A 115,343-nucleotide genomic window follows, 5' to 3' on the forward strand; every position below is an offset into this window, starting at 1 on the left:
GAAAAAGAAGCGGTTGTCTTCACATTGCTCCTCACGGATGTAAGGGCCAAGCGCCGTGAATTTCTTAATCAGCTTACTCTTCAGGTGTCCACTCGGTAACGTCATTGCGATCTCCTTTAGTGATGCTATGACGTTACCAAATCAATAGAATTTAGCAATATATTAACTAAATCTATGGCTAATCCAGCGGGCGATCTGCCGCAGGGCGTGATCGAAATTACGGTAGACCGGATTGAACGGGATCTCCAGCAGCTTGCCGTCGGAGGAGGAGGAAGTGATTAAACGCGACTCCTCTTCCGGACTGAACGGATCGTCTTTCCAGAAACCGGAGAGCATCGGCGTAGGGCAGCGACGCCCCAGCAGACCCTGAACCTTCAGGGAATAGCGGTTAAGCTCAACCCGCAGCGCTTCGTCGGAGGCGTCATGCATACCCAGACGCGACGCCAGAACGTCGAGATACATTTCCGGCACCCGTCCCTGATGCAGCGGGTCCACCAGCAGTCCGTGCACCACCGGCCCCAGACAGGCCACCGCCTTCAGGCGCTGGGGTTCAAGATAGCCCAGCCGGACGGCGATGTTCGCGCCGAAGCGGAAACCAAAGGCGGCCACCCGGGTATGGTCAACCCAGGGAACATTAGACAGATGCTGCAGCACATACTGGTGCAGCATGCTGGTATCCTGGGTCAGCTTGCATTTTGAAGAGAAACCGATGGAAGGCATATCGACCGTCAGCATAGCGATGCCCAGGGGCGCAAAATAGTTCTCGTACAGGTTGTAATAATCGGTCTGTAGCGCGTCAAGCCCGCCGCACATCAGCACCGTCGGGAACGGCCCATCGCCCGGCGGCATATGTAAGAAACCGGTGATCGGCGCGGCGCCGGGGATGGCGAACTCCAGCTCTCGCAGTTTGCCGGGCAAGCGCTGGGCGGCTTCTTCATAGGCCCGGTATGCCAGCACCTGCGCCTGTTCCGCCAGCTCATCACCCTTGATATGCGGATAGGCGGCAATGCTGTAAAGGTTTGCCGCATGGAGCCAGTGACGACCGCTAACCAGAAGATTCTCTTCCTGACCGGCCTTTTGCTGCCAGTCCATCGCCTGTTTGGCCCATTCAAAGATCCAGTTGCCGCCGCGATAGCCCACGACCGTATCGTAAAGCTCGGGGTCGGTCCGCTCCGCATCGCTCATGACGATACGCGCCTGCACGTCGAGGATTTCCTGTGGCGTCACGCCACGCCAGATCCACATCAGGCGGTTAATCAATCGGTACCAGTGATCAACGTGATTGCCGCTAAGCGCGGACTGGATCGGTTGTTGCGCTCCGGTGTTAAACCGACGCACCAGCGTAGAGGTTTCCGGATGTTTGAATCGGGGTTTAAACAACGTTTCGCTAAGGTTAGCCTGGGACATGTGCCGCCTCCATCATGTTGCCACTCAAGCTATTGTAACCTGCGTCAGGGTAAAAAAAACCACGCCCGGCAAAACCGGGCGTGGTAATTAGCATTTATGCGGGAAATTAACGGCCTGCGATAGGCGGTACGAATACCACGCCCATATCCCACGGCTGTTCAATCCAGGTATCTTGGGGAATATCAACGACATAATCATCAACCAGCGGGCGACCTGCCGGTTTGGCGAAGATGGTGACAAAATGTGCTTTAGGATACATTTCGCGGATGGCAACGGCGGTACCGCCGGTATCAACGAGATCGTCGATCACGATAAAGCCTTCGCCATCGCCTTCCGCACGTTTCAGCACGGTCAGTTCACGCTGATTATCGTGGTCATAGCTTGAGATGCAAACGGTATCAACATGACGAATACCCAGTTCACGCGCCAGTAATGCTCCCGGTACCAGACCGCCACGGCTAACGGCAATAATGCCTTTCCACTGTTCAACCGGCAGCAGACGGGTTGCCAGTTTGCGGGCGTGAATCTGCAACATGTCCCAGGTGACGACGTATTTTTCGCTCATGTGAAGTGTCCCAGCCTGTGTAATACGGCTTAAATAATGTTCGAGGGGGAAAATGGTTGCGCGAGATTATAGAGATCTGACGCGCTAAAAACCAGCGTTAAGCGGCCCCCGCGACTCTTTTTACGTGGTTTACACTACCAGAGTACACGGAAAGTGGTATTCTCAACCCCATCGCGCAAGCCCGGGCTTGTAGTGTATTTGATTGCTAACCCCTCGATCTGCAAACGACTTTTGCAGGTGATTGTAAGGAGACTTATCGTGTCTGAACTGTCTCAATTATCCCCGCAGCCGCTGTGGGATATTTTTGCCAAAATCTGCTCTATTCCTCACCCCTCCTATCACGAAGAACAGCTCGCTGAGCACATTATGGGCTGGGCAAAAGAAAAAGGCTTACACGCGGAACGCGACCAGGTTGGCAACATTCTGATTCGTAAAAGCGCGACTGCCGGTATGGAAAACCGTAAACCGGTGGTGCTGCAGGCGCACCTCGATATGGTGCCGCAGAAAAACAACGATACCGTTCACGACTTCGCTAAAGATCCTATTCAGCCGTATATCGACGGCGAGTGGGTTAAAGCGCGCGGCACCACCCTGGGCGCCGATAACGGTATCGGCATGGCCTCCGCATTGGCGGTGCTGGCCGACGACAACGTTGTTCACGGCCCGCTGGAAGTGCTGCTGACCATGACGGAAGAAGCCGGAATGGACGGCGCGTTTGGCCTGCAGGCTAACTGGCTGCAGGCGGACATCCTGATCAACACCGACTCCGAAGAAGAGGGTGAGATTTACATGGGCTGCGCCGGCGGGATCGACTTCACCTCTGACCTCGCGCTGACCCGTGAAGCCGTTCCGGCCGGTTTCCAGAGCTTTAAGCTGACCCTGAAAGGGCTGAAGGGCGGCCACTCCGGCGGCGAGATCCACGTTGGTTTAGGCAATGCCAACAAGCTGCTGGCACGCTTCCTCGCGGGCCATGCTGAAGAGCTGGATCTGCGCCTGGTCGATTTCAACGGCGGCACCCTGCGCAACGCTATTCCCCGTGAGGCGTTCGCTACTGTCGCCGTGGCCGCGAACAAAGTGGATACGCTGAAAGCGCTGGCTAATGAGTACCAGGCGATCCTGAAAAACGAGCTGGCGGCCAAAGAGAAAAACCTGACAGTACTGCTGGAATCGGTTGCGAACGACCAGCCTGCGCTGACGGCCCAATCTCGTGACACCTTTGTACGCCTGCTTAACGCCACGCCGAACGGCGTCATCCGCAACTCTGATGTGGCAAAAGGCGTGGTGGAAACCTCGCTGAACGTCGGCGTGGTGACCATGACCAGCGATAACGTGCAGATTCACTGCCTGATTCGCTCGCTGATCGACAGCGGTAAAGATTATGTCGTCAGCATGCTGGATTCTCTGGGCAAGCTGGCCGGCGCGAAAACCGAAGCGAAAGGCGCCTATCCTGGCTGGCAGCCGGACGCCAGCTCGCCGGTGATGCATCTGGTGCGTGAAACCTATCAGCGTCTGTTCAACAAGACGCCGAACATCCAGATTATCCACGCGGGCCTGGAGTGCGGTCTGTTCAAAAAACCGTATCCGGACCTGGACATGGTTTCTATCGGGCCAACCATTACCGGCCCCCACTCCCCGGACGAGCAGGTTCACATTGAAAGCGTTGGCCAGTACTGGACGCTGCTGACCGAGCTGCTGAAATCCATTCCGGCGAAGTAAGACAATTAAGGCCCACACCGCGAGGCGCGGGCCTTTTCTTTATAAGATGACCGTTCGAAAAGCCCGCCTTACCGATTGTGTATACCGGCCACGCGCATTTGCCGCCTTGAGTCATTGCAGGAAAGGCCTGCAAAGTGCGTTCTGAGTATTTAGCGCATCGATTTCCCGCCGCATCCGGTAATTAAGAAACCGCTCACCGCGCGCTTCAACCTGCTGTTGCTCAATTACGCTAAAACCGTGGCGTTCAAAAAAGGGCTTTGCCGTAATGCTGGCTTCTACCGTTAACACGCGTTCAGGCCGCCGTATAAGCAATGCGTTGAGCAATGCGCTGGCTATTCCCTGGCGGCTATAGTCGGGAGAAACAAACAGCAAATCAATATAGTCATCCACGGTGGTAATAAACCCGACCGGCGATGCCTCTTTTACCGCGACCAGTACCCGTGAAGCCGCTATTTTTTGCCGCCAGCGGGCTTCATCAACCTGAGCCCAGGCGGCAATTTGCCGGGGAGAATAATCGGCGCTGGCCGTCTCTTTAATCGCCCGCAAAAAAATCGCGCATAGCGTGGCAAAATCACGCTCTCCATACGGTCTTATTTTCGGCATTGTTATAACCCCAGAACCAATTGTCGCTCCAGCTGCGGATCGAGCAGCGTCACGTGCAGCCCTACCAGCCTGACTCCCCGACCTCCGCGCCGCTCGTTCCAGGCTTTATGGGCAGTGGTGATCAAATCATCTTTATTCAATCGGGGCCAGACATGCTCCTGAGTCGTGAGCTGGAAATCATTAAACTTCAGCTTGACCCCCTGCCGGGCGATCAGTAAATCCGGTTTAACCTTCGCCAGGCGCCGTTCCAGTTCCGGATAGAGATTCTCAATAATCGACTCACACTCCGCCCATTCGTGGATATCCTCTACCAGGGTTCGCTCAACGCCCACCGATTTGCGCTGGCGCTCGCTGCTGATTTCTCGTTCATCAATTCCCTGGCTGCGCTCCCATAGTATCCGCCCGAATTTACCAAAGCGCTTGAGCAACATCGCCAGATCGCTGTTCTGCACATCTGCACAGGTCCTCAGCCCCATGCTTTCGAGCTTCGCGGCGGAAACTTTGCCGACGCCCGGGATCTTCGCTAGCGGCAACGTTTTGACAAACTCCGCGACCTGATGCGGCGCAATCACAAACTGGCCGTTGGGTTTATTCAGGTCCGAGGCGATTTTTGCGAGAAACTTTACTGGCGCAATGCCTGCGGAGGCGGTCAAATTTAGCTCACGATGGATGGTCTCGCGGATCTCCTGCGCCATCAGCGTCGCTGACCCCTGACAATGAACGCTGTCGCTAACGTCCAGATAGGCTTCGTCCAGCGATAAAGGCTCGATTAGCGAGGTATAGCGGGAAAAAATCTCCCGGATATGGTTCGACGCCTCTTTATAAGCATCAAAGCGGCCGGGAAGCAGCGTCAGGTGAGGACAAAGCTTGAACGCTGTGGCGGTGGGCATGGCGCTACGCACGCCGAATTTACGCGCCGGATAGTTGGCCGTACTGATCACACCGCGCTGCACCCGGCTACCGCCAATGGCGATAGGGATGTCGCGCAGTGCCGGGTTGTCCCGCATCTCCACCGCCGCGAAGAAGCAGTCCATATCAACGTGGATGATCTTACGCATAGCCAAACCTTAGACTGTACATGCGTACAGTATAGCAAAAGTCGGCGAAATTTAATCTTTTAAAAACCCTCGCCATAAAAAACGTGCTACAACATAAAAGTGCAACAAATATGATTTATTTTTCATATAGTTATATTAATAAACAGGGTGAATGTAATCATGAAATCAATACTTACTGCGCTTGGTTTGCTTATTGCCAGCAGCGCCTGCGCTGCGCCGCAGCTCATTGCTCATCGGGGAGGCACCGGCGATGCGCCGGAAAACACCCTTCCGGCGATAAAACTGGCGCTGGAGAATAAGGCCGAGGCGATTTGGATAACGGTACAATTAAGCCATGATGGCGTTCCGGTCTTATATCGCCCGAGCGATTTATCCGCCCTGACTGACCATACCGGGAAGGTCTCAAGCTTTAGCGCTGCCGAACTGGCCCGCATGGACGCGGGATGGAAATGGGGCGGTGAAACTCACCCCTGGCGCGGAAAAAATGCCACCATTCCAACGCTGCAATCAGTGCTGGAGCAATGGCCGCAGACCTTCTTTTACATCGATATTAAATCGCCTGATGCCGACCCGGCAATGATGGCTTCGCGTCTTAGTGAAGTATTGCAAACAACCCATAGCCTCTCGCGCGTACGCGTTTATTCCACCGAAGACCGCTATATCGCGGCGCTACCGGAATCTATTCCCCATTTCGTCAGCCGGGGCGAAACGCGAACGAAGCTGGCTAATATTTCCCTTAGCCACCAGTGCCAGCCAACCACGCAGCCGGGCGATGACTACTGGTACGGTCTGGAGCTGAAACGCAAGGTAGAAATCGTGGAGAAGTTCACCCTCGGCGAAGGCGTGTCGCCAGCCACCCTCACCTGGGATAAAGAAGCCATGGACTGTTTCCGCTCTCAGGGCAAAGCCCATATTGTCTTCTTCGACATTAATAGCGCCGATGATTTTCGTAAGGCAAGCGAGCTGGGAGCCGATGGCGTGATGGTAGACTCGCCGGCGAAAGCGAAAACCTGGTAAATCGTAAAAGGCCGCGATAAGCGGCCTGCTGTTTAAATGATGCGATCCCGTTTGCGCTGCGCTTCGCGAGCCATGCGTTTTTTACGCGCATCGCAAGGTTCAGGACAGTCGCAGACCTTTTCCAGACCCAGCGATGAGATCCCGCCGCAGCTGCCCTGAAGAGTTTTGCGCTTGATCAGGTACCCTAGCGACATTCCCAGAATAACCAGCGCGAAAATCACGAAGGTCGCGACAAATACCGTCAGCATCATCAGCCTCCAAAATCGTCCAGCATGATGTTTTCATCCTCAACGCCGAGATCTTTAAGCATTTTGATAACCGCGGCGTTCATCACCGGCGGCCCACACATGTAAAACTCACAATCTTCCGGCGCCGGGTGATCGCGCAGATAGTTTTCATACAGGACGTTATGAATGAAGCCAGTATGGCCGGTCCAGTTATCTTCCGGCTGCGGATCGGAGAGCGCCACGTGGAAGGTAAAGTTCGGGTTTTCCCGTGCCAGCTGTTCAAACTCGTCATCATAGAACATTTCTCGCAGAGACCGCGCACCGTACCAGAAACTGATTTTACGTGAGCTGTGTAGCCGCTTAAGCTGGTCGAAAATATGCGAGCGCATCGGCGCCATCCCCGCCCCGCCGCCGATAAACACCATCTCCGCCTGCGTTTCTTTGGCAAAGAACTCCCCAAACGGCCCGGAAATCGTCACTTTATCGCCAGGCTTCAGCGACCAGATATACGAGGACATAATCCCCGGCGGCGCATCAGGCACCTGCGGCGGCGGCGTGGCAATACGCACGTTGAGCATAATGATGCCCTTCTCTTCCGGATAGTTAGCCATGGAGTAGGCGCGTAACGTGGGCTCTTTCACGTCAGAGACATAGCGGAAAAGATTAAATTTATCCCAGTCGCCGCGATACTCGTCCGGAACGTCAAAGTCGGCATAGGCGACTTTGTGCGATGGACACTCGATCTGAATATACCCGCCGGCGCGGAACGGAACCGCGTCACCGTCAGGCACGCGCAGCTTCAGCTCCTTGATGAAAGTGGCCTTGTTATCGTTCGAGATAACTTCACACTCCCACTTCTTAACGCCAAAAATCTCCTCTGGCAGCTCGATTTTCATGTTCTGCTTCACCGCGACCTGGCAGGCCAGGCGGCAGCCCTCTCTCGCCTCACGCTTAGTGATATGAGAGAGTTCGGTAGGCAGGATATCACCGCCACCCTCTTTCACCGTCACCCGGCACTGGCCGCAGGAGCCCCCGCCGCCGCAGGCCGACGAAACGAAGATACCGTTGCTGGAGAGCGTATTCAGCAGCTTGTCGCCCGCCGGAGTACGAATCTGTTTATCCGCCTCATTATTGATTTCAATGACCACGTCGCCCGCATTCACCAGCTTCGAACGCGCGGCCAGTATCAGCCCCGATAGCACCAGGACGATCAGCGTGAACATCACTACGCCAAGAATAATTTCCATACTTTCCGCCCTTATAGCTGCACACCGGAGAATGACATAAAGCCCAGCGCCATCAGACCTGTGGTAATAAAGGTGATCCCTAACCCACGCAGACCCGCGGGCACGTTTGCGTATTTCATTTTTTCACGGATACCCGCCATCGCCACAATTGCCAGCAGCCAGCCGATGCCGGAACCAAAGCCGTAAACGATCGACTCGCTGAAGTTATAGTCACGCTGCACCATGAAGGAGACACCGCCAAAAATCGCACAGTTGACGGCAATCAGCGGCAGGAAGATCCCCAGAGCGTTATAGAGCGTCGGGAAGTACTTATCGAGGATCATCTCGAGGATCTGAACCAGCGCGGCAATAACGCCAATGAAGGTAATAAAGTTCAGAAAGCTCAGATCAACGCCTTCCACCAGCGCGCCGTCGCGCAGCACCAGGTTGTAAACCAGATTGTTAATGGGTACCGCCAGCCCAAGCACGACCGTTACCGCAACGCCGAGCCCGAAAGCGGTCGACACTTTTTTCGATACCGCGAGGAAGGTACACATCCCAAGAAAGAAGGCCAGCGCCATGTTTTCAACAAACACGGCGCGGACAAACAGGCTAATGTAATGAGCCATAATCGGTTACTCCTTTTCCTGCTGTTCAGGCTTCCAGCTACGCACCGCCCAAATCAACAAACCGATAATGAAGAACGCACTCGGCGCCAGAAGAAACAGGCCATTTGGCTGATACCAGCCGCCGTTCTGCACCGTTTCCAGCACCGTGATGCCAAACAGTTTGCCGCTGCCAATGAGCTCGCGCAGAAAGCCGACAAGCAACAGGATCGCGCCGTATCCTAGACCGTTGCCAATACCGTCCATAAAGCTTGCCAACGGCGGCGACTTCATGGCATAGGCTTCCGCCCGCCCCATTACGATACAGTTGGTAATGATAAGGCCGACGAATACCGATAGCTGTTTGGAGGTTTCATAAGCAAAAGCGCGCAGCAGCTGGTCAACGACAATAACCAGCGAAGCGATAATCGCCATCTGCACAATGATGCGCACGCTATTCGGAATGTGGTGGCGGATCATGGAGATAAACATGCTGGAGAAAGCCGTAACCAGCGTCACCGCGATGGTCATCACAAAAGCCGTCTCCAGCTTGGTGGTCACCGCCAGCGCGGAGCAGACGCCCAGGACCTGCAGCGTGATAGGGTTATTAGCGATAAGCGGCCCCACCAGCACGCGCTTCATTTCTTTCATGTCGCCTAAATCAGCCATTATTCAGCCCCCCTTCACGTACCTTATGCAGGAATGGACCAAAGCCCAGTTCGCCCATCCAGAAATCAAAACTATGCTGCACACCGTTGGAAGTCAGCGTCGCGCCCGACAGGCCATCCACGGCGTGCAGGTCGCCCGGACGCGCGCCGCCTTTAACGATTCTCAGCGCAGGCATACCTTTATCATCAAGCACTTGTTTACCGATAAACTGCTGGCGCCAGTTGGGGTTTTCGATTTCCCCGCCCAGCCCCGGCGTTTCGCCGTGATCGTAATAGGTGATCCCTTTGAGCGTACGGCCATCGGTTTCCAGCGCAATAAAGGCGTACATCACCGACCACAGGCCGTTACCGTAAATGGGCAGGACGATTTCCTGAATCTGCTGCTTTTCATCGCGCACCAGATAAATTTCGGCAATATTACTGCGGCGTTTGATGCCGGCCGGGTCCTGACTGGCGTCCAGCTGTAGGCTTTGCTGGGGATCTTTCAGAGCCTGGGCCTGATTAAACTTGCCGGGATCTTTATCCAGCAGCTCGCCGCTGGCTAAATCGACTAATCGCGGAGAGATACGGGCCTTAAAAATATCAGCCACATCCTCTGCGCTCATCCCCTGCTTCATCAGACCGGCAACCGCCAGGATATTGCGCTGTTTATCGAGAGCGCGCTGCTCCTGCTGGCGCGATTTTAGCCCCACCGCAGAACCGGCGACCACGATTGAGCAGACCAGACAAAGCACCAGCACCACCAGCAGCGTTTTGCCGATGCTATCGTTACTTTTATTCTCAGCCACGCGACTTCCTCCGCTTAATATTGGCCCGCACCACCAGATAATCGAACAGCGGCGCGAAGAGGTTGGCGAAGAGGATCGCCAGCATCATCCCTTCCGGATAGGCCGGGTTGACCACGCGAATCAGGACGCACATCACGCCGATCAGCAGGCCATAGCTCCATTTACCTTTATCCGTAAACGACGCGGACACCGGGTCCGTCGCCATAAACATCATGCCGAAGGCGAAACCGCCGAGCACCAGATGCCAGTACCACGGCATGGCAAACATCGGGTTGGTATCAGAGCCAATGAAATTAAACAGCATCGCGGTAGCCACCATACCGATGAAAACCCCGGCGACGATGCGCCATGAGGCCACGCGACCAAAGATAATGATTGCCCCGCCGATCAGAATCATCAGCGTCGAGACTTCGCCAATCGAGCCCGGAATCTTGCCGAGGAAGGCATCCATCCAGCTTACCGGCAGACCGGTAGCGACGTTCACCAGCGATTCACCGCCGCCGCTGGCCCACTGGGATAGCGGCGTCGCGCCGGAGAAGCCATCCGCCGCAGTCCACACCAGGTCGCCGGAAATTTGCGCCGGCCAGGCAAAGAATAAGAACGCGCGCCCCGCCAGCGCCGGGTTGAGAAAGTTTCGCCCGGTTCCGCCAAAAATCTCCTTGGCCATGACGACACCGAAGGTGATCCCAAACGCGGCCTGCCATAGCGGCAAAGTGGGCGGTACGATCAGCGCAAACAGAATAGAGGTAACGAAAAAGCCCTCGTTAACCTCGTGTTTACGCACGATAGCAAACAGCACTTCCCAGAACCCACCAACAAGAAACACGGTGATGTAGACAGGCAGGAAAAATACCGCCCCCAGGGTCATCATACTGAGCCAGCCGGCATCAGCGGTGAAGTTTACCCCCAGCCACTGGGCAATGCTGTAGTGCCAGTTCCCGGCGATGACCTGCTGCAGCTGTTCAGCGCTATATAATTTAGCCAGCGCCGGTATGGTCTGCAGACCAACGTTATACATTCCCCAGAACATCGCCGGGAAAACGGCGAACCACACCAGTATCATCATCCGCTTAAGGTCGATGGCGTCTCTGACGTGCGCCGCTCCGCGCGTCACCTGACCGGGTGTATAAAACAAGGTCGCCGTCGCTTCGAACAACGGGTAGTATTTTTCCAGCTTGCCGCCGTGCGTAAAGTGCGGCTCAAGTTTGTCAAACAGTTGCTTTAAGCCCATCACTTATCCTTCCTGCTCAATCTGGGTTAACACGCTGCGCAACGCCGGGCCATATTCATACTTGCCGGGACACACGTAGGTGCAAAGCGCCAGGTCTTCTTCATCCAGTTCCAGACAGCCCAGCGCCTGTGCGCTATCGGTATCCCCCGCCAGCAAATCCCGCAGCAGCATGGTGGGCAGAATATCCAGCGGCATCACTCGCTCATAGTTGCCAATCGGCACCATAGCCCGCTCGCCGCCGTTGGTATCCGTCGAGAAATTAAACAGCTTACGCTTCATAAAGTGGCCGAGCGTGGTGCGAGTGATGGAGAATTTGTCCTTCCCCGGCATCACCCAGCCGAACAGCTCTTTCTCTCGCCCTTCCTTCACCACGCTGACCTGTAAATGAAAGCGGCCAAGAAAAGCATGCGGCCCGCGGGCATGCGTTCCGCTGAGGACCGAACCGGAAATAATCCGGTTTTCATCATCCAGCAGTTCATCTGCCAGCAGCTCATCAAGGCTGGCGCCTGAACACGTTTTTATCAGACGGGGCTCCTTCACCTGCGGGCCACCGAGGGCAATAATACGTTCGACAGACAGCTCCCCTTCCAGGAATAATTTGCCAACGGCGATAACGTCCTGATAGTTAAGATGCCAGACCTGCTTTTTCAGGCTAACCGGTTCGAGAAAATGGATGTGGGTCCCCACCAGCCCGGCGGGATGCGGCCCGGCAAACTGGTTGAAAGTAACCTGGCCAACCGGATGCCCGCCAAGCTTGCCGCCGCTGGCCTGACAGACGTGGACTTTACCGTCGGTCAGCCGCGTCAACAGCGTCAAACCAGCGTCAAAGGCCTCACGCTGGGCCAGTATGATTGGCTGAGGGTCTGCCGCCAGCGGATTCGTATCAATGGCGGTGACAAATATGGCCGCCGGCACGCTGCCCGGCGCGGGTATTTTGCTGAAAGGACGGGTGCGAAATGCCGTCCACATCCCCGACTCCAGCAGTTGGCGCTGTACGGCCTCGCGCGTCAACCCGGCAAGATCGGCCAATTCATAGCGGGGAAAGTGAACGGCATCATCGCCATCCACATCAATAACGACCGATTGCAGAACCCGACGCTCGCCGCGATGAATGGCGCTAATGGTCCCACTTGCCGGTGCGGTAAAACGCACGCCAGGATTTTTTTTGTCTTCGAACAGAAGCTGCCCTTTTTGTACCCGGTCACCTTCACGCACCGCCATCGAGGGGCGCATACCGATGTACTCTTCACCTAACAGCGCAACGCGCTTAACCGCAGGCTTCGAAGAAATCTGCTGTGATGGCATGCCAGCTATGGGCAAATTCAGCCCTTTCGTGATTTTAATCATATCGTTAGCAGGTATCCGTTACCTAAACCCCGGCATCAGGCCGAGGCCAGCATAATTAATGGAAAATAAGAGGAAGAAAGGAACATTGTAGTCCTGGTGATTCACAAGACGGGAGAGAAGCATCCTTTCTTACCCTGAGCATTTAGCGGGCCAAGTGTAACATTTCGTGAGCGGCGCCTGTAGACAAACCGCCATTAAGTCGTTCTAAAATGCGAGCTATTACGCAAAGTTCTGACTGCGCTTTGCCTCAAGATTCGCTATAACGGAAAACTAAAACGTAAACGTGGCACATCGTGCTTGCGAAAAAATGCCGTGGTGCTAATGTGAGCGCTCTAAAACCAGAAAACTCTGATTTCGGGTCTCTCTTGCCGTCCTGGCAATGTGGTAATTTGTTTTATCAAGGAACAAGTAGTATGCGCAAAATCGCATTATTTATTGCGATGCTTCTGTTGCCGTGCGTTTCATTCGCAGGGTTACTTAGCAGTAACAGCTCGACAACGCCGATGAGCAAAGAGTATAAGCAGCAGCTCATGGGCTCGCCGGTCTACATTGAGATCTTCAAAGAAGAGCGCATGCTCGATCTTTACGTCAAGATGGGCGAAACTTACCAGCTTCTCGACAGCTACCGGATCTGTAACTACTCCGGCGGGCTCGGTCCAAAGCAGCGCCAGGGCGATTTCAAGAGCCCGGAAGGGTTCTATAACGTTTCGCGCAATCAGCTAAAACCCGATAGTCGTTTCTATAAAGCGATCAATATTGGCTTCCCGAACGCTTACGACCGCGCGCACGGCTACGAAGGTAAGTATCTGATGATTCACGGCGCCTGCGTATCCGTTGGCTGTTACGCCATGACCGATACCGGTATTGATGAAATCTTCCAGTTCGTCACCGGCGCGTTAGTCTTCGGCCAGCCCAACGTTCAGGTGAGCATCTATCCTTTCCGCATGACCGATGCCAACATGGCGCGGCACAAATATTCCTACTTCGCGGATTTCTGGCAACAGCTGAAACCGGGATACGACTACTTCCGGCAGACGCATAAACCGCCGGTGGTTTCCGTGGCCGATGGCCGCTACGTGGTGAGCAAACCGCTCAGCCACGAAGTTGTGCAGCCGCAGCTCGCGTCAAACTACTCGGTCCCCGAGGCAAAATAACGCCCACTCGCCTGGCATGATTTTATTCCAGGTTTCATTGCCAGTCAGCGGCTGGGTGGCGATAACGGAGACCACATCATTCGGAGTGGTCTCGCGTTGAAAATCAATTTCTACATCCTGATCCAGCAGCGTCGCTACGCCAAACGGCGCCCGTCGCGTAATCCAGTATAAATTCGTCGAGCAGAATGCCATCACGTAGCGCCCATCGGAAAGCAGCATGTTAAACACGCCTTTTTCACGCAGCTCTCCGGCAAGCGTAGCGATAAAGCTGAATACCTCCACCATATCGCCCGGCATTTCCGGATAGCGCTCGGTGATGCTGTGCAGCAGCCAGCAGAACGCCTTTTCGCTATCGGTTTCCCCGATGGGATGCAGATTGCCCGTCCCGAGATTCTCATACCCTTCCAGTTGACCGTTATGCGCATAGGTCCAGTTGCGCCCCCACAATTCCCGGGTAAAGGGGTGAGTATTTTCCAGCGCAACGATACCCCGGTTGGCCTGGCGAATATGGGCGATGACCGAGCAGGACTTGATAGGATATTCCTGCACCAGCTTGGCTATGGGCGACTGAAAGCTAGGCTGCGGATCTTTAAATGTGCGACAGCCCTTACCTTCATAAAAAGTAATGCCCCAGCCGTCTTTATGCGGCCCGGTTCCGCCACCGCGCTGCACCAGCCCGGTGAAACTGAAGCAAATATCTGTGGGCACATTCGCGCTCATCCCGAGCAATTCGCACATAGATCACCTCATACAGCAATGCGGGGTTAACCCCCGCGATTTATCAGGCTTTAACCATCTCTTTTTCGATAAGCATAATCAGGATATGAATCACTTTAATATGAATTTCCTGAATGCGGTCGGCGTAGCCAAAATGCGGTACGCGAATTTCGACATCCGCCGATCCCGCCATTTTACCGCCATCTTTCCCGGTCAGAGTAATCACTTTCATCCCCTGAGCGCGGGCGGCTTCGATCGCTTTGATTACGTTACCGGAGTTACCGGAAGTGGAGATCCCCAGCAATACATCGCCTGTACGGCCCACTGATTCTACGTAGCGAGAGAAAACATATTCATAGCCAAAATCATTGCTGACGCAAGAGAGATGGCTCACGTCTGAAATCGCAATTGCCGGATAGCCTGGGCGGTTTTCACGATAGCGCCCGGTCAGTTCTTCCGCAAAATGCATCGCATCGCAGTGCGAACCGCCGTTACCGCAGGAAAGGACTTTGCCGCCAGCTTTAAAGCTATCCGCCAGCAGCACCGCAGCACGCTGAATCGCATGAATATTGGCTTCGTCCTGCAGAAAGTTAGCCAGCGTTTCAGCGGCTTCATTCAGTTCGTTACGAATAAGATCCTGGTACATGAGGATAATCCTTCAGTATTTGTGGGATAACCCAGGCAGTTTACCGGATAGCCGACGCAGCGAGAAGCAGCACGCAAGGTAATCCCCCGTGCTTTTGATTTTATGTGCCGCATTTCCGTACAACAATGTGAGCAAGGTTGTAATTATTTTGTAAACACATTGCTAAAACAAATTACATCCACTACAACCATATCATCACAAGTGGTCAGACCTCCTACAAGACAGGGAGCATTTCTCTATGATGATTTTGAGTATTGTTGCAACCGTAGTTTTACTCGGTGCGCTCTTTTATCACCGAATCAATCTGCTGCTCAGCAGCGCGATTTTACTTGTCTGGACCGCCGCGCTCGGCGCTGCGGGGCTGTGGAATATCTGGCTGCTAATTCCGCTGGCGATCGTTTTGCTGCCGTTCAACCTTACCCCGATGCGTAAATCCATGATTTCAGTCCCGGCGTTCCGCGCTTTCCGTAAGGTCATGCCGCCGATGTCGCGCACCGAGAAAGAAGCGATTGACGCCGGTACGACATGGTGGGAAGGCGATCTGTTCCGCGGCAATCCCGACTGGCAGAAACTGCACAACTATCCGCAGCCGCGCCTCACCGCTGAAGAACAAGCCTTTATTGACGGCCCGGTCGAAGAAGCCTGCCGAATGGCAAACGACTTCGAAATTACCCACGAGATGGCCGATCTGCCGCCGGAGCTGTGGGCCTATCTGAAAGAGCATCGCTTCTTCGCGATGATCATTAAGAAAGAGTACGGCGGGCTGGAATTCTCCGCTTACGCGCAGGCTCGCGTACTGCAAAAGCTGTCGGGTGTCTCCGGAATCCTGGCGATTACCGTCGGCGTGCCGAACTCATTAGGCCCGGGCGAGCTGCTGCAGCATTACGGTACGGAAGAGCAGAAAAACCACTATTTGCCACGCCTGGCTCGCGGTCAGGAAATTCCGTGCTTCGCGCTGACCAGCCCGGAAGCGGGTTCCGATGCCGGCGCCATTCCGGATACCGGCGTCGTCTGCATGGGCGAATGGCAGGGCCAGCAGGTGCTGGGCATGCGTCTGACCTGGAATAAACGCTATATCACGCTTGCGCCTATCGCTACCGTGCTGGGGCTGGCGTTCAAACTCTCCGACCCTGACCGCCTGCTGGGCGGGGAAGAAGAGCTGGGTATCACCTGTGCGCTTATCCCGACCACCACTCCCGGCGTTGAAATCGGTCGTCGCCATTTCCCGCTGAACGTTCCGTTCCAGAACGGCCCGACCCAGGGGAAAGATATTTTCGTTCCTATCGATTACATTATTGGCGGCCCGTCGATGGCCGGTCAGGGCTGGCGGATGCTGGTTGAGTGTTTATCGGTTGGTCGCGGCATCACCCTGCCCTCAAACGCGACCGGTGGCCTTAAATCCGTCGCCATGGCTACCGGCGCCTACGCGCACATTCGCCGCCAGTTCAAAATCTCTATCGGTAAAATGGAAGGGATCGAAGAACCGCTGGCGCGTATCGCAGGCAATGCCTACGTAATGGACGCCGCCGCCTCGCTGATTACCTACGGCATTATGCTTGGCGAAAAACCCGCGGTACTGTCGGCAATTGTGAAGTATCACTGCACCCACCGTGGCCAGCGTTCAATTATTGACGCAATGGATATTACCGGCGGTAAGGGCATTATGCTCGGCAGCGGTAACTTCCTGGCGCGAGCCTATCAGGGCGCGCCGATCGCCATCACCGTTGAAGGTGCGAATATCCTGACCCGCAGCATGATGATCTTCGGCCAGGGAGCGATTCGCTGTCATCCGTACGTGCTGGATGAAATGGCGGCGGCGCAGAATAACGACATCGACGCTTTCGATAAGCTGCTGTTTAAACACATCGGGCACGTGGGGAGCAATAAAGTGCGCAGTTTCTGGCTGGGCCTGACCCGCGGTCTCACCAGCAGCACGCCGACCCGCGATGCCACTCGTCGCTACTATCAACATATGAACCGACTGAGCGCCAACCTGGCCCTGCTGTCCGATGTCTCAATGGCGGTACTGGGCGGTAGCCTGAAGCGTCGTGAAAGAATTTCTGCGCGTCTGGGAGATGTGCTGAGCCAGCTGTACCTGGCGTCGGCGGTCCTGAAACGCTATGACGATGAGGGGCGTAACGAAGCGGACTTACCGCTGGTTCACTGGGGGGTACAGGATGCGCTGTATCAGGCCGAGCAGGCGATTGACGATCTGTTGGTCAACTTCCCAAATCGTCTGGTCGCCGGAGCGCTTCGCGTGGCCATCTTCCCGACCGGACGTCATTACCTGGCGCCTTCAGACAAGCTGGATCATAAGGTAGCGAAAATTCTGCAGGTCCCGAGCGCGACGCGTTCGCGTATCGGCCGCGGTCAGTATCTGACGCCGAGCGAGCATAACCCGGTCGGCCTGCTGGAAGAGGCGCTGCTTGATGTCATGGCGGCAGACCCCATCCACCAGCGCCTGTGCAAAGAGCTGGGCAAGAATCTGTCGTTTACGCGTCTTGATGAGCTGGCCCACAACGCGCTGGCAAAAGGGTTAATCAATCAGGACGAGGCGGACATTCTGGTCCGGGCTGAAACCAGCCGACTGCGCAGCATTAACGTCGACGATTTCGCCCCGGATGAACTGGCGACCCGGCCGGTAAAGCTGCCGGAGAAAGTCCGCAAGATTGAAGCAGCTTAAAAAGCCCAAATAATCACATCACGATCGAGGCGGGGACTTCCCCGCCTCTCTTTTTTCAGATAATTCATCGAAGGGTATTTCCAGGGCTGTCATTCTTTTACAAAATATTCCCTGAGCCGTCCCTCGGCTGATATGGTGTTAAAATCATTATAATTCCTCTCATCATACTGGAGTTCACCACCGTGCCCGGACTGAAAATAACCCTTTTACAACAACCGCTGGTGTGGATGGACGGTCCCGCCAACCTGCGCCATTTCGATCGTCAACTGGAAGGGATAACCGGGCGTGACCTCATTGTTTTACCCGAAATGTTTACCACTGGCTTCGCGATGGAGGCAGCAAAACAGTCGCTATCGCAAGAGGAAGTGGTTGCCTGGATGGAAGCTAAAGCCGCACAAACCAACGCGCTGATTGCCGGTAGCGCCGCGCTACAAACGGACCGCGGTCCGGTTAACCGTTTTTTGCTGGTTGAGCCCAACGGTCAAATCCATTTCTATGACAAACGGCACCTGTTTCGCATGGCGGATGAACATCATCATTACGAGGCGGGTAACGAACGGGTTATTTTTGCATGGCGCGGCTGGAGAATTCTGCCGCTGGTGTGCTACGACCTGCGTTTCCCGGTGTGGTCACGCAACCATAACGACTACGATTTAGCGCTGTACGTTGCCAACTGGCCCGCCCCACGTTCAATGCACTGGCAGTCGCTGCTGGTCGCCAGGGCTATCGAAAATCAGGCTTATGTAGCCGGATGCAATCGCGTCGGCACCGATGGCAACGGGCATCATTACCGGGGCGATAGCCGGATAATTACCCCGCAGGGCGAGATTATCGCGACGGCCGAACCGCATCAGGCAACCCGCCTGGACGCTGAGCTTTCGCTGACGTCGCTAAAAGAGTATCGCGAGAAGTTTCCGGCCTGGCAGGACGCTGACCCCTTCACGCTCAACTAAAGCAAGCAAACTCGGGGAGCCATGGCTCCCTTTCTTATGCCGCAAACGCGCGCGTCAGGCCGGCAGCAAAGCCAAAAAAGTTTACCTGTCACCCATCAATGCGATTTGCGCAAGGCATGCGGGCTGCGCCGAGAGTCAGCATGTTATCGAGAGGATAGAAGCGTGTGTGAAGGCCTGGCTCAGGAAACGGCACGGGCCAGAACGACGAAAGCCTGAATCATTGCTGATTCAGGCTTTCTGAATAGTGGCGGAACGGACGGGACTCGAACCCGCGACCCCCTGCGTGACAGGCAGGTATTCTAACCGACTGAACTACCGCTCCACTTACTGTTCCCTTGGGAACGAGGCGAATATTACGGATTCCCCTCTACCCCGTCAACGCTTTTTCTTCATTTTTGAATCGCTTGCTGCAAAAATCGCCCATCAGGCTATTTTTAGCGCGTTTACGGGTAAATCAGGCGCGCCACAGGCAGCTTCCGCCTTTCTTTTGCACCAGATCGAGCCGCGATTCATGGTTCATCAACTCTTCATCGGAGGCATAAACCACCCGTAATTTGCTGGCAGCGCGAACAACGCGTTGAATGCCCATTTCTCCGGCCTGCTGCTGACCTTCCCCTTCCATTGAGAAAGCCATCGTCGTCTGGCCGCCGGTCATCATCAGATAGACGTCAGCCAGAATCTGGGCATCGAGCAACGCGCCGTGCAGCGTTCGCTTGCTGTTGTCTATTTCATAACGTGAACAGAGGGCATCAAGGCTGTTACGCTTGCCCGGGAACATTTTACGCGCCAGGGCCAGGCTGTCGGTCACCTTACAGAAGGTATCCGTCTTCGGAATTCCGCGATTCAGCTTCGCAAATTCATAATCCATAAAGCCGATATCAAACGATGCGTTATGGATGACCAGCTCCGCGCCGCGGATATAGTCGATGAACTCATCGACCACATCGCCAAACGCGGGCTTATCCATCAGGAATTCGTCCGCAATGCCGTGAACGCCAAACGCTTCAGGATCCACCAGCCGGTCCGGCTTTAAATAGACGTGGAAGTTGTTTCCGGTCAGGCGGCGGTTGATCACCTCCACCGCACCGATTTCAATTATCTTGTGCCCTTCATAGTGCGCACCAATCTGATTCATACCGGTGGTTTCGGTATCGAGAACGATCTGTCGCGTAATTGCAGTGCTCATAGCGGTCATTTATGTCAGACTTACCGTTTTACGTATCGATTTCAATTACAGGAAGTCTACCAGAGATGCTCAAACAGGTAGAAATTTTCACCGATGGTTCTTGCCTGGGAAATCCAGGCCCCGGCGGCTACGGTGCGATTTTACGCTATCGCGGGAAAGAAAAAACTTTTAGCGAAGGCTTTAACCTTACGACGAACAACCGCATGGAGATGATGGCCGCCATCGTCGCCCTGGAAGCGCTGAAAGAACATTGTGAAGTGATCCTCAGTACCGACAGCCAGTACGTGCGTCAGGGGATTACGCAGTGGATCCACAACTGGAAAAAACGCGGCTGGAAGACGGCGGACAAGAAACCGGTAAAAAATGTCGATCTCTGGCAGCGCCTGGACGCCGCGCTGGGTCAACACAAGATCAAATGGGAATGGGTTAAAGGCCACGCCGGGCATCCGGAAAACGAACGCTGCGACGAACTGGCGCGCGCGGCGGCATCTAACCCAACCCGGGACGACATCGGTTATCAGGCGGAAAGCTAATTCTGCCCCTTGCGCCACTGACGCGTGGCGCCTACCGCCTGCGGTATCCGTTTTTTTGCTTTGCCCGATTTCATCGGGTTTAGCGTCAACGGGATAGTGCGTTTACGGGCAATGATCAGCTGCAGACATCCCAACGCCGGGAGATGCGTACTGAGCATTTTCCCCCCGTGGCGCGACCAGGGAAGGACCTGATAGCCCCCATAATGCATAACTTCAAAATTAAGCAACCCCAGCCAATCCATCTGACGCGTTAAGGTGAACATGCGGCTGTTATAGGGGGGCTTATTGCGTAATACCGGCACCAGCTTACGTAAACCCATCAGGCTCATGGGGTTAAAACTGGTTAAAATTATCCAGCCATCGTCGATCAGCACTCTATCCGCTTCCCGCAGCAGTCGATGCGGATCGCTGCACCACGGTAAGGTATGCGCCAGCAGGCAGGCATCGACCGACTTCTCGGCAAAAGGCAAATGCAGCGGATCGGCCTTTACCTGCACCGGATTTCCTTGTAAAGAGACATTCACCTGATGGGAAATCGCACAGGATTCAGTATTGATTTCCGCGCTCAGATTGCCAATCTTAAGTAAATGAAAGCCATATAATTTAGCGAGCCAGGGCTTCATCTGCCGTTCCAGCGACTCGCGGTAGTATTCGCCCCACGGCATGCTGGACCAGTGCTCTGGCGCTGTAACTGTTTGAGGTATCCTTGCCGGCTTCATCGCAACCTTCCGCTACGCATTAGAGGTAATTTATGAATCTTATCAGTATTCCCGCATTTCAGGACAACTACATCTGGGTTCTTAGTGAAGATAGCGGGCGCTGCCTGATAGTCGACCCGGGAGAAGCCGATCCGGTACTCGCCGCCATTGAACAAAATCGCTGGCAGCCGGAAGCTATCCTGTTGACGCATCATCACCACGACCACGTTGGCGGCGTAAAAAAACTGCGGGAAAAATTTCCGGCCATAGCGGTTTACGGACCGGCAGAAACCCAGGATAAGGGCACAACCCACATCGTCAAGGACGGAGAAAGCATCTCTGTTTTGGGCCGCGAATTTTCTATTTTTGCCACGCCAGGTCACACTTTAGGACACATCTGTTTCTTCAGCGCACCTTATCTATTTTGTGGCGACACAATGTTTTCCGGCGGCTGCGGCAGACTGTTCGAAGGGACTGCAGAGCAGATGTATCAATCATTTAAGAAGATTAACGCCCTCCCTGACGAAACCTTAATATGTTGCGCACATGAGTACACATTAGCAAATATGAAGTTTGCAATGAGCATCCTTCCCCATGATAGGGATATAAATGATTATTATCACAAAGTTAATGAGTTACGTGCAAAAAACCAAAAAACACTCCCCGTAATTCTGAAAAATGAGCGTCGTATAAATTTATTTCTTCGCACAGATGATGATGATTTAATTAAGGAAATTAGCAAAGAAACAAATTTGCAACACTCTGCTCAGCGATTTGCATGGTTAAGGTCAAAGAAAGACGACTTCTGATATTTAATTCTTGTCTTCAGCCGACTTCACCGTTATCCTTGCTCGTCTTTTAAGCAACTATTGACACACACATGAAGGCACGAGCGATTTTACTCGCCTCTGTCCTGCTGGTGGGGTGCCAGGCGTCTAAGAACGATGGCACCGTACAACAGCACGCACAGAGCCTTTCTGCAGCGAGTCAAGGGGAAGCAAGCAAGTTCACAAGTCGAGCGCGCTGGTTAGATGATGGAACCTTCTACGCGCAAGACCAGGATCTGTGGACTTCGATAGGCGACGAGCTAAAGATGGGAATTCCGGAAAATGTCCGGATTCGCGAACAAAAACAGAAGTACTTAAGAAATAAGAGCTATCTCCACGATGTAACTTTACGGGCAGAGCCGTATATGTACTGGATAGCCGGGCAAGTTAAGAAACGTAACATGCCAATGGAACTGGTATTACTACCCATAGTGGAGAGCGCTTTTGACCCGCACGCAACGTCTGGCGCCAATGCCGCAGGCATCTGGCAGATCATTCCGAGCACCGGGCGCAATTATGGTTTGAAACAGACCCGCAGTTACGATGCGCGTCGTGACATCGTTGCCTCAACTACGGCAGCGTTAAACATGATGCAACGTCTGAACAAAATGTTCGACGGCGACTGGTTGTTAACCGTCGCGGCGTATAACAGCGGCGAAGGCCGGGTAATGAAGGCTATCAAAGCGAACAAATCACGGGGTAAACCCACCGATTTCTGGTCGCTGTCATTACCGCAGGAAACCAAAATATACGTACCAAAAATGCTGGCCCTGAGCGATATACTCAAGAACAGCAAGCGGTATGGCGTAAGGCTGCCGACGGCAGACGAAAGCCGAGCCCTGGCGCGTGTACGCCTCGACAGTCCGGTTGAGATTTCACAACTGGCGGATATGGCAGGAATGCCTGTCAGCAAGCTGAAAACGTTCAACGCCGGCGTGAAGGGGTCGACTCTGGGTGCAAACGGCCCCAATTACGTCCTGGTTCCGCAGAAGCACGCGGCGCAGCTGCGTGAATCTTTGGCCTCTGGCGATATTGCCGCCGTACAGCCGACTCAGCTTGCAGATAACAGACCGTTGACCAGCCGCAGCTACCAGGTGCGCTCCGGTGATACCCTTTCCGGCATTGCATCGCGTCTCGGGGTATCAGCGAAAGATCTGCAGCAGTGGAACGGCATTCGCGGCTCTGGCCTGAAAGTGGGGCAGAATCTGGTGATTGGCGCAGGCAGCAGCGCGGAACGTCTGGCGAACAATAGCGATAGCATTACCTATCGCGTACGTAAAGGCGACTCTCTGTCGAGCATTGCGAAACGTCATGGCGTGAACATCCGCGATGTGATGCGCTGGAATAGCGATACCGGCAACCTCAAGCCCGGCGATCAGCTAACGCTGTATGTGAAGAACAGCGACAGACCAGAATCCTGATGATTCAGCAGGCATTAAAAAAGGCACCCTCGCGGTGCCTTTTGTTTTATCTCTGGGTTAGATTGCCTTATGGGCCTCAAACATAATCGTATCGCTGGTGAACGAACCGTCCTGCTGCAAGGCAAAATAGGCCTTAACCTCCGCTGATGCGCTGTCCTGGTATAAACGAATCGCCTCCGTCAGCGCCGCAGGCGTCCGCATCCGCGCGACCCATGAGCTGAACTCCAGAGGCAAGCGATCGGTCAGCAGATGATTTATCACCAAACCGGCCTCGCTCGCCATTGCCAGCCACTCGCCGCTGGAGTAGTTGCGGACATGGGAAGTATCGCGCAGGGCTTCAACGGTTTGCAGCCAGACGTCGCGAACAGGGTGACCGGGCGACATCACATCCATAATAATCATCACCCCACCCGGCTTCAGCACCCGCTTCACTTCGCGCAATGCCTGGCCGACGTCGTGCCAGTGATGCGCAGAATAACGGCTGATCGCCACATCAAAGCTGGCATCAGCGAAAGGCAATGATTCAGCGTAGCCCTGCTGAGTGGCGATATTGGTGAAACCTTTATCCCTTGCGGCCTGAGCCACCACGTCCAGCATCTGGCTGGATAAATCATATGCCGTCACCTGGGCAACCTGCCCTGCCGCCGCAAAGCTGGCGTGTCCGGCGCCGCATCCCATATCCAGCACGTGGGCCTGCGGGAAGTCCGCCAGCCGTTCGGCCAGGCGCTGTAAATCCCGCCCGGAAGCGTGTACGGCGCTGGTCAGGTAGGCGCTGGCCTGTGAGCCAAACTGTTTTTCGACGTTGTCATGATGAGAGCGTGTTGTCATTGCATTGTCCTTCGGTAGTTTGAGTAATAAAGGCAGCACCATGCATACGCAGGCCTGCCCCATGGCAGGCCTGACATACCTTAATTAATCAGGCTTGCCGGGACTGAATTCGACTAGTAGAGGGTTGTGATCGGAGGCGCGGGTCACCAGCACGGAAGCGTCGTGCACGCTTAACCCCCGATAAAACACAAAATCAAGCGGACGACCAAAAGTGCGACGGCGCTGATCGTCAGAGAAGCGGACTTCGCGCAGCGACATTTCACGCGCAAAGCGATACAAAGCGTTCATTCGCGGACGGCTCCAGGCGTTAAAGTCGCCCGCCATTATCACCGGCCCGCTGTGATGGGCAATCTGGTCGCCAATCGGCAGCAGCTGTTTGCTGTAGACATCAACGCCAAGACTAAAATTGACCGCGTGGATATTCACCACCATCAGCAGACGGGAATCCGGTAACGGGTAAACGGTGACCAACGCTGACTTTGCCAGCCGCAGGATAGGCTCGCGTTCGCGCAGAGGGCAGCAGTAAATGGGGTGCGCGGAAGCTAACGTCATGACCCCGGAAGGATGCTGCGGGAGCACCAGAGCCGGAACCTGGTCCGCGGCCAGATAGTTGGAGGTGGCGAATTTCACTAACTCAGGCGTGGTTTGCGCTTCCTGCAATAACACCAGGTGAGCATCTTTACCGAAATTATTAAGCACGGATTTCCACTCGGCGCGCTGTTGCTTGAAGATGTTCCACACAAGCACGCGGATTTTCTCATCCGAGCTTAACGGTACCCCGGCCGGAAAAGCCGGAGTCATGCCAGCAAACGACCCCGGAGGTAAGATTCTCTCCGCGGGTTGTCCGGCGACATAGCGCATGGCATAGGTATTCTTTCGCAATTTAGGCATCAAACCTCGATAACAGGAAACCAGCCCGACTGCGGCTGGTTCTTCTGTTATAGGGATTTTTGTATACACTTTCAATGCAATTTGCCAGAAACCTTTATCCTTCTACGGAAAGAGCCGTAGTACGGCGCCGAGGCCTATCGAGCCGACCGCTGAGAACCACCAGTAACAGTGCGACCAGAACAATTAACGCGCCAATCCACGGCGTCTGAGCCAGACCATAATGCTCTACCGTCTGACCGCCAATCACCGATCCTAAGGCAATCCCGATATTAAAGGCGGCAATATTCAGGCCAGAGGCAACGTCAACCGCGCCAGGGGTATACTGCTCCGCTTTCTGCACCACGTACACCTGCAGGCCCGGAACGTTACCAAAAGCAAAGATGCCCATCACCAATACCGTCGCCAGCGCCGCATACTGCAAACTGGCCGTAAATTGAAAGATCAGAAGTAAAGCAACTAACGCGGCAAAAATCAGCTTCAGCGCGGGCACGGCGCCGTGTTTATCCGCCAGCCTTCCGCCCCATACGTTGCCCACCGCCACAGATACACCGTAGCCGAGGAGGATCCAGCTAACGGCCGCTGGGCTAAATCCGGCAAGATCCTGCATCATCGGCGCCAGGAAGGTAAAAGCGGTAAATACGCCGCCATATCCTAAAGCAGTAATGGCGTAGATAATCAGCAAACGAGGATGGGTCAGAACCTGCAGCTGGGCGCGCAATCCCGCGCTGACGCGGCCAGGAATGTTATTCGGCACCAGAATAAGGCTGCTCATTAACGCAATGACGCCAAGGATCGACACGGCGAGGAACGTCTCACGCCAGCCAAAATGTTGGCCGATAAAGGTGCCTAATGGCACCCCGGTCACCAGCGCAACAGTCAGACCGCCAAACATAATCGCAATCGCCGAAGCCGCTTTCTCTTTCGGGACCAGGCTGGTCGCAATTGTCGATCCGATCGAAAAGAAAACCCCGTGCGCCAGCCCCGTTAACAGGCGTGCCAGAACCAGAGTTTCATAGCCCGGCGCCTGCCAGGCCAGCAGGTTACCGGCGGTAAACAGCGCCATTAACGCGAGCAGCAGTTGTTTACGCGGCATCCGCCCGGTCAGCGCGGTGAGTACCGGGGCGCCAATCGCCACGCCGAGTGCATAGATCGAAACCAGCAGCCCCGCAGAGGGGAGCGAAATAGCAAGTTGTTCTGCGATAGTGGGCACCAGGCCCACGATGACAAATTCGGTCGTGCCAATAGCAAAGGCACCGATAGTTAAGGCCAGTAGCGCCAGCGGCATAATGTACTCCGTATCAACATGATTAAGATGACACGTAGTATGAAGAGATGTTTTAATAACAAAAATAGCCAAAGTATCAATAGAATTTTGCCACAGGTGCAATAATGAGAGCTACCTCAGAAGAAATCGCCATTTTTGTCGCCGTGGTTGAAAGCGGCAGCTTTAGTCGCGCAGCCGAACAGCTAGGTCAGGCTAATTCCGCCGTCAGCCGGGCGGTGAAAAAGCTGGAATCAAAGCTCGGCGTGAGCCTGCTTAATCGTACGACCCGTCAGCTAAGCCTGACTGAAGAGGGAGAGCGTTATTTCCGTCGCATGCAGGTTGTGCTTCAGGAGATGGCCGCTGCCGAGAATGAGCTTCTGGAGAGCCGTACGACGCCAAGAGGTCTGTTACGGGTTGACGCCGCAACGCCGGTGATACTGCATTTTCTGATGCCTTTGATAAGACCCTTCCGCGAGCGCTACCCGGAGATGAACCTTACGCTGGTTTCGTCAGAAACCTTTATCAATCTGATCGAGCGGAAAGTCGACGTCGCGATCCGCGCCGGTACGCTGACCGACTCCAGCCTGCGCGCCAGGCCATTGTTCAATAGCTACCGCAAAATTATCGCTTCACCGGACTATCTTGCTCGCCATGGAACGCCGCAAAGCGTCGCTGAGCTAAAACATCATCAGTGTCTGGGCTTTAGCGAACCCGTTTCATTGAATACATGGCCAATCTCCTGCTGTGATGGTCAGCTCCTGGAAATCGAAAGCGAGATATCTTCCAATAGCGGAGAAACGCTTAAGCAGCTGTGCCTGGCCGGTAACGGAATCGCCTGTCTGTCGGACTATATGGTGGATAAGGAGATTGCTGAAGGGGCGTTTGTCGAGCTGCTGGCTGACAAACGACTGCCGATTGAAATGCCGTTTAGCGCGGTTTACTACAGCGACAGGGCCGTAAGCACGCGGATCAGAGCCTTTATCGACTTTCTTAGCGAGCATGTAAAACAGCTCCCGAAGGAGCTGTAACAGGGTTGTAGAGTACAGATGGGGATTAAATTAGTCCCATTCAGGCGCCAGACCGTCCGGGCTAACCAGACGATCGTTGCTGTCCAGCGCGGCGATCGCCTGGCGATCGTCTTCATCCAGCTGCAGATCCTGAGCTTTGAGATTGCTTGCCAGGTTTTCGCGCTTAGTCGAAGACGGGATTACCGCATAACCTTCGCCCATTGCCCAGGCCAGGATAACCTGCGCCGGCGTGGCATCGTGTTTCGCCGCGATACGTGCGATCGCTTCATCTTTCAGCGCCTTACCGTAGGCCAGCGTCATGTAAGAGGTGATATGGATACCGTGTTCACGTGCCCAATTAACCACTTTACGGTTCTGCAGATACGGAGAGAGTTCAATCTGGTTGGTCGCGATGTTCTCCGCGCCAACGGCAGCAATTGCGCGCTCCATCAGCGGAATAGTGAAGTTAGAGATACCAATCTGACGGGTCAGCCCCTGTTTTTTCGCTTCCAGCAGCGCGGCCATAAACTCTTCAACCGCAACGGCATCATTTGGCGACGGCCAGTGGATTAACGTCAGGTCGACATAGTCAGTACGCAGCTTCTGCAGGCTCTCTTTCAGGCTGGCGATCAGCTTCTCTTTGTTGAGATTTTCAATCCAGATCTTGGTGGTGATGAACAGTTCATTGCGCGCAACGCCGCTTTCTGCAATCGCCTGACCCACAGCAGCTTCATTATCATAGATTTGCGCGGTATCAATGGTGCGATAGCCCAGTTCAAGCGCCGTTTTTACAGATGTAATAACCACGTCATCTTTCAGACGGAAGGTCCCAAGACCAAATACAGGGATTGTCATGATTTTCCTCTTTCTTCATTCATATCGGTTAACGAGGACAATTATGACCAACGAGAAGATTGAGAAAAAGAGCGCTAAATGCAGAGGATTTTTGCTAAAACAGCAATAATTAAACAACAGGTAAAGAAAAAGCCCTGAGCAAATGCTCAGGGCTTTTAATAAGTGGCGGAACGGACGGGACTCGAACCCGCGACCCCCTGCGTGACAGGCAGGTATTCTAACCGACTGAACTACCGCTCCACCGAATACTTCTGTAACCACCGGATTAATGCACCGGCTTACTACTTAATTTGATGCCTGGCAGTTCCCTACTCTCACATGGGGAGACCCCACACTACCATCGGCGCTACGGCGTTTCACTTCTGAGTTCGGCATGGGGTCAGGTGGGACCACCGCGCTGTTGCCGCCAGGCAAATTCTGTTATCTGTATCAGGCTGAAAATCTTCTCTCAAATCCGCCAAAACATCTTCGGCGTTGTAAGGTTAAGCCTCACGGTTCATTAGTACCGGTTAGCTCAACGCATCGCTGCGCTTACACACCCGGCCTATCAACGTCGTCGTCTTCAACGTTCCTTCAGGACTCTCAAGGAGTCAGGGAGAACTCATCTCGGGGCAAGTTTCGTGCTTAGATGCTTTCAGCACTTATCTCTTCCGCATTTAGCTACCGGGCAATGCCATTGGCATGACAACCCGAACACCAGTGATGCGTCCACTCCGGTCCTCTCGTACTAGGAGCAGCCCCCCTCAATTCTCCAGCGCCCACGGCAGATAGGGACCGAACTGTCTCACGACGTTCTAAACCCAGCTCGCGTACCACTTTAAATGGCGAACAGCCATACCCTTGGGACCTACTTCAGCCCCAGGATGTGATGAGCCGACATCGAGGTGCCAAACACCGCCGTCGATATGAACTCTTGGGCGGTATCAGCCTGTTATCCCCGGAGTACCTTTTATCCGTTGAGCGATGGCCCTTCCATTCAGAACCACCGGATCACTATGACCTGCTTTCGCACCTGCTCGCGCCGTCACGCTCGCAGTCAAGCCAGCTTATGCCATTGCACTAACCTCCTGATGTCCGACCAGGATTAGCTGACCTTCGTGCTCCTCCGTTACTCTTTAGGAGGAGACCGCCCCAGTCAAACTACCCACCAGACACTGTCCGCAACCCCGATTAGGGGCCCACGTTAGAACACCAGCCATTAAAGGGTGGTATTTCAAGGATGGCTCCACGCAGACTGGCGTCCACGCTTCAAAGCCTCCCACCTATCCTACACATCAAGGACCAGTGTTCAGTGTCAAGCTATAGTAAAGGTTCACGGGGTCTTTCCGTCTTGCCGCGGGTACACTGCATCTTCACAGCGAGTTCAATTTCACTGAGTCTCGGGTGGAGACAGCCTGGCCATCATTACGCCATTCGTGCAGGTCGGAACTTACCCGACAAGGAATTTCGCTACCTTAGGACCGTTATAGTTACGGCCGCCGTTTACCGGGGCTTCGATCAAGAGCTTCTCCTTACGGATAACCCCATCAATTAACCTTCCGGCACCGGGCAGGCGTCACACCGTATACGTCCACTTTCGTGTTTGCACAGTGCTGTGTTTTTAATAAACAGTTGCAGCCAGCTGGTATCTTCGACTGATTTCAGCTCCATGGGTAAACCACTTCACCTACATATCAGCGTGCCTTCTCCCGAAGTTACGGCACCATTTTGCCTAGTTCCTTCACCCGAGTTCTCTCAAGCGCCTTGGTATTCTCTACCTGACCACCTGTGTCGGTTTGGGGTACGATTTGATGTTACCTGATGCTTAGAGGCTTTTCCTGGAAGCAGGGCATTTGTCACTTCAGCACCGTAGTGCCTCGTCATCACACCTCAGCGTTAATAACGTTCCGGATTTACCTGGAACATCCGCCTACATGCTTAAACCGGGACAACCGTCGCCCGGCCAACATAGCCTTCTCCGTCCCCCCTTCGCAGTAACACCGAGTACAGGAATATTAACCTGTTTCCCATCGACTACGCCTTTCGGCCTCGCCTTAGGGGTCGACTCACCCTGCCCCGATTAACGTTGGACAGGAACCCTTGGTCTTCCGGCGTGCGGGTTTTTCACCCGCATTATCGTTACTTATGTCAGCATTCGCACTTCTGATACCTCCAGCAACCCTCACAGGCCACCTTCAACGGCTTACAGAACGCTCCCCTACCCAACAACACATAGTGTCGCTGCCGCAGCTTCGGTGCATGGTTTAGCCCCGTTACATCTTCCGCGCAGGCCGACTCGACCAGTGAGCTATTACGCTTTCTTTAAATGATGGCTGCTTCTAAGCCAACATCCTGGCTGTCTGGGCCTTCCCACATCGTTTCCCACTTAACCATGACTTTGGGACCTTAGCTGGCGGTCTGGGTTGTTTCCCTCTTCACGACGGACGTTAGCACCCGCCGTGTGTCTCCCGTGATAACATTCTTCGGTATTCGTAGTTTGCATCGGGTTGGTAAGTCGGGATGACCCCCTAGCCGAAACAGTGCTCTACCCCCGAAGATGAGTTCACGAGGCGCTACCTAAATAGCTTTCGGGGAGAACCAGCTATCTCCCGGTTTGATTGGCCTTTCACCCCCAGCCACAAGTCATCCGCTAATTTTTCAACATTAGTCGGTTCGGTCCTCCAGTTAGTGTTACCCAACCTTCAACCTGCCCATGGCTAGATCACCGGGTTTCGGGTCTATACCCTGCAACTTAACGCCCAGTTAAGACTCGGTTTCCCTGCGGCTCCCCTATACGGTTAACCTTGCTACAGAATATAAGTCGCTGACCCATTATACAAAAGGTACGCAGTCACCCCATAAAGAGGCTCCTACTGCTTGTACGTACACGGTTTCAGGTTCTTTTTCACTCCCCTCGCCGGGGTTCTTTTCGCCTTTCCCTCACGGTACTGGTTCACTATCGGTCAGTCAGGAGTATTTAGCCTTGGAGGATGGTCCCCCCATATTCAGACAGGATACCACGTGTCCCGCCCTACTCTTCGAGTTCACAGCCTGTGCGTTTTAGTGTACGGGAGTATCACCCTGTACCCTGCGACTTTCCAGACGCTTCCACTAACACACAAGCTGATTCAGACTCCGGGCTGCTCCCCGTTCGCTCGCCGCTACTGGGGGAATCTCGGTTGATTTCTTTTCCTCGGGGTACTTAGATGTTTCAGTTCCCCCGGTTCGCCTCGTTTGACTATGTATTCATCAAACGATAGTGCAACGAATTGCACTGGGTTTCCCCATTCGGACATCGCCGGCTATAACGGTTCATATCACCTTACCGACGCTTTTCGCAGATTAGCACGTCCTTCATCGCCTCTGACTGCCAGGGCATCCACCGTGTACGCTTAGTCGCTTAACCTCACAACCCGAAGATGTTTCGTAAAACATCGTCGTGTCGCGAAAATTTGAGAGACTCGAACACACATTAGCTGTGTGTCGTTTCAATTTTCAGCTTGATCCAGATTTTTAAAGAGCAAAACTTCGCAGTGAACCTTTTCAGGTACACTCTGAAGTTTTCTTGTGGTGTGCAGTAAAAGATGGTGGAGCTATGCGGGATCGAACCGCAGACCTCCTGCGTGCAAAGCAGGCGCTCTCCCAGCTGAGCTATAGCCCCATCGTAGTTAAAACCTCTTCAAATTCACCGTGATGAATTTGGTAGGCCTGAGTGGACTTGAACCACCGACCTCACCCTTATCAGGGGTGCGCTCTAACCACCTGAGCTACAAGCCTGCAGAGATTTTTTACTGCTTATTTTTCATCAGACAATCTGTGTGAGCACTACAAAGGCAGGTTCTTTCAGGTAAGGAGGTGATCCAACCGCAGGTTCCCCTACGGTTACCTTGTTACGACTTCACCCCAGTCATGAATCACAAAGTGGTAAGCGCCCTCCCGAAGGTTAAGCTACCTACTTCTTTTGCAACCCACTCCCATGGTGTGACGGGCGGTGTGTACAAGGCCCGGGAACGTATTCACCGTGGCATTCTGATCCACGATTACTAGCGATTCCGACTTCATGGAGTCGAGTTGCAGACTCCAATCCGGACTACGACATACTTTATGAGGTCCGCTTGCTCTCGCGAGGTCGCTTCTCTTTGTATATGCCATTGTAGCACGTGTGTAGCCCTACTCGTAAGGGCCATGATGACTTGACGTCATCCCCACCTTCCTCCAGTTTATCACTGGCAGTCTCCTTTGAGTTCCCGACCGAATCGCTGGCAACAAAGGATAAGGGTTGCGCTCGTTGCGGGACTTAACCCAACATTTCACAACACGAGCTGACGACAGCCATGCAGCACCTGTCTCAGAGTTCCCGAAGGCACCAAAGCATCTCTGCTAAGTTCTCTGGATGTCAAGAGTAGGTAAGGTTCTTCGCGTTGCATCGAATTAAACCACATGCTCCACCGCTTGTGCGGGCCCCCGTCAATTCATTTGAGTTTTAACCTTGCGGCCGTACTCCCCAGGCGGTCGACTTAACGCGTTAGCTCCGGAAGCCACTCCTCAAGGGAACAACCTCCAAGTCGACATCGTTTACAGCGTGGACTACCAGGGTATCTAATCCTGTTTGCTCCCCACGCTTTCGCACCTGAGCGTCAGTCTTTGTCCAGGGGGCCGCCTTCGCCACCGGTATTCCTCCAGATCTCTACGCATTTCACCGCTACACCTGGAATTCTACCCCCCTCTACAAGACTCCAGCCTGCCAGTTTCGAATGCAGTTCCCAGGTTGAGCCCGGGGATTTCACATCCGACTTGACAGACCGCCTGCGTGCGCTTTACGCCCAGTAATTCCGATTAACGCTTGCACCCTCCGTATTACCGCGGCTGCTGGCACGGAGTTAGCCGGTGCTTCTTCTGCGGGTAACGTCAATCGACAAGGTTATTAACCTTATCGCCTTCCTCCCCGCTGAAAGTACTTTACAACCCGAAGGCCTTCTTCATACACGCGGCATGGCTGCATCAGGCTTGCGCCCATTGTGCAATATTCCCCACTGCTGCCTCCCGTAGGAGTCTGGACCGTGTCTCAGTTCCAGTGTGGCTGGTCATCCTCTCAGACCAGCTAGGGATCGTCGCCTAGGTGAGCCGTTACCCCACCTACTAGCTAATCCCATCTGGGCACATCTGATGGCAAGAGGCCCGAAGGTCCCCCTCTTTGGTCTTGCGACGTTATGCGGTATTAGCTACCGTTTCCAGTAGTTATCCCCCTCCATCAGGCAGTTTCCCAGACATTACTCACCCGTCCGCCACTCGTCACCCGAGAGCAAGCTCTCTGTGCTACCGTTCGACTTGCATGTGTTAGGCCTGCCGCCAGCGTTCAATCTGAGCCATGATCAAACTCTTCAATTTAAGTTTGATGCTCGTGAATTAAACTTCGTAATGAATTACGTATGTTCACTCAGAGACTTGGTATTCATTTTTCGTCCGAAGACGTTAAGAATCCATGTCACTTTGAGTGCCCACACAGATTGTCTGATAAATTGTTAAAGAGCAGTGCAACGCGGCTTTCGCTCACCGTTGCGAGGTGGCGTATATTACGCTTTCCTCTTTCAGAGTCAACCCGTTATTTCAGGATTTTTTCTCTTCAACCGACCGGGTTGTTTGTGAAGTGATTCACATCTGCCGTGTCAGTGGGAGCGCATTATAGGGAGTTATTCGGCGCTGACAAGCGGTAAAATACAATTTTATTTCAACCGCTCATCTTTTATACATAACGCTTATTTTTGCTGCTTTTTGATAGCATCCGGCAGGTCAGCCAGGCTATTAAGCACCCAATCAGCGGCGCTTTCCGCTTCTGGAGTGACTGGCTTGCCGGTACGCACTAATACTTTCGTGCCGACATTGGCCGCCAGAGCTGCCTGCATATCTTCGACTTTATCGCCGACCATATAGGAAGCAGCCATATCAATATGCAGATAGTCACGCGCCGAGATCAGCATACCCGGATGCGGCTTACGGCAGTCGCAGGTCTGGCGAAACTCTTCGACGGTTCCCTGCGGGTGGTGCGGACAATAATAGATGCCATCCAGATCAACGCCGCGATCGGCCAGCGACCAGTCCATCCACTCGGTCAGCGTTTCAAACTGCTCTTCAGTAAACTTACCGCGGGCGATACCGGACTGGTTGGTCACCACCACCAGCGCGTAGCCCATCTCCTTTAATTGACGCATTGCATCAATGACACCATCGATAAATTCAAAGTTGTCGATTTCATGGACGTATCCGTGATCGACATTAATCGTGCCATCACGGTCAAGAAAAATTGCGGGTACTGACATTGCCACCGGTTTGCTCCTGATAAAGGCTAATGCGCGTAGTATCGCATGTTTCCCGACGCAAGAAAGTGCTCATTATACAGAGTCAGATTGATTTAGACGTCTGGATGCCTTAACATCCATTTCATTGACAGGCATCGCCTGGACACGGCAGAAGAAAATGCCACGGCAAACGGCTAAACGATAATAAATAACTGATGATTAAACTTTCGAAGATTACCAAAGTGTTCCAGCAGGGAAATCGCAGCATACAGGCGCTGAACGATGTCAGCCTGCATGTCCCCGCCGGGCAAATTTATGGCGTCATCGGCGCTTCCGGCGCGGGTAAAAGTACACTAATCCGCTGCGTTAACCTGCTCGAACGTCCAACTCAGGGCAGCGTACAGGTGGGCGGCCAGGAGCTAACGGCGCTGTCCGAAAAAGAGCTGACTCGCGCTCGTCGCCAGATCGGCATGATCTTCCAGCACTTTAACCTGCTTGCCTCACGTACCGTATTCGGTAATGTGGCGTTGCCGCTGGAACTCGACAATACCCCGAAGGAAGAAATCAAACGCCGGGTTACCGAGCTGCTCGATCTCGTCGGCCTGGGGGATAAGCACGATAGCTATCCGGCAAACCTTTCCGGCGGTCAAAAACAGCGCGTCGCCATCGCCCGTGCGCTGGCGAGCAACCCAAAAGTCCTGCTCTGCGACGAAGCCACCAGCGCCCTGGATCCGGCTACCACGCGCTCGATTCTGGAGCTGCTGAAGGATATCAACCGTCGTCTGGGCCTGACGATTTTGCTGATTACCCACGAAATGGATGTCGTCAAACGCATCTGTGATTGCGTTGCCGTGATCAGCAACGGCCAATTGATTGAACAGGATACGGTGAGCGAGGTCTTTTCTCACCCCAAAACTCCGCTGGCGCAACAGTTTATTCAGTCAACGCTACACCTGGATATCCCGGATGATTATCAGGCGCGTCTGAAGTCTGAGGCTCTTCCCGATAGCGTGCCCATGCTGCGCATGGAGTTCACGGGTCACTCCGTTGATGCCCCGCTGCTTTCTGAAACTGCCCGTCGCTTTAATGTAAACAACAACATTATTAGCGCGCAGATGGATTACGCGGGCGGCGTGAAGTTCGGCATTATGCTGACCGAGATGCACGGCACGCAGGAAGATACCCAGGCCGCGATCGCCTGGCTACAGGAACACCATGTAAAAGTAGAGGTACTGGGATATGTCTGAACCAATGATTTGGCTGCTGGTTCGCGGCGTATGGGAAACGCTGGCCATGACGTTCGTCTCCGGCTTCTTCGGTTTTGTTCTTGGTCTGCCGGTCGGCGTCCTGCTTTATGTCACCCGTCCGGGGCAAATTGCCGCTAATGCGAAGCTCTACCGTACGCTTTCGGCGGTGGTGAATATTTTCCGCTCGATTCCTTTTATTATCCTGCTGGTCTGGATGATCCCCTTTACCCGCGTGATTGTAGGGACGTCGATCGGCCTGCAGGCGGCCATTGTTCCGCTAACGGTCGGCGCAGCGCCCTTTATCGCCCGTATGGTTGAAAACGCCCTGCTGGAGATCCCCACCGGCCTTATCGAAGCGTCCCGGGCCATGGGCGCAACGCCGATGCAGATCGTGCGTAAGGTCCTGCTGCCGGAAGCGCTGCCGGGTCTGGTGAACGCGGCAACCATTACCCTCATTACGCTGGTCGGCTATTCCGCGATGGGCGGCGCCGTGGGTGCAGGTGGTCTCGGACAGATTGGCTACCAGTACGGTTATATCGGCTACAATGCAACGGTAATGAATACCGTACTGGTGCTGCTGGTTATTCTGGTGTACTTAATTCAATTCTCTGGCGATCGTATCGTCCGGGCTGTGACTCACAAATAACATTACACACAATACAGAATCTTACAGGAAGGAAATAACATGGCCTTTAATTTCAAAACCTTTGCGGCAGTCGGCGCGTTAATCGGTTCTCTGGCTCTGGTGGGTTGCGGTCAGGACGAAAAAGATCCTAACCATATTAAAGTCGGCGTTATCGTCGGTGCGGAACAGCAGGTTGCGGAAGTCGCGCAGAAAGTAGCAAAAGAAAAATACGGCCTTGATGTTGAACTGGTGACCTTCAACGACTACGTTCTGCCGAACGAAGCGCTGAGCAAAGGCGATATCGACGTTAACGCCTTCCAGCATAAGCCGTATCTTGACCAGCAAATCAAAGACCGCGGCTACAAGCTGGTTTCCGTAGGTAACTCTTTTGTTTACCCAATTGCCGGTTATTCGAAAAAAATCAAATCGCTGGACGAGCTGCAGCCGGGCTCTCAGGTCGCGATTCCTAACGATCCCACCAACCTTGGCCGCTCTCTGCTGCTGCTGCAGCAGGTTGGCTTGATCAAACTGAAAGAAGGCGTTGGTCTGCTGCCAACCTCGCTGGATATCGTTGAAAATACGAAAAACCTGAAAATTGTTGAGCTGGAAGCCCCGCAGCTGCCGCGCTCCCTGGATGATGCGCAGATCGCTCTGGCGGTTATCAATACCACCTATGCCAGCCAGATCGGCTTAACGCCGGCAAAAGACGGTATTTTCGTGGAAGGTAAAGAGTCTCCGTACGTGAACCTGATTGTCGCTCGCGAAGACAACAAAGATGCGGAAAATGTTAAGAAATTTGTTCAGGCTTACCAGAGTGACGAAGTTTACGAAGCGGCTAACAAAATCTTTAACGGCGGCGCGGTGAAAGGCTGGTAATCTTTTCTCAGCGTAATATCATTCAGGACGGGCTTTATGCCCGTCTTGTCATTTATGCAAGCACCTGATTCAATAGCGCCCTGTTTTATTATTTATTGAGGAAATACTATGCGTGCTTTACCGGTCTGTTTGTTAGCACTCATGTTAAGCGGTTGTTCTATGCTAAGCAGATCTCCCGTCGAGCCTGTACAAAGCACCGTAACCCCGCCAGCCAAATCGGAACCGGCAAAACCGAAAGCGACGCGTCCGGCCCCGGTAAGAATCTATACCAATGCAACAGAATTGGTGGGTAAACCTTTCCGCGAACTCGGCGAAGTCACCGGTGAATCCTGCCAGGCCTCGAATCAAGACTCTCCGCCCAATATCCCGACTGCTCGCAAGCGCATGCAGATTAACGCTGCAAAAATGAAAGCCAATGCCGTGCTGCTGCACCGCTGCGAAGTCACCAGCGGAACCCCAGGCTGCTACCGCCAGGCCGTCTGCCTTGGTTCAGCGCTTAACGTTACGGCGCAATGAGTGATTTTCAGTTTGCGCAGATAGGCGTTATTCGCTCGCCCTATAAAGAAAAATTTGCCGTCCCCCGCCAGCCTGGGCTGGTTAAAAACGGCGGCGGCGAATTACATCTTCTGCCTCCCTATAACCAGGCCGATGCCGTACGCGGCCTGGAAAACTTCAGCCATTTGTGGGTCCTGTTTGTGTTTCATCAGACCATGGAAGGCGGCTGGCGCCCAACCGTACGCCCTCCCCGCCTCGGCGGCAACGCGCGGATGGGCGTTTTCGCCACCCGCTCTACCTTCCGCCCTAATCCAATCGGTATGTCGCTGGTCGAGCTAAAAGGTATTTGCTGCCAAAAAGAGCGCGTCGTTCTTGAGTTAGGCAGCCTGGACCTGGTGGACGGTACGCCGGTAGTCGACATCAAACCTTACCTGCCCTTTGCCGAAGCGCTGCCGGAAGCCAGCGCGAGCTACGCTCAGCAGGCGCCGCAGGCGGAAATAGCGGTAAGCTTCACGTCAGAAACCGAAGCCCAGCTTTTCGCTCTGGAAAAGCGCTATCCCCGGCTTAAGGCGTTTATTCGCGAAGTTCTGGCACAAGATCCGCGGCCGGCATATCGTAAAGAAGAAGACCCGGGTAAGACCTATGCCGTCTGGCTGCTGGATTTTAACGTGCGTTGGCGGGTGATTTCGTCCGGTTTTGAAGTCTTTTCTCTCGAACCACGCTAATTTTATTTTCCTCTCTTTTGGCATCTTTGCCACACTGGTAAACTAAACCACTTTTTTGTGTCAGGCTGGCTTCCAGCCTGTATCGATCGTCCAAATGGAACCGTAACAACATGCGTACTAGCCAATACCTGCTCTCCACTCTGAAGGAGACACCTGCCGACGCCGAGGTTATCAGCCATCAGCTGATGCTGCGCGCCGGGATGATCCGCAAGCTGGCCTCCGGGTTATACACCTGGCTGCCGACCGGCGTGCGCGTCCTGAAAAAAGTCGAGAACATCGTGCGTGAAGAGATGAATAACGCCGGTGCCATCGAGGTGTTAATGCCGGTAGTTCAGCCCTCTGAACTGTGGCAAGAGAGTGGTCGTTGGGAACAGTACGGCCCGGAACTGCTGCGCATTGCTGACCGTGGCGAACGTCCGTTCGTGCTCGGCCCGACTCATGAAGAAGTGATCACCGACCTGATTCGTAACGAGCTGAGCTCTTACAAACAGCTGCCGCTGAACTTCTATCAGATCCAGACCAAGTTCCGTGATGAAGTGCGCCCGCGTTTCGGCGTGATGCGTTCCCGTGAATTCCTGATGAAAGATGCTTACTCTTTCCATACTTCTCAGGAATCTCTGCAGGAGACCTACGACGCAATGTACGCCGCGTACAGCAAAATCTTCAGCCGTATGGGCCTGGATTTCCGCGCGGTACAGGCTGACACCGGTTCTATCGGCGGTAGCGCATCCCACGAATTCCAGGTGCTGGCGCAGAGCGGTGAAGATGACGTGATCTTCTCTGATTCTTCAGACTACGCGGCCAACATCGAGTTCGCCGAAGCCGTTGCGCCGAAAGAGCCGCGCGCTGCCGCTACTCAGGAAATGACCCTGGTCGATACGCCGAACGCCAAAACCATCGCCGAGCTGGTTGAGCAGTTCAATCTGCCGATTGAGAAAACGGTGAAAACCCTACTGGTGAAAGCGGTAGAAGACAGCAAGTCTCCGCTGATTGCCCTGCTGGTTCGCGGCGATCATGAGCTGAACGAAGTTAAAGCGGAAAAGCTGCCGCAGGTCGCCAGCCCGCTAACCTTCGCCACCGAAGAAGAGATCCGCGCGCTGGTGCAGGCGGGCCCCGGTTCTCTAGGCCCGGTTAACATGCCGATTCCGGTAGTTATTGACCGTACCGTTGCCGCAATGAGCGATTTTGCCGCAGGCGCCAACATCGACGGTAAACACTACTTCGGCATCAACTGGGATCGCGATGTCGCGACCCCAGAAGTGGCTGATATCCGTAACGTGGTGGCGGGCGACCCGAGCCCGGACGGCAAAGGGACGCTGCTGATTAAACGCGGTATCGAAGTGGGCCACATCTTCCAACTGGGTACCAAGTACTCTGAAGCGATGAAAGCCTCTGTCCAGGGCGAAGATGGCCGTAACCAGATCCTGACCATGGGTTGCTACGGCATCGGGGTGACTCGCGTGGTGGCAGCAGCCATTGAGCAGAACTTTGACGATCGCGGGATCCTGTGGCCGGAAGCTATCGCCCCATTCCAGGTTGCGATTCTGCCGATGAACATGCATAAATCCTACCGCGTACAGGAGCTGGCCGAGAAGCTGTATGCTGAGCTAACCGCGTTGGGTATCGACGTGCTGATGGACGACCGTAAAGAGCGTCCGGGCGTGATGTTCGCCGATATGGAGCTTATCGGTATTCCGCACACTATCGTGCTGGGCGACCGCAACCTCGACAACGACGATATCGAATATAAATATCGTCGCAGCGGCGAGAAGCAGCTGATTAAAACCGGTGATATCGTGAACTACCTGGTTAACGCTATCAAAGGTTAACAATCATCTTTGAATGCAAAAAGGCCTCGCTTATGCGAGGCCTTTCTTTTTCCACGGAAAACCATTACTGATTACAGTCTTTGCCTGGAATAAATTTAATATTTTTATCCGCCATCAGCGTTTTTACCATCTCGCCGTTATCCGGATTCGCTTCCAGCGTAAAGTGCCCCTCGACCACCAGCAGCACCGGACGAGTATCCGTTCCGCGCGCCGCGGCATAATCACGCTCGAGCTGCGCATTATTCGCGACTGCCACCCGCTTGCCGGTTGCGCAATCGGTAAAGGTCGCGGCATCCGCCATATAAAAGTACATGCCGCGCATCGCCATCGGCGTGATGGGCAGGCTGGCTTTGACGGATTCCAGCGTATAGTTCAGCGTTGACTCGATGGGATTACCGTCGCGATCGAGCATTTCCAGCTTGTCGCCTTTCGCCCGATAGTAAGATTTCTCGCCTTTGCTGTCGGTCAGCACCAGCTTATCGGCCGTGCGCGCCCAGGTACCGTATGAAGCAAAAGAGGAGGGCTCGCGCCTGACGCCCTGATATCGCTCATTCATCACCCAGGTGCCGTCTTTCTCAAGAAAGAGCGAGGTTTCGATACCTTCGCAGTCTGCGCACGGCAGCACGCCGCGCCAGCTCTGCTGCATCGGCTTTAGCTCTTCCATCGGCGCCGGTTGTAACGTTTCCATCTCCGCACGATGGTTGCAGCCGAATAACGCAAAAAGCGAACAGGCCGCCACGACTGAAAACACGATTTTCTTCACTGTAAATTCCTTATCATCCATTCCACCGGTTCGCCATGCCCTTAATGGCGAACTTTTCCACGCAGCGCTTTAACTGAAGATTTTTGCGCCTTTGAGGCAAGCCGGCGCTCTTTCGACGCTCTGGTCGGTCGCGTCTCCCGACGACTTTTCTGTACTGCGGTTAATTCTTGTATTAAGGCAACCAGGCGCGCAATCGCCGCTTCACGATTCATCTCCTGGCTGCGATATTCTTGAGCCTTAATGATAACCACACCATCGGCAGAAATTAAGTGATGGCTGGAAGTCAGCAGGCGTTCCTTATAAAACTCAGGCAGGCTCGATGCTTTAATATCAAAGCGCAAATGAATAGCCGTCGATGCCTTATTGACGTGCTGACCGCCCGCCCCCTGCGCGCGTATTCCGGAAAGTGAAACCTCATCATCCGCAATCATCACGCTGCGGCTAATCGTAATCATGCGGATGTTTGCCAGGCCGTTAAATGAATTTCAAGATTATTCTTAGCGTCTGATAACCAGATACCGCCGTCCTGAATAGTCGCCTGTAGCGACATCGTCCGATCGGCAAAAGCACTGAGCTGCGCCAGCTGAGTATCATCTAAATACCATACGGTCAGCTTTGAAAACTGTGCCATTTTACTTTTATTTTGCTGCCACCAGATTTCTGCCGCCCGACTATTATAGGCAAACAGCGCGACCTCTTGCGCCCGCGAGCAGGCTTTTTTAATCCGCCGCTCGTCCGGCAGCCCCAGTTCGATCCACAGATCAACGCCCAAATGATCGTTTAGCAGCCAGAGTTCAGCTTCATCATCGGAAGACAAACCGCGGGTAAACTGCAGACGCTCGTCGGCGTATTTAATCCACGCCAGCAAGCGCAGCATCATACGCTCCTGGGTTTCTGACGGATGCTGGGCAAGGGTCAAACTGACATCCAGAAACTGGTTGCGGTCCAGGTCGGCCACGTTCACCGTCGCTTTATAAATCGTCGCTTTCAGCGCCATGAGGAAACTCCTGATAAAAATGGCGTACATTGTAGCGAAACTGGCGGCAAAAGGCTGTCAGCAATCGCAGGATCCCCTTTCATCCTGCTGATATTGCTTAAATGACTATGGTATAGTCACCTTGCTAAACAGAGTTTATCTTCGTAGGCTTAAACTTACATCCCACGGTTAAGTCAGAACGCTGACAGGAGGGCATGTGGACAAATATTGTGAGTTAATACGCAAGCGGTATGCGGAAATAGCCAGCGGGGACCTTGGGTATATCCCGGATGCGCTAGGTTGCGTGTTGAAAGTATTGAATGAGGTTGCGGCGGATCAGGCCCTTGCTGAGTCAGTCAGGGAAAAGGCCGCATATGCGGCGGCAAACTTACTGGTGAGCGATTATGTCAATGAATGATACTTATCAACCCATCAATTGCGATGATTATGACAACCTCGAACTTGCCTGTCAGAACCATCTGGTCCTGGCGCTGGAGCTCAAAGATGGCGAACAGCTGCAAGCGAAGGCCAACGATCTTATCTCGCGCAAAAATATCGAGTATCTGGTCGTGGAGCTCGCCGGCGACGTTCGCGAGGTGCGCCTGGATAAAATCGCCAGCTTCAGCCATCCGGAAATCGGTACGGTAGTGGTCAGCGAGTCCTGAAGCAAAACGGGTGGCTCAGCCGCCCGTTTTCATCCATATCAACTGCACGCCTTCACCTTCCTGAACTTTCCCATCGACGGTAATAAACAGACCATCGGCTGCGGCGATTAGTGTTTCGCCGTAAAACAGCAGCGGCGTGGTATCGCGCCGCCAGGGAGCAACGTTCAGCTCCTGCCAGATTTTCTTCAGCTTACGGCCACCGTGGCGACCGACGATATGCAGATGACCGCTGGCGCGAAAGCGAATGGTTACCGCTTCGTCCTGGCGCGGGCCGCGTAACGGGCCGCCGGGCAGGAACCTCAGTTCACCCAGGCCGCCGGGTAACGGCAGCGGCTTAGCGATATCGGGCCACGCCAGTACCGTTTCACTCTGGCCGGGGAGATATTTCACCCAGTACAGCCGCTGCTGGAAGCGACGGACGGTAAATTGCCCAAGCCGCAGGCAGGGAAAAGCATCCTCGCGCGCCATCGCCACTTCACGCCAGATACGCTCCGGCACCTCGCGCGAAGGCATTGGCGCATTGAATCCAGCCAGCCAGCGGCGCAGCAGCGCGGCCCGACGCGGAGCGCTCATGGCCGTCAACGGTTCGATAGCCAACGCGCCATCCTCAGCCACCAGCGTTGCCAGCTCCGCCGCCAGCATTTCATCCAACAGTCGTTCCTGTTCGCCGCACAGGCTGGCGCTGCGCGCCACGGCCTCGGCAAAGTGCGGCCAGCGGGCGTTAAGCAGCGGAACAATCCGCAGGCGGAGAAAATTGCGATCGTAGGCGTCGTCCTGGTTACTTTCGTCTTCAATCCAGCTGAGCTGATGGGCTATCGCCCACCGGTGCAGAGAGTCGCGACTTTCGTTAAGCAGCGGACGCAGCAGTTTCGTTCCGGCAAAATCGGACTCGCAGGCCATTGCCGAGAGCCCGGTGGGACCGCTCCCCCGCTTAAGCGCCAGCAGGAAGGTTTCACACTGATCGTCAAGATGCTGCGCGGTCACCAGCGCTTCGCCAGGCAGCAGCGCTGAACGGAAAGCCTGATAGCGCGCTTGACGCGCATGGGCCTCAATCCCCAGCCCCTCATCGGCGAGGACCACCCGTTCAACCAAAAGCGGCACCTGCCACTGCTGACATATTAGCCGGCAGTGCGCCACCCAATCGTCAGCGTTCACGCTGAGCCCGTGGTGAATATGCATCGCCCGCAGCTGAACGGTGGGATCCTGTTCGCGCCAGCGAACCAGGCGATATAAGAGCACGCTCGAATCCAGGCCGCCGCTAAAGGCCACTAAAAACTGGCGATGCGGTCGGAGCGTTTGCGCAATATCTGGGATCATCATCATGAGAGTACTAACTGAGGAAAGCGTGTCCGGCACGTTACCCGGCAGAACACGCTCTGACAAGAATTACTGCTGATAAATCTCCAGCGGTAGACCGTCCGGATCGTTAAAAAACGTGAATCGCTTACCGGTGAAGGGGTCGATACGAACGCCTTCACAGGCTACGCCATGCGCCTCAAGATGGGCAACGGCGGCATCAACATCGTCGACGCTAAACGCCAGATGGCGTAACCCGCAGGCTTCAGGGCGGCTCGGGCGCGCAGGAGGAAACGGGAAAGAAAACAGTTCAATAACATATTCGCCATTCAGCGCCAGATCGCCCTTCCATGAATCACGCTCTGCACGGTAAAACTCGCCCTGCAGGGTGAACCCCAGAATGTCGCAGTAGAACGCTTTACTCTTTGCATAATCCGTTGCAATGATGGCGATATGGTGAACCCGTTTTAAACCTAGCATGCTCAAACTCCTCCCGTTGAAGCCAACAACGTTACTCGTTCAGTTCGTTATTGCGCAAGCGCTTAGTCATTTTTTAAGACTCGAACCCAGTACACGCCATCTTCATCGCGTTTCGCGCCGTGGATATCGGTTTCGAAGCCTGGATAGTGGCGGCCGATGGAGCACAACATTAATAGAAAATTGAGCACCGCCCGGCTCTCCTCGACGATCATCTCACCGGGCATCAGCAGCGGCACGCCCGGCGGATACGGTAAGATCATATTCGCTGAAATACGCCCGACCAGATTCTCCAGTTCGATGGTTTCCACTTCGCCTTTAATCTGCCGCTGCCAGGCCTGATGCGGCGTCATTTTCATCTCCGGCAGAACGTCAAAGGCGCTCAGCATCAGCTGCGAGAGCTGGTGCTGGCGAATCAGGCGATGGATACCCTGCGCCAGATCCTGAATGCGCATGTTGCGGTAAAAATCAGGATCTTCAGCGTACAGATCCGGCAGCATGTTTTTCACCCGTAAATTGAGATCGTAAGAGCGTTTGAATTCGGTTAACCCGCGCAGCAGCCCCATCGCTCGGGTTTTATCAATGCCGATACTGAAAAGGAACAGCAGATTGTAGGGCCCGGTTTTCTCAACCACCACGCCGCGCTCATCCAGAAACTTCGCCACCAGCGCGGCCGGAATGCCTTCGCTATCCATGTTGCCCTGTTCGTCCATACCGGGCGTCAGAATGGTTACTTTCACCGGATCGAGGAACATATGGTCGTCATCGGCATCCTGAAAGCCATGCCATTGTTCACCGGGGGACACCGGCCAGCACTGTGCTTCCCCCACCTCTTCCGGCTGCCAGATATCAAAGAACCAGCCGTCAGACTCTTCGCGTAACCGCTGCACTTCTTTCCGAAAATCCAGCGCCCGTTCAATCGAACGCTGAATCAGCCGCCTACCGGAATTGCCGCGCAGCATCGCGGCAGCCGTTTCAATGGAGGCAACGATCGGGTAGCTCGGAGAAGTCGAGGTATGCATCATAAAGGCTTCATTGAAGGTGTCTTCATCGTAGCTGCCTTTAATATGAATCAGCGAAGCCTGCGATAGCGCGGCCAGCATTTTATGCGTCGACTGCGTTTCAAAGATCACTTTCCCCGGAATGCGATCGCCGCTCATCCCGCTTTTGCCCTGATAGATCGGATGAAAATGGGTGTAGGGCACCCAGGCGGAATCAAAGTGGATTGACGGTACGTCGAGGGTCTCTTTGATCCAGGTGGTGTTATACAGCAGCCCGTCATAGGTGGAGTTGGTGATCACCGCATGCACGGGCCACCCGGCGCCGCCTGTCGTATTCACCTTTTGCTGAATACTATCGCGGGTAAATTCGCGCTTAGGTATGCCGCCAAGGATCCCCAGCGCATTGCGCGTCGGTTTGAGCCACAGCGGCACCACATCGCTCATCATCAGTAAATGAGCCAGCGATTTATGGCAGTTGCGATCGATAAGCAGGGTGCTGCCCGCCGGGGCGGAATACATCCCGACAATTTTATTCGACGTCGAGGTCCCGTTGGTCACCATATAGCTCTGTTCGGCGCCGAAGGCTCGGGCAATATACTCTTCAGCTTCCAGGTGCGGGCCACTATGATCGAGCAGCGACCCCAGTTCCGTCACGGATATGGAGACGTCGGCCTTTAAGGTATTCCCGCCAAAGAAATCGTAAAACAGACAGCCTACCGGGCTTTTTTGGTAAGCCGAGCCGCCCATATGCCCGGGGGTACAGAAGGTATATTTTCCTTCCTGCACATAGTTGAACAAGGCTTTGGTAAACGGCGGGGTAATGTTGTCGAGGTATTCGCGGGTGTATTGACCGATGCGGGTAGCGATCTCTTCCGCCAGCCCCAGCGCGTATTCAAAGAACCATAGCGTCATGCGCAGGTCCTGACTGCTGACGTCCATCGTCGAATGGGCGTTGATAAATGCGTAGAGCGGCAGGTATTCATTTAAGCGATTAATATTGCTGCACAGGTCAACGCTGTATTCATCCCAGTCGAAAATAACCCCACAGATCCGCGGATTATGCTCGATAAATTGCAAAAGATCGGCGCTATTTTGCGGCCAGATGGTCTGGAAGCCTTGCCGTTGCAGGGCGGCTTCCAGTTCTTTGATCGGTTCGTCTTTATAATAGACGCCGTGGGGACCCATGATCGCAATGATATTCACGCTTTCCTCCTGGAATTTACCTAAGGAAAGCATAATAGCACCCCGCCAGCGCTAAGCACTGGCGGATTTATCTCTATTACACCGCTTTCCAGGCATCGCCCCAGGCTTAACGTGATCCCCTCGGATACGGCGCTTAACATGACAGTTTTATGCTATGCATATTTATCCTTGTTAAATGCCTGCCGGGTCGCAATACCTGGCCGTTGCTGCAGTTTCAGGGGAGACCGGCATCATCCGCTAATCACATTAGCTCTTGTCCCTCTCATCTCAGTCAACAATACATAAAAAAAGGGCCGGAAAATCCGGCCCTTAGAGATAAAAAATGAGATCGATAATCAGGCGTAGCCGTAGCTCATCAAACGCTGATAGCGTCGGTTCAGCAGCTCTTCCTCACTCAGAACGTCGAGATCAGCCAGATCGGCCAGCAGCTGCGCTTTCAGAGAGGCGGCCATCACTTCCGGATTACGATGCGCGCCGCCCAGCGGCTCAGGAATGATGGAGTCAATCAGCTTCAGCTCTTTCAGGCGCGGGGCAACAATGCCCATCGCTTCGGCGGCCAGCGGCGCTTTATCGGCGCTTTTCCACAGAATGGACGCGCAGCCTTCCGGGGAGATAACGGAATAGGTGCTGTACTGCAGCATATTCACTTTATCGCCCACGCCGATTGCCAGCGCGCCGCCGGAGCCGCCTTCACCGATAACGGTGCAGATAACCGGTACGCTCAGGCGCGACATTTCACGCAGGTTGCGCGCAATCGCTTCAGACTGGCCGCGCTCTTCCGCGCCAACGCCAGGATAAGCGCCAGGGGTGTCGATGAAGGTGATGATCGGCATTTTAAAGCGCTCGGCCATCTCCATCAGGCGCAGCGCCTTACGATAGCCTTCCGGCGCCGGCATACCGAAGTTGCGGCGAATTTTCTCTTTGGTTTCGCGCCCTTTCTGGTGGCCGATAATCATCACCGGACGCCCGTCCAGACGCGCAATGCCGCCAACGATAGCTTTATCGTCAGCGTAGGCGCGGTCACCGGCCAGTTCGTCGAATTCGTCGAAAGCCAGGCGGACATAATCCAGGGTGTATGGGCGACGTGGATGGCGAGCCAGTTGCGCAACCTGCCATGCACCAAGATCGGCGAAGATCTTGCGCGTCAGCTCTACGCTTTTTTCACGCAGGCGATGCACTTCTTCATCGATGTTAATATCCAGTTTCTCATCCTGGCGGCTTACCGCTGTCAGAGAATCGATTTTCGCTTCCAGCTCTGCAATCGGCTGTTCAAAATCAAGGAAATTCAGACTCATAGTATTCCTGTATTAGTCAAACTCCAGTTCCACCTGCTCCGAGCCGATCAGGCCACGCAGATCGTTAAGTAAACGATCGCTCGGAGAGACGCGCCATGTTGCGCCAAAACGCAACCGCGCGCGTGCATCCGCCCTCTGATAATAGAGGTGTACTGGAATAGTTCCCGAACGGTGGGGTTCCAGAGACTGACGGAGTCGGTTTAAAAGCTGGTCATCAATTTGCCTGTCCGTCAGCGAGATAGCAAGCCCGCGAGCATATTTTTCCCGGGCTTCGTCAATGTCCATGACTTCACGGGCGGTCATTTTAAGCCCCCCGCTGAAGTCATCAAAGCTGACCTGTCCGCTGACGATAAGTATGCGGTCTTTTTCCAGCAATTGCTGGTATTTATCCAGGGCGTCGGTGAACAACATCACCTCCAGACGCCCGGAACGGTCATCCAGCGTACAGATGCCGATACGATTGCCGCGCTTGGTGACCATGACCCGCGCGGCAATAACGAGCCCGGCCGCCGTGGTCACTTTACCACGATCGGTCGGATGCATGTCTTTGAGTCGTACGCCGCCAACGTAGCGCTCGATCTCTTTCAAATACTGGTTAATCGGGTGCCCGGTCAGATACAGCCCCAGGGTCTCCCTTTCGCCATCCAGCACCACCTGTTCCGGCCACGGTTGACAGTTGGCGTAGGACTGCTCGATTTGCTCCGGCTCTTCCGCCAGCACGCCGAACATATCCGCCTGGCCGATGGCTTCGGCTTTGGCGTGCTGATCGGCGGCCTTCAGCGCATCGCCCAGTGAATTCATTAACGCCGCGCGATGTGGCCCGAGGCGGTCGAACGCCCCGGACATAATCAGTTTTTCCAGCACCCGGCGGTTGAGCTTTTTAATATCCGTTCGCGCGCAGAGATCAAACAGTTCGCGGAAATAGCCGCCCTGATTACGGGCTTCAATGATCGCTTCTATCGGGCCTTCGCCGACGCCTTTGATCGCGCCGATACCATAAACGATTTCGCCATCGTCGTTAACGTGGAAATGATACAGGCCGGAGTTAATATCCGGCGGCAGGATTTTCAGCCCCATCCGCCAGCACTCATCCACCAGACCGACGACTTTCTCGGTGTTATCCATATCCGCGGTCATCACCGCTGCCATAAATTCGGCCGGATAGTGCGCCTTTAGCCACAGCGTCTGATAGGACACTAAAGCATAAGCGGCGGAGTGCGATTTGTTAAAGCCATAACCGGCGAATTTCTCCACCAGGTCAAAGATTTTGATCGCCAGCTCACCGTCTACACCGCGCTTCCTCGCCCCTTCTTCAAAGGTGCCGCGCTGCTTAGCCATCTCCTCCGGCTTTTTCTTACCCATCGCACGACGCAGCATATCCGCGCCGCCGAGGGTATAGCCGGAAAGCTCCTGGGCAATCTGCATGACCTGTTCCTGGTACAGGATGATGCCATAAGTTGGCTCCAGTACCGGTTTCAGGCATTCGTGCTGCCACTGCACGTCCGGATACGATATCTCTTCGCGACCGTGCTTACGGTCGATAAAGTTATCCACCATCCCCGACTGCAGCGGCCCCGGACGGAACAGGGCCACCAGCGCGATCATATCTTCGAAGCAGTCGGGCTGCAGACGCTTGATCAGATCCTTCATACCGCGCGATTCAAGCTGGAAAACGGCGGTGGTTTCCGAACGCTGCAGCATATCGAAGCTTTTTTTATCGTCGAGCGGGATCGCGGCGATATCCAGCGGCCCCTCGCCGTTCTTCTCGCGGCGGGCGTTGATCATCTCCAGCGCCCAGTTAATGATGGTGAGCGTACGCAGGCCGAGGAAGTCGAACTTCACCAGCCCGGCATATTCAACGTCGTTTTTATCAAACTGGGTAACCGGATGCTGGCCCGCTTCGTCGCAGTAAAGCGGGGCAAAATCGGTAATTTTAGTTGGCGCGATCACCACCCCACCCGCATGTTTACCGGCGTTACGGGTGACCCCTTCGAGCTTACGCGCCATGTCGATCAGCGCTTTAACCTCTTCGTCCGCCTCATAAATTTCCGGCAGCTGCGGCTCGGCTTCAAACGCTTTCGCCAGCGTCATACCCGGGTCAGGCGGCACCAGCTTGGAAATGCGGTCCACAAAGCCGTACGGATGGCCCAGCACACGGCCAACGTCGCGGATAACCGCTTTCGCCGCCATGGTACCGAAGGTAATAATCTGCGATACCGCATCGCGACCGTACATGTCCGCGACGTGTTCAATCACCTGGTCACGCTTCTCCATACAGAAGTCAACGTCGAAGTCGGGCATGGAGACACGTTCCGGGTTAAGGAAACGTTCGAACAGCAGGTCGAACTCCAGCGGATCGAGGTCGGTAATTTTTAGCGCATAGGCGACCAGCGATCCGGCGCCGGAGCCACGTCCCGGCCCTACCGGCACGCCGTTATCCTTCGACCACTGGATAAATTCCATAACGATCAGGAAGTAGCCAGGGAACCCCATCTGGTTAATTACCTGCAGCTCAATGTCCAGGCGTTCATCATATTCAGGGCGGCGTTTCGTCCGCTCATCCGGATCGGGGAACAGGAATTCCAGGCGCTCTTCCAGACCCTCTTTGGATTTCTTGACCAGATAATCTTCGGTGGTCATATCCCCGGTCGGGAACTGCGGCAGGAAGTACTCACCAAGGCGCACGGTCACGTTACAGCGTTTGGCGATCTCCACGGTGTTTTGCAGCGCTTCGGGAATATCGGAAAAGAGCTCGCACATTTCCTCTTCGCTGCGCATATACTGCTGCGGCGAGTAGTTGCGCGGGCGCTTAGGATCGTCGAGGGTAAAACCGTCATGGATAGCCACGCGGATTTCATGGGCGTCGAAGTCACCCGGCTCAAGGAAGCGAACATCGTTGGTCGCCACCACCGGTAAGCCCCGGGTTTCCGCCAGCCCCACCGCCGCATGCAGATAGGGTTCTTCATCCTGACGGCCGGTGCGAATCAGCTCAAGAAAATAGCAGTCAGGGAAATGTTGTTCATAAAAATCAACGCACTGATCCACCAGCGCCATGTTGCCGCGCAGCAGGCTACGACCCACGTCGCCCATACGCCCGCCGGAGAGCAAAATCAGCCCTTCTTTTAATTCGATCAGCCAGTCGCGATCGATAATCGGGCCCGCCGCGCCGTAGCCGCGCTGATAAGCTTTGGAGATCAGCAGCGTCAGATTCTGATAGCCAGCGTTGTTAGCGGCCAGTACCGTCAGCTGGCTCAGTTCATCGCCAAGCAGATCGCTCTGGACGTGGAAATCGGCCCCTACGATGGGTTTAATTCCGGCGCCGTGTCCCGCTCCGTAGAACTTCACCAGTCCGCAAAGGTTGGTAAAATCGGTGATCGCCAGCGCAGGCATGCCGAGCGCGGCCGCCTTTTTTACCAACGGTCCGGTTTTCGCCAGACCATCGATCATGGAATAGTCGCTGTGCACCCGCAGGTGTACGAAACGTGGTTCAGCCATCTTCAGATTCCGCGTTACTTAATTGCTTGCGTGTCGGTTCAGGACGCCAGGCCCAGCGCGCGCTTCACCGGGCCAAAGCTGCGCCGGTATTGCTCGATTACGCCATGTTCCAGCAGCTTTTGCAGATGAAAAGCGGTGGGATAACCTTTATGTTGCGCAAAGCCGTACTGCGGGAATTCCCGGTCCAGCACGGCCATTTCAGCATCTCGCGTCACTTTAGCCAGAATAGACGCGGCGCTGATTTCCGCCACTCGGCTGTCGCCTTTAACGACCGCCAGTGAAGGTACAGGCAGCGGCGGACAGCGGTTACCATCAATAAGAACAAACTCAGGGGAAATGCCCAAGCCCGCAACTGCGCGCTGCATGGCCAGCATGGTCGCATGTAGAATATTCAGCTCATCGATTTCATGCGGCTCCGCGCGACCGAGGCTCCAGCACAGCGCTTTTTCTTTGATCTCGTCGAATAGCGCAAGGCGCCGCTTTTCGCTGAGCTTTTTCGAGTCGGCAAGGCCCAAAATCGGCTTTGCCGGATCGAGAATAACCGCGGCAGTCACCACCGCGCCAACCAGCGGACCGCGCCCGACTTCATCGACTCCCGCAACCAGATGGGTATGCGGATAAACGAACTCCATCATTTTGCTAACTCCAGTACTGCATCCGCCGCCTGCTCATCAGCGTTGCAGCGGATCTGCTGATGCAGCGCGCGAAAGGTTTCATGCATATCGTGGCTGGTTTTACCGTCGGCCAGCAGCGGCTTCAGCGCCTCGGCCAGCGCCTGCGGCCGACATTCATCCTGCAGCAGTTCTTTAACCAGTTCACGCCCGGCCAGTAAATTCGGCAGCGATACATAGTCGGTTTTAACCAGCCGTTTCGCCAGCCAGAAGGTAAACGGCTTCATCCGATAGCCAACGACCATCGGACACTTAGCCAGCATACATTCCAGCGCAGCCGTTCCGGAAGCCAGCAGCGCGGCATCGCTGGCGATCATCGCATCGCGGGCCCGGCCATCCAGTAGATGTACGGCAAGATCCGGCGCCGTTTCCGCTTTTATACGCTCGAACTGTTCCCGCCGCTTCGCGTTGACCAGTGGGACCACCACTTCCAGATCGGGGTAATACTCTCGCAGGATCTGCGCCGTTTTCAGGAAATCGGCGCTGAGCATCTCAACTTCCGCCCCGCGGCTTCCCGGCAGTAGCGCCAGGCAGTGCACGTTACGATCGATTCCCAGACGGTCGCGCGCCGCGCCTTTGTCCGGATCCAGCGGCATCGCATCCGCCATCGTGTGGCCGATAAACCGGCAGGGAACGTTAAATTTGTCATAAAACGCTTTTTCGAAAGGCAGGAATGCCAGTACCAGATCGGTGGATCTGCCAATTTTGAAAACGCGTTTTTGCCGCCATGCCCATACCGACGGGCTAACGTAATGAATAGTTTTGATGCCCTGCTTCTTCAGATTACCTTCGAGGGTAATATTGAAGTCAGGCGCATCAATGCCGACGAACACGTCCGGCTTGAGCTCGGTCAATCGACGGGTGAGATCGGCGCGAATATGCAGCAGCCGACGCAGGCGACCAAGCACTTCCACAATGCCCATCACCGCCAGCTCTTCCATCTCATACCAGGCCTCGCAGCCTTCCGCCTGCATCAACGGCCCGGCAACGCCGACAAAGCGGGCATCAGGGATGCGGGCTTTGAGCGCGCGGATAAGACCGGCGCCAAGAATATCGCCGGAGGTTTCTCCGGCGACCAGGGCAATCGTCAGGGGACGCGATTCAGCCATTAACGAATCAGGCCGCGCGTGGAGCGGGCAAAAAAGTCGGTAAATGTCTGCACTTCAGGGTACTGCGCCGCCAGCTCGGCGATCTCAGCTTTCGCTTCGTCCAGCGTTTTACCGCTGCGGTACAGCAGCTTGTACGCGTTACGAATCGCTGTGATCGCCTCACGGCTGAAGCCGCGGCGTTTCAGCCCTTCGATGTTGACGCCAAACGGCGTCGCGTGGTTGCCCTGAGCAATCACGAACGGCGGAACGTCCTGCGCTACGCCTGAGCAGCCGCCAACCATTACGTGCGCGCCAATAATGCAGAACTGGTGCACGGCGGTCATGCCGCCGATGATAACAAAATCATCCAGCGAAACATGGCCCGCAAGGGTCGCGTTATTCGCCAGAATACAGCGGTCGCCCAGCGTACAATCGTGCGCCACGTGGGCGTTGATCATCAGCAGGTTATCGCTGCCCACCTTCGTTAATCCACCGCCCTGTACTGTGCCACGATGAATGGTGACGCTTTCGCGGATGCGGTTGCGATCGCCAATTTCCACACGGGTCGGTTCGCCAGCATATTTCAGATCCTGGTTAACTTCACCGATGGAAGCAAACTGATAGATCTCGTTATCGCGGCCAATTTTGGTATGCCCGTTAATGACAACGTGAGACTTCAGTACGGTACCTTCGCCGATTTCGACGTTAGCGCCAACAATACAAAACGGGCCAATGTGGACGTTAGCGCCAATAACGGCGCCATCTTCTACAATGGCGGAAGGATGAATAAAGGCGGTTTTATCAATCACGTATCAGGCCTCCCGGCTACGGGCACACATCATCGTTGCTTCGCAAACCACTTTTCCGTCAACCGTCGCAACGCCTTTGAAACGAGTCAGGCCACGGCGGGTTTTCTCAAAAGTGACTTCCATAATCATCTGGTCGCCTGGCACGACCGGACGTTTGAAACGCGCTTCGTCAATCCCGGCAAAATAATACAGCTCGCCCGGTTCCAGTTTTCCAACGCTTTTGAATGCCAGAATACCGGTGGCCTGGGCCATGGCTTCGAGAATCAGTACGCCCGGTAAAATCGGCTTACCAGGGAAGTGTCCCTGGAAAAACGGCTCATTTACAGAAACATTTTTAACTGCGCGTAGAAAACGACCTTCTTCAAAATCCAGCACGCGATCGACCAGCAGGAACGGGTAACGGTGAGGCAGAAGTTCCAGAATCTCTTCAATGTGCAGAGTATGAGTGTCAGTAGTCAAAATACTCTTCCTGTCTAAATATCCTAAAAGGCAATAATAACACGGCCTGCGGCAATCTCATGAATGCAACAGGCCGAAAATTTAATGTGGCTGGATGAAGCACTAATCTTGCTGATTAACCTTGCGCTCAATGGCTTTGAGTCGCTTGCTCATATCATCAATATTCAGTACCAGCGTAGCGGTCTTACGCCAGACCTTATTCGGCTGCAGCGGGATACCTGAAGAGTAAACCCCTGGCTCGGTGATAGGACGCATAACCATCCCCATCCCCGTGACGGTGACTTTATCGCAGATTTCCATGTGACCGTTGATCACGCTGGCTCCGCCAATCATGCAGTAGCGGCCAATTTTCAGGCTGCCCGCCATGATGACGCCGCCAGCAACCGCAGTGTTGTCGCCAATCACTACGTTGTGCGCGATTTGACACTGGTTATCAATAATGACGCCATTTCCGATGACGGTGTCGTCCAGCGCACCGCGGTCAATGGTCGTACAAGCGCCAATCTCCACGCGATCGCCGATGATCACGCGACCCAGCTGCGGGATCTTCACCCAGTTGCCGCGATCGTTCGCATAGCCGAAGCCATCCGCGCCAATCACCGTGCTGGACTGGATCAGGCAATTCTCGCCGATCTCAATGTTGTGGTAAACGGTGACGTTGGCCCATAAACGCGAGCCAGCACCTATTTTCGTATTTTTCCCAACGAAGCAACCGGCGCCGATAACCACGTTATCACCGAGGATCGCGCCGGATTCGATAACGGCATTCGGGCCAATGGCGACGTGATTACCCAGCTTAGCCGTGGCATCGATGACCGCGCTGGGCGCGATATCCTGGGCCGGCTGCGGCGTGGTATCAAGAATTTGGGCCATGCGCGCGTAGGTCAGGTAGGGATTACGCACTACCAGCGCGGCGCTATGAGCAAAAGGCAAATCATCCTGCGTCATCACAACGGCAGATGCCTGGCAAACGGCCAGGTGTTCACGGTACTTAGGATTTACCATGAAGGTAATATCGCCCGCCTGTGCGGACTGCATGGACGCAACGCCGGTGATGACGATATCGCCATCACCGTGTAATTCTGCATCCAACTGCTGGGCTAAATCAGCCAGTCGAATTGAAGGCATTACTTATTTAACCTGTTTCAGCACATCAGCGGTGATGTCTTTTACATCGCTGCTGTTGTATGCGACGGCATTAGAGTCAACAACCAGATCGATGCTCTGATCTTTAGCCACGCTCTGCACGGCGCTCTGAATACGAGTCACCAGCTTGCCGCGCTCTTCGTTAGAACGACGTGCGCGATCCTGTTCGAAAGACTGCGCTTTCTGGGAGAAAGTCTGGCGCTGAGCCATAACGTCTTTTTCCAGTTTGGTACGGTCAGAGCCCGCTTTCATGGACTGCAGACGCTGCATTTTAGACTGCAGGTCGCCTTCCATACGCTGCAGCTCGCTCGCGCGGCCTTTAAACTCGTTTTCCAGCGTGTTAGAAACGCCTGTTTTCTGGGCAACCTGTTGGAACAGGCTGTTCATGTTAACCATTGCAATTTTATCTGCCGCCTGAGCGGAAGTAACCATTGCTAAACCCAGACCTGCAGCTAATAACCACTTTTTCACAATTAACTCCTTACCATCCCATGAGTACCCAGGGGTACCGTTATTTGCGTGGCCAGGCGATAACCTCAGTTATCGCCAATAGTCAGCGCTATACTGCAACTGCACTTACATTCCATTGTAGCCAACACCATTACCAGGTTTTACCGATGTTAAACTGGAACTGTTCGGCTTTGTCTCCATCGTACTTTTTAAACGGCTGAGCGTAGGAGAATACTAACGGCCCTAACGGCGACATCCACTGTACTGCGATACCCGCAGACATACGGATATTGCTTGGATCGCTGTAGTCCGGGTAACCGCCATATGCGGCTGAATCCCAGTGAGTATCCCACACGGTACCCATATCCCAGAAGAAGGAAGTACGTACCGAGTTCGCATATTTATCGCTAATAAACGGCGTTGGGGTGATCAGCTCAAGGCTGGCAACCGCCATGGCGTTACCGCCCACCGCATCATCAGACTTACACGGCGCAGATGCGCTGCTCTTACATTCGTTATCGTAGCTGTCGTCGTCGTCATGACGGCTGCTGGCCGGGAAGTAAACCGCTTTCGGACCGATAGTATTGGACTGGAAGCCACGCACGGTGCTTGAGCCGCCGGCGTAGAAGTTCTCATAGAACGGCATCTCTTTACCGCCCAGACCATCGCCATAACCAAAGCGGGTACGACCCAACATGACCCATTTATGATCGTCATCGATCGGTACATAGGTCGCGGTATCCAGCGTCGCTTTATAGTATTCGTTATCCGATCCCGGGATCGTCACTTTACCATTCAGGTTGACGCGTGAACCTTCCGTCGGGAAGAAGCCGCGGTCGAGCTTGTTGTACGTCCAGCCGTAGTTGAAGGTGAAGTCGTCAGCGCTGAACGAGTTTCTGTCGTTCGTGTTGTCCGGGTACTGCCCCATCGAATTCAGATAACGCCACATGGATACCTGAGGCTGCATATTGGACAGCTTGTTATGCACATAGCCCAGACCCGCGCGCAACGTATTGTATTCGTTGACCGGGAAGCCCAGCGTAATGTCTGTACCATAGCTTTTGTTGGTATAGTCAGACAGGTCCGCATCGTTAGCGTCGAAGTCGTTATAGAACACACGACCGCCGAGGCTAACGCCATCCACGGTAAAGTACGGGTTCGTCACCGACAGTTCAGTATAGGTCTGATAGTCGTTTTTGGTGCCGTTAATCCCAACGGAATAGCCGGTACCGAGCCAGTTATCCTGCTGAACGCCGGCCTGGAAGCTGACGCCGCTTTCCGTACCGTAACCGACGCCGAAGTTAAAGCTACCGGTGTTACGTTCTTTAACCTTGTAGACCACGTCAACCTGATCCGGGCTGCCCGGCACGCGCTGCGTATCGGTATCAACCGTCTCAAAGTAGCCTAAACGGTTCAGACGATCTTTACCCTGATCGACCAGGTCGCTACCCAGCCAGGCGCCTTCCATCTGACGCATTTCGCGACGCAGAACGGCATCTTTCGAGGTATCGTTGCCTTCGAAGCGAATTTTACGCACGTAGTAACGATTGCCCGCATCGACGTTAACGTGCAGCTTCACGGTTTTATCGGTATCGCTGATTTCCGGCTGGGACTGAACGCGCGGATAGGCATAGCCGTAGCGACCGAGGAGTTTCTTAATGTCATTCTCCATTTTGGTCACTTTGGTGCCGTTATACAGCTCGCCCGGCTCAACTTTGGTCAGCGCTTCGATTTCTGCCGAATGCCCCGCCAGGTCACCCGTCACCTGCACACCGGAAAGCTTGTACTGATCGCCTTCGGTAATGTTGATGGTGATGTAGATGCCTTTCTTGTCCGGCGTCAGGCTCACCTGCGTGGAGTCAATGTTGAAACGAGCATAGCCGCGATCCAGATAGTAGCTGCGCAGCGTTTCAAGGTCCCCTGCAAGCTTCTGTTTCTGATACTTACGATCGCCAACCACGTTCCACCACGGCACTTCATCGCGCAGCTGGAAGGTCGAAATCAGTTCATCGGTGCTGAATGCATGGTTGCCGACGATATTGATCTGCTGGATTTTCGCCGAGACGCCTTCCTGGAAGACAAGCTTCAGGTCGACACGGTTACGCGGCAGCGGCGTCACGACAGCTTTAACGCTGGCGCTGTACTTACCGACGCTGTAGTAGAAATCCTCCAGCCCCTTTTCGATATCAGCAAGCGTGGTGCGATCGAGGGATTCCCCTACGCGTACGCCGGATGCCTCAAGGTTTTGCTTGAGCATGTCATCTTTCACCGACTTGTTACCGGAGAAAGTGATGCTGGCAATCGTTGGACGCTCTTTCACCTGCACCAGCAGGGTATCACCATCGCGCAGGACGCGAACGTCCTCAAAGTTGCCGGTGGCAAACAGAGCACGGATGGTGTTACTGATATCATCATCGGTTACGGTATCGCCAGGACGCACTGGCATACTGAGGAGGGCCGCACCAACAGCGACACGCTGAAGGCCTTCGAAATGAATGTCCTTCACCACGAACCCGTCAGCACCGTATACGGTTGCGCTGCTAAACAGCAGCGACGCTATGAGCAACTTTTTCATCGCCATCGTTATTATGCGTTCTTCCTAACAAACTCTCTTACAACCGAGAGAAATCATTGAAAAGTGCAAGCCCCATTAACAGCACCAGCAATATTGAGCCAATGCGATAACTAAAGTCTTGAACTCGCTCGGATACCGGTCCGCCTTTCAGCTTTTCAATCGCCAAAAACAGCAGATGTCCCCCGTCAAGAACGGGAAGCGGGAACAGGTTGATTATTCCAAGGTTCACGCTGATCAGCGCAAGAAACATCAGATAATAAATCAGCCCAAATTCCGCTGACATCCCAGCCCCCTGGGCGATAGAAATCGGCCCGCTGAGGTTGTTCAGTTTGACATCACCGGTTATCAATTTGCCCAGCATCCTGACCGTTAACGACATCAGCTGCCAGGTTTTATCCGTGGCTTGAGCGATGGCGGCAAACGGCCCGTACTGACGCACTGTCTTATATTCATCAGGCAGCGGGATGACCTTAGGTACGACCCCTGCAAACCCCTCAGCTTTGCCTTTGGTAGACTTCGTGTCCGGCGTCAAGGTCACCGACAAGGGACTCCCCTGCCGCTCGATGTCCAGAACTAATGCCCTACCCGGATTATCACGCACCAGATTAACAAACGTCATCCACTGCGTTAACGGTTGACCATCGACTTTAACGATCCTGTCGCCCGCTTGCAAACCCGCCTTCTGCGCCGCCGAGCCAGATTGTACTTCAGCCAGGACGGTATCAATCTGCGCGCTGCGGGGTTGAATGCCCAATGAGGCAACCGGATCTTGTTTATCCGGCTCGAACGCCCAGTGCTGCAGATCGAGGATTTTATCCTGGCGTTGATTGGTCCCGAAAGGGGCGACGGTAACTATTGTTTGCCGATCGCCTATCTTCGCCACCAGCGCCATCCGTACTGCATCCCAATCAGGCGTTTCGATGCCATCTATCGCTTTAAGTTCCGTTCCTTTTGCAATTTGTGCTTGCGCGGCGATCGAGTTGGGCGTTATGTCGCCAACGACCGGACGAATGCCCGGGACGCCGATAATAAAGACCAGCCAGTAGGCAAAAATGGCAAAAAGGAAGTTCGCGATGGGCCCTGCGGCGATAACGGCGGCGCGCTGACCAACGGTTTTGTTGTTAAATGCGGCGTGACGCATCTCTGGCGCCACGGGCTCAACGCGTTCGTCGAGCATTTTGACGTAACCGCCCAACGGAATAAGGGCGATAATAAACTCCGTTCCCTGCTTATCAAAACGGCGCCAAAGCGCTTTACCAAAGCCGATAGAGAAACGCTCAACGCGGATACCACAGCGGCGAGCAACCCAGAAATGGCCAAATTCATGGACGGTAATCAGCACGCCCAGGGCAATAATAAAAGCAGCCAAATTCCAGAGAACGCTCAGCATAAAACCTTCCGTCAAATCGTCCTGAAAACCAACAAGAGTAGGCAAGCAAACACGGGCACCGCAGCGGTCAGGCTATCGATACGATCGAGAATACCGCCGTGTCCGGGGATCAGATTTCCGCTATCTTTAATGCCAGCTTCGCGTTTAAACATACTCTCGGTCAGGTCGCCAAGTACCGAGGCCAGGGCCGCGACAATGGAACATACCAGCAGCACCATCGGCGTCACATCCAGATGAGCCCACCAGCCGTAAGCCCAGGAGATAACCGCTGCCGTTAACAGACCGCCGAAAAAACCCTGCCAGGTTTTGCCCGGAGAAACCTTCGGCGCCAGCTTATGCTTACCGAACATTTTACCGAACATATAAGCGCCAGAATCCGCGCCCCAGACCAGAATCATCACGTACAGCAACCACAGCGCGCCGCTGTAATGGTCATCGGCGTAATGCCAGGCCCGAAGCGCCAGCATGCCCCAAAAAAACGGCACGATGGTCAGGACGCCAAAAATCAGACGTAGCGTTTTTGAATGGCGCCAGAAAGCCGCTGAAGCGGGATAGGTCAGCACCAGAAGCAGCGCGACGACCCACCAGCCAAATGATGCCCATAGCGCCCCCTCAACCAGCGGTTGATGAACGTCATAATGATATTCCGGCATCAGGAATAGCATCAGCGCCAGCAGCAGACCGCAAAGCACTGACAGCCAGACTCTCTGCGTCGTTGAAGTGAAGCCGCTAAATTGCCCCCACTCCCACGCGGCAAGCATGCAGACGACTAGCGTAACGATGGCAAAACCCGCGGGCGGCAGCAAAAAAAGCGCCGCTATCACCACGGGAATTAAGACGAAAGCAGAAATCAGGCGATACTTCAGCAAAAGTGACCCCCATCAGGCATTGTTGCCGCCCGGTTCAGTGCCGCCGAAGCGACGCTCTCGATTAACAAAGGCATGGAGTGCACCTTCAAAGTCCTGTTCAGCGAAATCGGGCCAAAGAACATCCGTAAAGTAAAGTTCGGCATAGGCAATTTGCCAAATCAAAAAATTACTAATGCGATGCTCTCCCCCGGTCCTAATAACTAAATCTACGGGAGCCAGTTCATGCATACAGACCTGCTGGCTCAGCATCTCTTCTGTGATTTGCTCGGGCTGAAGCAACCCGTCTTGTACCTGTTTGGCCAGATGACGTACGCCCTGAACGATATCCCAGCGGCCGCCATAGTTCGCAGCAATATTCAGGGTCAAACCGGTGTTGTTCTCCGTCAGCGCCTCGGCTTTGCGAATACGTTCCTGGAGACGCGCGTTGAAGCGCGTGGTCTCGCCAATGATACGCAGGCGCACATTATGCCTGTGCAGACTTTTCACTTCGCTATCCAGCGCCCAGACAAATAGCTCCATCAGCGCACTGACTTCCTGCGCCGGGCGATTCCAGTTTTCACTGCTGAACGCGTATAACGTCAACGCTTCAATACCATTATTCGCCGCGAAAGAAACGGCGCGACGAACAGATTTTGCGCCGGCTTTATGGCCAAAGGCGCGGATCTTTCCTTGCCGTTTTGCCCAACGCCCGTTGCCATCCATAATAATGGCCACATGACGGCACCCATGCGCAGGCAACATTTCGCTGACAGTTTGATTAGCAGACAACATAACGCGTTTTAAGTCCATAATAAGGATTAGCTAAGCTACTAAACACGGGCCACCGGTCAGCGCTGGATACGCATTTTTATCCGGTACCGGAGCTACGGCCAATCGCAGAGAACAACCAAAAGCTTTACGCAAAAAAGCCGTGTCTTGCCACGGCCACCGTAATCTTTCACAACAAAATGCAACGATCGGATGGCGCAGACTATATCACTGAAGCACAGCGCCCACAAATATCACAACGAGTATCAGAATTTGCGCCGCGCGGCCAGGAGCTGACCTGCGCTTACCCGGGCCATCGCATCAATAGCCAGTACTTCATCAATACTTTGCGGCTCATTTAGCGCCTGCAGATCCAGCACCGACTGGTTTATCGCCGCAATATCGGTAAAGCGAATATCACCGTTCAAAAACGCCGCGACCGACACTTCATTCGCCGCGTTCAGCGCCGTGGTCGCCGCCTGACCGACATCAAAAGCCTCCATGGCCAGCTTCAGGCAGGGATAGCGCCCATAATCCGGCGCCGAGAAGCTCAGGTGACTCAATTGACAGAAATCCAGCGGTTTCACCCCAGAATTAAGGCGTTTTGGCCAGCCCATCGTGTGGGCAATCGGCGTACGCATATCCGGCTCGCCAAGCTGGGCGAGGACGCTGCCGTCCTGATAGCGCACCATCGAATGAATCACCGATTGCGGATGGATCAGAACTTCCATTTGCTCCGCAGAGGCGTTAAACAGCCACCGGGCTTCGATATACTCCAGCCCCTTATTCATCATGGTGGCCGAATCGACAGATATTTTGCGCCCCATCGACCAGTTTGGATGCTTACATGCCCGATCGGGCGTCATCGCCGCCAGTTCAGAAATCGCCGTTTCCCGGAAAGGACCGCCGGAACCGGTGAGCAGAATCGACGCCACGCCGTTCTGGGTTAAATCAGCGTATCCGAGATTATGTTGAATTGGTTCCGGCATACTCTGAAAAATCGCATTATGCTCGCTATCAACCGGTAACAATCGTGCGCCGTACTGCTGCACGGCCTCCATAAACAGACGACCGCAGGTCACCAGCGACTCTTTGTTCGCCAACAGTACCGTTTTACCCGCGCGGATGGCTGCAAGCGTCGGCACCAGGCCCGCTGCGCCGACAATCGCCGCCATCACCTGCTCAACCTCGTCCAGCGCCGCCACCTCAGCCGCCGCCTGCTGACCGCTCATGACTTCCGTACGGCTACCCTGCTCGCGCAGTTTTGCCCGCAGCAGCTCCGCGCTGTGCGCATCGTCCATTACCGCGTAACGAGGGGAGAATTCCAGGCATTGTTCAACCATACGGTCGACATTTTTCCCGGCGACCAGCGCGGTGATAGAAAAGCTATCAGGATTATGGCGCACCACATCCAGCGTGCTGCAGCCGATAGAACCGGTCGAACCAAGAATGGTTAATTGCTTCATGAGGCGTCCAGAAAAATGAAGACAGGATAAAAAGCAAAACGCCGCCAGCAAACCCTTATGCATCAATTATCGGATAATAGAGCGGAGGCGCCGAGCCTTTGACTTGGCGCCAAAGGCTACAAGGCCAGTCGTCTAAACGCAATCCCGAAAATTGAGCGTACGGTCTCCTGTACGGCGTTTCAGATTTTACGCAGGGCAATGCTCAGAGCTGCGTGTCGGCAGAGAATCAGAACTGCATCAGTTCCGCTTCTTTATCCGCCAGCGCCGCATCAACTTTCTTGATAGCAGCGTCAGTCATTTTCTGCACATCTTCCTGAGAGCGGCGATCGTCATCTTCGCTGATCTCTTTCTCTTTCAGAAGCGCCTTGACTTTATCGTTGGCATCGCGACGAACGTTACGTACGGCAACGCGCGCTTGTTCAGCTTCGCCACGCACGATTTTGGTCAGATCTTTACGACGTTCTTCGGTCAGCGGCGGCAGCGGAACGCGGATATCGCTACCCGCAGAGCTTGGGTTCAGACCGAGGTCGGAAGCCATAATCGCTTTTTCAACGGCCGGGCTCATGGAGCGATCGAAGACGTTGATCTTCAGAGTGCGGGAGTCTTCTACCGTTACGCTAGCCAGCTGACGCAGCGGGGTCGGCGTGCCGTAGTATTCCACGATAATGCCATCCAGCAGGCTGGGAGAAGCACGACCCGTGCGTATTTTGCTGATTTGGGTTTTGAACGCTTCGACGCATTTGTCCATGCGTACTTCAGCATCTTTTCTGATATCGCTAATCACGTTACGAATCCTTGAAAACTTGTCTCAGACAGACCAGACGGTCGCCCACTGCAAAAGTGAGCTAAGTATAGTCATGTTTATGCTCAACGTCTTTCAGGCTGCGGGTCAGCCGCAGCATTCCGTCCACAGAGCATGTTGAAAACCATCGGGTCATAAACCCGTAAAAGTAAGGCCGAATATTACCCGTATTTGACGCCGACGGGAATTACTCAGTAATTAATGTGCCTTCTTTTTCACCCATCACCACGCGACGCAGCGCGCCAGGCTTATTCATATTGAATACGCGAATCGGCAGTTTGTGGTCACGCGCCAGGGTAAAGGCCGCAAGATCCATCACTTTCAGCTCTTTATCCAGCACTTCGGTGTAGGTCAGCTGATCGTACATGGTCGCGGAAGGATCTTTGGCCGGGTCGGCGGTAAATACACCGTCAACTTTGGTTGCTTTCAGTACTACGTCGGCTTCAATTTCAATACCGCGCAGGCAGGCAGCAGAATCGGTAGTAAAGAATGGGTTACCGGTACCCGCGGAAAGAATGACCACGCGGTTGTTACGCAGCAGGCTGATAGCTTCCGCCCAGCTATAGTTATCGCACACGCCATTCAGCGGAATCGCTGACATCAGGCGGGCGTTCACATAGGCGCGATGGAGAGAATCACGCATTGCAAGGCCGTTCATGACCGTTGCCAGCATGCCCATGTGGTCGCCCACAACGCGGTTCATACCCGCTTTCGCCAGACCAGCTCCACGGAACAGGTTACCGCCACCAATCACTACGCCAACCTGAATACCCAGCTCAACCAGTTCTTTGATTTCCTGAGCCATGCGGTCAAGTATGCTCGCATCAATACCGAAGCCTTCTGAACCTTGCAGAGCTTCGCCACTTAACTTAAGCAGAATACGTTTGTAGACGGGTTTTGCATTGGTAGCCATGTTTCTTTCCTGAGACTGTCAACGAATGAGATGAGTTAATTCTGGCGACATTGTACGTCGCTTTTCAGCGTACCCACTATAGCGGTTGGCTGAATTTACACATTAGGCGCAAAAAGAAGCCGCCCTCAGGCGGCTCCTTTTGAAAATTAAGACTGCTTGGACATCGCAGCAACTTCTGCTGCAAAGTCAGTCTCAACTTTCTCAATGCCTTCGCCCACTTCAAAGCGGATGAAGCCAGTCACGTCAGCGTTGTGCTCTTTCAGCAGCTGAGCAACAGATTTGCTCGGGTCCATAACGAACGGCTGACCGGTCAGAGAAACTTCGCCGGTGAATTTCTTCATGCGGCCTTCAACCATTTTCTCTGCGATTTCTTTCGGCTTGCCAGACTGCATGGCGATATCCAGCTGAACCTGGTACTCTTTTTCTACCACTTCAGCGGAAACGTCTTCCGGCTTAACGAATTCAGGCTTGCTTGCAGCGATGTGCATAGCCAGCTGTTTAACCAGCTCTTCGCTCGCGCCTTTAGCCGCAACCAGAACGCCGATACGCGCGCCGTGCTGGTAAGAACCCAGAACTTCGCCTTCCAGAGAAGAAACGCGACGGATGTTGATGTTCTCACCGATTTTAGCAACCAGCGCAACGCGTTCTTCTTCAAACTGTGCTTTCAGAACTTCAACGTCAGTGATTTTGCCAGCAACAGCTGCGTCCAGAACTTTGTTAGCAAATGCCTGGAAACCACCATCTTTAGCAACGAAGTCAGTCTGGCAGTTAACTTCCAGAATGATGCCGTAGGTGCCATCGATTTTAGTAATGATCACGCCGTCAGCAGCAACGTTGCCTGCTTTTTTCGCTGCTTTAATAGCACCGGATTTACGCATGTTTTCGATTGCCAGCTCGATGTCGCCGTTCGCTTCAGTCAGCGCTTTTTTGCAATCCATCATGCCTGCGCCAGTACGCTCGCGCAGCTCTTTTACCAGGGATGCGGTAATTTCAGCCATTCTTTATTCCTCGGGAGATGTGATCTGCCCGGTTCCAGGAACCAGACAGATTTGAAAGTGAAAAAGGGGCCGCTAAGAGGCCCCTATTTATACACGGTACTAAATAAGGGTATGCCTTATTATTCAGCTTCTACGAAGCTTTCTTCCGCCTGAGAAGCCAGATCCTGAGAACGGCCTTCACGAACGGTAGCAGCAACAGCGCTCAGGTACAGGCTAACTGCACGGATTGCGTCGTCGTTACCCGGGATAACGAAGTCAACGCCGTCCGGATCGGAGTTAGTATCAACGATAGCAAATACCGGAATACCCAGGTTGTTTGCTTCTTTGATTGCGATGTGCTCGTGGTCAGCGTCGATAACGAACAGCGCGTCCGGCAGGCCGCCCATGTCTTTGATACCGCCCAGGCTGTTTTCCAGCTTGTCCAGCTCACGAGTGCGCATCAGCGCTTCTTTCTTGGTCAGCTTGTCGAAAGTACCGTCCTGGGACTGAGTTTCCAGGTCTTTCAGACGTTTGATAGACTGACGAACGGTTTTCCAGTTAGTCAGCATACCGCCCAGCCAGCGATGGTTCACGAAGAACTGGTCGCAGCTGTTAGCAGCGTCTTTTACCGCTTCGCTTGCAGCGCGCTTAGTACCAACGAAAAGGATTTTGCCTTTACGAGAAGAGATCTTGTTCAGTTCAGCCAGAGCTTCGTTGAACATCGGTACAGTTTTCTCAAGGTTGATGATGTGAACTTTGTTACGCGCGCCGAAGATGAAAGGCTTCATTTTCGGGTTCCAGTAACGGGTCTGGTGACCAAAGTGAACACCAGCCTTGAGCATGTCGCGCATGGAAACAGTTGCCATGTTTAAAACCTCTATAGATAAAAGTTGGGGTTATGCCTCCACGTATCCCATATTACCGACCCCAAAGGGCACCCCGGAATATGTGCCGATACGTGTGTGTTGTTACACAAAGTGAGATTTGTCGCTTCAGTCCATCTTGTGTATCTGAGAATGGAACAGAAGTCCGGCGCGCTTTATACCACAAAACAGGAGCGGAAACCAACTGTTGTTGACGTCGCGTGCTGTTAATGATTCTCAATTTGGCAGCAGGACGCCCGGACTGTTAACATTGTTCAGACATAATCTATTATTGTCGAAAAAATCGACACTGCTGGACACAATCCATGGCTATTTCTATCAAGACATCTGAAGACATCGAAAAAATGCGCGTTGCCGGCCGCCTGGCCGCTGAAGTGCTGGAAATGATCGAACCCTACGTAAAACCGGGCGTCAGCACCGGCGAACTGGACCGTATCTGCAACGATTATATCGTTAATGAACAAAAAGCCGTTTCCGCCTGCCTGGGCTACCACGGTTTTCCAAAATCGGTCTGCATCTCTATTAATGAAGTGGTGTGCCACGGGATCCCGGACGACGGCAAATTGCTGAAAGATGGCGATATCGTCAACATTGACGTCACCGTCATTAAAGATGATTTCCACGGCGATACCTCGAAGATGTTTATCGTCGGTAAACCGACCATTCTCGGCGAGCGCCTGTGCCGCATCACCCAAGAAAGCCTCTATCTGGCCCTCAAAATGGTCAAACCGGGGATTAATCTGCGCGCTATCGGCGCGGCTATTCAAAAATACGTCGAAGCCGAAGGTTTCTCCGTCGTGCGCGAGTACTGCGGCCACGGTATCGGCCGCGGTTTCCATGAAGAACCGCAGGTGCTGCATTACGACTCTCCGGAAACCAACGTGGTGCTCAAACCCGGCATGACCTTTACCATTGAGCCCATGGTCAACGCGGGTAAAAAAGAGATCCGCAGCATGAAAGACGGCTGGACGGTAAAAACCAAAGACCGGAGCTTGTCTGCGCAGTATGAGCATACTATTGTGGTGACAGATAACGGCTGCGAAATACTGACGTTACGCAAGGATGACACCATCCCGGCGATAATCTCGCACAACGAATGATGAAAAGCCGGCGCCAGCCGGCTTTTTTATGACGGGCGTCCTGCCCGTCCCCCCTTGGGCCGCCGCAGGCGACGTTAAAAATCGCTCCCGGCGATTTTTTATGGGCGATAGTTTTTTCTTATGGTGGCGCAATGAGCAACTCTTTATCTAATACTGTCCCCCCTGACCTGTCCGCTCAGCCAGAAAATCCGGGCGAGTGGCCAAAAAGTGATTTCAATTGCGCGACGATTAAGGCGCTTATCGACGCTTTTCAGCGCTGGCTGGGCGAGGCTTTTGATAGCGGTATTGCCGCGGAAAGATTGATTGAAGCACGTACCGAATTTATCGATCAGCTGCTCCAGCGGCTGTGGGTCGAGTACGGTTTCGGTTCCATTAACGACATCGCGCTGGTCGCCGTCGGCGGTTACGGCCGCGGCGAACTGCACCCGCTTTCTGATATCGATCTGCTGATATTGAGCCGCAAAAAGCTCCCCGATGAGCAGGCGCAAAAGGTCGGCGAGCTGCTGACGCTGCTGTGGGATATTAAACTGGAAGTCGGCCACAGCGTGCGCACCCTCGAAGAGTGCCTGCTGGAGGGGCTGTCGGACCTCAGCGTCGCCACCAATCTGATTGAATCGCGTCTGCTTATTGGCGACGTCGCGCTGTTCCTTGAACTACAAAAGCACATATTCAGCGACGGCTTCTGGCCATCGGAAAAGTTCTTTGCGGCAAAAGTTGAAGAGCAGAATGTACGCCATCAGCGCTATCACGGGACCAGCTACAACCTGGAGCCGGACGTGAAAAGCAGCCCGGGCGGCCTGCGCGATATCCACACCCTACAGTGGATCGCGCGCCGCCATTTCGGCGCCACCTCGCTTGATGAAATGGTCGGCTTCGGCTTTCTGACCGAAGCCGAACGCAACGAGCTAAACGAATGCCTGCATCAGCTCTGGCGCATTCGCTTTGCGCTACATCTTGAGCTCAACCGCTACGATAATCGCCTGCTGTTCGACAGGCAGTTCAGCGTCGCCCGCCGTCTGCGCTATGAAGGCGAAAGCAACCAGCCGATTGAGCATATGATGAAGGATTTCTTCCGCGTCACCCGTCGGGTGAGCGAGCTGAACCAAATGCTGATCCAGCTGTTCGAAGAAGCGATTCTCGCGCTCACCGAGGATGAGAAGCCGCGACCGATTGATGATGATTTTCAACTGCGCGGCACGCTTATCGATCTGCGCGATGACACGCTGTTTATCCGTGAACCGCAGGCCATTCTGCGCATGTTCTATACGATGGTGCGCAACAGCAGCATCACCGGCATTTACTCCACCACGCTTCGCCATCTGCGCCACGCCCGCCGTCATCTGACGCAGCCGCTTTGCTACATTCCGGAAGCGCGGACCCTGTTCCTCAGTATGCTGCGCCATCAGGGCGCGGTAAGCCGCGGGCTGCTGCCGATGCACCGCCATAGCGTGCTGTGGGCCTATATGCCGCAATGGTCGCATATTGTCGGCCAGATGCAGTTCGATCTGTTTCACGCCTATACCGTTGATGAACACACCATCCGCGTGCTGCTGAAGCTTGAGAGCTTCGCCAAAGAAGAGACCCGTAGCCGCCATCCGCTGTGCGTGGAACTGTGGCCGCGCCTGACGCATCCGGAGCTGATCCTTATCGCCGCCCTCTTTCACGATATCGCCAAAGGGCGCGGCGGCGACCATTCGATTCTCGGCGCGCAGGACGTACTGAAATTCGCCGAGCTTCACGGCCTTAACTCGCGCGAAACCCAACTGGTCGCCTGGCTGGTGCGCCATCATTTGCTGATGTCGGTTACCGCCCAGCGTCGCGATATTCAGGATCCGGAAGTGATCAAGCAGTTCGCCGAAGAGGTGCAAACGGAAAATCGTCTGCACTATCTGGTCTGTCTGACCGTCGCCGATATCTGTGCCACCAACGAAAACCTGTGGAACAGCTGGAAGCAGAGCCTGCTGCGCGAGCTCTATTTCGCTACCGAAAAACAGCTGCGCCGGGGGATGCAAAACACGCCGGATATGCGCGAGCGGGTGCGTCACCATCAGCTACAGGCGCTGGCGCTGCTGCGGATGGAAAATATCAATGAACAGGCGCTGCACCAAATCTGGAACCGCTGCCGCGCCAACTACTTTGTGCGCCATACGCCAAACCAGCTCGCCTGGCATGCGCGCAATCTACTGAAGCACGATCTCAGCAAGCCGATGATCCTGCTCAGTTCCCACGCCACGCGCGGCGGCACCGAGATTTTTATCTGGAGTCCGGACCGCCCTTACCTCTTTGCCGCCGTTTGCGGCGAGCTGGATCGCCGTAATCTTAGCGTTCACGATGCGCAGATCTTCACCACCCGCGACGGCATGGCGATGGATACCTTTATCGTTCTTGAGCCGGACGGCAGCCCGCTTTCCGCCGACAGGCACGAGATGATCCGCGTGGGCCTGGAACAGACCCTCAGCCAGCGCAGCTGGCAGCCACCGGCGCCCCGTCGTCAGGCGGCGAAGCTGAGGCATTTTTCCGTGCCGACGGAGGTGAATTTCCTGCCGACGCATACCGACCGGAAATCCTTTCTTGAGCTGATTGCTCTCGATCAGCCGGGTCTGTTAGCGCGCGTCGGCCAGGTGTTTGCCGACCTCGGCATTTCGCTCCACGGGGCGCGAATTACGACAATTGGTGAGCGAGTAGAAGATTTATTTATAATCGCCACCGCAGACCGGCGCGCCCTTAATAATGAGCTACAGCAAGAAGTGCAACAACGGTTGACAGAGGCCCTCAATCCAAACGATAAAGGGTAACGTATTTTTTTAAGTAAATGGAAAGAGTAAACAATGCAGCAATTACAGAACGTTATTGAGTCCGCTTTTGAGCGTCGCGCCGACATCACCCCGGCAAACGTGGATACCGTGACCCGCGAAGCGGTTAACCAGGTGATTTCTCTGCTTGATTCCGGCGCGCTGCGTGTCGCTGAAAAAATTGACGGCCAGTGGGTCACCCATCAGTGGCTGAAGAAAGCGGTTCTGCTCTCTTTCCGTATTAACGATAACCAGGTTATCGATGGTGCGGAAAGCCGCTACTTCGATAAAGTCCCAATGAAGTTCGCGGATTATGATGAAGCGCGTTTCCAGAAAGAAGGGTTCCGCGTCGTTCCGCCAGCGGCCGTTCGTCAGGGGGCGTTTATCGCTCGTAATACGGTTCTGATGCCGTCCTATGTGAACATCGGCGCCTACGTTGACGAAGGCTCCATGGTGGATACCTGGGCGACCGTCGGTTCCTGCGCGCAGATCGGCAAAAACGTCCACCTGTCCGGCGGCGTCGGTATCGGTGGCGTACTGGAGCCGCTGCAGGCTAACCCGACCATTATCGAAGATAACTGCTTTATCGGCGCGCGTTCCGAAGTCGTTGAGGGCGTTATCGTCGAAGAGGGTTCCGTTATCTCTATGGGCGTGTACCTCGGCCAGAGCACCAAAATCTACGACCGCGAAACCGGTGAAGTGTTCTACGGCCGCGTTCCGGCAGGCTCCGTCGTCGTCTCCGGCAACCTGCCGTCAAAAGATGGCAAATACAGCCTGTACTGCGCGGTCATCGTCAAAAAAGTCGATGCCAAAACCCGCGGCAAGGTTGGAATCAACGAACTTCTGCGTACCATCGACTAAGCAGTATGAAAAGCGGGAGGCATCCCGCTTTTTTTATATATTAAGCTGGCGAAGATAGATTTTTTCGTTAATTATTCAAAGATTACGATGATATCAAAGGTACCGTTATGTACGATAATCTGAAAAGTCTTGGTATTACCAATCCTGATGAAATCGATCGCTATAGCCTGCGGCAGGAAGCCAACAACGACATTCTGAAAATCTACTTTCAGAAGGATAAAGGCGAGTTCTTCGCTAAGAGCGTCAAGTTCAAATATCCGCGTCAGCGCAAAACCGTGGTCGCCGACGGCGTGGGCCAGGGGTATAAAGAAGTCCAGGAAATTAGCCCTAACCTACGCTATATCATCGACGAGCTGGATCAAATCTGTCAGCGCGATCGTAGCGAAATCGATCTGAAACGTAAGATTCTTGACGATCTGCGTCACCTGGAAAGCGTTGTCACCAATAAGATCAGCGAAATCGAATCCGATCTGGAAAAACTGACGCGCAACAAATAAGTTGAGCCTGTTCCCGGCGTTAATCCTCCCGGCCGGGAACGATATTCTATCTCTGCTCATCGAGCTGCAGCGCAATATACAGCAGCAGACGATCGTCAAAATTGCCTAAATCCAGCCCCGTCAGCTCAGAAATGCGGTTCAAACGGTATTCCAGCGTATTGCGGTGAATAAACAGCGCCTTTGAGGTCGCCAGCGGCTGCACGTTATGACGAAACCATGCCTGTAAGGTGCGGCGCAGCAGACCGTTGTTATCCATCGCCTTCAGACGAACCAGCGGGCGCGCCAGTTCATTGGCCTGCCAGCCGCCGCGCAGGCTATCAAGCAGCACCGGCAGCATCAAATCCTGGTAGAAATAGCTGCGGCTCTCCGGCATCCGCTGCTTGCCGACCATCATCGTGGTTCTGGCGGTGCGGTATGAACGGGCGATGCTGCCCGGCCCGGTAAAAAAGTTTCCCAACGCCACGCGAAAACGCAGCTGACCGTTCTCTTTCATCCTGCTGATCAGCTGCTCGACCCGTTTGCAATGATCTTCCGCATCCCAGCGGCCAAAGGCATTCAGCGCGGGTTTCAGCACCACCATTTCCGTCAGCGAGACAATGGCCACCAGATTATTACGGTCCGGCGTGGTCAACGCGGTCTGGAGCTGCTGCAGCTCCGCCATCGCGCTATCTACGCCCAGCTGGCCGCTATCTACTTCTATCATCGCCACCACGCGCGGCTGATTGAGATCGATCCCCAGACGCTGGGCCCACTCGGTCAGCGCCGGGGTATTCTCTTCCGCCTGAATCAGGTTCATGACCAGTTCTTCGCGCAGACGGCTATCCTGGGCCAGAAGATGCATCAGCCGCGATTGTTCCAGCATCATCTCGGCGGTCATACAAACCAGTTCCCCGTATTTGCGCAGCGACTCCGGTTCCCCGGTCAGACCGATGACGCCGACGATCTCCCCTTCGAGACGCAGCGGCAGGTTTATTCCCTGACGCACGCCGTGCAGATGTCGGGCAACGGCATCATCAATATCGACAACCCGCCCCTGAGAAAGTACCAGCAGCGCCCCTTCGTGCAATTCACCAATTCGCTCGCGGTCTCCGCTGCCGATAATGCGCCCGCGGGCATCCATTACGTTAATATTGGTATCAATAATGCGCATCGTACGCGCCACGATATCCTGCGCCATTTTGGTATCAAGATGCCAGCCAGCCATGTAACCCTCCCGTGAGCAGGCTACCAGCATAAAAGAGTTGGCAAAACGCCGCATTGTGCATTCGCACAAAGGCGGGGCAAGATGTATGGAGTTGTGGAAGATGTCACAGAACGAAAAAGGAAAGGTCCAGCAGCAATAAAAAAGCCCCTTCCCTCCACAAGGAGAAAAGGGGCTTTGCGAACCGTCAAGAATTACTGCATCAGCAGATAAATCGACGTATCGCCGCGCTGGATATTGAGGGCCAGAACCGACGGTTTGGCATCAAAGATTTTGCGCAGGTCGGCGATATTTTTCACCGGCTGTTGGTTAGCGCCAACGATAATATCGCCTTTCTTCAGGCCAATCTGCGCCGCCGGCGTTCCCGCTTTCACATTGCTCACCACAACGCCTTTGTCCTGGCCTTTGTTGCTCATTTCAGCACCTTCAATACCGTTGAAGATAGTGCTTGAATCAACCTGATTCTGATTGCTTTGCTGCAGCTCAACGGTCACCGTCACCGGCTTACCGTCACGCAGCAGGCCAAGCTCGACTTTGCTGCCGATCGGCATGGTGCCCACCTGGGCACGCAGCGCGGCAAAGCTGCTGATCGACTTACCGTTCAGAGTCGTAATCACGTCGCCGGCCTTAATGCCCGCCTTAGCGGCCGCCGAGTTCGGCATCACCTGGCTGACGAAAGCGCCGCGCTGAGCGTCGACTTTCATCGCTTTCGCCAGTTCGGAGTTCAGCTCGGTCCCCATGATACCCAGCTCACCGCGTTTAACCTGGCCAAATTTGACCATCTGATCGGTCAGGTTTTTCACCATGTTGCTCGGAATCGCGAAGCCGATACCAATGTTACCGCCGTCCGGCGCCAGAATCGCGGTGTTGATACCGATCAGCTCGCCGTTGAGGTTAACCAGCGCGCCGCCGGAGTTACCGCGGTTAATCGCCGCATCAGTCTGGATAAAGTTTTCATAATTTTCAACGTTCAGGCCGCTACGACCTAATGCGGAGACGATCCCCGAGGTGACGGTTTCGCCCAGGCCAAACGGGTTACCGATCGCTACGGTGTAATCACCAACGCGCAGGGCGTCAGAGTCCGCCAGCTTAATCGCGCTCAGGTTTTTCGGATCCTGAATCTGAATCAGCGCAATATCAGAACGCGGGTCTTTACCGACCACTTTCGCGTCGAACTTACGTCCATCGCTCAGCTGAACTTTGATCGTGGTGGCGTTATCCACTACGTGGTTGTTGGTGACGACATAGCCTTTAGCGGCATCGATGATCACCCCGGAACCGAGGGCCATAAATTTCTGCTGCTGGCCGCCATCGCTACCCGGCGCGCCGCCCTGCCCGCCGCCCTGACAGAACGGAGAGCTTTGGAACGGAGAACCATCCTGACAGAACGGCGAATTATCGCCAAAGAACTGCTGGAAGTTACGCGGCATTCGCGGCGTATTAACGGTGGTGCTCCCCTCAACGTTAATGCTCACGACCGACGGCATCACTTTTTCCAGCATCGGGGCCAGGCTTGGCATTTGCTGCGCATTAGTCGCCGAAGAAGCTGTTTCCGCCGCGCTCGCAGAGAGAGGGGACAACGCCAGACCTAAACTCAGAGCCAGGGCACTCATTGCTAACGTGGTTTTTTTCATATGTTTCAATCTCGATTTCAGATAACGAATAGTTGCTGTGTTGGTGACTATCAGAGTCATTTTATAGCGCGAAGTTCCGGAGTGAAGTTTTGGTAAAAGTAAAAATTTATTGTCCGTCTTTACAAAACTCACCCTTATTCTACGGCCATCAATCGTCGATATTCATCCCATGCATACAAGTCGGTCATTCCGCTGATATAGTCCTGAATGAGACGACAGCGATAATAATATTCCAGCACCGGAAATTCCGGATTATTGCGCGAAATCTTATTTACGGCCTCTATGTAAGCTAACCGATGGCGGGTTGAAAGTTTCTGAAAGAGACGCGATGCAATCGGTAAACTGCGCACCCGCTCTTTTTCCACCAGCAGACTAAATTCATCCAGCGATAATTTTAGCAGCGGCTGGTAGATATCCAACAAACCGCTGATAACGCGATAGCCCTGCAGCTCCAGCTGCTCGACATCAGGATGACTAAATACATGTTTTACCGCAACATTTTTATAAAGCTCAAGCAGTTGGCTGCAATCGCTGTCGTCCTCAAGCAGAGCATGATTAAAATCACCGCTAAAAATCTTCGGCAGATTATCAATAAACCGCCGCGCCGCGTAGGGTACCAGTTTATTGAGCGTATTCACCCGTAAATACATAAAAAACTGATCTTCGGTACTCCGGCTAAGAGAATTCGCACGCGATTTCTCCCAGGCGTTTTCGACAACTTGATTAAACAAAGAGCCTTTTTCGTGAACGCCCCAGGCTTCATAGAGATGCTGATAAAGCTGCTCTACGCTGAAGATGCGTTTTTCTACCGCATCTTCAAGATCGGCGACGCAATATGAGATGTCATCCGCAGCTTCCATAATCCACGTTAATGGGAAGCGATTGTAAGGGGCCAGATCCAGTTCTTTACGTAACCTCGCAATATAGCCCTCTTCGGCTAAATAATAACCAGGTTTTTTCATTAAATAATTGTGGCTGGCTGGCGGTTCCCCGCGCCACCATGCCGGACGCGTATATTTTAGAATACAGCCCACCTGCGCCCAGGTCAGATTCATTCGCATCAGCGTGTGCACTAAGCGAATGCCCTGGGCATTGCCTTCAAACCAGCATAAATCCTGGCGAACCTTGCGTCGGAGCTCGTTCAGTTGGCTATCGCCTTCCTGCAGGCGCAACGCCGCGACCACGCAGCGATCGTCAGTTAATGGCTGGCTGGCCGCATCGCCGGGGAAAAGCCGCTGGCTGAACCAATCGTTAATGGCCGCCTCGCCAAAATGGCCAAAAGGCGGATTGCCGATATCGTGCATCAGGCAGGCCATTTCAACGATGCTTTCGAACGGCCCGGTGAGCTCATCCAGCCCGTAGCTCTCCAGCAGCTTCTGTTCTTTCAGGCGGCTCAGCACTTCTTTAGCGATATAGCGGCCAACCTGTTGAACCTCCAGGGAGTGGGTCAGACGGGTTCGCACCGCGGCGTTGCGCTCCAGCGGGAAAACCTGGGTTTTCTGCTGCAACCGGCGGATCGCCGGAGAGTTGATGATGCGCCCGCGATCGCTTTCGAAAATTCGCAGGATTTCACGCTCCGTCTCAACGCCCTGCGGTGAACGATAGCGGCGACGCCAGTTAATCTTGTTGCGAAAATCGATCTTAGCCATGATCTCCCCCGAGCGAGCAATAACGTTTCCTTCTAAGCGCATGATAGACTATGCCGCTAAAACCCACATATCGCGAGTAAATCTATGAAAATCGGCATTATTGGCGCAATGGAAGAAGAAGTTACCCTACTGCGCGACAAAATCGACAACCGCCAGACCCTCACTATCGGCGGCAGCGAAATCTACACCGGCCAGCTTCAGGGTATTGACGTCGCTCTGTTGAAATCGGGTATTGGCAAAGTGGCCGCCGCCATGGGTGCGACCCTGCTGATGGAGCACTGCAAGCCGGATGTGATTATTAACACCGGTTCCGCGGGCGGTCTGGCATCAACCCTGAAAGTCGGCGATATCGTCGTCTCCGACGAAACGCGCTATCACGACGCGGACGTCACCGCGTTTGGCTATGAGTATGGCCAACTGCCGGGCTGCCCTGCCGGTTTCAAAGCCGATGATAAGCTGATTGCCGCCGCGGAGACCTGCATCAAGGCGCTGAACCTGAATGCGGTACGCGGACTGATCGTCAGCGGCGACGCCTTCATCAACGGTTCTATTGGCCTCGCAAAAATCCGCCACAACTTCCCCCAGGCCGTTGCGGTAGAAATGGAAGCCACCGCCATCGCGCACGTCTGCCACAACTATGGCGTACCGTTTGTTGTCGTTCGCGCGATCTCTGATGTTGCCGACCAGCAGTCGCACCTGAGCTTCGACGAGTTTCTCGCCGTTGCCGCGAAGCAATCCACCCTGATGGTGGAAAACCTGGTGCAGCACCTGGCCCGTGGCTAAGTCGCTCAACGCGGCGCTTGCCGTCCTGATGCTGCTCGCCCCGGCGTGGCTTTTCGCCGCGCCGCGGGTGATTACGCTCTCTCCCGCCAATACTGAACTGGCGTTTGCCGCCGGTATTACGCCGGTTGGCGTCAGCAGCTATTCCGATTATCCCCCTGAAGCCGCAAAAATAGAGCAGGTTTCCAGCTGGCAAGGAATGAATCTGGAACGTATCGTCGCCCTCAAGCCCGACATGGTGCTGGCGTGGCGCGGCGGCAACGCTGAACGTCAGGTGAATCAGCTTAGCTCGCTCGGGATAAAAGTCATCTGGGTCGAAACGTCGACCATTGAAGACATTATCGCAACGCTTCGCCAGCTGGCGCAGTGGAGCCCGCAGCCGGAAAAGGCGCGGCAAGCGGCGCAGAAAATGCAGGACGAGTACCAGACCTTAAAAGCCCGCTATGCGAGCGGGCCGAAAAAACGCGTTTTTTTACAGTTCGGCGCCAGCCCGCTCTTTACCACCAGCAAAGGATCGATTCAGGATCAGATTCTGACCCTGTGCGGTGGAGAAAACATTTTTGCCGCCAGCCGGGTTCCCTGGCCGCAGGTGAGCCGTGAACAGGTACTGGCAAGGCAGCCTCAGGCCATTGTCATCGCCGGCGACGCCAGTCAACTTCCCGCCGTTGAGCGCTATTGGCAGAATCAGCTAAAAATTTCGTTTATTGCGCTACATGGCGACTGGTTTGAACGCGCGAGCCCACGTATTATCCTCGCCGCAAAACAACTCTGTACTGCGCTCGAGCAGATAAAATAACCACCTGCTAACCCAGGTGCTCAGAACCTATCCCACCAGGCGCAATTGTTGCAGCCAGTCTGGAGGACAGCGCGGAACAACCGCTGCGTACACGCAGTACGTGAGGTTCGTAAGCGCTGACCAGGGCCAAACTGGCAAATGAAATAGCCTGATGGGATAGACTATAAGTGGGAACTGACGATGCTTGTCTATTGGCTGGATATTATTGGCACCGCCGTGTTTGCCATCTCCGGCGTCCTGCTGGCTGGAAAGCTGCGCATGGACCCTTTCGGCGTGCTGGTATTAGGCGTGGTAACTGCGGTGGGCGGCGGGACTATTCGCGATATGGCCCTTGCTAACGGCCCGGTATTTTGGGTTAAAGATCCTACCGATCTGGTGGTGGCGATGGTCACCAGCATGTTCACTATCCTGCTGGTGCGCCAGCCGCGCCGGTTACCCAAATGGGTACTGCCGGTGCTGGACGCCGTTGGTCTGGCGGTGTTTGTCGGTATCGGCGTCAACAAAGCCTTTATTGCCCATAGCGGGCCGCTGGTGGCCGTCTGTATGGGCGTCGTCACCGGCGTCGGCGGGGGGATCATCCGCGATGTGCTGGCGCGCGAAATCCCGATGATACTGCGTACGGAAATCTACGCCACGGCCTGCATCGTTGGCGGCATCGTGCATGCGACGGCGTACTACACTTTTCAGGTTCCGTTAGAAAACGCGGCGATGATAGGTATGGTGGTCACGCTGGTCATCAGGCTGGCGGCAATCCGCTGGCACCTGAAGCTGCCAACTTTTGCGCTTGATGAGAATGGGCGGTAATAAAAGCAAAACGGTAACCTTAACGTTACCGTTTTTCGCGTTGGCTCCCTCTCTCTGTGGGAGAGGCTGGGGGGCCGCGCTATCTTTAAACGCTGAACGAGGAGCCGCAGCCGCAGGTGCTTTTCGCATTCGGGTTGGTCACGATAAAACGCGAACCTTCCAGACCTTCGGTATAATCGACGGCGCCGCCGACCAGATACTGCAGGCTCATTGGGTCAACCACCAGGCCGACGCCCTGCTTCTCAATAGTCATATCGCCTTCGTTAACCTGATCGTCGAAGGTAAAACCGTACTGGAAACCGCTGCAGCCACCGCCGGTGATATATACGCGCAATTTCAGGTTGGGATTGTCTTCATCAGCAATCAGGTCTTTTACTTTAATCGCTGCGGCTTCGGTAAACTCCAGCGGCAACGCTACGTCATCACTCATTTTATGCTCCCATTGATACTTCTGACCGGTTAAAGAATAACCCGACCTTTTGAGCCATTATCCAATACCCGAGTAAATCGTTCAAGTATTCTCCCCGCCGACCGGCTGCGCCCTGGCTTCCTGCTCCGCCTTTTGTTTTGCCAGGGTGCGCTGCAGGATTGTCGAGTATAAAGGCTTACCGCCGAGGAATTGTGCCAATAGTGTTGCGCCGAGACAGGTAATAATCATTGGCAAAATGAGCTGATAGTTATCGGTCATCTCCAGCACCAGAACGATGCCGGTCAACGGCGCGCGAACCGAGGCGGCGAGCAGCGCGCCCATACCGGCGATGGCAAAGGTTCCTGCATCCAGATGATACGCCGGAAACAGCGGGGTCGCCGCCATACCAAATGCCGTCCCCAGCAGCGTCCCCAGCGCCAGCATCGGCGCAAAGATACCGCCGGGCGCGCCGGAAGAGAAGCAGAGCAGCGTGGTGATCACCCGCGCGATAAAAATAAACAGTAGCAGGCCAACGGAAAAATTGCCCGCCGCGGCGATAGGGATCAGGTTAAACCCGCCGCCGGACGCCGTTGGCTGAATCAGCCCCAGTACGCCGCAGCTGCCGCCGATCAGGCCGCCAATCAGCACCCACTTTTTGATATTGCCGCCGTGGATCCGCTGGAACATATCCTGGGTACGCAGCACCAGCGTATTAAACAGTGGGCCAATGCAGCCAAAAATCATCCCGAGGATCAAATACAACCACAGGGTGTTGACCGGCGCATTGCTGAGCTTACCAACCTCGATAACCGCTTTATCGCCGTTGAAGATACGGAAAACGATGGTGGCCATAATCACGCCGGTAAATACGGCTTTAATGGAGATCAGGTTGTAGCGAAACTGCGGGCGCATCTCTTCAATAATAAACAGAATCCCGGCGAGCGGCGCGTTAAAGGCGGCGGAGAGCCCCGCCGCGGCGCCGGTCGCCAGAAGCGTATGGCGCGCTTCCGGGCTACGCATGCGGAACACGTCCACCACCATACGCCCAAGGTTGCCCCCAAGCTGGACCATCGGCCCTTCGCGTCCCAGCACCATTCCCGCGCCCAGCGTACCCATGCCGCCGATAAACTTCACCGGCAGCACGCGCCACCAGCGGACGGGACGCAGCTCTTCCAGCGCGCCTTCAATTTCCGGGATCCCGGAGCCGCCCGCTTCCGGCGCAAAACGCCGCACGAGGAAATAGCCCACCATTGCCAGCAAAGCGGAGAGTATAAAGGCCAGCGGCCACACCAGAAACCAGTGGTCAGCCACCTCTACCAGCGCGCCAATACGCAGGTTCTGCACCCAGTTGACGCTTTTCTCAAACGCGACGCCGACCAACCCCGCCAGCGTTCCGACAACGGCGGCCATTAATAACACCGCCAGCGGCGTCTTATCACGCTGAATCAACCGACGCACGGCATCGCTGCGGCGAACGCGTACGAACTGATGTGCTGAAGAAGAGGGATTTTCTGCTTTCATGCCATTATCAATGATGAGTAATACAAATAGAAAGAAGGGCATTCTAGCCAACCGGACAAGCGCCGTCGTCAAAAAAATGCGCCGCGACCTCATTGTTTCAATTGGGCAAAACTTTCATAACCTTCCTGGAATAACTTAGAATAGTCGACAAAACATTTTTCACGAACCAGGACCCAGGCAATGAGCAAATCTGAAAATCTGTATAACGCTGCGCGTGAACTTATTCCCGGCGGCGTGAACTCTCCGGTACGTGCCTTCACCGGCGTCGGCGGTACGCCGCTGTTTATCGAGCGCGCAGACGGCGCTTACCTTTACGACGTTGATGGTAAAGCGTATATCGATTATGTCGGTTCCTGGGGCCCGATGGTGCTGGGTCACAACCACCCGGCCATCCGCAACGCGGTCATTGAAGCCGCCGAACGCGGTTTAAGCTTTGGCGCGCCGACGGAGATGGAAGTCAAAATGGCGGCGCTGGTTACCGAACTGGTCCCGACCATGGATATGGTTCGCATGGTGAACTCCGGTACCGAAGCGACCATGAGCGCCATTCGCCTGGCCCGCGGCTTCACCGGCCGTGACAAAATCATTAAGTTCGAAGGCTGCTACCACGGCCACGCCGACTGCCTGCTGGTGAAGGCCGGCTCAGGCGCGCTGACGCTCGGCCAACCGAACTCGCCGGGCGTGCCGGCGGACTTCGCCAAACACACGCTGACCTGCACCTATAACGATCTGTCATCGGTTCGCGCCGCGTTCGAACAGTATCCGCAGGATATCGCCTGCATCATCGTTGAGCCGGTGGCCGGTAATATGAACTGTATCCCGCCGCTGCCGGAGTTTCTGCCGGGCCTGCGCGCGCTGTGCGACGAGTTCGGCGCGCTGCTGATTATCGATGAAGTGATGACCGGCTTCCGCGTGGCGCTGGCCGGCGCGCAGGATTACTACGGCGTGGTGCCGGATCTAACCTGCCTTGGCAAAATCATCGGCGGCGGTATGCCGGTAGGCGCATTCGGCGGTCGTCGTGAAGTGATGGATGCCCTCGCGCCGACCGGCCCGGTTTATCAAGCAGGCACCCTCTCCGGCAACCCCATTGCCATGGCGGCAGGTTTCGCCTGCTTAAGCGAAGTGGCGCAGCCCGGCGTGCACGAGACGCTAACCGAACTGACCAACCAGCTGGCCCAGGGTCTGCTGGACGCCGCTCGCGATGCCGGTATCCCGCTGGTGGTGAATAACGTTGGCGGCATGTTCGGCATTTTCTTTACCGACGCGCCAACCGTGACCTGCTACCAGGACGTGGTCAAATGCGACGTAGAGCGTTTCAAACGCTTCTTCCACCTGATGCTGGAAGAGGGCGTCTATCTGGCGCCGTCGGCGTTTGAAGCGGGCTTTATGTCCATCGCCCACAGCGAAGAAGATATCGACAACACCGTTGCCGCCGCGCGTAACGCCTTCGCGAAGCTGTAACTCTGATTGCCGGGGCTGCTCAGCCCCGGCAATGCCTCTCCGAGGTGCTGCACTCTTTGAAAATCAATAAGCGGCTTATAACATCGCGACGCCCGGCGGGCATCGCGATGCGGAAAAGCTACCGGCTCTGTTTTCTTAACAGATAGATAAAGTACGGCGCGCCGATAAACGTCGACAACAAGCCCGCCGGGATCTGATACGGGAACAGCATCATCCGGCCGCACCAGTCGGCGAACACCAGCAGCCCCCCGCCAATCAGGCCGGAGATCGCCATATGCGGCATCGTACGCCGGAATCCCATCATACGCGCAATATGCGGCGCCATTAATCCCACAAAGCTGAGGGGGCCAATCGTTAGCGTTGCGGCCGCGGTCAAACATGCCGCCAGCAGCAGTAGCCCAATGCGTGACGGCGTCAGCGCCATACCGACCGCCCTCGCCGCCTCGCCGCCCAGCGGCAGAATCGTCAGCCAGCGGCGGCAGAGCGGGGCCAGCGCCAGCAGGATCAGCATCACCACGCCGCTGCGCACCACCAGCTCCGGCGTCGCGCTGTAGGTGGAGCCGGAAATCCACGTCAGGATCTGCGCCATTCGCGGATCGCCGCTGGCCTGCAGCATCATCAGCAGCATGGTAAACGCGGTACTCAGCGCCATCCCCGCCAGCAGCATACGGTGCGGCGAAAATCCGCCGCGCCCGGCGGCAGCCAGGATAACCAGCAGCGTCGCCGCCGCGCCGAGGCTACCGGCGGGCAGCAGCCAGCCAAAGGCGTTGCCCGGCACGAAAAATAGCATCAGCACCACGCCAAACGCCGCGCCCGAGCTGATGCCAAGCACTTCCGGACTGGCCATCGGATTACCGGTTAAGCGTTGGATAATGCAGCCCGCCACCGCCAGCATCACGCCGGCGAACAGCGCCGCCAGAATGCGCGGCCAGCGCCAGGGCATTAGCTGATCCAGTAGCGTTCCGCTGGCCCAGTGCCAGCCCTGCGCGTCGCGGCCGAAAGCCAGCGCCGCGACGATGGCCAGCAGCAGAATCGCCAGCCCGCCCAGCGCGAACCACAGCACATGTTGGCGTTCAGCCAGCACTTTATCGCCACCGTTCATCACCGGCGCACTAATGCTGCGTAGGCGCGGCAGCAGCCATAGCAGCAGCGGCGCGCCAATCAGCGCGGTCACCGAACCGGTGGAGACCTCCATCCACACCCGGGCCAGCCACAGGATGAGCTGATCGGAGAGCCACAGCAGCAGCGCGCCAATCAGGGCCGCCAGCAGCAGGCGCGATAGCAGGCGGCGAGCGCCCAGCATCTTCGCCAGCAGCGGCGCGAACAAACCGATAAAACCAATAATCCCCACCGCATTCACCAACAGGGCGCTGATGATAATCGCCAGAGTCAACGCCCCCAGCCGCGCCAGAGAAAGCGCCAGACCGAGATTGCGCGCCACGCCGTCGTCCAGCCCCATCAGGGTCAGCGGACGCAGCAGCAGCAGGGTCAGAATCGCCCCGCCCAGCAGCTGCGGCCACAGCCGCTGCACCACGCTCCAGTCGGTCTGCGTCAGGGTGCCGGTGCTCCACAGGAACATGCTTTGCAGCTGGTCATGATGGAAGATCGCCATCAGCTGATTAAGCGCGCCGCAGTAGAGACTCACCACCAAGCCTGCCAGAATCAACGTCACCGGCGAGAGGCGTTTGCCCCACGACACGCCAAACACCAGCGCGCCGACAATGCAGGCCCCGGCCAGCGCGGCAAACTGCGACGCCAGCACGCCAGGGATTGCCCATAGCGTGGTGACCGTCATGCCCAGCTGCGCCCCGGTCGCCACGCCGAGCGTCGTCGGCTCCGCCAGCGGGTTACGCAGCACCTGCTGGAACAGCACGCCCACCAGCCCCAGCCCGGCGCCGACCAGCAGCGATATCGCCAGCCGCGGCAGCAGGCTGTAGTGGAACAGCATCTGGGCGATATTATCGATACTCGGCTGCCAGAGCGCCTGTCCCCACTCGCTTCGCGGCAGCGCCACGTTGAGGTTGAACAGCGTCAGCGCAGCAGCGACGATAAGCAGAGTTAACAGCAGAGATGTCGCCAAAGGCGAAATACGCGATCTCACGCCGGGCCTCCCTGAGCATCGGCCAACACGCGGGCAAAATGCATCGCCGATAGCGTCGCGCCATAGAACCACACCGCCGGGACGCGCTGAAAACGCCCTGCGCGAACGAACGGCATCGCTTGCCACAGCGGCGTCGCCGTGAGCTGCGCCATCTCCCGCGCATTGCCGTGATCGAAGCAGATAACGTCGGCGTCTCTGTAGGCCGCCAGCCGGTCAATACCGACGGTGACGCTGCCCCAAAAGGTGGTCTCGCCCTGCCAGGCATTGTTGATGGCAAAGCGGTCGAGCACTTCCTGGAACAGACAGTTCTGCGCAAAGACCAGCACGTGGCGGGTATCAAGCAGGGTAATCATCAGCAGCGGGCGATCGCCGCGACGGGCAAAGCGCGGACGCAGGCTCTCCATCAGCGCGTCAAATTCCGCCAGATGGCGCTTCGCTTCCTGCTGCCTGCCGATCAGGTCAGCCATTTCGCTAAGCGACTGCTGAGCCATCATCAGCGGACGCTTGCCGTCGCTGAAGGTGAATCCTCGTCCGGGCGCAATACGCGCCAGCTTTTCCGCCGACGGGCCATATCCTGCCGACCAGACCAGAAACGACGGCTTCATCTGCGTCAACAGCTCCAGATTGGGTTCGGTGCGCAGCCCAACGTCAATCACCGAATCAGGCAGCGCCGGTTCATTGACCCACAGCCTGTAGTTAGGGATATCGGCAACGCCGTAGGGCGTGACGCCCAGCGCCAGCAGCAGCTCTACCGGCAACCATTCGAGCGCGACAATACGCTGCGGATCCACTTCCGCCGCCCGCGCGCCGCGCATCTGCCATAGCAGCGGCGACAGCGCCATCGCGGTCAGCAGGCGCCGCCGCGTGATGAATGTGAGGTTTTCCATCAATAGACAAAACTTACTGGCGCTGCGCCAGCCGGATGCGGCAGGATCCCCATCGGGATGCCGTAAATTTGTTCCAGGGTTTCGCTGCGCATCAGCGCCGCGGGCGTTCCCTGAGCGATCATCTCACCGCCGCGAAGCGCAACCAGATAGTCGCAGTAGCGCGCCGCCATATTGATATCATGCAGGACGGCGATCACCGTCAGCCCGCGCTGCTGGCTGAGGCGATGAACCAGCGCCAGCACATCCACCTGGTGGGCGATATCCAGCGCCGAGGTCGGTTCATCAAGCAGCAGGCAGCGGCTATCCTGGGCCACCAGCATGGCAATCCACGCGCGCTGGCGTTCACCGCCGGAGAGGCTGTCCACCAGCCGCTGGGCCAGCGGTTTAAGCCCGACCAGCGCAATCGCCTCTTCCACTTTCTCCCGATCCGCCGCGCCAAAACGCCCCAGCGCCCCGTGCCACGGGTAGCGGCCGATCGCCACCAGCTCACGCACCGTCATGCCTTCCGCCGGTGGCAACTGCTGCGGCAAATAGGCGACTTTGCGGGCAAACGCTTTGCTGCCCCAGCTGTCGAGCGGCTGGCCGTCGAGCAAAATATCCCCATCCGACGGCGGCTGATGGCGGCCAAGCATTTTCAGCAGCGTTGATTTGCCGGAGCCGTTATGGCCAATCAGGCCGGTGACTTTTCCCGCCGGGAAAGTTAACGACAGAGGATGCAGCAGCGTTCGGCCGGGCACGCGGAAGGTCACGCGGTCCAGTGAAAACGTCGTATCGGAGTGCGGAATGTTTTCCTGCATAACGGAACCTGGTCAGAGGCGCGGCGAACCGCGCCCGTTAAGTGGTTAGAAACGGAAAGTCGCGGTCGCCACAACCTGGCGTTCAGCGCCCCAGTAGCAGGCGTATTCGCTGTAGCAGCTGGAAACGTATTCGCGATCGAACAGGTTGTTGACGTTGACCCCGATCGACGAACCCGGTAGACCAAAGCGCGCCAGATCATATTTCACGGTAGCATCCATTAACGCGTAGCCCGCGACGTTGAAGGAGTCGTCTTTTTTTCCCGTCGAAGTATTGTTTTTGTAATAGCTTACCGTTGAACCGACATAGCGCGCCCCGGCGCCCACCGTCAGGCCGCTCAGCGCGGTTTCGTGGAAGGTGTAGTCTGCCCACAGCGACGCCATATTGCGCGGCACTTCCGCCGGACGCTTGCCGTTAAAGGTGGTGTCATGCTGGTACTGGGCGTCGGTATAGGTATAGGAAGCCGTCACGTTGACGTTGGCGTTAACCGCCGCTTTCGCCTCCAGCTCAATCCCGCGTGAGCGGATTTCGCCCGTCTGGATACTGAACGAGGAGTTGTTCGGATCCGCCGTCAGGTTTTTATCTTTGGTCAGTTGATATACCGCGGCGGTCAGCACAACCGGCATATCCTTCGGTACGTACTTCACGCCGGCTTCGTACTGTTCGCCGTGGGAAGCATCGAAGGGTTTGCCATCCCGCGACGATCCGGAAACCGGCTCAAAGGACTGGCTGTAGCTGAAGTATGGCGAGATACCATTATCAAACAGATAGTTAATGCCGCCGCGCCAGGTGAACTGCTGATCGTGATTTTTGGCGAGGGTATTCGCAGGGCGCGTCAGGGTGGAAGCCATCGCATAGTCGTAGCGGCCACCCAGCGTCATCACCCACTTATCCCACGCCATCTGATCCTGCGCGTACAGGCCGGTCTGCTCCATGCGGTTCAGCACCGAATAGGGGAAGTTAACGCTGACGTCTGGATTGCCATACTGCGGGTTCTGCATGTCAATCGCGGAAGCCGTCCCGTAGTCGGCCTTAACATCATTACGCATGCGCGAATAATCCACGCCGGTTAACAGAGTGTGCCCTACCACGCCGGTTGCGAAATCAGACTGCAGCTGGGTATCAACGGTGAACGTATTGAGATGCTCATCGGAGCGAACATACGCGCGGTTGATTTTGCCTGTCGGCGTATATCCGTTGCCGTAGACTGAACGATACAGGGTATGGACATCCGCATAACGCAGGTTCTGACGCACGGTGAAAGTGTCATCAAACTGGTGCGAGAAGCTGTAGCCGACCATCTGCTGACGGCGAGACATCTTATTATTCGCTTCGCCTTCGTTGAAGTCCGTCGGCAGCTTGTGCGCCTTACCGTTGGCGTCGTAATACGGCACCACTGTCCCTTCACGCGGCAGCCAGCCGTAATACCCGGCATAGGGATCGCTCTGGAAATTACTCAGGAAAGTGAAGTCCGTTTTGTCATCCGGACGCCAGCTAAAGGAGGGCGCGACCGCATAGCGGGTCGATTTCGCCATCTGCTGCTGGGCATCCTGGCTGCGACCCAAACCGGTCAGGCGATACGACCACACCCCGTCATCATCAATGGCATCGCTGAAATCAAACCCCGTCTGCCACAGATTATCGGTACCCATTTTAAACTGGATTTCTTTCAGCGGCTCAGTGGTCGGTCGCTTGCTGACCATGCTGACGATACCGCCAGGGTTGCTGTTGCCGTACAGCACCGACGTTGGCCCACGCATCACTTCAACACGTTCAAGGAAATAGGGGTCCATCGACACTTCAGAATAGTTATTCCCCTGCAGCTTCATCCCATCCAGATACTGGTTGGTGTTCACCGTCGTCGACGTGGTGAAGCCGCGAATCGTCACTACGTCATAGGTGGTTGAGCTGCCGCGAGTCGAGAATACGCCCGGCGTATAGGCCAGCGCTTCTTTAACCGTCGTCGGCTGCTTCATCTCCATTTCCTGGCGGGTCACTACGGAAATAGACTGCGGCGTTTTTTCGATGGGCGTATCGGTTTTTGTTGCGGTCGCCGAATGTTTCGCCGCGATGGTCGCTGCCGGTCCCCAGGCGCTCTCCTGCGGAGCCGGAGCGGCGGTTACGGTGATGGTTTCTTCTTTCGGTTCAACTGCCGCCTGTGCATAAACAGACATGCCGCTAACCGCCGTGGCTACTACAGCTGCGATTTTACGCAGCGAGTGATTTGGCTGAGCAGTTTTAAGACGCGCCATGGGTATATCTCTAATAGAAGTGAATGATAACGTAAACGAGAATTATTATTATAACGGCTGACATAATAGGCGAAACGATCGCGGCAAGGCAAGAAATATGCCCCTGACGAAATATCAAAGGATGAATAAATAACCAGACGGTAAGTGTGGAGTTAAGCGGGTGTTAATTAATTTATCGATATAAAAAGGCCCCCTAATACTGAGGTATTAGAGGGCCACTATTTTAGCATCCATTTAAACGACGAAGCGTCGGCTTAAAGGATGAAGCGGAACGTTAATTACTGCCGAACATATCCTTAATCCAGCCCGCGACGCCATCGCTCTTCTCCTGCTTCGGCGGTTGCTGCTGCTGGTTTTGCTGCTGTTGCGGCTGCTGCCCGGACTGGTTGAACGGATTATTCGCCTGCTGCTGCTGGAGCTGCTGCTGTTGGATCTGTTCGCCCTGGCGGCACAGCGCGTCCGGCGTGGTGGTCCATACCGGCAGCGAGCGCATGCCGCCGCTGCAGACAAAGTTACCGCTGCCATCGACGCCCATATCCACCACGTCTTCCGGCGGCGTCAGCACCAGCGGGGTCGGGGTCTGGTTTGCCAGATAGCGCTGGTAAATGAACATTGCGCCGCTGGCGCCGTACAGCTTGGTCGGCTGGTTATTATCGCGACCCACCCAGGTAATGGTCACCTGACCACCGTCAATACCGGCAAACCAGGTATCAACGTTGTTGTTGGTGGTCCCGGTTTTACCCGCCAGATGCAGGCCCGGATACTTCGCGCCCAGCTGGCGACCGGTACCGCGCTGCACAACCTGCTGCATGGTCCATAGCGTCATGTAAGCCGCCTGGGCCGGCACCGCGCGCTCCGCCTGCGGATAGCTCTGATAGAGCACGGTACCATCTTCGGCGATAACGGAACGCAGCGCTGACAGCGGCGCGCGGTTGCCCCCGCTGGCGATGGTCTGGAACGCCTGCGCCACTTCAATCGGCGTCAGGTTCAGCGCCCCCAGCAGCATCGACGGAACCGCGTTCAGCTGATTCTTCGGCGCGCCCAGTTTAGTCCAGGTATCGACCACCGCCGGCAGGCCCAGCGCCATCCCGAGGTTCACCGTCGGCACGTTCATCGAACGCGTCAGCGCATCGACCAGCATCACCTTACCGCTATCGCTGTAGCGACGGTCGTCGTTCTGCGGCGACCACGTCTGGCCATTAGACAGGCGAATCGAGATAGGCGCATCGGCAATCCAGGTATTGAGGCGATACTGGTTCGGCTGGCTTAGCGCGGTCAAATAGGTCGCCGGTTTTGCCAGTGAACCAATTGAACGGCGCGCCTGCATTGCGCGGTTATAGCCGGCAAACTGCGGCTCCGCCCCGCCGACCATCGCCCGCACCTCGCCGGTGAAGCGATCGACGACCACCATCGCGGTTTCCAGATCCGGCAGCTTACGCTGTTTCTTCAGCGCCGGAATACCTTCCGTCGCCGCCTTTTCCGCCGCATCCTGCGCGACTGAGTCGAAGGTGGTGAAGATCTTCACGCCGGAGAGATCTTTCACTTTGTCGCCCAGTTTCGCCTGCAGCTCCTGGCGCACCATCTGCATAAACGCCGGCTGCGGAGAGATAACCCCGCCGCGCGGCTGTACGCCCAGCGGACGCGCGCTCAGCATGTCATACAGCTCTTGATCGATAACCTGCTGCTGCTGCAGCAGACGCAGCACGAGGTTGCGTCGCTCCAGCGCCAGTTTTGGGTTACGCCATGGGTTGTAGACCGACGCGCCTTTTACCATCCCCACCAGCAGCGCCTGCTGATCGAGGCTCAGCTCTTCCACCGGACGGCCAAAGTAATAGAGGCTCGCCAGCGGGAAGCCGCGGATCTCGTTATCGCCGCTCTGACCGAGATACACTTCGTTCATATACAGCTCAAGGATACGATCCTTGCTGTAGCGGGCATCAACGATCAGCGCCATATAGGCTTCGTTAGCCTTACGCCAGTAGGAACGTTCGCTGGAGAGGAACAGGTTCTTCACCAGCTGCTGGGTCAGCGTACTCGCCCCCTGCACCGTACGCCCGGCGGTCAGGTTCGCCAGCACCGCGCGGCCAATCGAGTAGAGGCTGATGCCGTCGTGTTCGTAGAAATGGCGGTCTTCCGTCGCCAGCAGGGTATCGACCAGCAGATCCGGGAAGCCGTTGCGCTTAACAAACAGACGCTGTTCGCCGTTGGCCGATTGCAGCATGGTGATCAGGCGCGGATCGAGACGGAAGAAACCGAACTGGCGGTTATTATCCATATTCTCGATGGTATCCAGGCGATCGCCGTTGAAGGTCAGACGCGCGCGCACCTGTCCTTCTTTACTGTCCGGGAAATCGAACGGACGGCGGATCATCTCGATGCTGTTGGCCTGTACCGTATATTCGCCCGGGCGCGTCATCGCGCTCACCTGGCGATACTGCGTGGCGTTAAGCAGACGCACCATTTCGTTTTTGCTGATCTGCATATCCGGCTCAAGGTTGACCATCCGGCCATAGACCGCGGCGGGCAGATCCCAGACTTTACCGTCAATGCGGCTACGGATTTTCTGATCGAGGTAGACGCCATAGGCGGCAATCAACACCGCGCAGACGACCCCAATCTTAATCAGCAGCCATAGCCAGGCCCGTTTACGACGAGGGGGTTTACCGCCTTTGCCTTTTCCTTTCCGCGGCATCGGTTTTTCATCCTCATAGTCATCATCGTAATCGTCGTCGTAGTCCTCTTCCCGAACCCGACGGCGAGTTACCTTTTGTTTTGCCGGGCGCGAGGGTCTCCCCTTACGTCCGATCGGCTCGCGGTCATCTCCCGCCATGCTTTTTCTCCGCAACTTACAGGCGTAAAAGCCTGATTCTCAATGTTTCCCCGATTGGGGGAAAGAAGAAATCTCTCAAATTGACGCCCGACCGTTTTGGCTTTCAGGCGACCATTTATGAACTGCGCGACGCGTTATCATGTCGCTCGCATGATTTTCACTTTAAAAATTCACCATACAAATCACATTGTTACCGGCTTCATCGACAGAATAGTTCGGGACACGGAACTGATTGTCCAGGCGATACAGGATAGCACTAAACCGTGACATTCTTAACCAGCATTTTACATGCTCATCAGGTAACAAAAGGGAAATTATTATGTTTTTTAACAACATAAACATGTCCGCCCGTCTCCTTCTGCATACCGCCAAAAGAAAGCGGAACGGTAACGCCGGAAAATAGTATTTCCGCCAGCAAAAAGAAATAACGCAGATGAAAGAAAAAGAAATTTAAAAGCGCGCAATGATAAAAACGCGAGCGGCTTAACATTGATAATTTGGCAGATTTTCTGATGACTACGGATAAATATTTGTTAAACTGTCAGCCAATTAATTTTTCCGATTAATATATTATGCGCAACTTTATTCTATTTCCGCTGATGGCGGCCGCCCTGCTCTCAGGTTGTCAGCAAAATCGCCCGACAACCCTCAGTCCTGCCGTGAGCGGTCAGGCCCAGCTAGAGCAGCTTGCCTCCGTCGCCGCCGGGGCGCGCTATCTGAAGAATAAGTGCAACCGCAGCGATCTGCCCGCCGATGAAGCGATTAACCGTGCGGCAATAAACGTGGGTAAAAAGCGCGGATGGGCGAATATTGACGCGAATCTTTTAAGCCAGCGCAGCGCGCAGCTATATCAACAGCTCCAGCAGGACAGTACCCCGGAAGCGACAAAATGCAGCCAGTTTAATCGCCAGCTGGCGCCCTTTATTGATAGCCTGCGCGACAATAAATAGCGCTTATTTATATTCCGCCAGCGCTATTTTATTCTGCCTGCGGACTCTCCTCAATCGCCCCGCCCGGCCAGTCATCCAGCGCCGCGAGGGTAAACGTTTTACCGTTGAAGCTAAATACGGTGAGGTCCTGCTGAATCTGCTCGATAACCAGGTTCGCCAGCGGCGAGTCGCCCTCCTTCCAGGACTGTCCGTTTAATACAATGCTGCGTTTATCCGCCAGTGAAGCGTAGACGTGCGCGCTGTAGCGCAGAGGCGGCAGGTTATCTTCATCTATCGCTATTTCCGGTTCAGCCTGAATTTCGGGCCCGGCGTTAACCGGCGCCACGGCAGCTTTGACCGCCGGTTGATTCAGCGGGACTAACGCCGCATGGGCTACCGGCTGCCTCATCGGCTGCGGCTCGGGCTTGTTCCGCCACTGCTCGCCGCCGAACCATCCGAGCGCAATCAGCAGCGCGGCGTACAGCGGTACGGTCACGTAGGGGATCTGCACCATTCTTCCTACCGCCGCCGGGGGCTCGGACTGCGGGTACGGCTCTTGCGGGCGAACAAGCACCGGCTTCTCCTTAATCAAGACACGCCATCCCGGCCCGGGGTTTTGACGCCGCGGGCCGGGAGGTTAAGGTTTTACTTACTGCTTACCGGCAGCCCGGCGCCCTGGGCTTCGCCCTGCGGCAGTTCCAGCACCGCAACGGACCAGGCCGGCAGAGTGACGGTGCCATCAGCGGCAATCTGCACGCCGTTTGCCAGCGAGTTTTCGCCCGCCGTCTGCTGGATCGCGCTCAGCTGCAGCGTTTCACCGGCAAACTCATTCAGCGTGCGGCTTTCCGGCGCGGCGTTAATCGCCACCACCAGACCGTCAAGGCGGCTATCCAGGCTGGCGCCCGCTTTCATCCCGTCATCCACGGTCATCACCAGCAGACCGGCCTGTTGGTCGGAACCGGTATTACGGAAATCAACGCGCTTCATTACCGCGCTGCCATCGCCCAATGTGAACAACGGCGAGGATTTCCGCAGCTCGGTCAGCTCCTGGTAGAACGCGGTCATCTGCTTCAGCTCCGCTTCGCCCGGGGTGGCAACCATCTCTTTGACGCGAGTAATCACCTCATAGTTGCTGCCGTCATCGCTGATGCGCGGCATACCAACGTTGTAGTTATTATCCTGCAGGGAATAATCCACGCGGTTGAACCAGTCGCCGGAGTCGTAGGAGTCGCGGGTAAAGGATTTCGAACGCAGCAGTTCAGAGCCCTGCTGATCGAACGCGATCCCCTGCCCCAGCATCACCGTCGCCAGCGAAACGGCCTGCATGCGAACGCGGGTCGCCAGATCGGCTTCCTGGGACGCTTTGTAGCTGATCATGTCCCACAGCGTCTGGTTGTCGTGTTTCGAAACATAGTTGACGACTTCCGTCGGGTCTGCGGCGTAGCCGCCAGGCGCGCCGTTATAGTCAATTTCGCTGCCTTTCTTCGCCGCGCCGTCTTTGTCGATCATCACAAAGTCAGCGAGGTTACCGGCCATCCCCAGACGGGTCAGATCGGCCAGATGGCGGACCTGGTCATCGCTCAGGCTGGCGAGTTCGTTTGGCAACACGCCCGCGCCGCTGCCGATGCCCTGGTTCTGACGCAGCGCATCGCCGGAATCGAACGGGCCGCCGCCGCGCACGGAATCGCGCAGGCGATCGGAGAACGTGCCGATACCGGTACCTTTCAGGTTGATCTGCGAGGCGATTTCAAAACGATCGCTCTGGTTAGAGTCCCAGCCTTCGCCGAAGAAGTAGATATCCGGGTTCAGGGCCTTAATGCGCTCCCACGCCGACAGAATTTGCGCTTTCGGGTGATAGCCCATCAGGTCGAAGCGGAAACCATCGATTTTATAATCGGTGGTCCATACCGCCAGCGAGTCGGCGATCAGCTTGGCGAACATCCGATGCTCCGGCGCGGAGTCGGAACAGCAGGTGGCGGATTCGACGCTGCCGGTGGTTTCATTCAGACGCTGATAGTACCAGGGTACGATCTTATCCAGTACCGACGTGCGATCGGTCGGACCCGCGGCGTTGGTGTGGTTGTAGACCACGTCCATAATGACGTTCATCCCCAGATCCTGCTTGATCGCCTGAATCATGGTGCGGAACTCTTTGATGCGCGTCGTGCCTTCCGGATCGGTCGCGTAGGATCCTTCCGGAACCGTGTAGTGGAACGGATCGTAGCCCCAGTTGTAGGAGTCGGTCTGCGCCACCAGCGTATTCAGCGCCTGCACCTGCGGATTATCCTGGCTATCGCTCTGCTTAAGCTGATTCAGTACCTCTTCCACCGTGGAGCCGCTGTCGCAGTATCCGGCGAACTCGCTGCTTTTCACCGCGCTGTTCACTTCACACAGGCGACTGAACGGTTGCTGAATATCGGCGACCTTGTCGCTGAACTCGTTCACCGTCGCCAGATCGAAGACCGGCAGCAGCTCAACGTGCGTCACACCTGAAGCGGAGAGCGTCTTCAGATGCTGCACCATATTGCTGTCGCCGGCGGTCAGCGCAAGGTATTTACCGCGCAGTTCGGCCGGAACGGTCTGGTCCCAGGCGGAGAGATCGCGAATATGCGATTCATGGATCGTCATCTTCGCTAAATCCGCTTTCGTCTTCTGGGCGTGCGGCATCGTCAGGTTGTCCCAGCCGTCAGGCTTCAGGGCACTGTCGTTGAGATCGACAACCTGGCTGTACTCCGAGTTGGTCGACAGGCTATGCGCATACGGGTCGGTGACTTCGTACTGTTCAACCTTACGCGACTGCGGGTGATAAACCGTCATCGCATAGCGGTAGAACGCGCCTTTCAGATCGCTGCCGCCCTGCCATGACCACGCGCCGGAAGCGCTGTCGCGGGTCATAGGATGGCTGCCAATGACTTTCTTATCGGCGCTGTAGACCACCACATCCACCTGCTGGGCAGTCGGCGCCCAAACGCGGAAGGTGACGCCGCCGTCGGCCAGCTGCGCGCCGTAGCTCAGGGCTTCCGCCGCTTCGGCATAGGCGTCATCCAGGACGCCCGCCGTCTGCACCTGGGTGGCGGAAATCAGGATCCCGTCCTCTGCGGCGGCAATGGCGACCGTTTCGCCCTGCAGCAGCTCGTCAACGTTGGCGTTGTCCGGCAGCTTAAAGGCCGCATAGCTGGAAAGGTGCGGGAAGCGCATGCTGACCTGCTGGCTGACGGTAGTCGGCGTCAGCTTCAGGTAGCGGTCGGTAAATTTGCCTTCGCCGTCGGCCGCCACTTTACTGCTGTGGCTGTAGTAGAGGCGCACGATGGGCTTATCCTGCCCGCCCGGCCACAGCAGCGTATTTTTGTCGACCCAGTGGGCTTCGGCCAGCGCGACGCCAAAAGCGGCGCGGAAGGCGTCGGCGCGGGAGTCATAGACCGCGCTGTTACCGGCGATCACCGATACCGTACGATCGGTGAAGTCGCCAAACGACACCCGCAGGTCGCTATCGATCAGCTTATCGGTGCCGTCGCGAACGATGACGTTGATACAACCGCTCTCTTTGTTGAGCGGGATCACCCAGTACGGGCCATATTTATCGCTGCCGCTCGGCGTGGTGCTGACGTCATTCCAGTCGGCCACCGGCGCGCTCAGCGCGTCGCAGGTTTCATTGTTCCAGAGATAGAGGTTTTTGCTGCTGTAGTCCGCCGCGCTACTGCTGGTGATCCCGGCAATATCCACCAGGTGGATGACCGCCTGGTTTTCTACCGCCGTGACCGCTTCGCCGGGCACCGCAACGTCAGGTAAACGTACAACCACATCCTGATTACCAGGAGTGTCGGGATTTCCAGAGGAAGAAGAAGAGGATCCGTTATCGCAGCCGCTAAGTAAAACCAGCGATCCCAGAACCAGGGCATTACGGGTATATCTGAGCATTCGATAGTCCCTATACATGCTGATTAAATTATATGAAGTGTTATATACGCGAAACTATTCCTGGCGCACTTAAGCCCCATGAAGAAATGACGGGCATATCTTTAAAGCGTCGATAATTAGATATTCTTGCTCTCTTAGGTTCAATCATCCATTCACTCCTCCTCCGGGGGCGTAGGCGGCCGGAGGAGAAAAAATAAAAAGGGAATGACGACCGCAATAGCCAAACTCTTTATGATTCGCAGCGACCTACGCAGATTCCCGCAATAAGCACGCTCAAAAATAAAAAATGCCCCACCCATATCGGTAGGGCGGTACCTTTTGCTGAGGGAAATAGAATGAGCAAAGGAATAAAAATGCATAATTCCGTGATGAGATTAACAATACCAAATAAAAAAATAATTAATTACGCGCCTCATATTGTGACCTCCATCATATTATTTTTTATCTGCCAGCAGCTCGCGCAATTAACCTGGAAAATAATTCTCCCGGTAAACTTTACGGATAACGCATTGAGCTCTGCCGATATGACGTCGCCCGCAGCCCCCTCCGCGGAAACGGCGCTGCCGCGCTTTACGCTGTTTGGCCTTGCGGAGAAAACCTCCGCCTCCGCGCCCGGCGGCAACCTCGACCAGGCGCCCGTTTCGGCGCTCAGACTGCGCGTTACCGGCCTGCTCGCCAGCACCGACCCGTCCCGCGCCATCGCTATCATGATGAAAGGGAATCAACAGGTTAGCCTCGGTATTGGCGATAATACGCCGGGCGGAGAGGCGAAAATCATCGCCATTTCCCCCGACCGCCTGATTGTTAATTATCGCGGCAGAAATGAGGCTATCCCGCTGTTTAACGACCCGCCCGCCGTCGGCAAAAATAGCGCCGCGCCGCCAGCCCGCCAATTGGCGCAGGAGCTCCGCGCGCAGCCGCAAAATATTCTTCATTACCTCAATATTTCGCCGGTCATGGTTAACGACAAACTCAGCGGATATCGCCTGAACCCGGGCAAAGACCCGGCGCTATTTCGCCAGTCGGGTCTCCGGGAAAACGATCTGGCGATAGCCCTCAACGGTCTGGATTTACGCGATAAAGAGCAGGCCCGCCAGGTATTAGCCCAGCTGCCGGAATTAACTGAAATAACCCTTACCGTTGAACGCGACGGCCAGAAAAACGATATTTATCTAGCCCTGAGGGATGAATAATTGATCATCGCCAACGTTATCCGCTCATTTTCCTTGACGCTGCTGATATTCGCCGCGCTGTTATTCAGACCGGCCGCGGCGGAAGAGTTTTCCGCCAGCTTCAAGGGCACCGATATTCAGGAATTTATCAATACGGTGAGTAAAAACCTGAATAAAACGGTCATTATCGATCCCAGCGTGCGCGGCACCATTACCGTGCGCAGCTACGATATGCTCAACGAAGAGCAATATTATCAGTTCTTCCTCAGCGTCCTTGATGTCTACGGTTTCGCCGTAATTAATATGAATAACGGCGTCCTGAAAGTGGTGCGTTCGAAAGACGCGAAAACCGCCGCGGTGCCGGTGGCGAGCGATGCCGCGCCGGGTATTGGCGATGAGGTCGTCACCCGCGTCGTGCCCCTGACCAACGTCGCCGCCCGCGATCTGGCGCCGCTGCTGCGCCAGCTTAACGATAACGCTGGCGCGGGCAGCGTGGTGCACTATGAACCCTCCAACGTCCTGCTGATGACCGGCCGCGCGGCGGTCATCAAGCGCCTGCTAACCATTGTCGAACGCGTCGATAACGCCGGAGACCGCAGCGTAGTGACCGTTCCGCTGTCCTGGGCCTCCGCCGCCGATGTGGTCAAGCTGGTGACCGAACTCAACAAGGACACCAGCAAATCGGCGCTGCCCGGCTCGATGGTCGCCAACGTGGTGGCCGATGAACGCACCAACGCGGTGCTGGTCAGCGGCGAGCCGAACTCCCGCCAGCGGATCATCGCCATGATTAAGCAGCTCGACCGCCAGCAGGCGACCCAGGGCAATACCAAAGTCATCTACCTGAAATACGCTAAAGCCTCCGACCTGGTCGAAGTGCTGACCGGTATCAGCAGCACGATGCAGAGCGAAAAGCAGGCCGCGAAGCCGGTGGCGGCGCTGGATAAAAATATCATTATCAAAGCGCACGGCCAGACCAACGCCCTGATTGTCACCGCCGCACCGGACGTAATGAACGACCTTGAGCGGGTAATCGCCCAACTTGATATCCGCCGCCCGCAGGTGCTGGTCGAGGCGATTATCGCCGAAGTGCAGGACGCTGACGGCCTGAACCTCGGCATCCAGTGGGCCAATAAAAACGCCGGGATGACCCAGTTCACCAATAGCGGCCTGCCGATATCCACCGCTATCGCCGGGGCCAACCAGTACAACAAAGACGGCACCGTCAGCAGCTCGCTGGCCAGCGCCTTAAGCTCCTTCAACGGTATTGCCGCCGGCTTCTACCAGGGCAACTGGGCGATGCTGTTAACCGCCCTCTCCAGCAGCACCAAGAACGATATTCTCGCCACGCCGAGCATCGTTACCCTCGACAACATGGAAGCCACCTTTAACGTCGGCCAGGAGGTCCCGGTACTCACCGGCTCGCAAACCACCTCCGGCGATAACATCTTCAATACCGTCGAGCGCAAAACCGTCGGCATCAAGCTAAAGGTGAAGCCGCAAATCAACGAAGGCGATTCGGTCCTGCTGGAGATCGAACAGGAGGTCTCCAGCGTGGCGGACGCCGCCTCCAGCACCAGCTCGGATCTCGGCGCGACCTTCAATACCCGTACGGTCAATAACGCGGTGCTGGTCGGCAGCGGCGAAACGGTGGTCGTCGGCGGCCTGCTGGATAAAAGCGTCTCCGACACCGCCGACAAAGTGCCGCTGCTCGGCGATATTCCGGTCATTGGCGCGCTGTTCCGTTCCACCAGCAAAAAGGTCTCCAAGCGCAACCTGATGCTGTTTATCCGCCCGACGGTGATCCGCGACCGCGACGAGTACCGCCAGGCCTCATCCGGGCAGTACACCGCTTTTAACGACGCCCAGAGCAAACAGCGCGGCAAAGAGAACAACGACGCGATGCTGAATCAGGATCTGCTGGAGATCTACCCGCGCCAGGATACCGCCGCGTTCCGTCAGGTCAGCGCCGCTATCGACGCGTTCAATCTGGGAGGCAATCTATGACCCCCGCCGCTGAACGACGCTCGCTGCTCCCCTTCGGCTACGCCCGCGCGCACAGCGTGATGCTCCTGAGCAGCGGCGAAAGCTGCGAGGTTTTCTGCCTCGCCGCTACCGCGCCGCAGGCGCTGCTGGAAGCCCGCCGGGTCGCTGCGATGCCGTTCCGCCTCGAACGGCTGGAAGAAGAGGCGTTCGAAAAGCTGCTGGTGCTGAGCTATCAGCGCGACTCCGCCGAGGCCCGGCGCATGATGGCCGATATCGGCAACGAGCTGGATCTGTATACCCTTGCCGAAGAGCTGCCGGACACCGACGACCTGCTGGACAGCGAAGACGACGCGCCGATTATCCGCCTGATTAACGCCATGCTCACCGAGGCCATCAAAGAGAAAGCCTCGGATATTCATATCGAAACCTATGAGCGCCACCTGCAAATTCGCTTTCGCGTCGACGGCGTCCTGCGCGAAATCCTGCGCCCCCAGCGCCGACTCGCCGCACTGCTGATCTCGCGCATTAAGGTGATGGCGAGCCTGGATATCGCCGAAAAGCGCATTCCGCAGGACGGGCGCATGGCGCTGCGCATTGGCGGACGCGCCGTCGACGTGCGCGTCTCTACCCTGCCGTCGAGCTACGGCGAGCGCGTGGTGCTGCGTCTGCTCGACAAAAATAGCGTCAATCTCGACCTGCTGACCCTCGGGATGACTCCCGCCCTGCTGCGGCAGGTGGATGGGCTGATCGCCCGCCCGCACGGCATCGTGCTGGTGACCGGGCCGACCGGTTCGGGAAAAAGCACCACCCTCTACGCCGCGCTGAGCCGCCTCGACGCGCGCGAGCGCAACATCATGACCATTGAAGACCCCATCGAATATGAGCTGGAGGGCATCGGTCAGACCCAGGTTAACGCGAAAGTCGACATGACCTTTGCCCGCGGGCTGCGCGCCATTTTGCGCCAGGACCCTGACGTGGTGCTGGTGGGCGAAATCCGCGACGGCGAGACGGCGCAAATCGCCGTTCAGGCCTCGCTAACCGGCCATCTGGTGCTTTCGACGCTGCACACCAACAGCGCGCTGGGGGCCATCTCGCGCCTGCAGGATATGGGCGTGGAGCCTTTTCTGCTCTCCACCTCGCTGCTGGCGGTGATGTCGCAGCGGCTGGTGCGCCGGCTCTGCCCACATTGTCGCCAGCAGGAACCGGCAAACGCCGACGCCGCCCACCAGATGGAGATCGCCCCCGGCACGGCACTCTGGCAGCCCCGGGGCTGCGCCGAGTGCGGTTTTACCGGCTATCGCGGACGCACCGGCATCCATGAACTGCTGCTGGTGGACGATCGCGTACGCATGGCTATCCACCGCGGCGAAAATGAGGTGACGCTGATCCAACAGCTGGGGACGGATTATATGACCCTGCGCCGCGCCGGGCGGGAAAAGGCGCTGGCTGGGATCACCAGTTGGCAAGAGGTGCTAAGGGTCACCGAGCAGCCGATCGCGGAGGCTTCCTGAAATGGCGCTGTTTCGTTACCAGGCCCTCGACGAACAGGGCAAACCCCGGCGCGGCGTCCAGCAGGCGGACTCCGCCCGCCACGCGCGCCAGCTGCTGCGGGAAAAGGGCTGGCTGGCGCTGGACATCGACCCGGCAGCCAGCGGCGGCAGACCATCGCGCTTTATGCGCCGCACCAGCGCCCGCGATCTCGCCCTCGTCACCCGCCAGCTGGCGACGCTGGTCGCCGCCGCGATCCCGCTGGAAAAAGCGCTCGACGCGGTGGCCCAGCAGAGTGAAAAACCGCAGCTGAAAACGCTGATCGCCGGCGTGCGCGGCAAAGTGCTGGAAGGCCATTCGCTGGCGGAAGCGATGCGCGGCTACCCGGGCTGCTTTGACGCGCTCTACTGCGCGATGGTCGCCGCCGGAGAAGCTTCAGGCCACCTCGACGGCGTGCTGAACCGGCTGGCGGACTACACCGAGCAGCGCCAGCAGCTGCGCGCCCGCCTGCTGCAGGCGATGATTTACCCCATTGTGCTGACCCTGGTGGCGGTCAGCGTGATCGTCATTCTGCTGTCGACGGTGGTGCCGAAGGTCGTCGAGCAGTTTATCCACCTTAAGCAGGCGCTGCCGTTTTCCACCCGCCTGCTGATGGCGATGAGCGATATGCTGCGCGCCGCCGGGCCGTGGCTGCTGCTGGCGATTTTGCTCCTCATTCTCCTGCTGCGCTACCTGCTGCGGCAGCCGGCAAAGCGGCTGGCCTGGCACAGGCTGCTGCTGCGCCTGCCGTTAATTGGCCGGGTCGCGCGCAGCGTTAACAGCGCCCGCTACGCCCGCACCCTGAGCATCCTCAACGCCAGCGCCGTTCCGTTGCTGTTGGCGATGCGCATCAGCGCGGATGTGTTGAGCAACGCCTGGGCGAAGCGCCAGCTGGAAGCCGCCAGCGACGCGGTGCGCGAAGGCGTCAGCCTGCATCGCGCGCTCGAAATGACCCAGCTTTTCCCGCCGATGATGCGCTACATGGTCGCCAGCGGCGAACGGAGCGGCGAGCTCAACAGCATGCTGGAGCGCGCGGCGGACAACCAGGACCGGGATCTGAGCGCACAAATTCAGCTGGCCCTCAGCCTGTTTGAACCCCTGCTGGTGGTGGCGATGGCCGGCATGGTGCTGTTTATCGTCCTCGCCATCCTGCAGCCGATACTGCAGCTCAATACCTTGATGAGTATGTGATTGTTCTAATGGAGAAAAATATGCAACGACAGCGCGGATTCACCTTACTGGAAATCATGGTGGTGATTGTTATCCTCGGCGTGCTCGCCAGCCTCGTGGTGCCCAACCTGATGGGCAACAAGGAAAAGGCCGACCGGCAAAAAGTGGTCAGCGATCTTGTGGCGCTCGAGGGCGCGCTGGACATGTACAAACTGGACAACAGCCGCTATCCCACCACCGAGCAGGGGCTGCAGGCGCTGGTCAGCGCGCCATCCGCCGAGCCGCACGCGCGCAACTATCCCGAAGGCGGCTATATCCGCCGTCTGCCGCAGGACCCCTGGGGCAGCGATTACCAGCTGCTGAGCCCCGGCCAGCATGGTCAGGTGGATATTTTCAGCCTCGGGCCGGACGGCGTGCCGGAGAGCAATGACGATATCGGCAACTGGACGATCGGGAAGAAATAGTGCGACAGCGCGGCTTTACGTTGCTGGAGATGATGCTCATTTTGCTGCTGATGGGGGTCAGCGCGGGCATGGTGCTGCTGGCTTTCCCCGCCTCGCGCGACGATAGCGCGGCGCAGACGCTGGCGCGCTTTGAAGCGCAGCTGCGCTTTGTCCAGCAGCGCGGGCTGCAAACCGGCCAGTTCTTTGGCGTCTCGGTGCACCCAGACCGCTGGCAGTTTCTGGTTCTGGAGGCCCGCGATGGCGCCGATCCGGCCCCCGCCGACGACGGCTGGAGCGGCTATCGCTGGCTGCCGCTGCGCGCCGGACGTGTCGCCACTTCGGGCAGCATCGCCGGAGGCAAGCTGAACCTCGCTTTGGCGCAGGGCGAAGCCTGGACGCCGGGCGACAATCCCGATGTGCTGATCTTTCCCGGCGGCGAGATGACGCCGTTCCGGCTGACCCTCGGCGAGGCGCCGGGTATCGCGTTTAACGCCCGCGGCGAAAGCCTGCCCGAACCGCAGGAGGCGCAATGAAAAAGCAGTCCGGTATGACGCTGATTGAAGTCATGGTCGCCCTGGTGGTCTTCGCTCTCGCCGGGCTGGCGGTGATGCAGGCGACGCTCCAGCAAACCCGCCAGCTGGGACGCATGGAGGAGAAAACCCTCGCTAGCTGGCTGGCGGACAATCAGCTGGTACAGCTCCGGCTGGAAAACCGCTGGCCCGCGCTGAGCTGGTCGGAAACCACGCTGCAGGCGGCAGGCGTCAGCTGGCACATTCGCTGGCAGGGGGTGGAGACCGATCTGCCTCAGCTGCGGGCGCTGGACGTCGAGGTTCGCCACGCCAAAAGCGATAAGACGCCTGTCTCTTCGCTGCGTACCTACGTGACGTCGCCATGATCCGGCGCTCAAGCGGCTTTACCCTCGTCGAAATGCTGCTGGCGCTGGCCATTCTCGCCGCGCTCAGCGTCGCCGCGGTCACGGTGCTGCAAAACGTGATGCGCGCCGATACCCTCACCCGCGATAAGAGCGGGCGCATGCAGGCGTTACAGCAAACGTTCAGCCAGATGGCGGCGGACTTTAGCCAAATCATTCCCCGCCGCAGCCGCGACAGCGCAAGCCTGTTTTTTGCCGGGCGCTTTCAGCTCGGCAGCGACGACGGGGCGATCGCCTTTAGCCGCAACGGCTGGCCCAATCCTTTGGGGCTCCTGCCGCGTTCGGAAATTCAGAACGTCAGCTACCGCCTGCGCGGCAGCCAGCTGGAACGTCTGAACTACGACCAGCAGGACCAGCTGCCCGGTAGCCAGCCAACGGTGACTATTGTGCTGCGCGACGTGCGGGCGTTTGGCCTGCGTTTTTACGCCAGCGGCCGCTGGCAGGACGAATGGCAGCAGGCGCAGACGCTGCCGCAGGGGCTGGAAGTCACCCTGACGCTGGAGCCGCACGGCGAGATCCGCCGGCTGTTTCTGCTTACGCCGGGAGACAGCCGATGAACCACCGCCAGCGCGGCGTCGCCCTGCTCATGGTACTGCTGATCCTCACCCTGATGATGGTGCTGGCGAGCGCCATGACCGAGCGCAGCGCCCGGATGTACCAGCAGACCGCCACCACCCTCGATAACCTGCAGGCCAAATGGTACGCGCTGGGGGCGGAAACCCTGGCGGCGGCGCTGCTGCAACGCGACGCGCTCGACTCGCCGAACCAGACCCACCTGGCGCAGAACTGGGCCCAGCAGGGGCGCCGCTTCACGGTCAATGACGGCGAGATCTACGCCACGATTACCGACGCTCAGGCCTGCTTTAACCTCAACGCCATTAACCAGCGCGGCGACGACGAAAGCGCCGCAGTACCTTACCCCGCACAGATCTTTACCCGCCTGCTGGAAAACCTCGGCAGCGAGCCGCTGCGCGCCTTACAGCTCACCGCCGCCCTGCGCGACTGGGTCGATGACGATCGCCAGCCGCTGCTGAACGGCGCGGAAGACGAGGTCTATATGGCGCAATCCCCCGGCTATCTGACCGGCAATCAGCCGCTGCAGGACGTCAGCGAGCTACGCCTGCTGGCCGGGATGGACGCCGCGCTCTATCAGCGCCTGTTGCCGTTTGTCTGCGCGCTTCCGGACGATGCGCTGCAGGTGAACGTCAATACCCTGCAGCCCGCTCAGGCCGCGCTGCTGGCGGCGCTGTTCCCGACAGAACTCACCGTCTCTGAAGCCCGGCAGTTAGTACAAACCCGCGCGGCCACCGGCTGGAGCAGCGTCGCCGCCTTCCTGTCGCAGCCGGCATTACAAAAAACCGATACCGCCGCCGCGCGCCCGTGGCTGGCGGTTCACAGCGAGCGTTTTATCGCCACCTTCAGCGTAGTGATGGGCAACGCCCGCTATCAGCAACGCAGCCTCCTGCAAAAGCAGGGGCGTACCTTCGGCGTCGTCCAGCGGCGCTACGGAATCTACTGGGTAGCCGATGAATAACCACCATACCTCTTCCGCCGCCGTGCTGATTATTCGCCTCAATCCCGATGCCGCGACGGCGATATGGCGGCTGGCCGCGCCGGGCGACACGGCGCAGACTGGCGAGTGGCATCCTGACGCTGGCGATCCGACGCTCAGCCTGCTGGCGCAGCGCCATCCGGCCTGGGTACTGGTGCCCGCCAGCGATTGCGCATTTCATCGCGTCGCTCTGCCCGCCGGGGCGCGCAGAAGACCGCAGCAGGCGCTGGGGTTTTTACTCGAAGAACAGCTGGCGACGGAGGTTGAGGAGAGCCACTTTGCCTTGCTCCACCAGCACAAAACCGACTGCGCCGTGGCGGTGGTCGGGCGGGAAAAGATGCGCGCCTGGCAGGCCTGGTGCGATAGCCTCGGGCTGAGCGTACTGGCCCTGACGCCGGATGTCCTGGCGCTGCCGCACAGTCCCACCGGCTGGAGCGCCGTACGCTGCGGCGAGCAGTGGCTGTTTCGCTGTGATACGTGGGGCGGAATGGCGGTGGAAACCGTATGGCTCGACCAGCTGCTGACCCACTGGCAAGACCTCGCGCCCATCGCCTGCTACTCGCCGCCGCCGGATATCGCCGCGCCGTGGCAGCCTCTCCCGGCGCAGGATCTGCTGCAGCTGGCGGCGGCCAATCCTGATGCGCGCAGAATCTGCTTACGCCAGGGCGATTTTGCCGCAAAACGCCGCCGGCAGCCGACGCCACGACGCTGGCGCCCGGTAATCGTCGCGGCGCTGGCGCTACTGCTGCTGTGGAGCGGTAATTGCCTCCACGATCATCTCATGCTGGGACAGCAGGCCGACGCCGCCGTGCAGGCCAGCCGTGATTTTTACCGCCAGTGGTTCCAAACGGAAAAGAACGTCGTCAACCCGCGCCTGCAAATGCAGCAGCATCTGCGGCAGATGAAAAACGCGGGCGCCCGGCCGGCGCTTATCTCGCGGCTCGGCGCGCTGCAGCAAATCATCGACGACACGCCGGGCATCCGCCTGCGGACGCTGAGCTTTGACGCCGCGCGCAACGCGCTGCAGCTGGAGATATCCGCCGTTTCCTCGCAGGCCCTGGAGCAGTTCAGCCAGCGGGCGCGGGCGGGGTTTCGCGTGCAGACCGGCGAGATGAAGCCGCGCGCCGACGGTATTGAAGGGCGCCTGACGCTGGAGGGGAACGATGCATAACCTGCTCGCCTTATGGCAACAGCGTACGCGCCGCGAACGGCGTCTGCTGCTGGGGATGGCCGTGGTACTGCTCATCGGCCTGGTCTATTACACGTTATGGCAGCCGTGGCAAAACCGCGAGGCGCAGTGGCGGCAAACGCTGGCCAGGGAGCAGGCCAGCCTGCAGTGGATGCGCCAGCAGACGCCCCTTCTCCGTCAGCTTCGCAATCAGAAGCCGCCCACCGCGCCGGAAGAACCCTCGACGGTGATTATGCGCGAAGCCGCCCGTCACGGTCTCACCATCGTTCGCCTGCAGCCGCAGGGCTCCCGCCTGAGCCTTACCGTGCAGCCCGCCGATTTCCAGGCGCTGATAGCATGGCTGGACGCGCTGGGGCAGGCGGGGATGACCACCGCCACCCTGGCGGTGACCGCCGTAGCGCAGCAGCCCGGCTGGGTGACCGTCAATACGCTGGTGCTGGAGCGCAGCGATGAAAAATAGACTCACTATCGGCCTGCTGCTGGCGGCGATCTATCTCTTCTGGCTGCTGCTCAGCGCGCCGGCGCGTCTGCTGGCCCTGGCGCTGCCGGACGGCGCGCGGCTCGGCGAAACCACGGGCACCCTGTGGAAGGGAGAAGCCCTTCAGGCCAGCTGGCGCGGTTTCGATATCGCCCATTTACGCTGGGAGTTTGGCTTCTCGACCTGGCTTCCCGGCTGGCATATCCGTTTTAACGCTCCCTCCGGCCTGCGCGGCCAGGCCTGGCTGCACGGCCTGAACGAGTTTGTGGTGCGCGAGGGACGGCTCGTGATTCCGGCCCGTTTAATCAGCCAACAACTGGCGCTGGGTATGCCGCTGGAAGCCCGCGGCCAGTTGGTGCTGACGCTGCCGGAGGCCAGCTTTAACGCCAACGGCTGCCGGCGGATAGCCGCGAGCGTCGTGCAGTGGCAAGATGCGGCGCTCAGCTCCCCCGCCGGGTTGCTCGAACTGGCCCAGGTCAACGGCAAATTAAGCTGTACCCCGGCGGGTGCGCTGGCTGTCGCCCTGACCCAGGACTCCCATCAGCTTAGCCTCACCGGACAGGGCGTTCTGACGCCCGACGGGCGCTATACGTTTAACGGTACGCTGCAACCTCGTCAGGCGGCCCCGGCGCTGCTGACGCTGCTGGTCGCGCAAAACGGCCGTAAAGATGAGCAGGGACGCATACCGTGGCGGTGGCAAGGAGAGTGGCTATCCGAGGAGAAAAAATAATGGTCGAAAATATCGCGTTATTACCCGAGTTCGCCGCGCAATACCCGTTTCTCTGGGGCAGCTTTTTATTCCTGTCCGGACTGGCGTTCGGCAGCTTTTTTAACGTCGTTATCCACCGTCTGCCGCTGATGATGGAGCAGGCAGAGGGAATCAATCTCTGTTTTCCCGCGTCGTTCTGTCCGCAGTGCCGTGAGCCCATCGCCTGGCGGGACAATATTCCGCTGCTGGGCTTCCTGTTTCTTAAGGGGCGTTCGCGCTGCTGCGGGCAGCCGATCTCGCCTCGCTATCCCCTGATGGAGCTGGCGACCGGCGCGCTGTTTGTGCTGGCGGGATACCTGATGGCGCCGGGCGTGCCGCTGCTGGGCGGGTTGATTTTATTGTCGCTGCTGCTGATCCTCGCCGCCATCGACGCGCAAACGCAGCTGCTGCCGGACGGGCTGACGCTACCGCTGATGTGGGCCGGGCTGTTGTTCAATCTTAGCGCGACTTACGTGCCGCTGGCGGAGGCGGTCGTGGGCGCGATGGCCGGGTATTTATCGCTGTGGTCGGTGTACTGGGTATTCCGTCTGCTGAGCGGTAAAGAGGCGCTGGGCTACGGCGATTTCAAACTGCTGGCGGCGCTCGGCGCGTGGCTCGGCTGGCAGGCGCTGCCGCAGACGCTGCTGCTGGCTTCCGCCAGCGGCCTGGTCTGGACGCTGCTGCAGCGCCTGATAACCCGGCAGTCGCTCCAGCAGCCTTTGGCCTTCGGGCCCTGGCTGGCGCTGGCGGGCGGCGGCATCTTTTTGTGGAGCCAAATTTAACCCCCCATTTTCCCGGTGGCGCTGCGCTGACCGGGCTACGGGTTCACTGCCGTCTGCGGGCCGGTAGCCCGGCCAGGTGCGCCAGCACCGCCTCCGGGAAGCCGTTCCTACCGAGGCTTCGCATACTCTCCCCGGTGGCGGCTGACGCCTTACCGGGGCTACGGGTTCCCCGCCGTCTGCGGACCGGTAGCCCGGACAGGTGCGCCAGCACCGCCTCCGGGAAGCCGTTCCTACCGAGGCTTCGCATACTCCCCCGGTGGCGGCTGACGCCTTACCGGGGCTACGGGTTCCCCGCCGTCTGCGGACCGGTAGCCCGGACAGGTGCGCCAGCACCGCCTCCGGGAAAATAATCGGTTACGAATACTTTTTGGTACGGCGGGTCGGGGCGGTATTGGCCGGATCGTCCGGCCAGACGTGCTTCGGATAGCGCCCTTTCATCTCTTTTTGCACCTCGCGGTAGCTCCCCTGCCAGAATGCGCCTAAATCGCGGGTGATCTGCAGCGGGCGCTGCGCCGGCGACAGTAGCTCCAGCACCAGCGGCACCCGCCCCTGGGCGATAGTCGGGGTCGTCGCCTCGCCAAACATCTCCTGCATCCGCACCGCCAGCGCCGGAGGGTTATCATCGTGATAACGAATCGCGATGCGGCTACCGGTCGGCACCGTATAGTGCGTGGGTAGCTCGCTGTCCAGCTTCTGGCGCAGCGGCCACGGCAGCCAGTTTTGCAGCGCCTGACGCACATCCAGCGCCTTCAGCGCGCGCAGAGAATGGACGCCCGTCATCTGCGGTAACAGCCACTGCTCAAGCGATGCCAGCAGCGATGCCTCATCAACGGCTGGCCACGCCTCCTCCGGCAGCCACTGCGCCGCGCAGTGCAGGCGCAGACGCAGCTGCTCCGCCTCCGGCGTCCAGTTGAGCACGCTCAGCCCCTTTTCGCGGATGCCGTTGAGCATCGCCTGATGCAGCTCCTCTTCCGACGGCTTCGCCAGCGGTTGAGTTTTAATCACCAGCCGTCCGATACAGGTACGCCGCCAGGCCTTCAGCGTGCCTAACGCCTCATCCCACTCGACGATATCGGAGCGCTGGACCAGCGCCGGACACCGCTCAATCAGCGCGTTAATCTCTACCGGCAGCGCCAGCAGGATCCGCGCATCCGGCGATGAACTTCCCTGCAGCAGCAGCGGCGCGATCAGCCACTCGTGGCGGCCCAGCGCATCGTCGGCGTCGAGCATCGCCCCCATTCCGTTGGCCAGCTGATAGCGCCCCTCCTGGCCGCGACGATGGGCGATACGGTCGGCAAAAGCGGACGCCAGCAGCGCCGCGATTCTGTCGGCGTCGGGCTGACCGCCGCGCACCGTCAGCCTTTTCATCAGCTGCTGCGCCCGCTGCTGCCAGTTGCCCTGCTGACGGGCAAACGCCGCGCTAAGATCGCTATTGCCGCCGCGCGGCGGCTCTTCCAGGATCGCCGCCAGCTTAGCCGCCGTGGCGGCGCCATCGGCATCCTCCGCCGCGGTCAGCATCGCCGCCAGACGCGGATCGTTGCCCAACGCCGCCATTTTGCGCCCGTGCGACGACAGCCGCTCGCCTTCCAGCGCAGAAAGGTCGGTGAGCAGACGCCGGGCCGCCGCCAGATTAACCGCAGGCGGCAGATCCAGCCAGCTAAGCTGCGCCGGGTCCTGGCATCCCCACTGCAACAACTCCAGCAACAGTGAAGACAGGTCGCTTTGCAGGATTTCCGGATCGCCCTGCGCCGCCGCGCGCTCGGCCTGCTCTTTAGCGAGCAGATGCAGACAGATCCCCGGTTCCAGACGCCCGGCGCGTCCGGCGCGCTGGGTCATTGAGGCCTGGCTGATGCGCTGCGTGACCAGGCGGGTAAGCCCGGTGCGGGCGTCAAAGCGGGCGACGCGCTCCTGGGCGCTATCTACCACCAGACGAATCCCCTCAATAGTCAGACTGGTTTCGGCGATATTGGTCGCCAGCACCACCTTGCGCATCCCGACGGGCGCAGGCAGTATCGCCTTGCGCTGCTCACTCAGCGGCAGCGCGCCGTACAGCGGGCACAGCACAACATCGCTCGCCACCCGCTCCGCCAGCCGCTCCTGTACCCGTTGGATCTCGCCAACGCCGGGCAGAAACAGCAGCATTGAACCGTTTTCGCTACGCAGCAGTTCCGCGGCGGCAATCGCCACCGCCTCGTCAAAACGCTGATGGGTCGCCAGCGGCTGAAAACGCCGCTCAACCGGAAACGCGCGCCCTTCGGAAACGATAACCGGCGCCTCCGGCAGCAGACGCTGCAGGCGCTCATTATCGAGCGTCGCCGACATAATCAGCAGCTTGAGATCGTCGCGTAGCCCCTGCTGTACGTCGAGCAGCAGCGCCAGCGCCAGATCCGCCTGCAGGCTGCGCTCGTGGAACTCATCGAGGATCGCCAGCCCCACGCCGCTCAGCTCCGGGTCGCGCTGGATCATCCGCGTCAAAATACCTTCCGTCACCACTTCGAGGCGCGTGTTCGGCCCGACGCAGGTCTCGGCGCGCATGCGGTAGCCCACGGTCTCGCCGGGCTTCTCCCCCAGCAGTTCCGCCAGCCGCTGCGCCACGTTACGCGCCGCCAGCCGCCGCGGCTCCAGCAGGATAATGCGCCCGTTAATTTTACCCTGCGCGAGGATTTGCAACGGCAGCCAGGTGGATTTCCCGGCGCCGGTTGGCGCATTAAGCAGAACCTGCGGCGCATGCCGCAGAGCAGAAAGAAGTTCAGGGAGGACGGCGGCAACCGGCAATGAGGACACGAAGCGCTCCGGAGGTTAACATTTGCGGGCAAGCATTGTAGCATCCCGGTAATTCATTACCGAGTCTCTATCATGTCCGAGCCGAAAAGGCTGTTTTTCGCCCTTGAACTTCCCGCAGAAGTTCAGCGGCAGATCGTTCACTGGCGTGCCGCCAGCTTTCCCGAAGATGCGGGTCGACCGGTGACGGCGGCAAACCTCCATCTGACGCTGGCGTTTCTTGGCGAAGTGAGCGCGGATAAGCAGCGGGCGCTGTCAGCGATGGCCGAACGAATTCGCCAGCCGGGCTTTACCCTGACCCTTGACGATGCCGGGCAGTGGCTGCGTTCGCGAGTGGTGTGGCTGGGCACTCGTCAGCCGCCGCGCGGAGTTCTGCAATTAGCGAATATGCTGCGCGCCCAGGCCGCCCGCAGCGGCTGCTATCAGAGCCCGCAGCCGTTTCATCCGCATATCACCCTGCTGCGCGACGCGCGCCACGCGGTGGCTATTCCGCCGCCCGGATTTCGCTGGGCGTTTGCGGTCAACGAATTTGTACTCTACGAATCCAGCTTTAGCCGCGGCCGCACCCGCTACAAGGCGCTGGAACGTTACCCTTTCGACAAGGAAAGCTGATGCTGTTTACTCCCCCGCTACGCTCCGCCACCCTCATTAAACGTTACAAACGGTTTCTCGCCGATGTGATCACCCCCGACGGTCGCGAGCTGACCCTGCACTGTCCCAACACCGGCGCCATGACCGGCTGCGCCGCGCCGGGCGATACCGTCTGGTATTCCACTTCAGATAATCCTAAACGCAAATATGCCCACACGTGGGAAATAACCGAAACCGTAGAAGGTGCGACAATTTGTGTTAATACTCTACGTGCTAACACGTTGGCGAAAGAGGCGATTCTGGCGGGAAATATTCCCGAGCTTTTGGGCTATAACACGCTGAAAAGCGAAGTGAAGTATGGTGATGAAAACAGCCGCATTGATATTCTGTTACAAGCAGATGACCAACAAAACTGCTATATTGAAGTGAAATCGGTTACGTTGGCGGAAAAGGAATACGGTTACTTCCCCGATGCGGTTACCGAACGCGGCCAGAAGCACCTGCGGGAGCTGATGAGCGTGGCGGCAGCGGGCGATCGGGCGGTGATTTTGTTCGCCGTGCTGCACTCGGCGATCGACCGTTTCTCACCCGCGCATCATATTGATGCCAGATACGCACAGCTATTGATTGAGGCGCAAAACAAGGGGGTGGAAATTCTCGCGTACAAGGCGGAACTTTCTACCGAGATGATGACTCTGAATAAGCCGATTACCGTGGTGTTAACCCCCGGTAAATAAACGGCTAAATAGTATTCGGGTCGCGAGCGCAAATACGCTTTTCCTCACAGGGTTGTCAAGTGTAACGTTTAGATAATTGCTATCCGGAAAAGCATCTGCTATTTATAGCGGCCTGATTTTTCCCCCAACACGGGGATCGATAGTGCGTGTTAAGGAGAAGCAACATGCAAGAAGGGCAAAACCGTAAAACATCGTCCCTGAGTATTCTCTCCATCGCTGGGGTGGAGCCGTACCAAGTGAAGCCGGGCGAAGAGTATATGAACGAAGCCCAGCTGGCGCACTTCAAGCGCATTCTTGAAGCGTGGCGTAATCAACTTAGGGATGAAGTGGATCGCACCGTAACGCATATGCAGGATGAAGCTGCTAACTTCCCGGACCCGGTAGACCGTGCCGCTCAGGAAGAAGAGTTCAGCCTGGAGCTGCGTAACCGCGACCGCGAACGTAAATTGATCAAAAAGATCGAGAAAACGCTGAAAAAAGTCGAAGACGAAGATTTCGGCTTCTGTGAATCCTGTGGCGTCGAGATTGGTATCCGTCGTCTGGAAGCGCGTCCGACCGCTGACCTGTGCATTGATTGCAAAACGCTGGCGGAAATTCGCGAAAAACAGATGGCAGGCTAATTCACTTCGCTGGCACATCTCTGGCGGGAGCTTTCTCCCGCCCTGATGCTTTAGTCATATCATGAAAGATTCACACTACATCGGGCGCTTTGCTCCCTCACCTTCCGGCGAACTCCACTTCGGTTCATTGATTGCCGCGCTTGGCAGCTATCTGCAGGCTCGGGCTCAGAACGGTATCTGGCGCGTGCGCATTGAAGATATCGATCCGCCGCGGGAAGTTCCCGGCGCCGCGGACACCATTCTTCGTCAATTAGAACGCTACGGCCTGCACTGGGACGGAGAGGTACTCTGGCAGTCAAAACGCCACGAAGCCTATCGCGAGCACCTCGCCTGGCTGCGCGAGCAGGACCTCTGCTATTACTGCACCTGCACCCGCGCGCGCATCCACGGCATTGGCGGTATTTACGACGGCCACTGCCGCGATTTACGCCTCGGCGCGGAAAACGCCGCTCTGCGTCTGCGGCAAACGCGTCCGGTCCTCGAATTTTATGACCGACTGCGCGGCACGATCGTCGCCGATGAGCCGCTGGCGCGGGAAGATTTCATTATCCACCGCCGCGATGGGCTGTTCGCCTATAATCTGGCGGTGGTAGTGGACGATCATTTTCAGGGCGTCAGCGAAATCGTCCGCGGCGCCGATCTTATCGAGCCGACGGTGCGGCAAATATCGCTTTATCAGCATTTTGGCTGGCAGGCGCCGGACTATATCCATTTGCCGCTGGCCCTCAACGCGCAGGGCAATAAACTGTCGAAGCAAAACCACGCTCCGGCGCTGTCTGAAGGCGATCCGCGCCCGGAAATTGTGCGGGCGTTAACGTTTCTTAATCAGGATGTCATTCAGGAATGGCAGACGCTCAGTATTGAGGATTTACTCGAGTACGCGATAGCGAACTGGCGGCCGGAGCAAATCCAGCATTCTCAAATGCGTTCCGCTGAGCTATGATTAGCCGCTATTTTTTTGTCCTGAAGTCCGTCTGACACTACGAGGTGTACCATTTTTACCCGAGTCGCTAATTTTTGCCGTAAGGTGCTAAGCCGTGAAGAGCGCGAGGCAGAAGCCGCCGTCGAACAATTACATATGACGGTTATCCCGCGCGAGCAGCATGCAATTTCCCGCAAAGATATCAGTGAAAATGCCCTCAAGGTCATGTACAGACTTAACAAGGCGGGCTATGAATCGTGGCTGGTCGGCGGCGGCGTACGCGATCTGCTGCTGGGCAAAAAACCTAAAGATTTTGACGTCACCACCAATGCGACCCCGGAACAGGTCCGTAAGCTGTTCCGCAACTGCCGCCTGGTAGGCCGCCGCTTCCGCCTGGCGCACGTGATGTTCGGGCCGGAAATTATCGAAGTCGCCACCTTCCGCGGCCATCATGAAGGCCACACCACCGATCGCATCACCTCCCAGCGCGGCCAGAACGGCATGCTGCTGCGCGACAACATCTTCGGTTCGATTGAAGAAGATGCCCAGCGCCGCGACTTTACCATCAACAGCCTCTACTACAGCGTGGCGGATTTCACCGTCCGCGACTACGTCGGCGGCATGAAAGATCTGCAGGATGGCGTCGTCCGTCTGATCGGCGATCCGGAAACCCGCTATCGCGAAGATCCGGTGCGCATGCTGCGCGCGGTGCGTTTTGCAGCGAAGCTCAGTATGAGCATCAGCGAAGAGACCGCCGAGCCGATCCCGCGTCTGGCGACGCTGCTGCACGATGTGCCGCCGGCGCGTCTGTTTGAAGAAGTCCTGAAGCTGCTGCAGGCCGGCGACGGTTATGAAACCTACATCCTGCTGCGCGAATATAATCTGTTCCAGCCGCTGTTCCCGACCATTACCCGCTACTTCACCGAGCGCGGCGATAGTCCAATGGAGCGCATCATCAGCCAGGTGCTGAAGAATACCGATACCCGCATTCGCAACGATATGCGCGTTAATCCGGCGTTCCTGTTCGCGGTGATGTTCTGGTATCCGCTGCTGGAAACCGCGCAGAAAATCGCGCAGGAGAGCGGACTGGCCTACTACGATGCCTTCGCGTTGGCGATGAACGACGTGCTGGACGAGGCCTGCCGCACGCTGGCCATCCCGAAACGTATTACTACCCTGGTGCGCGATATCTGGCAGCTTCAGCTGCGGATGTCCCGCCGTCAAGGTAAACGCGCGTGGAAGCTGATGGAGCATCCAAAATTCCGCGCCGCCTACGATCTGCTGGAGCTGCGCGCCGGCGCCGAAAACAGCAGCGAGCTGCAGCGTCTGACCAAATGGTGGGGCGAGTTCCAGGTCGCCGCGCCGCCGGATCAGAAAGATATGCTGGATGATTTAGGCGACGATCCGGCCCCGCGCCGCCGCCACCGTCGTCCGCGCAAACGCGCGCCGCGCCGCGAAGGTAGCGCATGACGCTCGTCTATATCGCGATTGGCAGCAATCTGGCCTCTCCGCTGGAGCAGGTCAACGCTGCCGTTAACGCGCTGGCGGACATACCCGATAGCCGGGTAATAAGCGTTTCCTCTTTCTACCGCACGCCGCCCCTGGGGCCGCAGGATCAGCCTGACTACCTCAACGTCGCCGTCGCGCTGGAAACCGCGCTGACCGCAGAAGCGCTGCTCAACCACACCCAGCGTATTGAACTGCAGCAGGGCCGCACGCGTAAAGCCGAACGCTGGGGACCGCGCACGCTGGACCTCGACATCATGCTGTTTGGCGATGACGTGATTAACAGCCCGCGCCTGACCGTACCGCACTACGATATGAAAAACCGCGGTTTTATGCTGTGGCCGCTGTTTGAAATCGCCCCCGAGCAGCGTTTCCCCGACGGTA

Annotated in this window: 103 protein-coding genes, 4 tRNA genes and 3 rRNA genes (2 of these 110 running past the window's edge); 45 read left to right on the forward strand and 65 right to left on the reverse strand. The window is 56.4% G+C overall.

Annotated features, from left to right (window positions below):
* The 3 genes from crl to gpt form a co-directional block, all read right to left on the reverse strand.
* Positions 1–105, reverse strand: partial view of a sigma factor-binding protein Crl gene (gene crl / locus GUC22_RS21695; protein ID WP_004133815.1) — the start only. Its footprint begins 294 nt before the window's first position; the window shows 105 of its 399 coding nt (coding positions 1–105); its start codon is at positions 103–105; its stop codon lies beyond the left edge, outside the window.
* A 57-nt stretch (positions 106–162) separates the two neighbouring features.
* Complete coding sequence (gene frsA, locus GUC22_RS21700; protein WP_024359130.1) at positions 163–1,407, reverse strand: esterase FrsA; 1,245 nt, start codon at positions 1,405–1,407, stop codon at positions 163–165.
* A 106-nt stretch (positions 1,408–1,513) separates the two neighbouring features.
* Complete coding sequence (gene gpt / locus GUC22_RS21705) at positions 1,514–1,972, reverse strand: xanthine phosphoribosyltransferase (protein WP_004129200.1); 459 nt, start codon at positions 1,970–1,972, stop codon at positions 1,514–1,516.
* Positions 1,973–2,230: 258 nt separating this feature from the next.
* Between gpt and pepD the strand changes: the two genes are divergently transcribed.
* Complete coding sequence (gene pepD, locus GUC22_RS21710) at positions 2,231–3,688, forward strand: cytosol nonspecific dipeptidase (protein ID WP_024359131.1); 1,458 nt, start codon at positions 2,231–2,233, stop codon at positions 3,686–3,688.
* Positions 3,689–3,799: 111 nt separating this feature from the next.
* Here the strand turns inward: pepD and GUC22_RS21715 are convergent, their stop codons facing one another.
* Positions 3,800–4,291, reverse strand: coding sequence for a GNAT family N-acetyltransferase (locus tag GUC22_RS21715; RefSeq protein ID WP_024359132.1), 492 nt, complete (start codon positions 4,289–4,291; stop codon positions 3,800–3,802).
* A gap of 2 nt (positions 4,292–4,293) precedes the next feature.
* The gene (gene dinB, locus GUC22_RS21720) at positions 4,294–5,349 is read right to left on the reverse strand and encodes a DNA polymerase IV (protein WP_024359133.1); all 1,056 of its coding nucleotides are present in this window, start codon (positions 5,347–5,349) and stop codon (positions 4,294–4,296) included.
* 159 nt (positions 5,350–5,508) lie between these two features.
* Here dinB and GUC22_RS21725 point away from each other — a divergent pair, with 159 nt between their 5' ends.
* Positions 5,509–6,366 (forward strand): glycerophosphodiester phosphodiesterase family protein, encoded by an 858-nt coding sequence (locus tag GUC22_RS21725; protein ID WP_049131109.1) that lies wholly within the window; start codon positions 5,509–5,511, stop codon positions 6,364–6,366.
* A gap of 32 nt (positions 6,367–6,398) precedes the next feature.
* On the opposite strand, the gene nqrM is transcribed toward GUC22_RS21725, so the two are convergent.
* Genes nqrM through GUC22_RS21760 form a run of 7 tightly spaced genes read right to left on the reverse strand, consistent with a single transcriptional unit; the run spans position 6,399 to position 12,458 of the window.
* Complete coding sequence (gene nqrM, locus GUC22_RS21730) at positions 6,399–6,614, reverse strand: (Na+)-NQR maturation NqrM (protein ID WP_004133833.1); 216 nt, start codon at positions 6,612–6,614, stop codon at positions 6,399–6,401.
* A 2-nt stretch (positions 6,615–6,616) separates the two neighbouring features.
* Complete coding sequence (gene nqrF / locus GUC22_RS21735; RefSeq protein ID WP_024359135.1) at positions 6,617–7,840, reverse strand: NADH:ubiquinone reductase (Na(+)-transporting) subunit F; 1,224 nt, start codon at positions 7,838–7,840, stop codon at positions 6,617–6,619.
* A gap of 11 nt (positions 7,841–7,851) precedes the next feature.
* Positions 7,852–8,448 (reverse strand): NADH:ubiquinone reductase (Na(+)-transporting) subunit E, encoded by a 597-nt coding sequence (gene nqrE / locus GUC22_RS21740; RefSeq protein WP_024359136.1) that lies wholly within the window; start codon positions 8,446–8,448, stop codon positions 7,852–7,854.
* A gap of 6 nt (positions 8,449–8,454) precedes the next feature.
* Positions 8,455–9,093, reverse strand: a complete 639-nt coding sequence (locus GUC22_RS21745) for an NADH:ubiquinone reductase (Na(+)-transporting) subunit D (RefSeq protein ID WP_004133840.1) — start codon at positions 9,091–9,093, stop codon at positions 8,455–8,457.
* Complete coding sequence (locus GUC22_RS21750; protein WP_004133842.1) at positions 9,086–9,880, reverse strand: Na(+)-translocating NADH-quinone reductase subunit C; 795 nt, start codon at positions 9,878–9,880, stop codon at positions 9,086–9,088. The genes GUC22_RS21745 and GUC22_RS21750 overlap by 8 nt, the downstream gene beginning before the upstream one ends.
* Entirely contained in the window at positions 9,873–11,111 is a 1,239-nt protein-coding gene (locus tag GUC22_RS21755; protein WP_064371488.1) for an NADH:ubiquinone reductase (Na(+)-transporting) subunit B, read from the reverse strand. The genes GUC22_RS21750 and GUC22_RS21755 overlap by 8 nt, the downstream gene beginning before the upstream one ends.
* 3 nt (positions 11,112–11,114) lie before the next feature.
* The gene (locus GUC22_RS21760) at positions 11,115–12,458 is read right to left on the reverse strand and encodes a Na(+)-translocating NADH-quinone reductase subunit A (RefSeq protein ID WP_098067483.1); all 1,344 of its coding nucleotides are present in this window, start codon (positions 12,456–12,458) and stop codon (positions 11,115–11,117) included.
* 413 nt (positions 12,459–12,871) lie between these two features.
* Here GUC22_RS21760 and dpaA point away from each other — a divergent pair, with 413 nt between their 5' ends.
* Positions 12,872–13,612, forward strand: a complete 741-nt coding sequence (dpaA, locus tag GUC22_RS21765) for a peptidoglycan meso-diaminopimelic acid protein amidase (RefSeq protein WP_004129169.1) — start codon at positions 12,872–12,874, stop codon at positions 13,610–13,612.
* On the opposite strand, the gene GUC22_RS21770 is transcribed toward dpaA, so the two are convergent.
* Together GUC22_RS21770 and lpcA are read right to left on the reverse strand one after the other, a co-directional pair.
* Entirely contained in the window at positions 13,583–14,350 is a 768-nt protein-coding gene (locus tag GUC22_RS21770) for a class II glutamine amidotransferase (protein WP_004133846.1), read from the reverse strand. The genes dpaA and GUC22_RS21770 overlap by 30 nt on opposite strands.
* 43 nt (positions 14,351–14,393) lie before the next feature.
* The gene (gene lpcA, locus GUC22_RS21775; RefSeq protein ID WP_004133848.1) at positions 14,394–14,975 is read right to left on the reverse strand and encodes a D-sedoheptulose 7-phosphate isomerase; all 582 of its coding nucleotides are present in this window, start codon (positions 14,973–14,975) and stop codon (positions 14,394–14,396) included.
* Positions 14,976–15,213: 238 nt separating this feature from the next.
* On the opposite strand from lpcA, the gene fadE reads away from it, so the two are divergent.
* Entirely contained in the window at positions 15,214–17,658 is a 2,445-nt protein-coding gene (gene fadE, locus GUC22_RS21780; protein ID WP_064342197.1) for an acyl-CoA dehydrogenase FadE, read from the forward strand.
* A 182-nt stretch (positions 17,659–17,840) separates the two neighbouring features.
* The gene (locus GUC22_RS21785) at positions 17,841–18,611 is read left to right on the forward strand and encodes an amidohydrolase (protein WP_004133852.1); all 771 of its coding nucleotides are present in this window, start codon (positions 17,841–17,843) and stop codon (positions 18,609–18,611) included.
* Positions 18,612–18,856: 245 nt separating this feature from the next.
* On the opposite strand, the gene GUC22_RS21790 is transcribed toward GUC22_RS21785, so the two are convergent.
* Positions 18,857–18,933, reverse strand: a tRNA-Asp gene (locus GUC22_RS21790).
* Positions 18,934–19,065: 132 nt separating this feature from the next.
* Positions 19,066–19,797, reverse strand: coding sequence for a DNA polymerase III subunit epsilon (gene dnaQ / locus GUC22_RS21795; RefSeq protein ID WP_004133854.1), 732 nt, complete (start codon positions 19,795–19,797; stop codon positions 19,066–19,068).
* A 65-nt stretch (positions 19,798–19,862) separates the two neighbouring features.
* Here dnaQ and rnhA point away from each other — a divergent pair, with 65 nt between their 5' ends.
* Positions 19,863–20,330, forward strand: a complete 468-nt coding sequence (gene rnhA, locus GUC22_RS21800) for a ribonuclease HI (RefSeq protein WP_004129160.1) — start codon at positions 19,863–19,865, stop codon at positions 20,328–20,330.
* On the opposite strand, the gene GUC22_RS21805 is transcribed toward rnhA, so the two are convergent.
* Positions 20,327–21,049, reverse strand: a complete 723-nt coding sequence (locus tag GUC22_RS21805; RefSeq protein ID WP_004133856.1) for a class I SAM-dependent methyltransferase — start codon at positions 21,047–21,049, stop codon at positions 20,327–20,329. The genes rnhA and GUC22_RS21805 overlap by 4 nt on opposite strands.
* 32 nt (positions 21,050–21,081) lie before the next feature.
* On the opposite strand from GUC22_RS21805, the gene gloB reads away from it, so the two are divergent.
* Positions 21,082–21,837 carry a hydroxyacylglutathione hydrolase gene (gene gloB, locus GUC22_RS21810; protein WP_024359139.1) on the forward strand — a complete coding sequence of 252 codons (756 nt, stop codon included), beginning with the start codon at positions 21,082–21,084 and terminating at the stop codon, positions 21,835–21,837.
* Between the two features lie 71 nt (positions 21,838–21,908).
* Complete coding sequence (mltD, locus tag GUC22_RS21815; protein ID WP_024359140.1) at positions 21,909–23,276, forward strand: murein transglycosylase D; 1,368 nt, start codon at positions 21,909–21,911, stop codon at positions 23,274–23,276.
* A 57-nt stretch (positions 23,277–23,333) separates the two neighbouring features.
* Here mltD and GUC22_RS21820 read toward each other — a convergent pair whose 3' ends face one another.
* The 3 genes from GUC22_RS21820 to GUC22_RS21830 form a co-directional block, all read right to left on the reverse strand.
* Positions 23,334–24,104, reverse strand: coding sequence for a class I SAM-dependent methyltransferase (locus GUC22_RS21820; protein WP_004133862.1), 771 nt, complete (start codon positions 24,102–24,104; stop codon positions 23,334–23,336).
* Between the two features lie 84 nt (positions 24,105–24,188).
* Positions 24,189–24,986, reverse strand: coding sequence for an endonuclease/exonuclease/phosphatase family protein (locus tag GUC22_RS21825; protein WP_024359141.1), 798 nt, complete (start codon positions 24,984–24,986; stop codon positions 24,189–24,191).
* A gap of 103 nt (positions 24,987–25,089) precedes the next feature.
* On the reverse strand, positions 25,090–26,280 hold the full coding sequence (locus GUC22_RS21830) for an MFS transporter (protein WP_004133865.1): 1,191 nt from the start codon (positions 26,278–26,280) through the stop codon (positions 25,090–25,092).
* Between the two features lie 104 nt (positions 26,281–26,384).
* On the opposite strand from GUC22_RS21830, the gene yafC reads away from it, so the two are divergent.
* Positions 26,385–27,287, forward strand: a complete 903-nt coding sequence (gene yafC / locus GUC22_RS21835; RefSeq protein WP_004133867.1) for a DNA-binding transcriptional regulator YafC — start codon at positions 26,385–26,387, stop codon at positions 27,285–27,287.
* A gap of 30 nt (positions 27,288–27,317) precedes the next feature.
* Here yafC and dkgB read toward each other — a convergent pair whose 3' ends face one another.
* From dkgB to gmhB, 8 genes are all read right to left on the reverse strand, one after another.
* A complete protein-coding gene (gene dkgB, locus GUC22_RS21840) occupies positions 27,318–28,121 on the reverse strand; it encodes a 2,5-didehydrogluconate reductase DkgB (RefSeq protein WP_024359142.1) in 804 nt (267 codons plus the stop codon).
* A 163-nt stretch (positions 28,122–28,284) separates the two neighbouring features.
* Positions 28,285–28,361 (reverse strand) — tRNA-Asp (locus GUC22_RS21845).
* A gap of 55 nt (positions 28,362–28,416) precedes the next feature.
* A 5S ribosomal RNA gene (gene rrf, locus GUC22_RS21850) occupies positions 28,417–28,532 on the reverse strand.
* 67 nt (positions 28,533–28,599) lie between these two features.
* A 23S ribosomal RNA gene (locus tag GUC22_RS21855) occupies positions 28,600–31,506 on the reverse strand.
* 179 nt (positions 31,507–31,685) lie between these two features.
* Positions 31,686–31,761 (reverse strand) — tRNA-Ala (locus GUC22_RS21860).
* A 39-nt stretch (positions 31,762–31,800) separates the two neighbouring features.
* Positions 31,801–31,877 (reverse strand) — tRNA-Ile (locus tag GUC22_RS21865).
* A gap of 71 nt (positions 31,878–31,948) precedes the next feature.
* Positions 31,949–33,488 (reverse strand): 16S ribosomal RNA (locus GUC22_RS21870).
* Together the 16S, 23S and 5S rRNA genes with 3 tRNA genes alongside form the textbook arrangement of a ribosomal RNA operon.
* 368 nt (positions 33,489–33,856) lie before the next feature.
* The gene (gene gmhB, locus GUC22_RS21875) at positions 33,857–34,423 is read right to left on the reverse strand and encodes a D-glycero-beta-D-manno-heptose 1,7-bisphosphate 7-phosphatase (protein ID WP_024360366.1); all 567 of its coding nucleotides are present in this window, start codon (positions 34,421–34,423) and stop codon (positions 33,857–33,859) included.
* Between the two features lie 188 nt (positions 34,424–34,611).
* Between gmhB and metN the strand changes: the two genes are divergently transcribed.
* From metN to proS, 6 genes are all read left to right on the forward strand, one after another.
* Positions 34,612–35,643: a methionine ABC transporter ATP-binding protein MetN gene (gene metN, locus GUC22_RS21880; RefSeq protein WP_004129149.1), complete on the forward strand. Its 1,032-nt coding sequence runs from the start codon at positions 34,612–34,614 to the stop codon at positions 35,641–35,643.
* Positions 35,636–36,289: a methionine ABC transporter permease MetI gene (locus tag GUC22_RS21885; RefSeq protein WP_004129148.1), complete on the forward strand. Its 654-nt coding sequence runs from the start codon at positions 35,636–35,638 to the stop codon at positions 36,287–36,289. Before metN ends, GUC22_RS21885 begins: the two co-directional genes overlap by 8 nt.
* Before the next feature lie 39 nt (positions 36,290–36,328).
* A complete protein-coding gene (metQ, locus tag GUC22_RS21890; RefSeq protein WP_004137967.1) occupies positions 36,329–37,144 on the forward strand; it encodes a methionine ABC transporter substrate-binding lipoprotein MetQ in 816 nt (271 codons plus the stop codon).
* A gap of 108 nt (positions 37,145–37,252) precedes the next feature.
* Complete coding sequence (gene rcsF, locus GUC22_RS21895; protein ID WP_004137968.1) at positions 37,253–37,660, forward strand: Rcs stress response system protein RcsF; 408 nt, start codon at positions 37,253–37,255, stop codon at positions 37,658–37,660.
* A complete protein-coding gene (tsaA, locus tag GUC22_RS21900) occupies positions 37,657–38,364 on the forward strand; it encodes a tRNA (N6-threonylcarbamoyladenosine(37)-N6)-methyltransferase TrmO (RefSeq protein WP_049088236.1) in 708 nt (235 codons plus the stop codon). The genes rcsF and tsaA overlap by 4 nt, the downstream gene beginning before the upstream one ends.
* Positions 38,365–38,474: 110 nt before the next feature.
* On the forward strand, positions 38,475–40,193 hold the full coding sequence (gene proS, locus GUC22_RS21905; protein ID WP_049085791.1) for a proline--tRNA ligase: 1,719 nt from the start codon (positions 38,475–38,477) through the stop codon (positions 40,191–40,193).
* Positions 40,194–40,257: 64 nt separating this feature from the next.
* Here the strand turns inward: proS and nlpE are convergent, their stop codons facing one another.
* The 3 genes from nlpE to GUC22_RS21920 are packed head-to-tail and all read right to left on the reverse strand — an operon-like array spanning position 40,258 to position 41,953.
* Positions 40,258–40,956 (reverse strand): envelope stress response activation lipoprotein NlpE, encoded by a 699-nt coding sequence (gene nlpE, locus GUC22_RS21910; protein ID WP_098140354.1) that lies wholly within the window; start codon positions 40,954–40,956, stop codon positions 40,258–40,260.
* Between the two features lie 41 nt (positions 40,957–40,997).
* Positions 40,998–41,411 carry an alternative ribosome rescue aminoacyl-tRNA hydrolase ArfB gene (gene arfB, locus GUC22_RS21915; RefSeq protein WP_004137972.1) on the reverse strand — a complete coding sequence of 138 codons (414 nt, stop codon included), beginning with the start codon at positions 41,409–41,411 and terminating at the stop codon, positions 40,998–41,000.
* Complete coding sequence (locus GUC22_RS21920; RefSeq protein ID WP_004137974.1) at positions 41,408–41,953, reverse strand: YaeQ family protein; 546 nt, start codon at positions 41,951–41,953, stop codon at positions 41,408–41,410. Before GUC22_RS21920 ends, arfB begins: the two co-directional genes overlap by 4 nt.
* A gap of 196 nt (positions 41,954–42,149) precedes the next feature.
* On the opposite strand from GUC22_RS21920, the gene GUC22_RS21925 reads away from it, so the two are divergent.
* Positions 42,150–42,350 carry a YaeP family protein gene (locus GUC22_RS21925; protein WP_004098778.1) on the forward strand — a complete coding sequence of 67 codons (201 nt, stop codon included), beginning with the start codon at positions 42,150–42,152 and terminating at the stop codon, positions 42,348–42,350.
* Entirely contained in the window at positions 42,337–42,597 is a 261-nt protein-coding gene (rof, locus tag GUC22_RS21930) for a Rho-binding antiterminator (protein ID WP_082237575.1), read from the forward strand. The genes GUC22_RS21925 and rof overlap by 14 nt, the downstream gene beginning before the upstream one ends.
* Positions 42,598–42,612: 15 nt before the next feature.
* Here the strand turns inward: rof and tilS are convergent, their stop codons facing one another.
* From tilS to rpsB, 20 genes are all read right to left on the reverse strand, one after another.
* On the reverse strand, positions 42,613–43,914 hold the full coding sequence (tilS, locus tag GUC22_RS21935; RefSeq protein WP_024360361.1) for a tRNA lysidine(34) synthetase TilS: 1,302 nt from the start codon (positions 43,912–43,914) through the stop codon (positions 42,613–42,615).
* Between the two features lie 69 nt (positions 43,915–43,983).
* Positions 43,984–44,373 (reverse strand): VOC family protein, encoded by a 390-nt coding sequence (locus tag GUC22_RS21940; protein WP_004137980.1) that lies wholly within the window; start codon positions 44,371–44,373, stop codon positions 43,984–43,986.
* A gap of 62 nt (positions 44,374–44,435) precedes the next feature.
* A complete protein-coding gene (locus GUC22_RS21945; protein WP_131930750.1) occupies positions 44,436–46,574 on the reverse strand; it encodes a lysine decarboxylase LdcC in 2,139 nt (712 codons plus the stop codon).
* 335 nt (positions 46,575–46,909) lie between these two features.
* Positions 46,910–47,869 carry an acetyl-CoA carboxylase carboxyl transferase subunit alpha gene (accA, locus tag GUC22_RS21950; RefSeq protein ID WP_004137983.1) on the reverse strand — a complete coding sequence of 320 codons (960 nt, stop codon included), beginning with the start codon at positions 47,867–47,869 and terminating at the stop codon, positions 46,910–46,912.
* Positions 47,870–47,881: 12 nt separating this feature from the next.
* Complete coding sequence (gene dnaE, locus GUC22_RS21955) at positions 47,882–51,364, reverse strand: DNA polymerase III subunit alpha (RefSeq protein WP_004137985.1); 3,483 nt, start codon at positions 51,362–51,364, stop codon at positions 47,882–47,884.
* 38 nt (positions 51,365–51,402) lie between these two features.
* Positions 51,403–51,999 carry a ribonuclease HII gene (gene rnhB, locus GUC22_RS21960; RefSeq protein WP_004137987.1) on the reverse strand — a complete coding sequence of 199 codons (597 nt, stop codon included), beginning with the start codon at positions 51,997–51,999 and terminating at the stop codon, positions 51,403–51,405.
* On the reverse strand, positions 51,996–53,144 hold the full coding sequence (gene lpxB / locus GUC22_RS21965) for a lipid-A-disaccharide synthase (RefSeq protein WP_004137990.1): 1,149 nt from the start codon (positions 53,142–53,144) through the stop codon (positions 51,996–51,998). The genes rnhB and lpxB overlap by 4 nt, the downstream gene beginning before the upstream one ends.
* Complete coding sequence (gene lpxA, locus GUC22_RS21970; protein WP_004137991.1) at positions 53,144–53,932, reverse strand: acyl-ACP--UDP-N-acetylglucosamine O-acyltransferase; 789 nt, start codon at positions 53,930–53,932, stop codon at positions 53,144–53,146. The genes lpxB and lpxA overlap by 1 nt, the downstream gene beginning before the upstream one ends.
* Before the next feature lie 3 nt (positions 53,933–53,935).
* Positions 53,936–54,391, reverse strand: coding sequence for a 3-hydroxyacyl-ACP dehydratase FabZ (gene fabZ / locus GUC22_RS21975; protein WP_004098761.1), 456 nt, complete (start codon positions 54,389–54,391; stop codon positions 53,936–53,938).
* A 102-nt stretch (positions 54,392–54,493) separates the two neighbouring features.
* Positions 54,494–55,519, reverse strand: a complete 1,026-nt coding sequence (gene lpxD, locus GUC22_RS21980) for a UDP-3-O-(3-hydroxymyristoyl)glucosamine N-acyltransferase (RefSeq protein WP_082237578.1) — start codon at positions 55,517–55,519, stop codon at positions 54,494–54,496.
* Between the two features lie 3 nt (positions 55,520–55,522).
* The gene (skp, locus tag GUC22_RS21985; protein ID WP_004098757.1) at positions 55,523–56,008 is read right to left on the reverse strand and encodes a molecular chaperone Skp; all 486 of its coding nucleotides are present in this window, start codon (positions 56,006–56,008) and stop codon (positions 55,523–55,525) included.
* A 130-nt stretch (positions 56,009–56,138) separates the two neighbouring features.
* Positions 56,139–58,568 carry an outer membrane protein assembly factor BamA gene (gene bamA / locus GUC22_RS21990; RefSeq protein ID WP_004872013.1) on the reverse strand — a complete coding sequence of 810 codons (2,430 nt, stop codon included), beginning with the start codon at positions 58,566–58,568 and terminating at the stop codon, positions 56,139–56,141.
* 31 nt (positions 58,569–58,599) lie between these two features.
* Positions 58,600–59,952 (reverse strand): sigma E protease regulator RseP, encoded by a 1,353-nt coding sequence (rseP, locus tag GUC22_RS21995; protein WP_004872016.1) that lies wholly within the window; start codon positions 59,950–59,952, stop codon positions 58,600–58,602.
* 11 nt (positions 59,953–59,963) lie between these two features.
* Entirely contained in the window at positions 59,964–60,821 is an 858-nt protein-coding gene (gene cdsA / locus GUC22_RS22000; RefSeq protein ID WP_004872017.1) for a phosphatidate cytidylyltransferase, read from the reverse strand.
* A gap of 12 nt (positions 60,822–60,833) precedes the next feature.
* Positions 60,834–61,592, reverse strand: coding sequence for a (2E,6E)-farnesyl-diphosphate-specific ditrans,polycis-undecaprenyl-diphosphate synthase (ispU, locus tag GUC22_RS22005; RefSeq protein WP_004129109.1), 759 nt, complete (start codon positions 61,590–61,592; stop codon positions 60,834–60,836).
* A 242-nt stretch (positions 61,593–61,834) separates the two neighbouring features.
* On the reverse strand, positions 61,835–63,034 hold the full coding sequence (gene ispC / locus GUC22_RS22010) for a 1-deoxy-D-xylulose-5-phosphate reductoisomerase (protein ID WP_049100382.1): 1,200 nt from the start codon (positions 63,032–63,034) through the stop codon (positions 61,835–61,837).
* 226 nt (positions 63,035–63,260) lie between these two features.
* The gene (gene frr, locus GUC22_RS22015) at positions 63,261–63,818 is read right to left on the reverse strand and encodes a ribosome recycling factor (RefSeq protein WP_004098748.1); all 558 of its coding nucleotides are present in this window, start codon (positions 63,816–63,818) and stop codon (positions 63,261–63,263) included.
* Positions 63,819–64,023: 205 nt separating this feature from the next.
* Positions 64,024–64,749, reverse strand: coding sequence for a UMP kinase (pyrH, locus tag GUC22_RS22020; protein WP_004872019.1), 726 nt, complete (start codon positions 64,747–64,749; stop codon positions 64,024–64,026).
* A gap of 146 nt (positions 64,750–64,895) precedes the next feature.
* The gene (tsf, locus tag GUC22_RS22025; protein WP_004098746.1) at positions 64,896–65,747 is read right to left on the reverse strand and encodes a translation elongation factor Ts; all 852 of its coding nucleotides are present in this window, start codon (positions 65,745–65,747) and stop codon (positions 64,896–64,898) included.
* Positions 65,748–65,866: 119 nt separating this feature from the next.
* Positions 65,867–66,592 carry a 30S ribosomal protein S2 gene (rpsB, locus tag GUC22_RS22030; protein ID WP_003856207.1) on the reverse strand — a complete coding sequence of 242 codons (726 nt, stop codon included), beginning with the start codon at positions 66,590–66,592 and terminating at the stop codon, positions 65,867–65,869.
* A gap of 323 nt (positions 66,593–66,915) precedes the next feature.
* Between rpsB and map the strand changes: the two genes are divergently transcribed.
* The 4 genes from map (at position 66,916) to GUC22_RS22050 (ending at position 71,860) form a co-directional block, all read left to right on the forward strand.
* Positions 66,916–67,710, forward strand: coding sequence for a type I methionyl aminopeptidase (gene map, locus GUC22_RS22035; RefSeq protein ID WP_004872025.1), 795 nt, complete (start codon positions 66,916–66,918; stop codon positions 67,708–67,710).
* Between the two features lie 131 nt (positions 67,711–67,841).
* The gene (gene glnD, locus GUC22_RS22040) at positions 67,842–70,505 is read left to right on the forward strand and encodes a bifunctional uridylyltransferase/uridylyl-removing protein GlnD (protein ID WP_024360359.1); all 2,664 of its coding nucleotides are present in this window, start codon (positions 67,842–67,844) and stop codon (positions 70,503–70,505) included.
* Between the two features lie 33 nt (positions 70,506–70,538).
* Positions 70,539–71,363: a 2,3,4,5-tetrahydropyridine-2,6-dicarboxylate N-succinyltransferase gene (dapD, locus tag GUC22_RS22045; protein ID WP_004872026.1), complete on the forward strand. Its 825-nt coding sequence runs from the start codon at positions 70,539–70,541 to the stop codon at positions 71,361–71,363.
* 107 nt (positions 71,364–71,470) lie between these two features.
* Entirely contained in the window at positions 71,471–71,860 is a 390-nt protein-coding gene (locus tag GUC22_RS22050) for a DUF3461 family protein (protein WP_004872029.1), read from the forward strand.
* Positions 71,861–71,906: 46 nt separating this feature from the next.
* Here GUC22_RS22050 and cdaR read toward each other — a convergent pair whose 3' ends face one another.
* The 3 genes from cdaR to dgt all read right to left on the reverse strand — a co-directional run bounded on the left by cdaR (position 71,907) and on the right by dgt (position 76,344).
* Positions 71,907–73,064 carry a DNA-binding transcriptional regulator CdaR gene (cdaR, locus tag GUC22_RS22055; RefSeq protein ID WP_004098741.1) on the reverse strand — a complete coding sequence of 386 codons (1,158 nt, stop codon included), beginning with the start codon at positions 73,062–73,064 and terminating at the stop codon, positions 71,907–71,909.
* Positions 73,065–73,255: 191 nt separating this feature from the next.
* On the reverse strand, positions 73,256–74,695 hold the full coding sequence (gene degP, locus GUC22_RS22060; RefSeq protein ID WP_004098740.1) for a serine endoprotease DegP: 1,440 nt from the start codon (positions 74,693–74,695) through the stop codon (positions 73,256–73,258).
* Between the two features lie 134 nt (positions 74,696–74,829).
* The gene (gene dgt / locus GUC22_RS22065) at positions 74,830–76,344 is read right to left on the reverse strand and encodes a dGTPase (RefSeq protein ID WP_098067560.1); all 1,515 of its coding nucleotides are present in this window, start codon (positions 76,342–76,344) and stop codon (positions 74,830–74,832) included.
* A gap of 84 nt (positions 76,345–76,428) precedes the next feature.
* On the opposite strand from dgt, the gene mtnN reads away from it, so the two are divergent.
* The 3 genes from mtnN to GUC22_RS22080 all read left to right on the forward strand — a co-directional run bounded on the left by mtnN (position 76,429) and on the right by GUC22_RS22080 (position 78,724).
* Positions 76,429–77,127, forward strand: a complete 699-nt coding sequence (gene mtnN / locus GUC22_RS22070; protein ID WP_024360357.1) for a 5'-methylthioadenosine/S-adenosylhomocysteine nucleosidase — start codon at positions 76,429–76,431, stop codon at positions 77,125–77,127.
* Entirely contained in the window at positions 77,120–77,920 is an 801-nt protein-coding gene (gene btuF / locus GUC22_RS22075; protein ID WP_160183768.1) for a vitamin B12 ABC transporter substrate-binding protein BtuF, read from the forward strand. The genes mtnN and btuF overlap by 8 nt, the downstream gene beginning before the upstream one ends.
* Before the next feature lie 180 nt (positions 77,921–78,100).
* Complete coding sequence (locus GUC22_RS22080) at positions 78,101–78,724, forward strand: TRIC cation channel family protein (RefSeq protein WP_004129095.1); 624 nt, start codon at positions 78,101–78,103, stop codon at positions 78,722–78,724.
* Positions 78,725–78,809: 85 nt separating this feature from the next.
* Here the strand turns inward: GUC22_RS22080 and erpA are convergent, their stop codons facing one another.
* Both erpA and clcA read right to left on the reverse strand, forming a co-directional pair.
* Positions 78,810–79,154, reverse strand: coding sequence for an iron-sulfur cluster insertion protein ErpA (gene erpA / locus GUC22_RS22085; protein WP_004098733.1), 345 nt, complete (start codon positions 79,152–79,154; stop codon positions 78,810–78,812).
* A gap of 81 nt (positions 79,155–79,235) precedes the next feature.
* Complete coding sequence (gene clcA / locus GUC22_RS22090; protein WP_004872045.1) at positions 79,236–80,654, reverse strand: H(+)/Cl(-) exchange transporter ClcA; 1,419 nt, start codon at positions 80,652–80,654, stop codon at positions 79,236–79,238.
* Between the two features lie 180 nt (positions 80,655–80,834).
* Here clcA and hemL point away from each other — a divergent pair, with 180 nt between their 5' ends.
* The gene (gene hemL / locus GUC22_RS22095) at positions 80,835–82,115 is read left to right on the forward strand and encodes a glutamate-1-semialdehyde 2,1-aminomutase (RefSeq protein ID WP_004129093.1); all 1,281 of its coding nucleotides are present in this window, start codon (positions 80,835–80,837) and stop codon (positions 82,113–82,115) included.
* A gap of 118 nt (positions 82,116–82,233) precedes the next feature.
* Here hemL and fhuB read toward each other — a convergent pair whose 3' ends face one another.
* From fhuB to mrcB, 5 genes are all read right to left on the reverse strand, one after another.
* A complete protein-coding gene (fhuB, locus tag GUC22_RS22100; protein WP_049085788.1) occupies positions 82,234–84,216 on the reverse strand; it encodes a Fe(3+)-hydroxamate ABC transporter permease FhuB in 1,983 nt (660 codons plus the stop codon).
* Positions 84,213–85,103: a Fe(3+)-hydroxamate ABC transporter substrate-binding protein FhuD gene (gene fhuD, locus GUC22_RS22105; RefSeq protein WP_049085787.1), complete on the reverse strand. Its 891-nt coding sequence runs from the start codon at positions 85,101–85,103 to the stop codon at positions 84,213–84,215. The genes fhuB and fhuD overlap by 4 nt, the downstream gene beginning before the upstream one ends.
* The gene (fhuC, locus tag GUC22_RS22110; protein WP_024360353.1) at positions 85,103–85,900 is read right to left on the reverse strand and encodes a Fe3+-hydroxamate ABC transporter ATP-binding protein FhuC; all 798 of its coding nucleotides are present in this window, start codon (positions 85,898–85,900) and stop codon (positions 85,103–85,105) included. Before fhuC ends, fhuD begins: the two co-directional genes overlap by 1 nt.
* A 45-nt stretch (positions 85,901–85,945) precedes the next feature.
* The gene (gene fhuA, locus GUC22_RS22115) at positions 85,946–88,150 is read right to left on the reverse strand and encodes a ferrichrome porin FhuA (protein ID WP_102650230.1); all 2,205 of its coding nucleotides are present in this window, start codon (positions 88,148–88,150) and stop codon (positions 85,946–85,948) included.
* 274 nt (positions 88,151–88,424) lie between these two features.
* The gene (gene mrcB, locus GUC22_RS22120) at positions 88,425–90,980 is read right to left on the reverse strand and encodes a bifunctional glycosyl transferase/transpeptidase (protein ID WP_160183769.1); all 2,556 of its coding nucleotides are present in this window, start codon (positions 90,978–90,980) and stop codon (positions 88,425–88,427) included.
* A gap of 572 nt (positions 90,981–91,552) precedes the next feature.
* Here mrcB and pulS point away from each other — a divergent pair.
* Positions 91,553–91,930 (forward strand): GspS family T2SS pilot lipoprotein variant PulS, encoded by a 378-nt coding sequence (gene pulS / locus GUC22_RS22125; RefSeq protein ID WP_049131660.1) that lies wholly within the window; start codon positions 91,553–91,555, stop codon positions 91,928–91,930.
* 28 nt (positions 91,931–91,958) lie between these two features.
* Here pulS and gspB read toward each other — a convergent pair whose 3' ends face one another.
* Both gspB and pulA read right to left on the reverse strand, forming a co-directional pair.
* Entirely contained in the window at positions 91,959–92,483 is a 525-nt protein-coding gene (gene gspB / locus GUC22_RS22130; protein ID WP_024360349.1) for a type II secretion system assembly factor GspB, read from the reverse strand.
* A gap of 71 nt (positions 92,484–92,554) precedes the next feature.
* Positions 92,555–95,827, reverse strand: coding sequence for a pullulanase-type alpha-1,6-glucosidase (gene pulA, locus GUC22_RS22135; RefSeq protein ID WP_154913944.1), 3,273 nt, complete (start codon positions 95,825–95,827; stop codon positions 92,555–92,557).
* Positions 95,828–96,180: 353 nt separating this feature from the next.
* Here pulA and gspC point away from each other — a divergent pair, with 353 nt between their 5' ends.
* Genes gspC through GUC22_RS22200 form a run of 13 tightly spaced genes read left to right on the forward strand, consistent with a single transcriptional unit; the run spans position 96,181 to position 107,802 of the window.
* Entirely contained in the window at positions 96,181–97,020 is an 840-nt protein-coding gene (gspC, locus tag GUC22_RS22140; RefSeq protein WP_049131665.1) for a type II secretion system protein GspC, read from the forward strand.
* Positions 97,021–99,003 carry a GspD family T2SS secretin variant PulD gene (gene pulD / locus GUC22_RS22145; RefSeq protein ID WP_024360346.1) on the forward strand — a complete coding sequence of 661 codons (1,983 nt, stop codon included), beginning with the start codon at positions 97,021–97,023 and terminating at the stop codon, positions 99,001–99,003.
* Positions 99,000–100,493, forward strand: coding sequence for a type II secretion system ATPase GspE (gspE, locus tag GUC22_RS22150; protein ID WP_049131667.1), 1,494 nt, complete (start codon positions 99,000–99,002; stop codon positions 100,491–100,493). The genes pulD and gspE overlap by 4 nt, the downstream gene beginning before the upstream one ends.
* Position 100,494: 1 nt before the next feature.
* Positions 100,495–101,700, forward strand: coding sequence for a type II secretion system inner membrane protein GspF (gene gspF / locus GUC22_RS22155; RefSeq protein WP_049085779.1), 1,206 nt, complete (start codon positions 100,495–100,497; stop codon positions 101,698–101,700).
* A 20-nt stretch (positions 101,701–101,720) separates the two neighbouring features.
* On the forward strand, positions 101,721–102,143 hold the full coding sequence (gene gspG / locus GUC22_RS22160; protein WP_004098709.1) for a type II secretion system major pseudopilin GspG: 423 nt from the start codon (positions 101,721–101,723) through the stop codon (positions 102,141–102,143).
* Positions 102,143–102,655, forward strand: coding sequence for a type II secretion system minor pseudopilin GspH (gspH, locus tag GUC22_RS22165; RefSeq protein WP_098140347.1), 513 nt, complete (start codon positions 102,143–102,145; stop codon positions 102,653–102,655). The genes gspG and gspH overlap by 1 nt, the downstream gene beginning before the upstream one ends.
* Positions 102,652–103,017: a type II secretion system minor pseudopilin GspI gene (gspI, locus tag GUC22_RS22170; RefSeq protein ID WP_024360343.1), complete on the forward strand. Its 366-nt coding sequence runs from the start codon at positions 102,652–102,654 to the stop codon at positions 103,015–103,017. Before gspH ends, gspI begins: the two co-directional genes overlap by 4 nt.
* Positions 103,014–103,610 carry a type II secretion system minor pseudopilin GspJ gene (gene gspJ / locus GUC22_RS22175; protein WP_160183770.1) on the forward strand — a complete coding sequence of 199 codons (597 nt, stop codon included), beginning with the start codon at positions 103,014–103,016 and terminating at the stop codon, positions 103,608–103,610. Before gspI ends, gspJ begins: the two co-directional genes overlap by 4 nt.
* Positions 103,607–104,587 (forward strand): type II secretion system minor pseudopilin GspK, encoded by a 981-nt coding sequence (gene gspK, locus GUC22_RS22180; RefSeq protein WP_154955233.1) that lies wholly within the window; start codon positions 103,607–103,609, stop codon positions 104,585–104,587. Before gspJ ends, gspK begins: the two co-directional genes overlap by 4 nt.
* On the forward strand, positions 104,580–105,776 hold the full coding sequence (gspL, locus tag GUC22_RS22185; protein WP_154955231.1) for a type II secretion system protein GspL: 1,197 nt from the start codon (positions 104,580–104,582) through the stop codon (positions 105,774–105,776). The genes gspK and gspL overlap by 8 nt, the downstream gene beginning before the upstream one ends.
* On the forward strand, positions 105,769–106,254 hold the full coding sequence (locus GUC22_RS22190; protein WP_154944807.1) for a type II secretion system protein M: 486 nt from the start codon (positions 105,769–105,771) through the stop codon (positions 106,252–106,254). Before gspL ends, GUC22_RS22190 begins: the two co-directional genes overlap by 8 nt.
* A complete protein-coding gene (locus GUC22_RS22195; RefSeq protein ID WP_154915698.1) occupies positions 106,244–107,002 on the forward strand; it encodes a type II secretion system protein N in 759 nt (252 codons plus the stop codon). Before GUC22_RS22190 ends, GUC22_RS22195 begins: the two co-directional genes overlap by 11 nt.
* Entirely contained in the window at positions 107,002–107,802 is an 801-nt protein-coding gene (locus tag GUC22_RS22200; protein WP_098363118.1) for a prepilin peptidase, read from the forward strand. The genes GUC22_RS22195 and GUC22_RS22200 overlap by 1 nt, the downstream gene beginning before the upstream one ends.
* A gap of 43 nt (positions 107,803–107,845) precedes the next feature.
* On the opposite strand, the gene GUC22_RS22205 is transcribed toward GUC22_RS22200, so the two are convergent.
* Both GUC22_RS22205 and hrpB read right to left on the reverse strand, forming a co-directional pair.
* On the reverse strand, positions 107,846–108,049 hold the full coding sequence (locus tag GUC22_RS22205; RefSeq protein WP_154955229.1) for a hypothetical protein: 204 nt from the start codon (positions 108,047–108,049) through the stop codon (positions 107,846–107,848).
* A gap of 107 nt (positions 108,050–108,156) precedes the next feature.
* Positions 108,157–110,586 carry an ATP-dependent helicase HrpB gene (gene hrpB / locus GUC22_RS22210; protein ID WP_024360336.1) on the reverse strand — a complete coding sequence of 810 codons (2,430 nt, stop codon included), beginning with the start codon at positions 110,584–110,586 and terminating at the stop codon, positions 108,157–108,159.
* Positions 110,587–110,658: 72 nt separating this feature from the next.
* On the opposite strand from hrpB, the gene thpR reads away from it, so the two are divergent.
* The 6 genes from thpR to folK form a co-directional block, all read left to right on the forward strand.
* Positions 110,659–111,195 carry an RNA 2',3'-cyclic phosphodiesterase gene (gene thpR / locus GUC22_RS22215; RefSeq protein WP_024360335.1) on the forward strand — a complete coding sequence of 179 codons (537 nt, stop codon included), beginning with the start codon at positions 110,659–110,661 and terminating at the stop codon, positions 111,193–111,195.
* A complete protein-coding gene (gene sfsA / locus GUC22_RS22220; protein WP_024360334.1) occupies positions 111,195–111,911 on the forward strand; it encodes a DNA/RNA nuclease SfsA in 717 nt (238 codons plus the stop codon). Before thpR ends, sfsA begins: the two co-directional genes overlap by 1 nt.
* Positions 111,912–112,075: 164 nt before the next feature.
* On the forward strand, positions 112,076–112,531 hold the full coding sequence (gene dksA, locus GUC22_RS22225; protein WP_004098689.1) for an RNA polymerase-binding protein DksA: 456 nt from the start codon (positions 112,076–112,078) through the stop codon (positions 112,529–112,531).
* A gap of 61 nt (positions 112,532–112,592) precedes the next feature.
* Positions 112,593–113,474: a tRNA glutamyl-Q(34) synthetase GluQRS gene (gluQRS, locus tag GUC22_RS22230; RefSeq protein ID WP_024360333.1), complete on the forward strand. Its 882-nt coding sequence runs from the start codon at positions 112,593–112,595 to the stop codon at positions 113,472–113,474.
* Positions 113,475–113,525: 51 nt separating this feature from the next.
* A complete protein-coding gene (pcnB, locus tag GUC22_RS22235) occupies positions 113,526–114,923 on the forward strand; it encodes a polynucleotide adenylyltransferase PcnB (protein ID WP_071830632.1) in 1,398 nt (465 codons plus the stop codon).
* Positions 114,920–115,343, forward strand: partial view of a 2-amino-4-hydroxy-6-hydroxymethyldihydropteridine diphosphokinase gene (gene folK / locus GUC22_RS22240; RefSeq protein ID WP_064342180.1) — the 5' portion only. Its footprint extends 56 nt past the window's final position; only the first 424 of its 480 coding nucleotides appear in the window; the start codon lies at positions 114,920–114,922; its stop codon lies off the right edge, out of view. The genes pcnB and folK overlap by 4 nt, the downstream gene beginning before the upstream one ends.

The sequence above is a fragment of the Klebsiella sp. MPUS7 genome (assembly GCF_009905335.1).
Taxonomy (GTDB): Bacteria; Pseudomonadota; Gammaproteobacteria; order Enterobacterales; family Enterobacteriaceae; genus Klebsiella; species Klebsiella grimontii.

Coding starts and splice junctions, on each gene's coding strand:
- erpA (WP_004098733.1), bottom strand. CDS start 79,154: ATGAGTGATGACGTAGCGTTGCCGCTGGAGTTTACCGAAGCCGCAGCG.
- GUC22_RS21760 (WP_098067483.1), bottom strand. CDS start 12,458: ATGATTAAAATCACGAAAGGGCTGAATTTGCCCATAGCTGGCATGCCA.
- gloB (WP_024359139.1), top strand. CDS start 21,082: ATGAATCTTATCAGTATTCCCGCATTTCAGGACAACTACATCTGGGTT.
- nqrM (WP_004133833.1), bottom strand. CDS start 6,614: ATGCTGACGGTATTTGTCGCGACCTTCGTGATTTTCGCGCTGGTTATT.
- pulA (WP_154913944.1), bottom strand. CDS start 95,827: ATGCTCAGATATACCCGTAATGCCCTGGTTCTGGGATCGCTGGTTTTA.
- arfB (WP_004137972.1), bottom strand. CDS start 41,411: ATGATTACGATTAGCCGCAGCGTGATGATTGCGGATGATGAGGTTTCA.
- GUC22_RS21920 (WP_004137974.1), bottom strand. CDS start 41,953: ATGGCGCTGAAAGCGACGATTTATAAAGCGACGGTGAACGTGGCCGAC.
- GUC22_RS21745 (WP_004133840.1), bottom strand. CDS start 9,093: ATGGCTGATTTAGGCGACATGAAAGAAATGAAGCGCGTGCTGGTGGGG.
- gpt (WP_004129200.1), bottom strand. CDS start 1,972: ATGAGCGAAAAATACGTCGTCACCTGGGACATGTTGCAGATTCACGCC.
- gspK (WP_154955233.1), top strand. CDS start 103,607: ATGAACCACCGCCAGCGCGGCGTCGCCCTGCTCATGGTACTGCTGATC.
- map (WP_004872025.1), top strand. CDS start 66,916: ATGGCTATTTCTATCAAGACATCTGAAGACATCGAAAAAATGCGCGTT.
- ispC (WP_049100382.1), bottom strand. CDS start 63,034: ATGAAGCAATTAACCATTCTTGGTTCGACCGGTTCTATCGGCTGCAGC.
- dkgB (WP_024359142.1), bottom strand. CDS start 28,121: ATGACAATCCCTGTATTTGGTCTTGGGACCTTCCGTCTGAAAGATGAC.
- GUC22_RS21770 (WP_004133846.1), bottom strand. CDS start 14,350: ATGTGCGAATTGCTCGGGATGAGCGCGAATGTGCCCACAGATATTTGC.
- fhuD (WP_049085787.1), bottom strand. CDS start 85,103: ATGGAAAACCTCACATTCATCACGCGGCGGCGCCTGCTGACCGCGATG.
- pulS (WP_049131660.1), top strand. CDS start 91,553: ATGCGCAACTTTATTCTATTTCCGCTGATGGCGGCCGCCCTGCTCTCA.
- gspE (WP_049131667.1), top strand. CDS start 99,000: ATGACCCCCGCCGCTGAACGACGCTCGCTGCTCCCCTTCGGCTACGCC.
- dpaA (WP_004129169.1), top strand. CDS start 12,872: ATGCGCAAAATCGCATTATTTATTGCGATGCTTCTGTTGCCGTGCGTT.
- GUC22_RS22195 (WP_154915698.1), top strand. CDS start 106,244: ATGAAAAATAGACTCACTATCGGCCTGCTGCTGGCGGCGATCTATCTC.
- gluQRS (WP_024360333.1), top strand. CDS start 112,593: ATGAAAGATTCACACTACATCGGGCGCTTTGCTCCCTCACCTTCCGGC.
- GUC22_RS21755 (WP_064371488.1), bottom strand. CDS start 11,111: ATGGGCTTAAAGCAACTGTTTGACAAACTTGAGCCGCACTTTACGCAC.
- GUC22_RS22200 (WP_098363118.1), top strand. CDS start 107,002: ATGGTCGAAAATATCGCGTTATTACCCGAGTTCGCCGCGCAATACCCG.
- clcA (WP_004872045.1), bottom strand. CDS start 80,654: ATGAAAGCAGAAAATCCCTCTTCTTCAGCACATCAGTTCGTACGCGTT.
- tilS (WP_024360361.1), bottom strand. CDS start 43,914: ATGATCCCAGATATTGCGCAAACGCTCCGACCGCATCGCCAGTTTTTA.
- ispU (WP_004129109.1), bottom strand. CDS start 61,592: ATGTTGTCTGCTAATCAAACTGTCAGCGAAATGTTGCCTGCGCATGGG.
- GUC22_RS22190 (WP_154944807.1), top strand. CDS start 105,769: ATGCATAACCTGCTCGCCTTATGGCAACAGCGTACGCGCCGCGAACGG.
- bamA (WP_004872013.1), bottom strand. CDS start 58,568: ATGGCGATGAAAAAGTTGCTCATAGCGTCGCTGCTGTTTAGCAGCGCA.
- gspC (WP_049131665.1), top strand. CDS start 96,181: ATGCATAATTCCGTGATGAGATTAACAATACCAAATAAAAAAATAATT.
- sfsA (WP_024360334.1), top strand. CDS start 111,195: ATGCTGTTTACTCCCCCGCTACGCTCCGCCACCCTCATTAAACGTTAC.
- fhuA (WP_102650230.1), bottom strand. CDS start 88,150: ATGGCGCGTCTTAAAACTGCTCAGCCAAATCACTCGCTGCGTAAAATC.
- tsf (WP_004098746.1), bottom strand. CDS start 65,747: ATGGCTGAAATTACCGCATCCCTGGTAAAAGAGCTGCGCGAGCGTACT.
- rseP (WP_004872016.1), bottom strand. CDS start 59,952: ATGCTGAGCGTTCTCTGGAATTTGGCTGCTTTTATTATTGCCCTGGGC.
- lpcA (WP_004133848.1), bottom strand. CDS start 14,975: ATGTACCAGGATCTTATTCGTAACGAACTGAATGAAGCCGCTGAAACG.
- GUC22_RS21940 (WP_004137980.1), bottom strand. CDS start 44,373: ATGCTAGGTTTAAAACGGGTTCACCATATCGCCATCATTGCAACGGAT.
- dnaE (WP_004137985.1), bottom strand. CDS start 51,364: ATGGCTGAACCACGTTTCGTACACCTGCGGGTGCACAGCGACTATTCC.
- lpxD (WP_082237578.1), bottom strand. CDS start 55,519: ATGCCTTCAATTCGACTGGCTGATTTAGCCCAGCAGTTGGATGCAGAA.
- yafC (WP_004133867.1), top strand. CDS start 26,385: ATGAGAGCTACCTCAGAAGAAATCGCCATTTTTGTCGCCGTGGTTGAA.
- GUC22_RS21820 (WP_004133862.1), bottom strand. CDS start 24,104: ATGACAACACGCTCTCATCATGACAACGTCGAAAAACAGTTTGGCTCA.
- rof (WP_082237575.1), top strand. CDS start 42,337: ATGTCAATGAATGATACTTATCAACCCATCAATTGCGATGATTATGAC.
- rnhB (WP_004137987.1), bottom strand. CDS start 51,999: ATGATGGAGTTCGTTTATCCGCATACCCATCTGGTTGCGGGAGTCGAT.
- gspL (WP_154955231.1), top strand. CDS start 104,580: ATGAATAACCACCATACCTCTTCCGCCGCCGTGCTGATTATTCGCCTC.
- GUC22_RS22205 (WP_154955229.1), bottom strand. CDS start 108,049: ATGCGAAGCCTCGGTAGGAACGGCTTCCCGGAGGCGGTGCTGGCGCAC.
- GUC22_RS21830 (WP_004133865.1), bottom strand. CDS start 26,280: ATGCCGCTGGCGCTACTGGCCTTAACTATCGGTGCCTTTGCTATTGGC.
- pyrH (WP_004872019.1), bottom strand. CDS start 64,749: ATGGCTACCAATGCAAAACCCGTCTACAAACGTATTCTGCTTAAGTTA.
- metN (WP_004129149.1), top strand. CDS start 34,612: ATGATTAAACTTTCGAAGATTACCAAAGTGTTCCAGCAGGGAAATCGC.
- dinB (WP_024359133.1), bottom strand. CDS start 5,349: ATGCGTAAGATCATCCACGTTGATATGGACTGCTTCTTCGCGGCGGTG.
- rnhA (WP_004129160.1), top strand. CDS start 19,863: ATGCTCAAACAGGTAGAAATTTTCACCGATGGTTCTTGCCTGGGAAAT.
- dksA (WP_004098689.1), top strand. CDS start 112,076: ATGCAAGAAGGGCAAAACCGTAAAACATCGTCCCTGAGTATTCTCTCC.
- metQ (WP_004137967.1), top strand. CDS start 36,329: ATGGCCTTTAATTTCAAAACCTTTGCGGCAGTCGGCGCGTTAATCGGT.
- GUC22_RS21725 (WP_049131109.1), top strand. CDS start 5,509: ATGAAATCAATACTTACTGCGCTTGGTTTGCTTATTGCCAGCAGCGCC.
- cdaR (WP_004098741.1), bottom strand. CDS start 73,064: ATGGCTGGCTGGCATCTTGATACCAAAATGGCGCAGGATATCGTGGCG.
- gspF (WP_049085779.1), top strand. CDS start 100,495: ATGGCGCTGTTTCGTTACCAGGCCCTCGACGAACAGGGCAAACCCCGG.
- mrcB (WP_160183769.1), bottom strand. CDS start 90,980: ATGGCGGGAGATGACCGCGAGCCGATCGGACGTAAGGGGAGACCCTCG.
- gspJ (WP_160183770.1), top strand. CDS start 103,014: ATGATCCGGCGCTCAAGCGGCTTTACCCTCGTCGAAATGCTGCTGGCG.
- thpR (WP_024360335.1), top strand. CDS start 110,659: ATGTCCGAGCCGAAAAGGCTGTTTTTCGCCCTTGAACTTCCCGCAGAA.
- mtnN (WP_024360357.1), top strand. CDS start 76,429: ATGAAAATCGGCATTATTGGCGCAATGGAAGAAGAAGTTACCCTACTG.
- fhuC (WP_024360353.1), bottom strand. CDS start 85,900: ATGCAGGAAAACATTCCGCACTCCGATACGACGTTTTCACTGGACCGC.
- lpxB (WP_004137990.1), bottom strand. CDS start 53,144: ATGGCTGAATCGCGTCCCCTGACGATTGCCCTGGTCGCCGGAGAAACC.
- gspG (WP_004098709.1), top strand. CDS start 101,721: ATGCAACGACAGCGCGGATTCACCTTACTGGAAATCATGGTGGTGATT.
- rpsB (WP_003856207.1), bottom strand. CDS start 66,592: ATGGCAACTGTTTCCATGCGCGACATGCTCAAGGCTGGTGTTCACTTT.
- proS (WP_049085791.1), top strand. CDS start 38,475: ATGCGTACTAGCCAATACCTGCTCTCCACTCTGAAGGAGACACCTGCC.
- hemL (WP_004129093.1), top strand. CDS start 80,835: ATGAGCAAATCTGAAAATCTGTATAACGCTGCGCGTGAACTTATTCCC.
- frsA (WP_024359130.1), bottom strand. CDS start 1,407: ATGTCCCAGGCTAACCTTAGCGAAACGTTGTTTAAACCCCGATTCAAA.
- dapD (WP_004872026.1), top strand. CDS start 70,539: ATGCAGCAATTACAGAACGTTATTGAGTCCGCTTTTGAGCGTCGCGCC.
- dnaQ (WP_004133854.1), bottom strand. CDS start 19,797: ATGAGCACTGCAATTACGCGACAGATCGTTCTCGATACCGAAACCACC.
- mltD (WP_024359140.1), top strand. CDS start 21,909: ATGAAGGCACGAGCGATTTTACTCGCCTCTGTCCTGCTGGTGGGGTGC.
- degP (WP_004098740.1), bottom strand. CDS start 74,695: ATGAAAAAAACCACGTTAGCAATGAGTGCCCTGGCTCTGAGTTTAGGT.
- tsaA (WP_049088236.1), top strand. CDS start 37,657: ATGAGTGATTTTCAGTTTGCGCAGATAGGCGTTATTCGCTCGCCCTAT.
- glnD (WP_024360359.1), top strand. CDS start 67,842: ATGAGCAACTCTTTATCTAATACTGTCCCCCCTGACCTGTCCGCTCAG.
- GUC22_RS21885 (WP_004129148.1), top strand. CDS start 35,636: ATGTCTGAACCAATGATTTGGCTGCTGGTTCGCGGCGTATGGGAAACG.
- GUC22_RS21715 (WP_024359132.1), bottom strand. CDS start 4,291: ATGCCGAAAATAAGACCGTATGGAGAGCGTGATTTTGCCACGCTATGC.
- gspI (WP_024360343.1), top strand. CDS start 102,652: ATGAAAAAGCAGTCCGGTATGACGCTGATTGAAGTCATGGTCGCCCTG.
- dgt (WP_098067560.1), bottom strand. CDS start 76,344: ATGGCTAAGATCGATTTTCGCAACAAGATTAACTGGCGTCGCCGCTAT.
- rcsF (WP_004137968.1), top strand. CDS start 37,253: ATGCGTGCTTTACCGGTCTGTTTGTTAGCACTCATGTTAAGCGGTTGT.
- GUC22_RS22050 (WP_004872029.1), top strand. CDS start 71,471: ATGTACGATAATCTGAAAAGTCTTGGTATTACCAATCCTGATGAAATC.
- accA (WP_004137983.1), bottom strand. CDS start 47,869: ATGAGTCTGAATTTCCTTGATTTTGAACAGCCGATTGCAGAGCTGGAA.
- nqrF (WP_024359135.1), bottom strand. CDS start 7,840: ATGGAAATTATTCTTGGCGTAGTGATGTTCACGCTGATCGTCCTGGTG.
- GUC22_RS21805 (WP_004133856.1), bottom strand. CDS start 21,049: ATGAAGCCGGCAAGGATACCTCAAACAGTTACAGCGCCAGAGCACTGG.
- fadE (WP_064342197.1), top strand. CDS start 15,214: ATGATGATTTTGAGTATTGTTGCAACCGTAGTTTTACTCGGTGCGCTC.
- nqrE (WP_024359136.1), bottom strand. CDS start 8,448: ATGGCTCATTACATTAGCCTGTTTGTCCGCGCCGTGTTTGTTGAAAAC.
- GUC22_RS22080 (WP_004129095.1), top strand. CDS start 78,101: ATGCTTGTCTATTGGCTGGATATTATTGGCACCGCCGTGTTTGCCATC.